The sequence below is a fragment of the Clostridium tertium genome (assembly GCF_017873245.1).
Classification (GTDB): domain Bacteria; phylum Bacillota; class Clostridia; order Clostridiales; family Clostridiaceae; genus Clostridium; species Clostridium tertium.
In genome coordinates, this window is the sequence record NZ_JAGGJY010000008.1 from 1 (window position 1) to 115,343 (window position 115,343).

Consider the following 115,343-nt stretch of genomic DNA (forward strand, 5'->3'; position numbering starts at 1 on the left):
GATTTTTATAATAAATTTTTCTCTCTATAATATAATTTCCTAAAAATAATTAAATATAATGCATATAATAAGAAATTTATAATTATTTTATGCATTTTATTATTCTTATTTATATAATAGTTTTATCTATGCCATTATCTAATTCACGATATGAATTATATTTTGGAACCATATAATCTTTAGCTTTTTACTTTAAATAGATATTTAAAGTATGATTAATTATAAAAATTTTAATACTATTCATCTTTAAATAAACAAAAAATAAGTAGTATTAAACAATATTCTAATACTACTTATTTTTTTATTTTATTTTTTATAATTATTGAATCTTTTCTATATTAACAACACCATTACTTTCACATACTTTACTAACCATTTCCGATGTGATTAACATCACAACCACTAATATTAATAGAAAGTATGGTAATAAACTAAAAGTAGTAGCCTTTGCAAACATTCCAAATATTGGTGGCATAAAAGTACTTCCCACATATGCTGTTGCCATTTGAATTCCCATTATACTTTGAGAGATTTCTTTTCCAAATCTATTTGGAGTTTCATGAAGCATTGCAGGATAAATTGGAGCACATCCTAAGCCTATTAATATAAATCCAAATAATTGAAGATAAATTGAAAATGGAACAATTAATAAAATAATTCCAGATATACAAATAACTTGCCCTATTCTAATCATTATCTTATTATTAAACTTCATTGATAAAAATCCTGATAAGAATCTCCCTATTGTAATTCCTAAATAAAAAAGTGATACCCACTGTGCTGCCTTTTCTGCTACAATCCCTTTGCTTATAACTAGGTAAGAGCTTGCCCATAAACCTGTTGTTAATTCCGCAGCGCAGTAACAAAAGAATGATATGAGAGCTGGCTTTGCTCCAGGAATTTTAATTAGCTCTCCAACCTTAATATCATGTTTGGTTTCTTCATCATTACCTGAATTCAACTCAAACTTTTTCCATAAAGGTAATGAAAATATAAGACATATTACTAAAATAACTTGAATGCTTCCAATTGTAGCATATCCCATTCTCCATCCATTTTCTTTTAAAAGAAATACTGACATTATAAATGGACCTGTTGTTGCACCTATTCCCCAGAAACAATGAAGCCAATTCATATGTTTCGCCTCATAATGAAGCGCAACAAAGTTATTTAATGCAGAATCTACTGCTCCTGCACCTAATCCCATTGGAATGCCAAGCAAACATATCAATAAAAAATTTGGAGATAGATATATACCAAGTAGTGCTGCTGCAGTTAAAAACACACTAAAAGTAGTTACTTTACCTGTTCCAAACTTTCTAATTGCTTTTGCACTAAAAAAGCTTGAAATGATTGTTCCACCTGAAACAATCATTGTAGCTATACCTGCTGATGATATAGACACATTTAAATCCTTATATATCATTGGCCATGCTGATCCTAAAATAGCATCAGGTAAACCAAGACTAATAAATGCAATATAAATAATAATTAATAATATAGTGATCATAACTTCCCCTTTCCCTTATATAATACCAAATGATTTAATACCAAAACACAGCTCATTATAGCTATAATTTTTCTTATTGCATCTGATACTTCTTCTGAATCTTTATAATTTAAATTAATCCAGTCAATTCCCAATGTAATATTTCCAAGCTCACCTGAGAGATTTGCTTCTCCTCTATATCACCATTTATAATTCTTCTAACACCTGGCATATATAACTTGGAAAAACAATCCGACTAGTGTGCCTTTAAATTTCCCCTTTAAATTATTTTTATAATATCCATATTAAGTATTTTTAATATATACTCTTCCTTTTTTTACTTGTCAATAATTGCATTACTAATACACTAAATTTGTATTTTATTACAAATGAATCATCATATATTTGTAAACTTTTCTATAATAATTATTAAATTTTAGATTTCACTAACTATATAAAATAGAAAATGTCATATATAAAAAAGGGACGGTTTAAAAATACCGTCTCTTTCTCATATATTTTATATTATTATAAAGTGATTCTATTTCATTTTTCTATTTAACATTTCAGCACTTTATAAAAACCTTAACCTACCAATGCCCTATAAAAATCACCGTCTTTATTTATCATTTCTTGAATTTCAGAAAAAGGAATTTTAAATGTTATGAACCCCGCTGAGTACGGCCCGATTTCATACGGTTGAAAATAAATATATAAATTGTTATTATCAACATAAAAATCTTGATCTTCTTTTATTCCCTTAAATTGATCTTTAAATACATATTCATATTGCTTATCATTTTCTATCATATCACTAATAATTTTATTTAATTCTCCTACCCAGTAAACTCCTCCCTTAAATAAATCTCCTAGTGAGTAAAACTTACCTGTCACTAAATCAATAGTTGGAGTTTTTCTATATGGCATTCCATGAGCTGCCCCAAGTGGATAATGATATCCCTCAATTTCCAAAACTAACAAATTATTACTAAAGTATTTTATATTGAAATCACCATAATAATTATAATTAAGAACATCATTTTCTGTAATATTTAAATTACATTGAACACCATTATTTTCACTAGGTCTAAAATAAGACATTTCCCTTAGCTTATTATTAATTTCAATTTCTACGTTCTTATCTTTTATTCCTTGTACTATAGGTATATATATTAAATAGTTGATATTAGGCTTATATTTTTCTTTTAATATACTATAACGATTATCTAGATATATAATGTCATTTGGTTTATAAATTATGTTATCAGACTTATCTAAATAATATGGTGAGTAATCTATATCAGCATAAACCAATCCATTCTTTATTAATAATTCACCACTTCCGCTAACCTTAGGTAGATTTTCATCCCGATTTCCAGATAAATCGATAAAGAAGGTATCCATTTTATCTGATGCATATGCTAATCCATTATTATAATCACCAACTGCTAAATAACTAAAATCTGTTAATCTATTTCCACTTGTATCTCCTATTGCATATATACTTCTAAGTTTTAAGTCTGCATCTCCTATTGGAATGCCTAAAGCTACCCTTCCTTCTCCTAGAATCTTAATATCACTAAAATTAGGTTCATATATATATCTTCCAGTTTTATCAATAAGTCCATATGGACCTTGGAAGCTGTCTGACTCACTAACTATTGCTACATTATCTCTAAATCCTTGTGCTGATTTAAATCTTGGTTTAATTACTACTTCTCCATTAATATTTATATAACCTAAAGGACCTTCAAATGAATTTCCAAACACCATAAGTCCATCTCCATATTGAGATACATAGCTATAGTTATACGTATTTACAATTTGACCATAAGGATTTATTAACCTATATTCCCTTTCATTAAATTTAACTAAAGCTACTCCTTCATTAAAGCTATTAGCTTCTAAATATATTGGTGCAATTATATCATATCCTTCTAAATCAATGTATCCATACCTAAAGCTACCATTATTATTACTGAATCCAACAAAGGCTCTTCCGTCGCTGTAATCACTTATAAAATTGTATCTTTTATTTGTTATAACATTCCCCTTTTCATTAATAACTCCCATATAATTATCAAATACCCAAATTGCTCTATTTTCCTTGAAATTGCTGATACTATCATAAATTGGCTTAATAACGTATTCCCCATTCTTATTAATTGCTCCGAATTTTTCTCCTACCCTTACTATAGCTAATCCGCCACTATTAAAATCATATGCACTTGAGTAAGCTGGTTCAATAGCAAACATTCCTCTACTATTTATATATCCATAAATTTCGCCTTCCTTTGTATTTCTTAAAGCTGGATATAGTCTCTCGCCATTTATTCTATTTTTTATTGTAAAACTTTCTATTTTATTATTTTTATTTGAATTCACTTTAATTCTCCCAATAAATTACTCTTAATACAATATATGAATAGTTCGGATATAAAGTGGCTAATTTATGAAAAAAGTGTATAAAATACGTTTATTTTATACACTTTCTTATTATTAATCTATTTTTATTTAATTTTCTTATATTAAAGCTTCAACTTATAAAGCAGCTTTATATATATTTAATACATCCTCAGCATTAAGTGGTTTAAAGTTGCCTATTGTTTTTCTTCTTCTTACTGATTGATTTGCCATTTTTTCAAGTTTTTCCTCATTTATTCCAACTTCTCTTAATGTAGTAGGTATATCTAATGAAATGAAAAACTCTCTTGTTTTATTTATAGCTTCTTTAGCTAAATCATATTTTTCTTTACTTCTATCTAAATCCCACACATTAATAGCATATTCAACAAACTTATCTACTGTATTATCATCTAGAACATATTCCATCCAAGCTGGTGTCAATATTGCAAGGCCTACACCATGAGTAATATCATAATAAGCACTTAATTCGTGCTCCATTGGATGAACACTCCAATTAGTTTCTTTTCCATAAGTTAAAAGTCCATTTATAGCTAAACTTGAAGCCCACATAAGATTTGATCTTGCTTCATAATTTTCAGGTTCATCCATAGCTATTCTTCCATAATTAATGCAAGTTTTTAAAAGTGATTCTGCCATCCTATTTTGAATATAAGCTCCTTCTGTATTATTAAAATATACTTCAAAAATATGACTCATTATATCTGCTGTTCCAGCTGCTGTTTGATTTTTTGGTACAGAAAAAGTATATGTTGGATCTAATATAGAGAACTTAGGAGCCATTTCTGGATTCCCTGTTCCTAATTTCTCGTTAGTTTCTATATTGGTAATTACTGCTCCTGAATCCATTTCTGAACCTGTTGCTGCAAGAGTTAATATACTTGCTATTGGAATTACATTTTTTATTTTACTCGGATCTAAAACTATATCCCAAGCATCACCTTCATAGCTAACTCCAGCTGCAATGACCTTTGCACAATCAATAGTACTACCACCACCTACTGCAAGAACTAAATCTATATCATTTTCTCTACAAATATCAATACCTTTTCTTACACTAGTTATTCTTGGGTTCGGCTCTATACCTGAAAGTTCAAAGAAACTTATATTGTTATCCTTTAAAAGCCTAATAACATTATCATAAAGTCCTATTTTCTTTATACTTCCTCCACCATATGCTAAAAGCACTTTTGTTCCATATTTTTTTATTTCATCTGGAAGTACATTTATTTGATCTTTTCCAAAGAAAATTTTAGTTGGAATTGAATAATTAAAATTTTTCATATTATAGTTCTCCTTTTTGCCTTTTATTTTATAATACACCTAATATTTTCATTATTAAATATAATTATATATTCTCAATAAATTACTTTTTATAAAAAATAGATTCAGTTTTAAATAATTTATAGAAAACATAGACTTTATAAAATACAAAAATTATATTTAAATAATAAAAAATCTACGAGCTTATATCGTAGATTTTTTATTATTTATCATATGTTGCTTTTCATAAAATATACTATTCTAAGAATAAAATTGAGCGTTCAGGTATTCTTAAATATAAATTTAATTTATTTTTTCTTCTATCCCACTCTTCTTTTTTTACTTTATATATCATTACACTATTTTCATTCTTTTCAATTGAATTTTTATTTACAAACATTATATTATATTCAAATACATTTTCTACTACCTTATTTATTTCACACTCTATAATGTTTTTTTCATTATTTATATCATAATTATCAACAAACTCAAAATTATGAGCTCTAATACCAATATAATTAGTATTTTCAGGAATTACTTTTTCTGTTTTTAAAATGATACCCCACTCTGTAGCATGAATCTTGTTTGAAGATAAAACTTTGCATTTTGAAATATTTTTGCATCCAGTAAGTATTGCAGCTTCCTTAAGCTTTGGATTTTCAAAAATCTCCTTAGTATTTCCTAATAATATTGAATTTCCTTTGTTAATAATAACAATATTTTTACAAAACTTATAAACTTCGTCTCTACTATGAGTAACCATAAGAACTTCACCATTATATAATTTCAAAAATTCTAGGACCTCTGTTTGTAGCTGTTCTTTTAAATATGAATCTAATGCAGAAAAAGGTTCATCAAGCATTAATATATCTGGTTTATATATTATACATCTTGCTATAGCAACTCTTTGTTGCTGACCACCAGAAAGTTGACTTGGATATTTCTTTTCAAGCCCTTCTAGATGAAAAGACTTTATGATTTCTTTTACTTTTATTTCTTTTTCTTTTTTAGATTCTTTTATACCTATTCCAATATTTTCTTCCACAGTCATATTAGGAAATAAAGCATAATTTTGAAATAAGTATCCAATATTTCTTTCTTGAGGTTTTAGGTTAATCTTTTTTTCAGAATCAAATAGCACTTTCCCATTGAGTATAATACTGCCTTCATCTGGAGTTTCAATTCCAGCAATACATTTTAGAGTCATGCTTTTCCCACTGCCTGAAGCTCCTAAAATACCAAGATAATCACCATTTGTTTCAAAAGAAACATCAAGAGAAAATCCTTTTAGTTTTTTCTTTATATTAACAAATAAACCCATTATCTTCTTCCTTACTTAATATATTTTCTTTCCTTAAGAGTAAAATAATTTGTTAAAACAACAACTGCAAAAGAAATTATAGTAACAATTAAAACATAATTAGTGGCTGATGCCATATCTCCCGCTGCTACATCTGCATAAATTGCTAGTGGTAAAGTCCTTGTCTTATTTGCTATATTTCCAGCTATCATTGCTGTAGCTCCAAATTCTCCAAGACCTCTTGCAAAAGCTAATATCCCACCAGAAGCAACTCCTGGCAATGCCAGTGGCATAATAATACGCCAAAAAATTTTCCTTTCTGACATTCCTAATGTTCTTGCAGCCATTATTAAATTTTGATCAACTTGTTCAAATGCTCCTCTTGCAGATCTATACATAAGAGGAAATGCTATAACTACTGAAGCTATTACAGTTGCTGACCATGAAAAAACTATTTTTACTCCTAAAAATTCTAATAAAAGTTTACCTATTGGTCTATTTACTCCAAATATAAGTAAAAGAAAAAATCCCATTACTGTAGGTGGTAAAACTAATGGTAATGTTAAAATTCCATCTAAAATCATTTTTATTTTTTCAGATTTTATTTTTACAATAGACCTTGCTATGAATAGTCCTAATAAAAATGTAAAAACCATAGATACAGTTGCGGTCTTTAATGAAATTATTATTGGTGATATATCCATTATATTCTCCTATTTATTACCTGAAAATCCGTAAGATTCAAATACTTTTATTGCTTCTTCAGATTGTAAAAACTCAGTAAAGCTTTTTGCTGCTTCTTGATTTTTAGTAGCCTTCACTATTCCTAATGGATAAATCACCTTAGAAACGCTTCCTTCTGGTGCTTCTAAAACTACTTTCACTTTATCATTTGATGCTGCATCTGTTGAATAAACAATTCCCGAATCAGCACTTGCCTCAGCAACCCAAGTTAAAACCTCTGTGACATTTGTTCCAAGGCTTGCTTTTGAGGACACTTGGTCCCAAATTTTAAGATTTTCAAATAACTGTTTTGCATATTGTCCAGCTGGTACACTTTCTGGATCTCCTATAGCTATTTTATCAGATTTTAATATATCTTCAAAAGTTTTTATATCTTTACTATTCTCTTTTGGAACTATAAGTACAATTTTGTTTTCAAGAAGTTCGACAATAGAACTTTCTTGAATTAAACCCTTTTTATTTAATTCATCCATTTGTTTTGTTGCTGCAGACATAAATACATCTATTTCTGCTCCCTCTTCAATTTGAGTTTGCAACTTTCCTGAGCTATCATAAGTTGCTTGAACCTTAATATTAGGATACTTTTCATTAAACATAGGAATTAACTTATCATCCATGCAATTTTTTAAACTTGCTGCTGCTGCAATAGTAATAGTTGATTCTTTTTCTTGTGAGTTATTTGTATTATCTGTAACATTATCCTTACTACACCCAACTACAGAAAAAGCTAATAATAACATACTTAAAATTAATGATATTTTCTTTTTCATTTTACACACTCCTAATTTATAAAATACTATAGTTATAATAAAATAAAACCAATTTAATTTTAATAAAACAATTCAAAACAGAACAAAACAGTACAAAACTGAACAATAATAATTATATTGTAAACATTTCCCATTGTCAATGAATTTTAATTTTATATTTCTTTTCATCTAACTTTATATTTAGAGTTAACAGATATATAAAAAATATAATTATAACTATAAAAATAGTTATTAAATTCTTCAATCCATTTACTAATTGTTATATTTTAAATAATATGTTAAATTATTTTTATACTAATAAAATGAAAAGGTGAATGAAATGAATGAAGATATCTTATATACGCCAGATGAGATTGCTCAAAAATTAAAGATAACTAAAAGTACAGTATATGAAATGATAAAGCGTGGAGATTTAGATGCTCATCGTATGGGGAAGCACCTTCGTATATCTAAATCCCAATTTGAAATTTATCTTTTAAAATCCAAAGGTTATGAAAATAGCTATGAAGCAACTTTAATTTCTGAAGATGAAGAAACTTTTGCATTAATTGATTCTGTAAAAATACAAGTAAGTACTGAATTAGAAGGTAATGTTAGAATTTCTATTCGTCCTGAAGATATTATCTTAAGTAAAGGTACATTTATAAGTAGTGCAAGAAATGTTCATAAAGGAATTGTGACTGATATTATATTAGATGGTAATAGCGCAAAGGTAGTTTTAGATATTGGTATTCCACTAGTGGCATTAATAACTAAAAAATCTTTAAATGAAATGGCTATAGAAAATGGACTTGAACTCTACTCTATTTTTAAAACCATGTCTGTAAAAGTTTATAAATAATACTAATCACTCAAACTTTAACCTCATATTATTTATGACAAATTAAATATTAATTATTTTTAATCAAAATAATAAGCCTAAGAATGATTTTAGTTTTCACTCTTAGGCTTGTTTTTAAATTTATAAAGACTTCAATATTTCTGTATTTTTCAAAATATTCATTAATGCAATATCTTTTATTAGTAGCTTATCTACTCTAAAATAATTATTAGCTGCATTATCTAATAATTAAATATCATATTGACTAAGGAATACTTAATCAGCAACTTTATTTATTTTCTTCTTTTTTTAAATATGATACTAATTCATCATAATTATTTTCAGCTACTGATTCTTTTGATTTAAAATCATCTATTTTTTTATTTGAATTTATAATACTTTCATAGTTTGATAAAGTATCTAATATTGCAGCTTTAAAAAGCGGAATGACATCTATTATTCTTTTTATTCCATATACATATTCGTCATCACTAATATTAAAGCACTTAAATAATCCTGATGTTAATCTGCCATCGGAAAACATATAGATATATCTATCTTTCATTTCATCTGATAAATCTACTTCAACTTTGTGCTTGTACAATCTAAATATTATTCCTTTGTCTTTTATAAATATAGGAAATATCGTTGAAAAAAGAATAACTACATCTTCCTCTTTATCTGCTACTCCACTAAAATCATGTTCATTAAGCTTTGTTAAAACTTCATCCGTAAATATAGAATCCTTTATTTTTTTACCTAATTTTGCTTTTAACTTTTGTTCTTTTTCTTCAATTAGAAAATTATCAATTGAACTAAATAATTTACTGATTTTACTTATATTTTTTTGTGAATTATTCATACTATACATCTCCTTAAATAGTTCAATAAAAAGTCATTACAATACTTTCATTTATTTTACTTAGCAATAAATTTATTAATTATAACTTTATTATAATATACTTTATAAAACCACACAATTTTACCAACTAATTTTATAATTAAAACGATAAAAATATTCATTCTCTAAAAATATTTCCCTTTAAATTTACTTTTTACAGCATCAGTAACTACTTTAAAATCTTCTTCATTTTCTGAGAATAATTTTATAAGTTTTTCTTTTGCATCAATATGCTCTTCATTATTTTCATCAAGGTGTACTATTGGTCTAAATAGCTTATGAAATTTCATAAATAATATCGGATGCTTCTTTGCAAAAGCCTCCATCTCATCTATATGCCTTTCCTCCTTAGTTGCATTTTTTAACCACTTAAAAATATAATCATATTTTTCTTCCATACAAACACTTCCTTCATTAGTTTTACTTTTATACTTTTCTCAAATTTGTATACTTTTATGTTAATATAACAAAATCTAAATATAAAAACTATATTTTTCCCATATCCAGCCTAAAAGCTTTATTCTACTGGAATATTACTTCTTTTACTTCAATTAAGTTGTTAAAACTTTTATAAGAAAGTTTTTTTATTTGTTCATCAGCTTCTTTTAAATCAACTATATGTACTACCTTCATATTTCCATTATATGCAGCCTTAATTCCTGCTAGTGAATCCTCTATTACAATACAATTTTCAGGATTCACATTAAGCTTGCTTGCTGCCTTTATAAATATATCCGGATTAGGTTTAGTTTTCTCAACATCATCTTTACACACTAAATCATCAAATAAATGCTTAATTTTTGCTTTGTTTAATTGCTTTTCCATTCTCTCTCTTGTTGCTGAAGTAGCTAAAGCTATTTTGTAATTATTTTTTCTTAAATATGTAAGTAACTCATAAGCTCCTTCTTTTAACGGTATCTTCTTTTCTATTTCTTTAGCTAAAGCCTCATCTTTTTCTCTATACATTTCTTCTATTGGAATATCACTACCAAATTCCTTCTTAAATACCTTCTTAACATTTTCACGACCAGTTGCTATAACTTTACAATATATTTCCTTAGTCATTTTATAACCGTACTTTTTACAAACCCTTGTCCAAACATTTAAATATATTCTTTCTGTATCAAATAGAACTCCATCCATATCAAAAATTACTGAGTCTATCTCATCCATATTAAGCTGCATATTATCCTCCGAATTTTACTACAAATAATTAATTAATTTTCTAAATCTCACTATATCTAAGCTATACAATAGTAAAGTTAATATATTTGGTTACAACCAAGAATAAACTCTTAGATAATCAACAATTAATTATCTTTGAGTTTATTTTCTGTAAACATATTATTAATATTTTATTTTTCCTTAAGCATTTTATCCATTTCATTATTAATCACATTATAGATGGCTTTAGCAACGCCTAAATTATCATTACTATCTGTTATATATTTAGCTATAGCCTTTACCTCTGGTATAGCATTTTTCATTGCAACAGTTTCCTCAAATATTTCAAACATTGAATAATCATTAAAGCTATCACCTAATATCATAACATCTTCTCTTGCTATGTCCATCTTAGTAGCAACCTTTTCTAAGATTATTCCCTTTTGAGCATTTATATCAGTTATTTCTATATTATCTCTAAATGATGATGAAATAGCTAATCCCTCAATTTCTCCGAGAACCTTTTTCATCTTATCTATAAGCTCTATATCACTATGGAAAGCAACAAACTTTCTTACTTCTACTCCCTCTTCAAAGAACTTATCTAAATCATCAATAAATTGTAAGCAAGTAAAGAAACCTAAATTTTCAGCAACTTCTCTTGCTTCCTCTTCTGTTAAAGACGGATTAAAACTCATTGTTCTAAAAATAATTTCTTGAAGTGCCATTTCTCTTGTAGATGTCGTAAACACACCCTTTTCTGTAAATATACGAGCTGACATTTTATTTTTATCTAATATTTCAATTATCTTCTTTGCACTTTCTTCTTTTATATTTATTACATCTAAAATATTTCCATCTTCATCTCTATATTCTGCTCCATTTGAAAGAACACATTGAGCCTTTATGTTATGTTTGTCTAATAAAACCTTAACACTGTCATATTCCCTGCCTGTAGATATTGCAAATATTATACCTGCTTCTTCTGCTTTTCTAATTGCCTCTACAGTTTCAATATCTATGTCATGGTCATTATTTAATAAAGTTCCATCCATATCTGATGCTATTAATCTTATCATAAATATTCCTCCGTTTTAAATATATTTGATTCTATATTATATAATATCATACATTTGTAATTTTATATAAATTTATACTAATTACTTTTTAACTTTTAATATATATCTTGATTTATAATCTACCTAATTAAAATAAATGGTTTATTAAATAATTAATATATTTATTTATGTAAAATAGCAAACTTGAAATTATTGATTATTTAAACTTTTATTTCATTATTCTAAATTTCCCAGTGAATATCCTATTTACCAAATAATAAATATTACATTTTATTAAAGAAGTAAATTTTAAGGTCTATAAGCGCTTTAAAGTTTATATAAAAAATATGCATAAAAATACTCCCATACCTAGTTGATTTTATAGATATGGGAGTATTTTTACTATTTATTATATTGTGGTTCTTGTTGTTTTACAAAATCAAGTCTTGATTGAAGTGATTGCTCAACACCATCCATTGTACTTGCAAGTTGATTAAACATTTGTTTTGCTTGTTCGTTATCTGTGTCTAAAGAAAATGTCTTCATATCGGCAGCTAATCCTTTTGCGCTAGCTAGAGCTGTTTCAAGTTTAGTTCCTGTTGGCATAGTATTTCCTCCTTTATATTTTGTATCGCAACTTTATTTTGTTCATTATCTAACTTAATATTCAATATAAATATTCTTTTTATTTTGAAATATATTCCTTTCAACCTAATTTTCATTTGATTATCTTTTTTTATAATTCATCCAAATATTTATATTAAGAAATGAATTAAAACCAATCTTACTGGTTAAAGTAAATGAGAAAGATTTTATAAATGTAAAGGAGGCTTTTATATGACTGCTATTTCCAAGGTAAAACAAACACTAGCTACATTAAAAGGCGCTGAATCTACTTTAGAAATGTATTCATTACAAGAACGTGATAAAGAATCTAGAAATATATATATTGAGGCATGTAAGGAAATAAATAAGATAAAAACTGATTTAGAAAAAAGAATAGGTGTTATGGAGTTTGAAGAACCCCAATATAAAGGTAACTAAGTGAGGTGGCATATGAGTTCTTGGTTAATAATATCATTTAAATCAATAGTTTTATTTTTTTTAGCATTAGTCATAACAAGATATATAAAAAAGAAAACCCTTGCCAGGTCTACCCCATTTGATTTTATTTCTTATTCAGTAATTGCTATTATAATTTCTTTACTTTCTTTAAATGTAATTAACAATATTTACTTGGGATTAGTCCCATTAGCTGTTTGGGCTTTAATGCCTCTTATCTTAGACTATGCTTCAATGAAGAGTAAATATGTTTATAATATAATCCATGGTAAAGAAAGAGTATTAATTAAAAACGGAAAAATAATGGAAGATAACTTATCTAAAGAAAGAATTACAGGTCAAGAATTTTTACAACAATTGCGTTCTAAAAAAGCATTTAATTTAGCTGATGTAGAATTTGCTCTTATGGAAACAAATGGAGATATAAACATAAGTTTAAAAGCCGATAAAAAGCCCGTCACTTCATATGACTTAGGGAAAAAAGTAGCTCCTAAAGTTGAGCCACAAACAGTTATTCTAGACGGAAACATATTAAATGAAGGACTTACTAATGCTGGGCTAAATCATGGATGGCTTACAACCCAACTAGAAATCAAGGGCGTTTCACTTGAAAATGTTTTTTTAGGTCAAGTTGATTCTTCTGGAGACTTATATATAGATCTATTTGATGATATGATACAAGTCCCTAAAAATGAAATTAAAGAAATGCTATATGCAAGTCTACTAAAAAGTCAATCGGATCTTATGTCGTTTTCTCTAGATACTGACAATAAAGATGCAAAAAACATGTACTTAAATGATGCAAAAAAATTAGAACAAATTCTATTAAAATTAGAACCCTATTTATTACGTTAGAAGGTGAAATAGATGTCAAATATGAAAAAGAAAAAAATGACTACCTCTCAGCAACAATATGATGCATTGGTAAAAAGCATAGAACCTAAAAGACCTATTTTTAAAAATTGTATTAGAGCCTTCCTTGTAGGTGGAGCAATCTGCACTATTGGTCAAGGCTTTCAATGGATATTTATGAACTATTTCAATTTTGATGAAAAAACATCAATGGCTCCTACATATATAGCTTTAATATTTTTTGCTGCTTTATTTACTGGTCTTGGAATTTATGATCATCTTAGTCAATGGGCTGGATGCGGATCTGCTGTTCCAATTACAGGCTTTGCTAACTCTATAGCTTCTGCTTCAATTGAGCATAAAAGTGAAGGCTTTGTACTTGGAGTAGCTGGAAACATGTTCAGTCTTGCAGGTGCAATAGTTGTTTATGGAGTTTTTTCTGCTTTTATAGTTGCAACTATAAAAATGATAATAATATGGTTGGGGGCGATGTAAATGCTTAAAGGACATCAATCTTGGGTTTTTGATTCTAAACCCACAATACTATCTTCTGCAGCTGTTGGTGGGCCATTTGAAGGCAACGGTGCTTTAGCTGATGATTTTGATATACTTACTGAAGATTTATGGCTTGGTCAAGATAGCTATGAAAAAGCGGAAAAAGCGCTTCTTGAACATGCTTGCCAAAGGGCAATACAAAAAGCAAATTTACAAAAAGAAGATATTAACTTTTTCTTTAGTGGAGATTTAATGAATCAAATTATTTCTAGTAGCTTTGCTGCAAGAACTTTAGGTATTCCTTATTTGGGTATTTTTGGTGCTTGTTCTAGCTCAATGGAAGGTTTAGCATTAGCAGCTCAACTTATAGATAGTAAGTCTGCAAAATATGTTGTGACAGCTGCAAGTAGTCATAATGCTGCTGCTGAAAAGCAATTTAGATATCCTACAGAATATGGAGTGCAGAGGCCCCCTACTGCTCAATGGACAGTAACTGGTGCTGGAGCAGCAGTACTTGCTCCAAAAGGAAATGGTCCAAAAGTAACTTCTGCTACTATAGGAAAAGTTGTAGATATGGGAATTTCGGATCCCTATAACGTTGGCGCTGCCATGGCTCCAGCAGCTGTAGATACTATTGAAGCTCACTTTAGAGATTTAAATATTGATGCTTCACATTATGACCTTATTGCTACTGGTGACTTAGGAAAAGTTGGGCATGAAATTGCTAATGCTCTATTTGAAAAACACAATATAAATATGCCAGTAGATATATTTACAGACTGTGGACTTTTGATATATACAAAAGAGCAACCTAGTTTTGCTGGTGGAAGTGGTTGTGGTTGTTCTGCTACTGTAACTTATGGACATTTACTTAACCGCATGCGTAAAGGAGAATTAAAAAAGATATTAGTTGTAGCAACAGGTGCTTTAATGTCTCCTATTTCCTTTCAACAAAAGGAAAGTATTCCTTGTGTTGCTCATGCTGTTTCCATAGAAATGTAACAAAGAAGGTGTGATTTAACTTATGGAAAAATTTATTTTTGCATTTATAATAGGTGGTATAATTTGTGTCATTGGGCAACTTATAATGGATACATTAAAAATAACTCCTGCCCATACAACTTGTACTCTAGTGGTAGTTGGTGCAGTTTTAGGAGGATTTGGCTTATATGACCCTTTAGTTAAATTTGCTGGTGCTGGGGCATTTGTTCCTATAAGTAGTTTTGGAAATACCCTTGTAACAGCAGCTATAAATGAGGCTCAACAAACAGGATTTGTTGGAATATTTAGTGGGCTTTTAAAAACAGTAAGTGCAGGAGTTTCATCTGCAATAATATTTGGTTTCTTTGCTGCTATAATATTCAAACCTAAAGGATAGATAAAAGTGAAAGAGTTGAGGTAATAATTCATCTTCGCTGAATTATAATGAAAGAATTAAAAAATTAAAGAATTAAGGTGATAGTTCAGCTTTGGTGAACTATTTTAAAATCAATTCCTCCAAAGATCCTATAAGGATTTTTCACCTTAATTCTTTCTTTTTATTATTAATTTAGATATTTAATATAAGGTTGCGAAGATAAATAAAACATGTAGAATAAACATATTTTATTTATCGTAGCCTTTATATTAATTGCTAAACAACCCTGCTCCCTTTATGATTTCTTGTTCATTGAATAAACTTGCAACTGCTTCGTTATAATCATCTACTTTTTGTGATTTTTTTATTTTTTTAGCGTATTTTTTATTATCGGAAAATATGTAAATCATGTATCCCCATAACTCTTTCATTCTATAAATTGCAATTTTATCATCTTTAAATACATTTCTATAATCATTAAAGATTTCGTCATGGAACTTTTTTAATACTTCTTTATTTAAATTTGCATTATTTCTAATTTCATTAATTAGTCCTGGATTTGCTAGTACTCCTCTTCCTAACATTATTGTATTTAATTCCGGAAATTCTTTTGATAATTTATTATAGTCATCCAATGTAAAAATATCCCCATTATAACATACAGGGCTATTACTTAATGTTAAAGCATCTTTAAACACTTCTAAGTTAGGTTTATTTCCATAGAAGTCTTCCCTAGTTCTAGGATGAATAATTAACTCTTCTAAAGGATATTTATTATAAATTTTTATTAATTCATAAAACTCTTCTGAACTATCTTTTCCTATTCTAGTTTTTATTGAAATTTTCATATCATCTATTTTATAAATTTCATCTAAAAATTTATCAAGCTCTTCTCTTTTGGCTAAAAACCCAGATCCTCTATTCTTTGAAACAACTGTTCCTGAAGGGCATCCTAAATTCAAATTAATTTCACTATAACCTAATTGTTGTAGCTTTCTAGCAGTAGTAATAAAGCCATCAGAATCATTAGTAAGTATTTGAGGAACTATATTCATCCCCTTATTATTTTCAGGTAAAATATCTCTTAGTTCCTTAGTCTTAAAGCTTTTACTACTAGTTGGAACAATAAATGGTGTAAAATACTTATCAATATTATCAAAAAACTTTTTATATGTATTTCTATATATGAATCCAGAGATTCCTTCCATTGGTGCTAAATAATATTTCATAGAATAACTCCTTACTATACTCTTTTATAAAGATTTCAAGAAACATTATATCAGCCTTGTAGTTTCTTATCTACTCAATATTTATAAATTGCGAAGCAATTTATTTTTAATGAAATAATTAAGAAATGAAAGAATGAAAACATTAATGTAAAAAATCCTTAAGGATTTTTGAATAAATAGTGCTTTGTACAATTAAATTTAAGTTTTGCAAAGCAAAACCTCCTTAATTCTTTCACTCTTTCATTCTTTCATTTTTTCACTATTTTGCTTCACAAAATATAACTAATGATTACGTATCTTAAAGATTCTTAATCCATTCAACAGCTAATTTAAACCAAGTTCCTGCATGTTGGTTTATATGTTCACTTTGTCCATTCATTGCAGTAAGCTCTTCACAAAGACTTAATCCATGTACACCATTTGGGTATATATGAAGTTCAAATGGCACATTATTACTTGCTAATGAATTTGCAAAAAACAATGAGTTTTGTACTGGAACTGCTCCATCATCAAAAGTATGCCATAAAAATGTTGTTGGAGTATTTTTTGATACTAATTTTTCTAAAGAAAGCTTTTCTCTTTCAACTTCACTTACATTTTCACCTAATAAATTATCAAAGGAACCTTTATGAGCAAACTCACCACTAGTTATAACTGGATAACAAAGCATCATTGCATTTGGTTTTATGTTATTTTTATTTATCTCTAAAGCTTCTTCTAAAATTTTATTATCCCATAAAACACCTAAGCTTCCTGCTAGATGTCCACCCGCTGAAAAACCACACACTATAATTTTATCTTTATCACCATTCCACTCTTTACTCTTACTACGAACATAATCAACAGTAGCTGCAAGTTCTATTAATGCTTTAGGAAATTTATTAGGAGCAACACTATATCTTAAAACTACTACATTGAATCCTTCTGCAACAAATTTTAATGCAACTGGCTCTGCTTCTCTATCCGAAGTCATTCCATATCCTCCACCTGGGCACATAATTATTGTTTTTCTTTTTTTATTTATATTAATTTCTTCACTATTTTCTGGAATATATATGCTAATTACAGCATTGCTCTCTTTTAATTTACTTGAAATATATTTTAATTTTATTTTCTCATATATCATTTCTACTTCCCCTTTTATAACTTTTATTTTTCCTTTCATAATAATTATATATCTTTTATTTTACTTTTTAAATTTATATATATTAACTCTAAAATTTTATTAATATTAACATTTAAATGAAGAAGCTATATACTTATATATCGAAAAAATTCTCCTACTTAAAAATATGTTAATATTGCTGATAATTATTTAATAATAACCAAGAAAATCTCCTGCCTATAAGCAACCTTTAAATGGATTTAACGAAAAACAAGCTAAGTGCAACACTTAGCTTGAAAATTCCTCTTATGCTCCTTCATTTAAGAATTTATACTGTGTCATGTATAAGTCATAGTAGCTACCTTTATTATTTAGTAATTCATTATGGTTACCTACTTCTTCTATTCTTCCGTCATTTATAACCATTATTTTGTCGCAATCTCTTATGGTGGATAATCTATGTGCTACTACAAAAGAAGTTCTTCCATGAAGTAATTTTTCTATACCTTCTTGTACTAGTTTTTCTGTTTCTGTATCTATATTAGATGTTGCTTCATCTAATATTAATATTCTAGGATTTGCAAGTAATGCTCTTGCAAAAGATACTAACTGTCTTTGTCCTAATGATAATCTAGTACCTCTTTCATTTACTTCTGTGTTATATCCATCTTCTAATTTTATAATAAATTCATGAGCATTAACTGCTTTTGCTGCATTAATAACTTCTTCATCAGTTGCATCTAATCTTCCGTATCTTATATTTTCCATTATAGTTGATGAAAATAAAAATGTATCTTGAAGCATTATTCCCATTTGACTTCTTAAAGATTCTAAATCTACATTTTTTATATTTTTTCCATCTACTAAAACTTCTCCAGATGTTGGATCATAAAATCTACTTAATAAAGAAACTATAGTTGTTTTTCCTGCACCTGTTGCTCCAACTAATGCTATTTTTTCACCTTTATTAACTTTAAAGTTTATATCTTTTAATACTTTTGCATTTTCATCATAAGAAAAATTAACATCTTTAAATTCTACAACCCCTTGGATTTTTCCAATTTTCTTTGCATTTTCTTCATTTTTTATTACTGGCTTCATATCTAAAATATCAAATATTCTATCTGCTGCTGAAAAGTTTGTGATTAAGGTATTATAAAAACTTGAAAGATTCATTATAGGTCTCCAAAACATTCCTACATACATTGAAAATGCTATTAATGTTCCTATTTGTATTTCGTTATTTATAACTAATTTATATCCAACTGCAAATACTATTAAAGTACCAGCTCCCCATGATAATTCTACAAGTGGCCAAAAGAAATCATTTAACATAACAGCTCTTACAAAAGAATTACTTAATTCCTTTACCATTGATTTAAAATTATTTTCTGTTCCTTTTTCCTTAGCAAACCCTTGAACTATTTTTATTCCTGAAAAATCCTCATGAGTAAAACCATTCAAGTTTGACCTCTTATTTCTATAAATTTCCCATCTTCTTCTTGAATATATTTCAATACAAAACATAGCTATACCAAGTACTGGTAATAATGCTACTGAGGCTAAAGCTAATTTATAGTTAAGAAAAAACATAATAATAGCTACACATAAAAGATTTAATAATTGTGGTATAAGCGATTGAATACTTTGAGAAAATAAATTTTTTAATGAATTAACATCTGAAACTACTCTTGAAAGTATTTTCCCAACGGGTCTTCCATCAAAAAAATCAAATGATAAATATTGTATATGACTATATAATTCATGTCTTATATTTACTAAAATATTATTAGTTATTGAAGTTATCATATTCCATCTAATTTTTGATAAACCCCATGCAAGTAGGTTTAATACTATTAGTATTATTCCTATTAAAATCAATCCTGTTACATCCTTATTTACTACATACTTATCTATTGCTATTTTTAAAAGCAATGGATTAACTATTGAAGATATCATAACAAATATCATAAGTAGTATAACTATAAAGGATTTAAATTTATAAGGTTTAAGATATTCTAAAAGCTTTACTGTTATTTCGCTTTTACTTCTTCTTATTACTTCTTCATCTTTTTTTATTAAATTTGTGTTTTCCATCTTAAACCACCTCCTCTTCTATTTCATTAAAGTCTTTAAATTGGTTGCAATAAATATCAAAGTACTTTCCCTTAAGCTTTAATAGTTCTTCATGGGTTCCTTTTTCTTTTATTTCACCATTTTCTAAATAAATTATTATATCTGCATTTTTTACAGCAGAAATTCTGTGAGCTATAATAAAGGTTGTACTCTTTACATCCCTTTTTGATAGATTTTTTAATAATTCATGCTCTGTTTCCATATCTAAGGCAGATGTAGAATCATCTAATATTAATACTTTAGAGTTTCTTACTAATGCTCTAGCTATTGATATTCTTTGTTTTTGTCCTCCTGATAAACCAAGTCCTCTTTCTCCTATTTCTGTATATAGCCCTTCTTCTAGTTCTTCTATAAAATCTAAGGCACATGCTAAGGAAGCTGCTTTTTCAACTTCTTTTGTTTGTGCATTTTCATTACTAAATTTTATATTGTTAATTATTGAATCTGAAAATAAAAATGTATCTTGTGGAACAATAGACATATTTTTTCTTAAAAAGTCTAAATTATAGTCTTTTATATCCACATTATCTATTTTTATACTTCCTTCACTTAAATCATAATATCTTCCTATCAAATTAATTAAAGTTGATTTACCTGAACCTGTAGTTCCCATTATAGCTACTGTATCTCCAGATTTAATATCTAAATTTATATTCTTTAAAACATATTCATCATTATATTTAAAGCTAACGTTATTAAAAGTTATATCTCCTTTTAAGTCATCATTTTTATAGCTTTTTTCCTTACTTTTAATTTCAGGTTCTCTATCCATTATTTCAAATATCTTTTTAGCTGAAGCACTATTTCTAGAAAGTAAATCTATTAGCTCTCCTAACATTCTCATAGGCCATATAAGATTCCAAATATACCCACTAAATGCTACTAGAACTCCTATAGTAATATTTTCTTTCATAACAAGATATCCACCAAAAACTATCATTATAACCAATGATATATTTGTTAAAAATTCTATTGGCGGAAAAAAATCACCGATTATTTTAGCTTGTTTCATGTTTAAATCATAGTAACTTCTATTCATCTTTAAAAATTTAGTTATTTCATATTTTTCCCTTGAAAATGCTTTTACTAATCTTACCCCTGCTATATTTTCTTGAGCTGTTGTATTAATCTTAGCCGTTTGATCACTTATCTCTTCATAAGATTTCCCAAATTTATTTTCTAACTTTATTGCTATAAAACCTATTGGTATCATTATGATAAAGCAAGCTAAAGCTAAGGTAAAATTTAATTTGAATAAGATAACTGTAGAAACTACAAAGTATATTATATTTTCTATAAACAATCTAAGTCCAAACCCTATAGTTTGCCATATATTTTCTACATCTTCTCCTATTCTTGACATTAGCTCCCCAGTATTAATATTATCAAAATACTTAAATTCTAATTTTTGAATATGATTAAATAAATCATTTTTTATATCTTCATGAACTCTTACACTTAAAAGATCATAAAGAAATTCTTTTAAATATCCAAAAATAGCTTTTACTATTGTAATTAATAGCATTCCAAACAAAACTTTAATTATTATATTGTTGTTTCCTGCTATAACTCCATCATCTATAAATATTTGTTGCAAGTATGGTATAAATAAATCTACCCCAATTACTACAAGCATAGATAATGTTCCAATTATTAACATCGACTTGTATTTTGAAACATATTTTAGTACTCTAGTCATAAAATTTTCCCCCTTTAATTCATTACTAATATTATTTTGATTATTTGTTATACATACAACCCTCTCCCCTTTTTTAAAAGACAAAAAAGGCCACAGTTATCCGTGACCTTTTACTTATCTGTTTTTATAATTTAAAACAAAATAAAAAGCCAGGAGTAATAACCCGTGGCCCTAATTACCTTAATATAAATTTAAGTAATATTCTCATATTTTTAATGAATATATACTTTTATAAAGTAATATTGTATAAATATCATCTACCATATAAATTTACACAATGAGATAGGATTATTAATATAGTTTTTAATATATTTACTTTTATTATCTTCAACTAACATTTCTAAATTAAATATAAAGTTTGACATTTTCCTACCTCCTTTTCTTATTCTTACTTTATTCTTTTACCATCATATTCCTATTTGTAATTTTTGTCAATATATTTTATTACTTTAAAATACTTTTTTCTTTAATTTGACTTTTTCATACTAATTTTAACTGTAAACTCAATTTTTTCTTAATTAAATTTAAATAACTAAGAGAAAATATAAATCATTTTTTATTAACTAACTGCCATCTATATTAAGTAACTCCTTTTATAATATCTTTAATTCTATTTCATGCTAAATAAAAAAGGCTACCACTAACGGATTTTTATCCGCTAACTGATAGCCTTTTTACTAATTGATATTCATTACCTAAACTATTAGAAATTTATATACAATTTTTAATAGTTATTATTCTGTTTTATTTACTTTAGATAACATAATTGGTACTATAGTAGCTATAACTAAAATCACTAATAATATTATAGCCATCATATTACCCGAAGCAAATCCAACTGGAGTTTTAGGAGTTATTAAACCTGTTACTTGTAAGATTATTCCTACTAGTCCTATTATTGAACCTCCTGCAACCAGGCCAGAAGATAAGCTTATTCCATTTGCAACTTTAGTTTCTTTTTCTTTTTCATTCTTACTCATTTTTTCAATAAATACACGAATTAATGCTCCAACTAATATTATTGAAGTTGTTGATATAGGTAAATAGAATCCAATTGCTATTGTCATTATTGGTAAATTTAATAAGAATAAGAATAATGCCATAACAATACCTACAATTATCATAGGCCAAGGTAAATCACCTGACATAATACCTGATGTTAATGTAGCCATTAAATTAGCTTGTGGTAATGCAAATTGTGCATCTACACCTGTAACTGCTAATTGCTCTGAAAGTATTTTTATTGTTCCTGTAACAACAACAACACCTACTATACTTGAAATTAAAAAGCTATTTTGCATTTCTTTTTTACTTCCACCTATTATGTAAGATACTTTTTGAGATTGGCTGTATCCTCCAGCTACTGATATAGCAACAACCATAAATGCTGCAAATAAAAGCAATGATTTATTATCTGCTTGACTGCTCCATCCCATTATAACAAAAACTAATGTTAATATAACTAATGATGCTATTGTCATACCTGATACAGGAAGATTTGATGTTCCTATTGTACCTGTTAGACGTCCAGAAACTATTACAAATAGTAAAGATAATAATAAAGATACAATAACAGCTATTATAGCCATTTTAATACTTTGAGATATCATAAATCCTGCTATAAATGCAACTACACTACCTGCTAAAAGTATTATTATTTCACTTGAATTGCTTTCTGAGTTACTATCCTTGCTTGATTTTGCTTTTAAAGTTTCTTTAATTGAAACAACTATAGTTGGTATAAGCTTAATAGCTCCTATTAAACCTCCACAAAGCATCATTCCAGCACCTATGTACTTAACATAACTTCCTGATATTGCATTTACATCCATTTGATTAAGTAATAGAGAAGCATCATTCCAAGAATGCATATTATTTGCTGCCATATCAGTAAAATATCCTATTAATGGTGCTACACCAAAGTTAGCTAATATTGAACCTGCAAACATAGTTAATGATACTTCTAATCCAACTATAAAACCTATACCTAGTAAAAGTGGATTTACTTCAGTAGAAAACTTCCACTTATAAAATTTACTTCCTACATAAGTAATGCTGTTATTAATAATATTTAAAAATGATCCTGTTAATACATTTATAATACCGCTTATTACAAATCCAATTCCCATGAACTTTATAGCATCGCCATCACCTTCTGAGGCAATAAGTGTTTCAGATATAGCCATAGATTCTGGATACATAAGTTTTCCATGCTCTTCTACTATTAGATATTTATAAACTAATGATAAACAACCCATTCCAAATAGAACTCCACCTACACCTACAATTAATCCTTCTAAAAATGTAATACTACTTCCTATTAAGATAATTGAAGGTAATACATAAATCATACCACTTGCTACAGATTCTCCACCACTTGCCATACCTTGTGTTATATTTTTTCCAAGAATACCTTTATTACGAGCAAAAGCTCCTATAAGCATTGAACCTATTATAGCTCCTGGTATCCCTGCCGCAACAGTTAATCCTGATTTCATTCCAGAATAAGCAGTTGATGCCGCAAATACAGCAGATAATAATATTCCTATTATTATTACTGATAAATTTGTTCCACGCTTTGATTTATCAGTTATGTATGGAACATAATCTTTACCATGAACGCCTCCATATGCTTCTTTAGATAATTTTTTCTTCATATGTACTCTCCTTCTTTTGTTTTATTAAAGCTATATATCTTTAGTATGTCCATTTTATAATTTAACATAATTCATATTATATTATTTATAAAATACTTATTTATTATGCCAAAGATATAAAAAAAAGAAAAGTCTTTTTATGTAATATAAAAGTATGAAAAAAATATTAATATTAAAATTTTATAGTATATATTCAAAACAGTATAATATTATTTTAAACTTTATATTTATAATTAATAGTTCTATTTTGAACAATAAAAAAATGAAAGAGCTTAGCAAAAAATTTAACTACATTGAAATTCTTACTTTACTCTTTTACTTTTTGATTTTTTCACTATTTTAAATTATCATTACCTATTAATGTAACTTTTCAGCTATCGGTGTTCTTGGATGTGCTTTAGAAATAATATCTGGATATCCAACATGAAGAATAGCTACAACCTTTTCGTCTTTCTTAACTCCAATTTCTTCTCTAAAATCCTGTGATTATAGATAAGTATCCCTCTTCCAAAACACTCCTAGACCTCTTTCCCAAGCTGCAAGTTGAAAGTTTTGTATTAATGCCCAATTAGCTGCATAATCTTCTTCTTTTAATACTTCATTACTATCTTCAGGCATTATTACAATAATGTGTGCTTGAACAGATGAAAAATAAGCCTTTACATCTTCAATACTTTTTCTAATAATAATGTCAATACTATTATCGTAAATAGTAGTATTCTCAGCACTTCCATTAACAGATGTAAACTTAGAAAAATTTTTCAAATTAGTTTCAGCTATAGCATTAGGTTCAATACCATATACCTTATTGCCTTTTTCAAGTAGTTGCTTAGTTAAAATGCCAGTATCAGAGCCTATATCAGCAATAATTTAAGCACAATTTATTATTTGTCAATATAAAACTATACATATAATCCAAAAGTTATAAATTCTTCTTCATTTATATTATTTAAAATCATTTCATAATAAAAGTGGATCATAAATGATCCACTCCCATTCTATTGCTAGACATTAAAATTTATCTTATTAATATTTTAAAATTTAGGATCTATTTCTGTCATTTGTATTCTTTTCAAATCCTTTTGTCTTAATCTTGTTTCTTCCATTATTTTATCCCAAGATTCTCCTGCTATTATCATTTCCTTTGCTTTTGCATAAACTTGATTTTTAGTTTCTCTATTCATGGTATTCCTCCAAGTCTAAATTAAGCTTTTAAGGCTTAATTTAATTTTATTTACATCTATATTATTTGAATAACTTAAATAATTATTACATTTAAAATCAAATTTATAATATTTGTAATATATTCATCTTATATTTGTTATTTTCATCTTAATAAATTTAAAAGGGTACTATTTCAGCACCCTTTTCCTTACACTCTAAATATATTACTAACTTTTTATACTAGTCCTATATCATTCCTAAAATACTTATCTTTAAATTCTACTTTTTCTATAGTCTTATACGCATCTTTTCTTGCTTTTTCTATTGTTTCTCCAACTCCAACTACTGAAAGAACTCTTCCCCCATTAGTTTTCAAAATTTCATTTTCAAGTTTTGCACCTGCTAAGAAAACTTTATCTTTTATATCATCATCTATAGTGATTTCATATCCCTTAGTGAAGCTTCCTGGATATCCCTTTGATGATAAAACTACATTTACACATGCTCCATTTTTCCATTTTACTTCTGTATTTTTCAAATCTTCTATTAATGAAGCTTCTATAAGTTCTAGTAAATCACTTTCCATTAAGTTAAGTACCGATTGTGTTTCTGGATCTCCCATTCTTACATTATATTCTAAAAGATATGATCCTTTTTTAGTTATCATAATACCAAAGAATATTATACCCTTATAATCAAATCCTTCTTCTCTTATTCCAACTAAAGTCCTATTCATTATATTTTCTTCAAAATCCTTTAAAACCTCTTCTGTTACATATGGATTAGGTGCTACAACTCCCATACCTCCAGTATTTGGACCCTTACCACCATCAAAAATTTGCTTATGATCCTTTGCAGATATAAATGGTATAATAGTTTTTCCATCTGTAATTGAAAGAATAGATGCCTCTACTCCTTCTAAAAACTCTTCTATAATTATTTTTTGCCCTGCTCCATTAAATATATCATCAACCATAAAAGATTTTACTGCAGCTATAGCTTCTTCTTTATCATTACAGATAGCAACTCCTTTTCCTGCAGCTAATCCATCAGCTTTAACTACAGTAGGATATGGACATTTTTCTAAATAATTTAAAGCTTTATTAACATCATAAAAAACTTCATACTCTGCGGTTTTAACTCCATACTTTTTCATAAAATCCTTAGAAAAACTCTTACTACCTTCAAGCATTGCAGCTTTTTTACTAGGTCCAAAAATCCTAAGTCCATTCATTTTAAACTTATCAACAATTCCCCTAGTTAAAGGATCTTCGGGCCCAACTACAGTTAAATCAATAAAATTCTCCAAAGCAAATTCTAAAAGCTGATCTATTTCAATTATATTTACATTCTCACACTTACTTTCCCTAGCAGTTCCCCCATTACCAGGAGCAACAAATATCTTTTCTACCTTCTCATTCTTAGAAAGCTTCCAAGCAATAGCATGCTCCCTACCACCAGAACCAATTAATAAAATTTTCATAATAAATTCCCCCTGCCAGTACTTTTTTACTTCTTTCCTAATGAAATTTACTTCTAATAACTATAAATCATTTATTTACTATATAGAAAAAAGAGAAACTATTGCGGAGGGCTATATCACAATGAGCTGTTTGTATTTCATTGTTGTTTGAGCGAATGCGAGTTAAGTGAGAATCTAAATCTCTGATTTATCCTTTCGAACTTACTACTACTACTTTTGAGTAGTAGTTTCATTAAAAATATCACAATTCTGCTGAAAACAACAATAGAAATACTCAGCGAAATTATGTAATAGCCTGAAGTAATAGTTTCTCTTTTTCTTAGTTAGCATTAATGTTTAAAGTGTCTAACTCCTGTAAATATCATAGATATTCCATGCTCATTACATGCATCAATAGATTCTTGATCTCTTATTGAGCCTCCAGGTTGTATTATTGCTTTAATACCATTTTTAGCACATTCATCTACTACATCTCTAAATGGGAAAAATGCATCTGACGCTAAAACAGTTGCCCCTTTGCCTCTTTGAAGTGCTTCTTCTGTAGCCCAGATTCTATTAACTTGTCCTCCACCTATTCCAATTGCTACACCATCTTTTATAGCAACAATTGCATTTGATTTAACATACTTAACTACCTTCATACCAAATAATAAATCTTTCATTTCTTCTTCAGTTGGTTCTTTTTCTGTTACTACTTTTAAGTCATCAATTAACTTTTTATCTTCTTCTTGAACTAATATTCCACCATCAACTGTAACCATATATTTTTTATCCTTTGGATTATTGTTACATTTAATTACTCTTAAGTTCTTTTTAGTTTTTAATATTTCTAAAGCATCTTCATCAAAATCTGGTGCTGCTACTACTTCTAAGAATATTTTAACCATTTCTTCGGCTGTAGCCTTATCTATTTTTCTATTTATTGCAACTATTCCACCAAATATTGACGTTGGATCTGCATCATGTGCTTTTTTATAAACTTCAAGAAGAGTTTCTCCAATAGCTACTCCACAAGGAGTATTATGTTTAAGTCCACAACAAGCTACTTCATCAAATTCAGAAACAACTTTCCAAGCTATGTCTAGGTCTTTTATATTATTATAAGATAGCTCTTTGCCGTTTAATATTTCAAAACTATTCATAGCTCCATCAAATTCTGTTGAACTATAGTATGCTGCACTTTGATGTGGATTTTCTCCATACCTTAAGCTTTGCTTCTTCTTATATGATATTGAAAGGTATTCTGGATATTCTTCATCTTCTAATAAGAAGTTAGATATTGCTGCATCATAAGCACTCATTAAATTAAATACTTTACCTGCAAGTTTTTTTCTTAACTTTACTGAAACATCTCCATTTTCAGATATTTCCTCCATAACTGCCTTATAGTCTTCTTTATCCGAAATCACTACTACATCTTTAAAATTCTTAGCTGCTGCTCTAAGCATTGTAGGTCCACCAATATCTATAAACTCTACCTTTTCATCAAAGCTTAAATTTTCTCTAACCTTTTGAAAAAATGGATATAAATTAACTATAACCATATCTATAGAATTAATATTTCTTTCTTTAATAGTTTTCATATGTTCTTCATTATCCCTTATAGCAAGTATTCCTGCATGAATAATTGGGTGAAGAGTTTTAACCCTCCCATCTAGCATCTCAGGAAAATTAGTAACTTCATTAACCTCAATAACACTAACTCCATTATCCTTAAGATGTTTATAAGTACCACCTGTAGATATTATTTCAACACCTTTACTTTCTAAAAAATTAGAGAATTCTAAAATACCTTCTTTATCAAAAACACTAACTAAAGCTCTTTTTATCAACTAAAAAACCCCTTTCTTTTAATGGAAAGAATTAAAAAGTTAATAATGAAAAAATTATGGTTCAAATTCCTACGGAATTTCTTATTTAATTTCATAACTCAACTTTGTTAAGTTGTCTCCTTAACCTTTTCATTTTTTTCATTCCTTCATTATTTCATTTTATTCTCGTTTTTCCATTTATAATTTCAACTTTATTTTTACTAATCAAGTCAATTACTTTTGGTAATATCTCATGCTCTTTTTCTAATACTCTTTTTTGCAATGCTTCTTTTGTATCTTCAAAATAAACTGGTACCACTTCTTGAAGTATTATTGCTCCGCCATCTACCTCTTCATTTACAAAGTGAACTGTACATCCTGAATATCTTACTCCAGAATTTATGACTGCTTCATGAACCTTTAATCCATACATTCTTGGTCCACAAAAGCTTGGTATTAATGATGGATGTATATTTACTATCTTATCTTTAAACTCTTTAAGAATATTTCCTTGTAATATTGAAAGATATCCCGCAAGAACTATTAAATCAACTTTTCCTTTAGTTAACTCTAATATCCTATCACATGTAGTATCTTTATATTCTTTTTTAGATACTACATAAGTCTTTATTCCTTTTTCCTCCGCTCGTTTTAAAGCAAGTATCCCCTCTTTACTTCCTATAACCATTTCTATTTTACAATTTAAACTTCCAGCTTCTATTGAATCTATTATTGATTGAAGGTTTGTTCCTCCTCCTGATGCAAGTACTGCTATCTTAAACAAACACCTTCACCTCCAGATGTTACATAACCTATATCATAAGCTTTTTCTCCCATTTCAATTAAAGCTTTTGTAATAGGTTCAGCATCCGCTTCATTTACACATATTACAAACCCAATCCCCATATTGAAAGTATTGTACATATGATCCTTATCTACACCTTTTTCTATTATCTTTTCAAATATTAATGGTAATGGATAGCTATCTTTTTTTATTACTGCTGTAAAATTTTCTCCATTAAACATTCTTGGAATATTTTCTATAAATCCACCGCCTGTGATATGTGCCATTCCTTTTATTTCAAAGCTCTCAAGTAATTTCAAAATTGGCTTAACATAAATTTTTGTTGGAGTTATTAAAGTTTTCCAAGCTTCTTTTCCACCTAAATCTTCATTTAAATCTTCAAATAATTTTCTAACTAGTGAATAACCATTGGAATGTAAACCAGAAGATGCAATACCTATAAGCTTGTCTCCTTCTTTTATGTTCTTACCATTTATTATTTTATCTTTATCTACAATCCCTACAGCAAAACCCGCCATGTCATATTCACCCTCTCTATAAAAGCCTGGCATTTCAGCAGTTTCTCCTCCAACTAAAGCACAATCTCCTTGAATACATCCTTCTGATACACCTTTTACTAAATCTGCTGCAACCTCGGCTTCTAGCTTTCCACAAGCTATATAGTCTAAGAAGAATAATGGTTTTGCTCCATGACATAAAATATCATTAACACACATTGCAACACAATCTATTCCTACAGTATCATATTTTTTAGTTTTAAAGGCTATATCAAGTTTAGTTCCAACTCCATCTGTCCCAGAAACTAAAACTGGCTTTTTATATCCTTCTGGAAGCTCAACCATTCCTGCAAAGCTTCCAAGGCCATTTAGTACATAATCACTCATTGTTCTACTTGCATATTCTTTTATAAGCTTTACTGATCTATATCCTTCTTCTATATTAACTCCAGCTTCTTTATAAGTTATCATTTAACACACTACCTTTCAGCTTTTATTTTGCTCCTTCTATAGGTGTTGCTACTGGATATATTCCATTAAAGCAACCAACACAATATCCACAGTTTTCTTTAAAGCAACTATACATACCTTCCATACTTAAATATCCTAAACTATCGCATCCTATTGCTTCTCTTATTTCTTCAATTGATTTTTTGGCTCCTATAAGCTCACTTCTATATGGAGTATCTATTCCAAAGTAGCAAGGAAATTTAACTATTGGTGAAGCTACTAAAAAATGAACTTCCTTTGCTCCTGCCCTTCTTAGAGAATCAACTAAATGTTTTGATGTTGTCCCCCTAACTATTGAATCATCAATTAACACAACTTTTTTTCCACTTATATTTGATTTAAGTGGATTTAACTTTACTGCTACGGCTCTTTCTCTAATTTCTTGAGAAGGCGTTATAAAGGTTCTACCTACATATCTATTTTTCACGAAACCAGTATCATAAGGTATTCCTGAAGCTTTTGAATATCCTATAGCTGATGGAATCCCTGAATCTGGAACTGCAACTACAACATCTGCATCTATTTTATATTCTCTAAATAATTGCTCTCCCGCTCTAACTCTTGACTCATGAACATCTAATCCATCTATTGTTGAATCTGGTCTAGCAAAATAAATATATTCAAAAGCACATGTTTGACATTGTGTGTTTTCTGAATACTTATATGATTTAATTCCATTATCATCTATAATAATTATTTCACCTGGTTCTACATCTCTAATCAATTCTGCTCCTATTGCATCTAAAGCACAACTTTCTGATGATAATACATAGCCTTCCTCAGTCTTTCCAAGACATAAAGGTCTAATTCCATGTGGATCTCTAACTCCTATAAGTTTATCCTTTGTCAAAATTACCATTGCAAAAGACCCTCTTATTGCTTGGATGGAATCATAGATTGCCTTTTCTATCCCCTTTTTAGCTCCTCTTGCTATTAAATTTGCTATAACTTCTGAATCTATTGATGTATGAAAGACATGTCCGCCATCTTCTAAAAGTTCTCTAATTACATCAGCATTTACTAAAGTACCATTATGAGCCATTGCTATTGAACCAAGCTTAGTTTGACTAAGTAATGGTTGTGCATTTTCAATTCTAGTATCTCCACATGTAGAATATCTAACATGTCCTATTGCTGCAAAACCTTTAAGTCTGTTCAAATCCTCTTTAGAAAAAGCCTCTGTTATAAGCCCCATCCCCTTATGAATATCAACACCCTCGCCATTTGCTACAGCTATTCCAGCACTTTCTTGTCCTCTATGCTGAAGTGCATATAACCCATAATAAGTCATTGATGCAACATCCATAGGCTTATTTACATAAACACCAAAAACACCACATTCATCCTTAAATTTATCATTATCCGGATCCAAAATTAAATTTGAGTTCAAAAAAACACCCCCACTAAAAGTTAGAAAGTAAAAAAGTGAAAAGTGGAAAAGTTATAGATATAATTCAGACAAGCTGAATTGTTTAATTTTAACTTCTAAAAAACTCTGTAAGAGTTTTACCCTAAACTCTTTCACTCTTAATTTTTAACTCCTTCACTATTTCTGTATTCTGTTTAATATTTCTACATAAGCGTCTTTTACATTTCCAAGGTCTCTTCTAAATCTATCCTTGTCTAATTTTTCTCCTGTTGTTGCATCCCAAAATCTGCATGTATCTGGTGAAATTTCATCTGCTAATAGAATTTCCCCATTGTATCTTCCAAATTCTAATTTAAAATCTATTAATCTTATATTTTGCTTTATGAAGAATTCTTTTAGTAAGTCATTAATTTTAGCAGTCATTTCATAAATCTTGTTTAGTTCTTCAAATGTAGTAGCTCCTATCCCAACCGCGTGATAGTCGTTTATTAATGGATCTCCTAGTGAATCATCTTTATATGACAATTCAAATACTGTAGTTTTAAGTTCAAATCCCTCTTCTAAGCCCAATCTTTTGGCCATTGATCCAGCTGCTACATTTCTAACTATTACTTCTAAAGGTACTATTTCTACCTTCTTACAAAGTTGTTCTCTTTCACTTAACTTTTCTATAAAGTGTGTCTTTATTCCATTTTCATTTAGCATTTCAAAAATCATTGAAGTAATTGCATTATTTAAAACACCTTTTTCTTCAATTTGACCTTTCTTTTCACCATTAAATGCTGTTGCATCATCTTTATAATAAACGATAACTTCGTCTGCCTTTTCTGTAGCATATATTTTTTTTGCTTTTCCTTCATACATCATTTCTAATTTTTTCATTATAACTCTACCCCTTCTCCATTTTCTTCTATAAACTTACTTTTCATATCTAATCTAAATTTATTTAATTTTTCTCTTAATGAACTATCCTTTATAGCAAGCATTTGTACTGCAAGCATTCCTGCATTATAACTGTTATTAATTCCAACTGTTGCAACTGGAATTGATTTTGGCATTTGTACTATTGAAAATAAAGCATCTAACCCCTCCACTGCCCCTTTTATTGGAACTCCTATTACAGGCATAGTAGTTTGAGAAGCTATAACACCAGGCAAGTGAGCTGCAAGTCCAGCCCCTGCAATAACAACTTCACATCCATTTTCCTCAGCTTTCTTTAAAGTCTCCGTCAACTTTTCTGGAACCCTATGAGCTGATAATACATAAGCCTTAAACTCTACTCCAAACTCTCTTAAACAATTAGCAGCTCCCTTCATAACATCAGTATCAGATTTACTTCCAAAAAATATAGCTACCTTCATATAAAAACCCCCCCGTTTTATTAATTGATAATTGACAATTATTGAAAAAATTCAGTAGACTGAATTTTTTAATTTATATATTTAAAGTACCGATATATCAATAATCCAATATTTTAAAATTCATTTCTGATCAAATAGTTTTCATATTATATACTTAAAATCAATAACTCAGTTTGTCTGAGTTATCTCCTAAATTATCCATTGTGCATTATTCATTTTCCATTACTTAAAGTACTTTACTCCTGCTTTGAATATCTTTTGATCAAAGTTTCCTGGTACATTTTTATATAGGTTTTCTCCTATTCTTTCTGAATGCCCCATTTTACCAAGTATTCTTCCATCTGGACTCGTTATTCCTTCTATACCTAACATTGAACCATTTGGATTAAAAGGCATATCAATAGATATTTCACCATTTAAATCAACATATTGTGTTGCAATTTGTCCATTTTCTCTTAATTTTTCTATTAAATCTCTTGGAGCAACAAACCTTCCTTCTCCGTGAGAAATTGCAATTGAATGTATATCTCCTAGGTTTACTTCGTTAAACCATGGTGATTTGTTTGATGTTATTTTAGTTCTAACTATTGAACTCATATGTCTATTGATTTCATTGTAAGTTAATGTTGCCATATCTTCTTCTATATTTACAATTTCACCATAAGGTACTAATCCTAGTTTTATCAGTGCTTGGAAGCCATTACATATACCAAGTATTAATCCATCTCTATTTTTTAATAGATCCATTACAGCATCTTTGATTCTTTCATTTCTAAATACTGTTGCTATAAATTTACCTGATCCATCTGGTTCATCTCCAGCTGAAAACCCACCTGGTAACATAATTATTTGGCTTTCTCTTATGCTTTTTTCCATTTTTAAAATTGATTCATTCAAAAGTTCTTTATTCATATTATTTAAAACTAACTCTGAAACTTCTGCACCTTCATCCTTAAAGGCTCTTGCACAATCATATTCACAGTTTGTTCCTGGGAAAACCGGAATAAATACTTTTGGTTTTACAACTTTTATTAAAGGTGTCTTTACTTCTTTAGATTCATATAATACTGTTTCAATTTTTTCTTTTTTATCTTCTGTTTTTACCTTAAATACATTTGATAACTTTTCTTCTAGTATCTTTTCTAAAACTTCTATATCAAAATTAATGTCATACTCCTTTGAAACTATAGCCCTATTTTCTGTTGTATTGCCTATTACTTTATAAGCGCAACCATTAAATTCTTTTTCTATTTCAACATCATTATTAACTTCTAAAACTAAGCTTCCATAATTAAGTTCAAATAACGCTTCTTTACTTAATCCTTCAAACTCTACCCCAATTCTATTTCCTAAACTCATTTTAGTTAAAGCTTCTGCTACTCCACCAAATTTTAATGATGAAGCAGAAATAACTTTTTTATCTAAAATAAGTTCATGTAACTTTTCTAAGTTCTTCTTATATCCATCTACTTTTAATGTCATATCTTCATTTTTTTCAGCTATTAAAAGTACTATCTTAGAATTATTATTTTTAAATTCTGGAGATATAATATCTTTAGCTTTAGCAACATCCACTGCAAATGCCACTAATGATGGAGGTACATCTAAATCCCCAAAAGTACCTGACATTGAATCCTTTCCACCAATAGCTGGTATTCCTAAATCCATTTGTGCTTGATATGCTCCAAGTAATGCTGAAAAAGGTTTTCCCCATTTATTTTTATCTTTTCCTAATCTCTCAAAATACTCTTGCAATGTAAGTCTTGCTTTCTTATAATCTCCACCCATAGCTGAAAGTTTTGTTACTGCTTCTATCACTGAATAATATGCCATATGGTATGGACTCCACATCCCCATGTCTGGATTAAATCCATATGTCATTAATGTTGCATCTTTACTTTCTCCATTTAGAACTGGTATCTTAGCTGCCATACCTTCTGCTGGTGTTGTTTGATATTTTCCACCAAAAGGCATAAGCACAGTTCCTGCACCTATAGTTGCATCGAATCTTTCAACTAAGCCCTTTTGCATTGATACATTTAATTTTCTTAATATATTAATCCACGCTTCTTTTACATCCACATCTTTTATGTTAAATGGATATTTCTTTGGCGATTTCACTTCTACTTCAGTTGTTTGTCTTGCCCCATTTGTATCTAAGAATTCCCTTTTTAAATCTACAATGTTTTTTCCTCTCCATATCATTCTAAGTCTTTCATTATCAGTTACTTCAGCTACCTTAACAGCCTCTAAATTTTCTTCAGCGCATAAATTTATAAATTTTTTCTCATCTTCTTTATTAACTACAACGGCCATTCTTTCCTGTGATTCTGAAATAGCAATTTCCGTTCCATCTAAACCCTCATACTTTTTAGGAACTTTATCTAAATCTATATCTAAACCTCTTGTTAATTCTCCAATTGCAACTGAAACTCCACCTGCTCCAAAATCATTACATCTTTTTATCATCTTTGAAACTTCTGAGCTTCTAAATAATCTTTGAATCTTTCTTTCTGTAGGAGGATTTCCTTTTTGAACTTCTGCTCCACACTCATTAATTGAATCTTCTGTATGTTCTTTAGAGGATCCTGTTGCTCCACCTAGTCCATCTCTTCCAGTTCTTCCACCTAAAAGAATTACAACATCTCCCGCCTTTGGTTCTTCTCTAACTACATTTTCTTTTGGTGCAGCTGCTATAACAGCTCCAACTTCCATTCTTTTAGCAACATAATTAGGATGATATATTTCTGAAACTTGTCCCGTAGCAAGACCTATTTGGTTTCCATATGAGCTATATCCATGTGCTGCTCCTAAAGTTATAGTTCTTTGAGGAAGTTTTCCTTTTAATGTTTCTTCTATATTAACAGTTGGATCTGCAGCTCCTGTAACCCTCATTGCTTGATATACATAAGTTCTTCCTGATAATGGATCCCTAATTGCTCCACCAAGACATGTAGCTGCTCCTCCAAAAGGTTCTATTTCAGTTGGATGGTTATGTGTTTCATTTTTAAACATTACTAGATATTCTTCTATTCCATTATTAGTTTCTATATTCACATTTATTGAACAAGCATTTATTTCATCAGATACATCTAAATCTTCTAATAGACCTTTCTTTCTCATTTCCTTCATTGTTATAACTGCAATATCCATTAATGTTTCATCTCTAGCAGTCTCACCATAAACAAAATTTCTTGACTTTAAATATGCTTCATAAGATTTAATTATTGGTTTTGTATAAAGTCCTTCTTCAATAACAACATTTTCAATAGCTGTTGAAAATGTTGTATGTCTGCAATGATCTGACCAATATGTATCTATAACTTTTATCTCTGTAATGCTTGGATCTCTATTTTCTTCTTTAAAATAATCTCTTATAAGTTTTATATCATCTAGGCTCATAGCAAGTCCCATATTACTATGTAAAGCCTCTATTTCTTTATCATTTTTATCAGTAAATCCACTTAATACTTTCACATCTTTTGGCTCTGGAAGTTTTGATGATAATTCTAAGTTATCTATATTTACTTCCCTGGAATCAACTGGATTTATATAATAATTTTTAATTTTTTCTACCTCAATATTTGATAATGCACCTTTTAATACCACTATTTTTGTCCATTTAACTTCTATTTTTTCCCCTGAAGTCAATAATTGATAGCACTCTGAAGCCGAATCCGCTCTTTGATCATATTGACCTGGTAGATATTCAACGCCAAAGGCTAATTCATTATTTTTCACTTCAAAATTATTTTCGTAAACATTATCTACAGTTCTTTCCGAAAATATTGTATAAAGAGCTTTTTTATAATCCTCTTCTTTCATTTCTCCTAGAGTATATTTATTTACAACTCTAACTTCTTCTAGAGAAGTAATTCCTAAATTATTTTTAAAATCTTCAAGCAAACTTTTTCCTTCAATATTAAAGTCATTTTTTTTCTCTACAAATATACACCTAACACTCAACCTTCATACCTCCCAAGCTAACTAATCCCAAATTATATATACGAATATTAATTTAATATCATAAAAAATATTTCGCTTTTATATTAGAAGACTACCACTTCGTCACAATAATGTCAACTTTAATCGTTATATTTAAATTATAATTCGTAATATAACGAATTATAACACATACTTTTCTTTTTATATTTCGCATATATTTGTAGATTAACTTATATCCATTTTTCTCTAATTTATCTATTATTTATTTCTAATTATTTTTTAATATTTGTTATTTAAATATCATTTTTACACAAACTAATATGGATATAATTTAAGGTGGTGTTAATATGAAGCACAATGCAAAAGAAAATTTAATGATAGCTTTAGATGAGCTTTCCTCATGTCAAAATCATCTAAACACTGCTTATTTACATGCAGAAGAAAATCATAATAGAAATGAAATTCATACTGCCCTTGAAGCTATAGGTAGTGCTGTAGATTCTGCACAAACTGCTTTAAAAAATTATAAAGATTAGGAGGAGGTATTTATAACATGGGACATAAGGCAAATGCAAAAGATGAATTAAAATGTGCTCTTTCTGATGTTACGCATGCTCAGCAATTATTGCATGATGCTATTAAATCTGTGGAACAAGATGATAATAAGCAACTTATCCAAGATACTTTAGCAAATGTTAATGAAGCATTACATGCAACAAGAACTTCAACTTATGGATTTAAAGATTAGCAAAATAAAAAGACTGTAGGAAAATCCTACAGTCTTCAGTTAACTATCTTCTGTTGTTTTGAGCTTTTCTTGCTCTTCTGCAATCGATGCATCTTACTGGTTCGTTATCGAATCCTTTTTCTTTGTAGAATTCTTGTTCTCCTACTGTGAATACGAATTCTTTACCGCAATCTTTACAAATTATTTTCTTATCTTCCATTTTAAATCCTCCATTCTAAAGACCAATATAATCAACAAATCTCTACAATGGAGAAAGCTAATTTCTATTCAATCTTTAAACAAATATTTCTAAGTCTTATGACCTACTATTGTATTTTATCATATTTTTATTTTCTTTGCTAGTAGTTTTTAATATATTAATTAATAATTTAATATTTATATGTTAATATATATTAACATTTGTCAACATAATATGTCTATTTTATATAGTTTAAAAATCAAAACAAAAATAAAAGCTATAGGAAACCTATAGCTTAAATTAGTCATAACTATCTTCTGTTGTTTTGAGCTTTTCTTGCTCTTCTACAATCAGCACATCTTACTGGTTCGTTGTCAAATCCTTTTTCTTTGTAGAATTCTTGTTCTCCTACTGTGAATACGAATTCTGAACCACAATCTTTACATACTAATTTCTTATCTTCCATTTTAAATCCTCCATTCTAAAGACTATTCAAGTAACTACTAATCTCTATAACGGAGAATATCATTATCTTTCAAAATCTTTAAACAAAATATTATTAGTCTTATCGACTACTCATTAATAATAACATACTTAAATATAAAAAGCTACTACTTTTTTATTTATTTTACAAAAAAATACCGGTAGCTTTAACTACCGGCAAAGAAACCTACGTAACCCTATCGGGTCATTTTTTATTCTTATCATATTTATATATTTATATTCTTTGTTTTATAAGAATTTTATTTTACATATAAATATCTTTTATTTTCGATATATACTATTTTTTACTATAACCCTTGTCTGTCACATAATCTTTCTAATAGTTCTTTTGGAGTTTTGTCTCTAGAATTTATATAAAACTCTACTTCTTCTATTCTACTTTCCATTTTTTTAATAAATTCATCTGTTTCTTTGCTATTATTTTCTTCATTATCAAATCTAGTATCTTCTAAGCTTAACTTAATTATATCTATGGCTTCAATTAATTCTTCTCTATAATCTTCATCTGTTTGATTATCTTTTATGGCGTCTGTACTATCATAATTTAATTCAATTGATGTTCTTCCACTATCATCTTTTATCTTATATACATAAAAGTTATAATCATTTGGCTTTCCCATCAAATAGTATCTAAGGTTTCCATTACTTCTAAAGTTCTCCATAGAATTAGAATGTTGACAAAAATATATAGTTTGATTTTTATCTATTAAATCAGTAATTGCTTGTGAATGAAACGTAATATTATTAGGTCTAGAATACTGAACTATGTCTCCTGGTAATAAACTTAGATAAATTTCATTCCAATTTACTAATGCATCTATTATTTTATATTCTTTATATGAATGAGCTCTTTTATATTCTTTTCCAAAATGTAAATGAAATGGCTGTGCTGCTGTCCATGTTGAACTTCTATTAGGTAAATTAGGCGAATAGTAAAACCACGATTTTATACTTGTTGCAGTTGATTTAGATCCAATAAATTCTATTCCTCCAGCTCTTAAAACTTGAGATACAAAATTAGTGCAATCTCCCCCTTCATTAACATAATTATAATACTTACTATTTGATGATGTTGCCCATTTTATTGCATATTCTCGTGCTAGCTCTCTATTATAATGATTATTTTTAATTTCATTTGATAATGACTTTACATGTATGCTAAAACTAAAAACACTTAAAAATGAAATAACACCTAAAAATAAACCTAGTTTTCTTTTGATTATTTTCTTCATATTTATTTCTCCATACTAATTTAAACTTCATTATATAGTCTTAGAAATAAATTAAATTTTATTACAAAATTATTATTTAATAAAAGTGAAAAGAGTTGAGGATTTTTTCCTCAACTCTTTTCACTTTTTCATTTTTTATTTTTCATTACTTTACTTAACAAGATACTAATTATTCTTTGCTTCCTTTAAGCATTTCACCTATAGCTGCAATGCTTCCAAGTGAAGATAAAGTTTCATTTGGTAATATAAGCTTATTAGCTGGATTATTAGCCATTTCTTTAAGAGCTTCAACTTGTTTTAAAGCTATAACTGTTTCGTTAGTACCTGATTCTATAATTGCTTGGTTTACCTTTCTTATAGCTTCTGCTTCTGCTATAGCTATTTCTTCTATAGCCTTAGCTTTACCTTCTGCTTCAAGTAATTGAGATTCTTTTAGACCTTCAGCTCTTCTGATATTTGCTTCTTTTTCAGCTTCTGCTGCAAGTATCTTACCTCTCTTTTCCCCTTCTGCTTTTTCTATTTGAGATTGTCTTTGACCTTCTGCTTCAAGAATCATAGCTCTCTTATTTCTTTCCGCTTTCATTTGCTTTTCCATAGCTTCTTGAATTTCTGTTGGAGGGATTATATTTTTAATTTCAACAGAAAGTATTTTTATACCATATGCATCTGTAACTTCATCTATAATACTTAAAAGATCTTGGTTAATCTTATCTCTTCCTGATAATATTTCATCTAAACTCATATTACCTAAAATATTTCTCATATTAGTTGTTGCTGAATATACTATACCTGATCTATAATCTTCAATGTTATAAACAGCATCTTTAGCATTTAATAGTTTATAGAATATAACGTTATCTACAGATATTTTAACATTATCTTTCGTAATAACTGATTGTGGTGGTACATCTAAAATTTGTTGTTTTGTTGAAACTTTTTTTCTAACAAAATCTGCAAAAGGAATTAAGAAGTGCCATCCTGGTTCTAAAGTTTTGTGGTATTGACCAAACCTTTCTACAACATATAAGTATCCTGTGTTTACGATTTTAATTGATGATAAGATTACTATTAATACAAAAAGTACTACTACCCCTGTAATTATTAATCCTATTAAATTATCCATCTAAACTTCCTCCTCTTTTTTAATTATTAATTTAATACCTTCTATACCTGTGATTTTAAAACTTTCGTCTTTCTTTATCACTTGTCCTAAATTTTGTACAGTCCAGTATATCCCGTCCACTTTTATTTTCGCCCTATCTACAATGTCTTCTTCTGCTTTCATAACTCTTCCTATATAATTTTCTTCCATTAAAGGTGTTCGTTTAACACCTTCTTTAAACTTACGTTTAGCCCATGGATAACCTACTGAAACAGTTATTAGATTTACTACTAAGAAAAGTACTACTTGAACTCCAAATGTTACACCTAGTAAATCAGCTATCATTGCAACAAATGCTCCTACAGCAAACCATGCAAATAAGAAATTACTTGTTACCATATCTATAGCAATTACCACTGCTGCAACTATAATCCAAAAAATTACCGCACTCATTATTTCCCCCTCCTTTATTCTTTAAGAATATTATATCATTTTTTAGTAAAAATTTGAATTCGATTAACTTATGAAATTATTATAATATACTTTTTACTATATTACAATATCTTTTTTATCTTTTTATATAGTATTTTATAACCTTTAATTACTTTTTAGTACATCTTTCTTCTATTATCATTGATTTTCTAGAGTTTTCCTTTTATTATTTAAATATATATTTTAATTAGCAAGTTATATAATTAACCTTAATAATATATTAAATGGTTAATATACTTATTTAAATAAACATTAATTTTATATCTTATGCAACTTTTGCTATAAGTTCTAAAATATTAACTTAATTCATGATAAATTCTTATAGCTTGGTTGTAATTTGGTTGAATATTAAACTTTTATTATAAATTACAGTTATTTATAATATTATCATTTTAAAAGTTACTAATTACTTTTATTATTAACTTTTATTTATTAAAAAATTATTTAGTTTAAATCTAATTATCACTGTGAATTTTAAATAAAAAAAGAGTTACACTATTTATATATTAGTAGTATTTAATTTAATATGGATTGGAGAGATTTTATGGATTTTATAAAAGTTGCAGCTGCATGTCCTATGACTCGTGTAGCCGACATAGACTATAATTTAGAAAATATACTTATTTGTTTAGATGAAGCATATAAAAACGGAGCTAAATCAATAGTTTTTCCTGAATTAGCAATTACCTCATATACTTGTAGTGATTTATTTATGCAATATAGCTTATTAGAAAAAGCTAACTTGGCGATAGAAAAATTAATTAAAAAGAGTGCTGGTCTAGATATGCTAATTGCTATAGGTGCTCCTTTAAGCTTTAAAAATGTATTATTTAATTGTGCTTACATAATTTTTGATGGAAAACTTCTTGGAATAGTTCCAAAATCATATATTCCAAACTATAGTGAATTCTACGAAAAACGCTGGTTTAGTGAAGGTCTTGGAATAATAGATGAAAAAGTAGATTTTGCTTTTCAAAAGGATGTTCCATTTGGAACTAATTTAATTTTCACCTCTGGAAGATATAGTTTTGGATTTGAAATTTGTGAAGACCTTTGGGTTACAATTCCTCCAAGTTCGTATCTTTCACTTCTTGGTGCAAATATAATAGGAAATCTTTCAGCTTCTAATGAACTTGTAAGTAAAAAAGATTATAGGGAAGCTCTTATATCTAATCAAAGTGCTAGATGTATGTCTGCTTATATTTATTCTTCTGCTGGAGTTCACGAATCCACAACAGATCTTTTATTTAGTGGACATATGTTAATTGCCGAAAATGGTACTATGCTTAAAGAAAATGAAAGATTCCAAAGAAATAATGAAGTTATCTATTCTTGTATAGATGTATTTAGATTAAATAGTGAAAGGCTTAAAAATATAAGCTTTAGAGATGCTTCAAGAATAGTTCCATTCGAAGCTGAAGTAATAAACTTTAATTATATGAATACTACAATAAATAACTTCGATAGATTTATAGATAAGCATCCTTTCGTTCCTTCTAATGCTAAATTGCGTGAAGAAAGATGTAAGGAAATATTTAATATTCAAGCTGCTGCTTTAGCTAAAAGAATGGAGCATACTAACTTAAAGAAAGCTGTTATAGGTATTTCAGGAGGACTTGATTCTACTTTAGCTTTACTTGTGGTAGTAAAGACCTTTGAATTACTAGGCTTAGATAATAAAAATATTGTTACTATAACAATGCCTGGTTTTGGAACTACTGATAGAACTTATAATAATGCTTTAACATTATGTAAGGAATTAGGTTGTGATTTAAGAGAAATTAATATAGTAAAAGCTGCTCTTCAACACTTTGAAGATATTGGTCATGATAAAGACATTCATGATGTTACATATGAAAATGTTCAAGCTAGAGAAAGAACTCAAATTCTTATGGATTTAGCTAATAAAGAAGGTGGATTACTAATTGGAACAGGAGATCTTTCTGAATTAGCTCTTGGATGGTGTACTTATAATGGAGATCATATGAGTATGTATTCTGTTAATCCATCAATACCCAAAACTCTAGTTAGATACTTAGTTAGATATGTAGCAGAAAAAGAATCTTCTACTGAAGTTTCAGATACACTTTTAGATATATTAGATACTCCAGTTAGTCCTGAACTTTTACCTAAGAGTGATAAAGGTGAAATTACACAAAAAACTGAGGATATAGTTGGTCCTTATGAACTGCATGACTTCTTCTTATATCACTTTATTAAAAATGGTTCTTCAAAAGAAAGAATAAAGCTTCTTGCAGAACAAGCATTTAAAGATGATTATAGCAAAGAAGAAATTGCTAAATGGCTTGATAAATTTATTTATAGATTCTTTACGCAACAATTTAAGAGAAGTGCTTTACCAGATGGACCTAAAGTTGGAAGTATATCATTGAGTCCACGTGGTGATTGGAGAATGCCTTCGGATGCATCTTTTAACTCATTTAAATAAAAGAAAGATATTGTATTTCAAGTAGTTAGTATCATTCACTGGGAGTTTTCATAATTCTACTTATTCAAAATACCTAAATTACCATAACTCGCATGCGCTCAAACAATGGTAATTCTTAACGGTATTTTGAAACATAGAATTATAAAACTCCAGCAGTTCATGATAATACTACTTTCCATACAATATCTTTCTTCTTTATATAAAACTAGCTGCACTTCATATAGTTTTTAAAATATGTGCTTATTTAAATTTTCTAAATTTCCATAACTCGCATGCGCTCAAACAATGGAAATTCTTAACGAAAATTTAAAACGATCAATTATAAAACTCTAATACCTCGTAATAATGCAGATCTCCTCATAATGTGATTTTTTATAAACGTAAATTCAGTTAATTAGCAAGCAGATTACAATTAATCGGGTTCGCTCAAACAATAGTAATTCTTAATGGTATTAATAAACTTAAATTATCTTTAGAGAAAAAAGTACCGTGTCTATATAGAATCTTAAAATTCTAAACTCTTATACTTTTCGATTCATAAAAAATATATGTTTTTTTTACAATTCTATATCTCTACTAATATATTTATAAATTTAATCAACTTACTATCTTTGATTTTTTGTTTATAACTCTAAGTAATGTTAAAACAGCTCCAACTAAACAAATACAACCTATTCCAACAAATACAAATCTCATACCATATATAAAAGCATCTGCTCTTCCTTCTAAATATCCTGTAACCTTATATCCAATTTTGCTACTCATTCTACTATATAAAAGACTTGTAGAAAGAGCTATTCCAGTTGTTGTACCTAAATTTCTTACTAATCCATTTATACTTCCTGCAATTCCAAGCTTAGTTTTGTCTACTGTTGACATTATCAATGAATTATTTGGTGATTGGAATATTCCACTTCCGAAAGATAATAATCCTACAAATATTGCAACAACTATAAGTGATGTATATTCTGTAAATATAGTTAAGCAAAATACACCTATGGTTAAAATACTTAATCCCATCGAAGATATTTTTTCACTTCCCATTTTATCTGAAAGATACCCACTTATAGGTGCAACAATAGCTAATATTATTGGCGAAACTGTCATCATAAATCCTGCTGCACTTGGACTAAGCTTTAATACATCTTGATAATAGAATGGTAATATTATGTTTATTGCACCTATAGCTACAAATGATGTAAATCCACAAAATATGCTTAGCGAAAATAGTTTATTTCTAAATATACTTATATCTAGCATAGGACTTAATATTTTTTGCTCTATCTTTATAAATATAAATAATAATACTAAAGAAAGTATAAATGCTCCTATAATTATAGGATTTGTATAACTCAAACTTTGACCAAAATTTATAGATGTAAATAATATTATTATTGAAAGCATAAATAAAATAGTTCCTTTTATATCAAATGGAACTTTTTCTTTAACCTTTTTAAAGTTTAATACTTTCACTACTTCTATATAAACTAAAATCCCTATAGGTATATTTATTAAAAATATGTATTCCCAAGGTGCTACTGACACTATAAGGCCACCTAAAGTTGGCCCTACCATAGTTCCTAAGGCTACTGCTGTTCCCGTCATCCCAAGAGCTCTTCCTCTTTCTGTAGTAGGAAATGTTTCTGTAATTATCCCTTGATTAGTTGCCATTGCTGCCGCTGCCCCTATTGCTTGAATTATTCTAGATATAATAAGCATTAGAAGGCTATTGGATAATCCACAAAGAAGTGAACCTAAAGTAAAAACTCCTATTCCAATCTTAAATACCTTACTTTTCCCAATTATATCTCCAAATCTACCAAACAAAAGAATAGTCGCGCATATAGTTATTAAATAACTTGTAACCACCCATTCAATTCCAGCCATTGTTGTCCCAAGATCTTTGGCCATTGTTGGTAGAGCTACATTTACTATACTACTATCAAGGGTAGTCATAAAAGTCATAGGCAATACAGTAAGTAGTATAGACCACTCTTTTTTCATCTTCATATCGTTCATCTCCAAATCTATCTATTTAATTTAATCCTTACATAATACTCCTCTTTTTTGAAAATGAAAATCTATAAAAAAAACGTAGGATTCAACCTACGTCAATATTTTGAAATTGTCTTTAAAATATTAATCTTTTCATAAAATTTCTAATTTAATATTATTTTATTATAATATACTCTGAAATCCTCTTCTTTTTTTAGAATTTCTTGTGCTTCTATGTAAGGTTTCATTATTACATCTTTACTTTCTTCTAAATAGAATTTAGCATATCCTCCTTCACCATACTTTTCTACTAAATGTGAATAAACTCTTCTATATGTCTCTTCTTCATTTAAATCACTATAATTCTTTCTTGAAAAGTTATAACATCTTTCTATCATATCGTATATATCTGTTGTTCTATCAGCATCAGAAATTATATATCCATATACACTTCGTGGTTCATGAGCATTTGATGCTCTATGGTCCTCACATGCTTCTCCCATTAATGTAAGCTCTTCTTTAGTAAACCAATTCTTTAGATTAATATCATTTATAAGCATATCTCTCGAATGTATTTGATGAGTTTTTCTATCTATACTCATTCCTAAATCGTGATATATTGCAATAGTTAATAGCATATTTTTATTTACCGGGAAATATTTTGACAATTTAATTGATGAATCTATTACTGTTGCTATATGTTTTATACCATGTCCCTTATCGAAAGTTTTATAATTCTCCAAAATACTCTCTATTAAGTATTTTAGTAAAGATTTATCTATTTTATTGTCTAATACATCATTGCTTTCTTTACTTATTCTCTCTTTTATTTCATTTAGATTTCTCATAAACACTTTAGTAATAAATTATATATAATTTATTACTACTTCCTCCTCACTAAATATATTTTTACTTCTATTAAAAACTAATCTCTTCAAATAATCACAAATCGCTATAATTATAACATAAAAAAGAGAAATCACAGAAAAACATTTACTAAAAAAGTTAATAGCTTATTTTTATAAAGGGCGTCGCGTAACGCGACGCCCTTTACACTTTCCTATTATTTTTTCAATGGTATCACGAAACATGATACCATTCTAATTTATTGATTTTAGTTACTTAAAAGTACTTTTTTGTAAAACTTTTGTCTATTATTTATATATGCATAAAACTAAATATTTTAATATTTTCATGAAATTTTCTCCATTTTAAATCGCTATTAAAAAGAAAAAGATAGAGCAATTCATTTCCTCTATCTTTCTAAAACTAAATATTATGCAATTTCTTCAATAGCTCTAATTTCTCTAAGTTTTTCTTCTACTAGCTCTATAAGCTTTTCTTTATCAGCTTCGTTATTTACTACATCCATATTGTCCATATCTATTATTAAAACTTCTGATGCTTTGTAACAATTTTCTACCCAAGCATCATAATCTTTCCATAGGAAATGGTAATACTCTTTTAAGCTATCATCAATTTCGAATTCTCTTCCTCTTAGTGATATTCTATTTAAAACTGTCTCGAAAGAACCTTTTAAATATACCATTACATCTGGAGCCTTCTTAGGAAGTTCTTTTAACTCTTCTAGCATGTTATGTAGAAGATCTTCGTATATTTTCATTTCTAAGTCGTTAATTCTGCCAAGTTCCATATTTTTCTTAGCAAAGTACCAATCTTCATAAATCGATCTATCTAAAACGTTATTATTATGTACTAATGCTTCTTTTATACTTTTAAATCTAGTGTTTAAGAAATAAAGTTGTAATAAAAATGGATATCTCTTCTTTTGGATTTCTTCTTCACTTTCACTATAAAACAAAGGTAAAATAGGGTTATCATCTACACTTTCATAAAATACATCCGATTTAAAGTGCTCCCCTAAAATTTCCGCTACAGAACTTTTTCCAAGACCTATCATCCCACCAACAACTATCAACATGCTTCACCTATCCTTTACTTTTTGTCTTTCTCTATATTACATAATTTAAAATTTACTTTCAAGTCTTGACTTTTATTTTTATACCATATATAGTATTTATTCTTTCTATAAACTACCTTATATAGTAGTTATACCATTCTTAAAATCTATATATTCATATTTATTTGAATTATCAGTGATTTCATCAATATATTGATAATCTAAAATAAAAAAAACTTGTAAACTAGGTCATTTATAACCTAATTCACAAGTTCTTTTGTATATATTTTATTTACATAAGCTCTAATACTTCTTTTTTTATAGCCACAAATTTATCACTAGTAACTATATCTTCATTTCTTTCTTTAGGTAAATTAACTTTTATTTCACCTTTTATTATTGCAGGTTTTTCTGATATTATATATATCCTGTTAGAAAGTAGTATTGCTTCCTCTATATCATGGGTTATTAATAATATAGTTGAATTAATTTCTTTAGTTAAATCTAAAAGCCATTTTTGCATCTTTCTTCTTGTTATTGAATCTAATGCTCCAAAGGGTTCATCTAAAAGCATTATATCATTAGATGTTAAATAAGTTTTCAAAAAGTTTGCTCTTTGCTTCATTCCACCAGATAATTGTGATGGGTATTTATATTCAAATCCATTAAGACCAAATTCATCTATATGCTTTTTTACTTCTTCCCTTGCATTCTTTTTACTATTCCCCTTAAATATAATTGGAATTCCTATATTATCTATAACTTTTTTCCAGGGAACCATCATATCCTTTTGATACATGTAGCTTAAGTCTCCATTTACTTCTACTTCTCCCCTATCGCTATTTATGAGATTAGTTAAAATATTAAATATTGTACTTTTACCACTACCTGATGGCCCTAGAATAGATACAAGTTCCCCTTCTTTAACTTCTATATTAATATCTCTTAATATTTCCATATCATCGAAGAATTTAGATATATTTTTTAACACAATTTTATTTTGATAAGAACTCATTTGTATAAGCCTCGCTTGCTTTCATTTCCTTATTTATTAATTTATTATCATATAAGAATTTTGTATAGTTATCCCAAACGCTATCTTTCATTTCTCCCCATACATTAGTATCTTCCTTATATTTATCTGCAAGATACTTTTGACTTTCTATTGCAAGCTCTTCACTAATCTCAGGTACTTTACTTACCAATAATTTAGCACTTTCTTCTGGATTTGCTATAGCTTCTTCATATCCCTTAGTAGTTGCTTCCATAAACTTCTTAGCTAAATCTTTTTTATTATTAACAGTATCTTCAGTTGCTGCAATAATTGGTGTGTAATAATCTAAAGCTGGATCTAAATCTCTAACTGGTATATAGTTTATATCAAAGCCTCTTAACTTAGCTTCAATATTAGTCCACGCTTCAAATGTCCACTCAAAATCCAAATTATTCTTAGTTGCTATAAAGAAATCTTCTGTCCCTGCATCTACAATTTTTAACTTACTAAAGTCAGCTCCATTTTTCTCCATAACAGCTTTTAATATAGCTTGTTCCGATGGACTTCCCCATCCACCATAAACTTTATTTTCAAAATCCTTAACTGTTTCAATGCCCTTTTCTTTTGGAGAAGCAAAGCCTGACGTATTATGTTGAATTATTGCTGCTATTGCTTTAACTGGAAGTGGACTATCTGATGTTCTTGCATATGTTAAATCTTCTTGATAGCTTACTGCAAAATCTCCCTTACCAGCAGCTAAAAGTTGAAGTGATGAACCTTCTGATGGTTGTATAATTTCAACATCTAATCCAAGATCTTTATAATATCCTTTTTCCTTTGCAACATATAATCCTGTATGATTAGTATTAGGTGTCCAATCTAAAATTACAGTTACCTTTTGTAATTCTTCTGAATTTTTTACTTCATCATTTTTACTACATCCAGTAAATAATGTAAGTGCTGTTACTGATGCTAATACTACTGATATAATTTTCTTTTTTAACATTATTCTTTCACCTCTAAATTCATTGTTCTTAATTTTATTTCTTCATACTTAGTTTTTTATTATTCCAAGGGGTAAATAACTTTTCCATTAAAGAAACTAAAAGGAATATCCCCATACTTATAACTACTATAATTACTATTGATGCAAACATCTTATCTAATGCATATGCACTTCTTGCTCTTGTCATATATACTCCAAGACCTTTATCTCCTCCAAGCCACTCTCCAATTACAGCTCCCATAATGCTATATGTTGCTGCAATTCTCATACCTGAAAAGAAATTTATCATTCCATAAGGTAACTTTAAATGTAAAAATACATTAAGTTTAGATGCTCCCATTAGCTTAAAATGATTTATTAAATCCTTATCTACACCTTCAAGCCCATCAACTATACTAATTACTATAGGGAAAAAGCATACTATAACTACAACTATTATTTTAGGTAATGCTCCAAAACCAAACCAGATTATAAATAATGGTGCAAGAGCAACTGTTGGTATAGTTTGAGAAATAACAAGCACTGGATATAAAGCTCTTTTTATTAATGGAACCATATCCATAATCACTGCTAATATAATTGATAATGCTATTGCAATTAAAAATCCTACCATTCCTTCATATAATGTTGCTAAAATATGTGGTATCATAGTTTTAAAATCTTTAATTAATACTTCTATAACATCCGTTGGAGCAGGTAAGATATACTTTTCTATTCCTCCAACATTCACTATAATTTCCCATATAATTAATAAAATTAAAATAAAGACTATAGGTGCTATTTTATTTCCTATACTTCTTAATCTTTTCATCCATCGTCACGCCTTCTTTTTTATAGTCTATTTTAACCATAGATACTACTCTTGATGCACCTTCTTCAGTACAAATTTCTTGAGCTCTCTTTACTATTTCTAATAATTCTTCAAGTTCACCCTCCATTGTTGTTTCCATAGCTCCTACTTCATACTTAACACCAGTAGATTCTATATACTCAATAACCTTGTCCACAACAGGATAAATTCTATCCTCCATTACTGTTGGTATAACTTGAAGACTTACATTACAAAGTGACATAACCTTTTCCTCCTTTTAATATATTTAAAAGTAAATAAATCCTATTTTGTCCATAGCGTAAAAAAATACAGTATCTCTGATTAGAAATACTGTTTTATAGTTCAATTTGTATATTTATATTCAATAACAAATAATCTCCCTACGTTGGCATTATCCAAATCAGGTTCATGGGTCAAAATAGTATCAATTTTATCTCAGGCAGTTCACCGCCCCCCCAGATTTCTATTTACTTTTTATAATTCCATTTTATGCATATTCACTCTAAATGTCAAGTCAATCAATAATCCTTATCAATTAAAGAAACTTATTATCAAATAAATTTAAGAAGTCTATTACTTATTGCATACTTATTCTAAGTATCTCTTTTATTTGCTCCATATAACACAATTATAAGTCCTAAAATTCCTACTATTATTTTTATAGTTGCCATTGAAATTAAAATAGAAAATAATATCACTGAAATTCCAATCATCATAATTTTTAAAGGTGATGTTTGATTTTGAACAACTTTATACACATATATACCTAATAAAATTAAAACTGCTATCATAATTAACATTGGTATACCAACAAACATAAGGTTCATCATTCAACTTCTCCCCTTTCCAAATTTAATGTATATCTCAACACAAGACTTTATTTTACTTTATTTATACATAGAAGCTATCACACAATTTAAAATTAATAAGCTTCGCGACATCTCCTATAATTAAATTATTCTAATTAATGATTTTTGAATAATTTTTCTCTATACTCTTCAGTAATTCATTAAGCTCTATCTTCTTATAATCTGAAACCTTTTTAGCTACATCTATTATAGCACTTGGATAGCCATACTCTCCATTTACCCATTCTAATGCTGTTGGCCCATCAGTTTCTATAAGTAATTTATCTAATGGTATTTTATCTAAAATTTCATTAGTTTTATCTGAATAACCTATATCTACACTTATTGTAAAATAACAACCAAGTTCAATATATTTTTCTAAAGTACTTATTTCTCCACTATACCAATGTATAATTGCCTTATTATAATTATACTTTTTAAGAATACTATAAATTTCCTCTTCTGCCCCTTTTGTATGAATACTTACAAACTTATTTCTTTTAATACTTTCGTTTAATATAAAATTAAAAATCCTTCTTTGTGCTTCATAAGTACTTGTATCTTCTACCCAGACATAATCTAAGCCTATTTCACCTATTATTTCACTTTCATTTATGTATGATATAAGATTTTCTAAGTTTCCTTTATATTCTGCTGCTTTCCACGGATGAATACCAAAGCATGGTTTAATAAATTCACTTTGTTTACTGTATTCTTTATTTTTCATATAGCTTTCTATATCCATACTATTAGCTAAGGTTAATATTTCATTTTTATTTATATCTTCAATTGCTTTTTCTATATTTTTTTCAAAAAAATCTAAATGTGTGTGTGCATCTATATACATATTTCCTCCATGAATTCTAATTGATTTGTTCAATTTCTAATAAATTTTTTGTCTTTAAAATCAACCCCTGTTTCATCAGTAATATATCGTTCTACTTTCATATGCAAATCATATTTTTCTCTAAGTCGAGTAATTTTTGCCATCATCGATGAAGCATGATGTACATCAAGAGATTGCTGATCTTTCCACCTATCAATTAAAAGTACAGTTTCCTCGTCATCCATAGAAAAAAAATATTCGTATTGTATATTTCCATTTTCGGCACGAATATCATTTACAACTCCACTTGAGATCATCTCTTCTGCAAATTTTTTAGCATTCCCATTTTTACCTGTATAATAAATGTTTACAGTAATCGCCATTTTGATTTACCTCCTCAAATTCTAATTTAAGTAGCACACTTAACTCTTTAAAATTTACATTCTATAGTAATAATTTCTTAATTATGTCCTTTTAATGTTACTGATATAATTTCTGGCCTATTAAATACTCTTACTGGAAATAAACTATTCCCTAACCCCCTACTAACAAACATTGTAATTTTATCACTACTATAACTTCCACTAGTATATTTAGGGAAAAATCCTTGATTTGGAGCTATAATTCCTCCTATAAATGGAATTCTAATTTGCCCTCCGTGAGCATGTCCTGAAAAAACTAAATTCATATTATTTTTAGTATATATATCAAATAACTCTGGTCTATGTGAAAGTAAAATCTTAAATCCTTCAATACTTGACCAATTACTTAAATATTCCTCAATATTACTTATATCAGTTCCTTCTATATAATTTGATGTAATAAAAGATGGGTCAGATACCCCCAAAAGATATATGGTACTATTTTCTCTTTTAAGCTCTAATTTAGTATCATCTATAATATTAACTCCTGCTTCAATTAAGCCACCCTTTATTTCTGGATATTTTCCTGACCATGCTTCATGATTTCCTGAAACATAATAAATTGGAGCAATTTCTATTGCACCATTAATAAATTCCATTGCTTTATCTAAGTTATATCTATGCCTATCTATTAAATCACCTGTAACTACAATGATATCTGGTGATAATTTTTCTATTTTTTCTAATATATTTGATTGCTCTTTCCCAAACATTTTATTGTGCAAATCAGAAATATGTACAATTGTAAAGTTATTAAAATTAGATGGCACATCATAGCTTGAGTAATTAAAACTAGAAATTTCAATACTATTATTTTGCCAAACGCCAAACACATATAATGCTATAATTAATAAACCTACTAATATCAACATCTTCATCCTTTTACATAAACCTCTCATTTCCCCACCATAATTATATACCGTTCCTTCATAATTAATAAGATTATTGTTTTTAAATAATCTTATATTTACTATCTCTTTTATAATCTCATTTTTACATCCTTTAATTTTTTATTTAAATTTAGTTGCAAAATCATAACTCCTATTCCACTGATTAAAACCATTAAATAAAAACTTATCCCTCTACTAAGCAGCATAGCAGAACTTATCAGATTAATTGGGAATAAAGTCTTAAAAAATATTAAAAAACCTTTTTCTCCTATTCCTACAGCCCCTGGCAATGGTAATGCTGCTCCTGTAATATATAAGGTAGACTGAATCAAAATAAATTGAATTAAAGGTACAGATGACATTCCAATAGATTTATATATCCAAAACGGGATGCTATGCAATGCTAAAATTTGAACCGTGGTAGTAAGAATAGTTTTTGTTATAAAAACTTTATCATTTTTAATATAGTCTGCACCCTTTTTATACTTTTCTATCTCTATTAAGGCTTTTTCATTAAATATTATAGATTTCTGATAGTTGATATGTTTTAAAACTTTAACACATAAATTCACGACTTTAAAAATAAGCTTTTTTGAAAAAATAGATATCAATATTAATACTAATAAAAACATATTTAACAAAAGCCCTAAAAATAGTAATATACTAAACTTTCCAAGAGTTCCTTTTAAAAATTCAAAATTTATTATTACTCCCATAACAGCCATTGCTACAGTAACAATTTGATATGTTGCAAGACATATCAGTAACGCAAGCATACCATTAGAAATATCTATCTTTTTTTTATGCATATAATAAAGCTGCATTGGCTGACCTCCAGTTGCTGAAGGTGTTATAGAACTGAAAAAAATTCCTGTCAATGAATACTGTACACATTGAAGTATCGTTGTCCTTTCTTTAAAGATATTTAAACTACGCTTTATATTTATAGCTTCACAAAGAACCATAAGAAACATAGCTGCTATTCCAGCAACTATATATAACAAATTTACACCTGACACTATTTCTATAATCTCTTTAAAGTCAGCATTGAAAAAAATAATTTTAAATGTTATTACAACAATTATTATAAATAATCCACCATTTTTCAGTAAATTTATTAGTTTTTTATATTTATTCATAAAGTTCCTCCAAAGTTCCAAAAGTAATTCCTTGTGATTTCCAAATTGGAAGAACTATCTTTAATGCTTCAACAGTTCTTTTAGGAGCATCATTTTTCCCCCGTCCATCATGAAGACAGATAATATCTCCTTTTTCTGTTTCACGAAGCAATCTATCTGCTATCGTTGTTGATTCTATATTTGCCTTCCAATCTCCTACAATTACATTCCAAAGAACAATCTTTAGATCTAATTTTTTTATTTCCTTTATAGCCGCCAAGCTAAAATGCCCCCACGGCGGCCTAAAAAACTTTGGTTTAATACCAAGTTCTTTTAATATATCCATACTTTTTGTGAAATCTTTTCTTATATTCCATGGTGACTGAAAAATTTCATTTTTATGTTGTAATGAATGTAGGCCTATTGCATGTCCTTCTTCTTTGATTGCCTTAATGATTTTAGGATTATTTTTAGCAAATTCTGCTACAACAAAGAATGTTGCTTGAACCTGGTAAGACTTTAAGACTTTAAGAACTTCTATAGTATATTTATTATCAACGCCGTCATCAAATGTCAAATATATATTTTCTATTTCTTTTTCTATTCTATTCTTTTTCTGTTTTCTATTCCATATTCTATAAAATAATGTAGGAATTATTCCATATACTATTAAATATAATATTATTACAATTATCCACATCTTTTTTCATATTCCTTTCGTAAACTTTCTTTAGTTTAGATTCAGAAACTTCATTCTTCAAAAGTTGCATATTATATTTCATTTCCCCTAAAAGCCTCTCATTACTTATTAAAGATATAATATCTTCAGATATGTTGGAGTTATCTTCCCAAGCAATTTTTCCTATAAGCATTCTTTCAATAAATTCAGCATTTCCAACCTCTTGAGATAAAAATGGTTTAATAATATATAAAGGTGTGGTAGTATAAATAGCTTCAAAAGTTGAAATTCCTCCAGGCTTAGTGATTAGTAAATCTGACCTTTCCATATATTTATATACTTGATCTGTATAACCAACTACATCTATTTTAGGGTAATCTTTTTTAATCTTTTTTAATAGTTTTTTATTTTTACCAGTTATAATTGTAATATGAACCCCTCTTGATTCATATAATTGATCTAATATATTATCAAGGTTTCTTATTAACCCAAGCCCTCCTCCCATTATTAGGATTTTCTTTTTATTATCAATAGATTGTACTTTCATTTCCTTTTTAAAATACTTCCTTACAGGTATTCCATTTATAATAATTTTCTCAGCATCAACTCCTTTTGATAAAAGGAGTTCCATTGTGCTTCTCGCTGCTACAAAATACATATTAGTTCCATTAGCAATCCATCCATCATGAACTGTAATATCAGTAATATATGTATATAGTTGAATATCATCTTCATACTCCTGCTTATAAGTTGAAATAAATCGAGAACATGCAGACCACGTAGATATTATTAAATCTGGATTATATTTTTCGATTAAAGAATTTATCTTATTTAAATTTCGTCTCTTTAAGCAAGTTTTTTCATGTTTCATAGCAAAACTATTTATAAAATTGTATACACATGAAAATCTACAGATAAAAAGCGTAAAAAATCTATAAACTAATTTATGCATAATAGGAAACAATACCTTTACAATATCTACAATCTCAATAATATCATCAGTATTAGATTCTAGTAATTCTTCCTTAATAGCCTCTGCAGCACAATAATGCCCCATTCCAAAATGGCTAGTTAAAATTAATATTTTCATGTAATTCTTTCCTTTCTTTTGTTTATGATGAATGTATAATAACGATAATTAAAACTTTACTTAAATAATAACACTCAATTATTAATTTCAACTTTATAAAGTCTTAAGATTTCCTAAAAATTCTCTTCTCTTAAAATTTGTGCATATCCTGATATATTAGTTAATGATGTCTTTAATTCATGATTAATCTTTCTAAATACATTTTTTTCTTGCTAATCTTTTAATTTCAGTTTTTCACTCATATTGTCTAATGTATTTATAGTTACCCTATTTCATCTTTTGATGTTTTATTTATCTTTTGTGAATAATTTCCTATAGATACTTGAGAAATCTTATCTTTTAAAATTATGATTGATTTTATAATACCAGCTGATTAAAGGTATATTGAAATAAATATTAATAAAAAACAATGTTAATGTACTAGTTTTAACATTGTTTTTTATATCCCTATTTCTTCCCTTGACAATTTACTCTTTCAACAATAAATTTCATAACTTTATTATTAAAATCCTCTTTTAACATCTTCTCTTTTTCTAAATTATTTATTATTATATAATCTTCTAAATTTTCATCTAATGCTTTATAAATATTATACATATCTTTTGATATATAATCTTTAAAATTTTTATCAAAAAACTTGTCCATTATTAAATTAAATAATAATATTGATAAAATGAAAATAACCCCTAAAACTATCCTAACTTTACACCTTATTGTTAATATCTTTCTCCTTTAGCATGTAACCTACTCCAAAAATAGTTTCTATATTAAAGTTGTCTTTTAATTTTTTACGCAATCTTGTTATATGTACATCAACAGTTCTTGTATCACCTAAAAAATCATATCCCCAAACTAAATCTAATAATTGATTTCTTGAATGAACCTTGTTTGTATTTTTACAAAGAAATGTTAATAATTCAAATTCCTTAGGCTTTAATTGAATCTCTTCATTATTTACATGAACACTTCTGCAAGCTTCATTAATTACTATATTATCTACAAGTATTTCCTCTTGTTCTTTAGAAGTAATCAACTTTTTCATTTCTTCTCTTCTTCTTATAGCAACTCTAACTCTTGTTATAACTTCTCTTATATCAAATGGTTTCGTTATATAATCATCTGCTCCAAGCTCTAATCCCAATATCTTATCCATTATGTCAACTCTTGCTATAAGCATAATTATCGGAATATTATAGTCTGAAATATTTCTACAAACACTAAATCCATCTATATCATTTAACATTATGTCTAGTAATATTAGGTCTGGATTAAAATTCTTTATTTCATCTTTTACCTCTAATCCATTTGGATTTACTTTTACCTTATATCCTTCCTTCATTAAAGCAAATCTCAGTATTTCACTTATATCTCTGTCATCTTCTATAATTAATATACTCTCTCTCATATTTATCTCCCAAGCCTATTATTTAATTTTTATTATAAACTATAGTTGTTAATAATATTTGCTAAATTATTTCCAAATTGTAACCATTAAAAAAATTGTTTGAAACTTCATCTTTAGTAAGTTCATATATTAGTAAAATCTATTTAATACACCACTTATATACTATTAAGCCTATAACTATTAACCAACCAATAATTATAGGTATTCCATATCTCCAATTTTTTGGTTTTCCACTTTTCCATAGATATTCTGATTTTTCTTCGCATTCCTTCATAATATCCTCTGGTATAAGCTTTATTGATAAGTATATAAGTAGAGGTAAAATTATTAAATCATCTAAATATCCTAAAATAGGAATAAAATCTGGTATTAAATCAATTGGTGATAAAGCATATCCTACAGTAATTCCAGCAGATATTTTTGCAACTATTGGAGTATCCTTATGCTTATAAGCTAAATAAACAGCCTTTATTTTTAATTTTATCTTTCTAGAAAACTCTCTTAATCTCATTTTTTCCTCACTCTTTATTAATACATATATTATACAATTAATTCCAAGTAGAATAAAGAAAAAAGACGATTTCTTCATAATGTAGAAATCATCTTTTAATATATTTTTATACGCTTATATTATTAAATCAAATTTAGCTTTAATATATTTTTATAATACTATATTAATAAAATTCGCTAGCTAAATATCATTTATATCTAAAGAAATATTTATATTCTTATTTTTAGGCTCTAATATTCTCATCTTAACTCCTGATGCACTCAATAGTCTTTTAGAAGCTTTAACGTTATCTGAATCAAAGTATTTATCTGAAAGGTATACAACTTCTTTTATTCCAGCTTGTATTATTGCTTTTGCACATTCATTACATGGAAATAAAGCAACATAAATTTTAGCTCCATAAAGATTAGTTCCTCTACTATTTAAAATAGCATTTAATTCAGCATGTACTACATATGGATATTTTGTTTCTAATACATGACCTTCCCTGTTCCATGGAAATTCATCATCTGAGCATCCCCTTGGAAGTCCATTATACCCTTGGCTTAAAATTTTATTATCATTATCAACTATACAAGCTCCAACTTGAGTGCTAGGATCCTTACTTCTCTTTCCAGCTAATATTGCAACACCCATAAAATATTCATCCCAAGATATGTAATCATTTCTTTTCATTTGAATCCCCCCTAAGATAACTAGAATTAAAAACAAAAGTTTACGTTGTTTTATTCTATTAAATTTAGAATTTAAATAATAAAAAACATATTTTATTTAAAAATCCTCTAATACTTTTCATTCATTTAAATTCTACATTTTTAATTACTTTATGATATATATTTTAATTATAACATTAATTTTGAAATATTCTATATTATTTAATAAATACAAATCATATAAGATTTAATATATTAAAGCAATTTATATCCTAAATCAACTTGCAAATATATGGATAATATTAATATTAATGTTATAATGAAATTATGCCATTTATTAGAACTATTATATAAATTGAAACCATATCCTAATACTAAATAAATTTTCAAAATGAAAAACTAATTTTTATAGATTATTATTAAAATTAGAAAATATAATTAAAAATAAAGTAAAAGGAGATTATTAATGAAAGCTAAAAATATTTTATTTTTTACTATCATAACATTATTATTAATTACCTTGGTATCATGTTCAAAAAACAGTAAAAAAAGTGAAAGCTCTATAAATAAAATAAAAGAAAAAAATCAACAAATAAAGTCTGATGTAAATTATGTTAATAATGAGGATAATATAACTGCTACAGATTCATCTTCTTCATCAAATAAGGAAAACATAAATGACAATACTCAAGAAGCTAATCCAAGAAATCCAGCAACTAAAATAGAAGGAAGAAGAAAAGAATTTATAGAAAAATTAGATAATATCCAAAAAGAACTTGATTCCTTACCTGAAAAGAAGGATTCAGATGCTGGAATAACAAATGCTATGAGAAGTTTTTATGGAATTTCTTATGATATGTATGACAAAGCATTAAATGAGATTTATGCTTTACTAAAAGAGCAGTTATCACCAGAAACAATGCAAAACTTGCAAAGTGAACAAATTAAATGGATAGAGAAAAAGGAAGCTACAGCAACTAATGAAGCTGAAAAATATAAAGGTGGATCATTTGAATTTGTTGCATATAATTCATCTTTATACGAAACAACTAAAAATAGATCTTATGAGTTAGTTAATAGCTATATGACAGATTAAATTCATAAATCAAGGAGATGTGGTAGCCAAATTCATTAATTAAAACTTTCTGAATTTGGCTACTACATCTCCTTATATATTAAAAATACATTATAGTCATTTTATTAATATTAAATTGTTTTATTTAAACTTTCTAAATCTTAAATATCGTTCCTCTAAAAGCGTCTCTTTAGATTTATTATTTAATATTTTAAATTCATTTATTAGTTCTTCTTTTATAGAATTTGCAACTAACTCTATATTCTTATGAGCTCCCCCTCTTGGTTCATTTATTATCTTTTCAATTATACCTCTTTCTAAAAGCTCATATGATGTTATCCCCATAATTTCTGCAACATCCTTTGATTTTGATGGATCTTTTAAAAGTATAGAAGCAAATCCTTCTGGAGATAGTATAGAATAAACAGAGTTTTCAAGCATCCAAACTCTATCTCCACAAGCTAATGCTAAAGCTCCACCACTTCCACCTTCACCTATTATTATTGAAATTATAGGCACTTTTATTTGTGCTATTTCTATTAAGTTTCTTGCTATTGCTTCTCCTTGCCCTCTTTCTTCTGCTCCAACACCACAATATGCCCCTGATGTATTTATAAAACAAACAATAGGTCTATTAAACTTTTCAGCTTGCTTCATCAATCTTAGAGCTTTTCTATACCCTTCTGGATGAGGAGAGCCGAAATTTCTTTCCATATTTTCTTTTAAATCTTTACCTTTTTGAATCCCTATTATAGTAATTGGATTACCATTTAAAAGTCCAATTCCTCCTACTATGGATTTATCATCTTTAAAACATCTATCTCCATGTAATTCAAAAAAATTAGTAAATATTTTATCTATATAATCAAGTGTAGTTGGTCTTTCCACCATTCTTGCTATCACTAATCTGTCATATGCTTTGATTTTTTTATTCACAACTACACCTCCTTTTTCCTATGAAATTTTAGAAGAGTTGAAAGAGCTTTTTTTAAATCTTCTCTTTTTATAATATTATCTATAAATCCATTATCCAATAAAAATTCTGCACTTTGGAAATTTTCAGGCAATTTTTCTTTTATAGTTCCTTCTATTACTCTTCTTCCTGCAAAGCCTATTAATACCTTAGGCTCCGATAGTATAATATCTCCAAGCATAGCAAAACTTGCTGTAACTCCACCTGTTGTTGGATCTGTTAAAACCGTTATATAAAGAAGTCCTTCTTCACTATGTTTTGCAAGTGCACTACTTATCTTAGCCATTTGCATTAAAGAAAATATTCCTTCTTGCATTCTCGCTCCTCCAGAAGCTGTAAAAATTATAATAGGTAATTTTCTTTTCGTAGCTTCCTCTATTGCTAAAGTTATTTTTTCTCCTACTACAGTTCCCATACTTCCCATTAGAAAGTTTGAATCCATAACTGCAATGATTGTTCTATTTCCACCAATTTCGCATTCCCCAGTTACTACTGCTTCAGAGTTACCACTCTTTTCTTCATTAACCTTCAATTTTTCTTCGTAGTTTGGAAAATCCATTGGATTTTTTGATTTCATATATTTATTAAATTCTCTAAAAGTATCTTTATCACAAATATATGATAATCTTTCATAACTACCTAATCTAAAATAATGATTACAGTTTGAACATATATTAAGATTTTCTTCTAAGGACTTTTTATATAAAATTTTTCCACATTTACTGCATTTTATCCAAGTTCCATCAGGAACTATAGGTATATCTTTTTCATCTTCTTGTGGAGTTATGTTAATAACTCCGTATTGTCTCTTTTTAAAAATCCCCATAATTTTCACCAACTATAAATTATATTCTTTGCTTATAAAACTAGTATCAAAGTCCCCTAAGCGAAATTTCTCATTATTTAAAATATCTATTTGAAAATCTATATTATTATCAATACCTTCTATCACAAACTCATCTAGTGCTCTAAGCATTTTATTAATTGCTTCTTCTCTACTCTTACCATAAGCTATAAGCTTAGCTATCATTGAATCATATGTTGGAGGAATAGTATATCCTGAATAAACTGCTGTATCTACTCTGATTCCATTACCTCCAGGTAAATTTAAAAATTCAATTTTTCCTGGTGAAGGTATAAACCCTTTTCTAGGATTTTCAGCATTTATTCTGCATTCAATAGCATGCCCTTTTATTTCAACTTCATCTTGAGAAAAGCTTAAACATTCTCCACTTGCAATTTTTATTTGTTCTTTTACAATATCAATTGATGTTATCATTTCTGTTATTGGATGCTCTACTTGAATTCTTGTATTCATCTCCATAAAATAAAAATTACTATATTTATCTACTAAAAATTCTATTGTTCCTGCATTAAAATAATTTACTGCTTTAGCTGCATTAATTGCTGCTCTTCCCATTTCTATTCTTAAATCATCACTTAAAATTGATGATGGTGCTTCTTCTAATACCTTTTGATTTCTTCTTTGTATAGTACAATCTCTTTCCCCTAGATGAATAATATTTCCATGTTCGTCACCTAAGATTTGAAATTCTATATGCCTAGGATTTTCAATAAACTTTTCAATATATATTGTATCATCGCCAAAATTAACTTTAGCTTCTGATTTTGCAGTAAAGTAAGCATTTTCAAGTTCATCTTCTTTATGAACTATTCTAATTCCTTTACCGCCTCCCCCTAAAGCTGCTTTTATCATTACTGGATACCCTATTTCTTTAGCCTCTATATATGCCTCTTCAATACTTTTAACTATTCCATTGCTTCCAGGTATTACAGGAACATCGGCATTTTTCATAATTTCTCTAGCTCTAGCCTTATCTCCCATAATGCTTATAGTTTTACTACTTGGTCCTATAAATTTTATGTTACATTCTTCACAAATAGATGCAAATTCTGCATTTTCTGATAAGAATCCAAACCCTGGATGAATTGCATTGCATTTGGTTATTACTGCTGCACTAATAATATTGCTTTCATTTAAATATGAGTCCTTTGATTTAGGCTTTCCAACACAAATAGCTTCATCTGCAAGCTGAGTATGCATAGCATCTTTATCAGCTTCTGAGTAAATAGCTACTGTTTGTATTCCAAGCTCCTTGCAAGCTCTTATTATCCTTACCGCTATTTCTCCTCTGTTAGCTATTAATACCTTTCTAATCATAAAAACACCTCTTTACTATCCTACCATAAAGGTTAATTCTACTTCACAAACCTTTTTATCATTTACATATGCAATTCCTTTACCTATTCCTGCTGCTCCTCTTATTTTAGTAAGCTCTACCTCTAACCTTAATGTATCTCCAGGAACAACCTTTTTTCTAAACTTTGCATTATTTATTCCACCAAAGTACGCTATTTTACCTTTAAACTCATCTCTTTTTAAAAGTGCAACTGCTCCTGCTTGTGCAAGTGCTTCAACTATTAGCACTCCTGGCATAACTGGTTCTACTGGAAAGTGGCCTTGAAAAAAGTATTCATTCATTGTTACATTTTTTATTGCAACTATTTTATTATCCTCTAAACTCTCAACTCTATCTAATAATAGAAATGGGTATCTATGAGGGATTATTTCCATAATTTCTTTTATATCCAAATATTTCACCTACTTTATCTTAAATAATTCCATTCCAAACTCTACAATATCTTCATCGTTTCTTAAAACTTCTACTATTTCACAATCTTCTTCTGCTGTTATTTCATTCATTATTTTCATTGCTTCAACTATACAAAGAACTTCACCTTTTTTTACTTTAGAACCTATTTCTACATAAGGTTTTCCACCAGGTGTTCCAGATGAATAAAATGTTCCAACTAAAGGTGATTTAACTGATTTGAAACTATTATTTTTTATATCTTCTATATCAATAGATTCTTCTTTTATTTCAGCTTTATTATTTATTACTATTGCATTATTTTCAGCCTGACCTATTACCCCACCATTACTATTACTATCTTTTGATATTTCTTTGAAGCTTTCTTCATTTTTACTAAGCTTTAATTTAATACCATCACTTTCTAATTCAAATATTCTAAGAGAAGATGAATCTATTGACTTTATCAATTCTTTTATTTGTTCATAAGTTAACATTTCTATCTTCCCCTCCACTTTTTAAATATAACTGTTCCATTATGGCCACCAAACCCCAATGAATTTGATAATGCATAATCTATTTCTTCATTTTTTCCAACATTAGCAACTAAATTCAAATCACATTCTTCATCTGGATTTAAATAATTAATATTTGCTGGTATAAATCCATCTTCTAAAGCTTTTATTGAAATTATTGCTTCAACTGCTCCAGCAGCTCCAAGTAAATGTCCTGTCATAGACTTTGTTGAACTTACATAAACATCTTTTGCTAAATCTTTAAAGGCTTTCTTTATTGCTAAAGTTTCTACCTTATCATTTATCTCTGTGGATGTACCATGAGCATTTATATATCCAATTTCATTTGCTAATATATTTGCATCATTCATTGCATCTCTCATTGATCTATAAGCTCCATCTCCATCAAGAGTTGGTGAAGTTATGTGATAAGCATCACAAGTTGTTCCATATCCTACAACTTCTCCATAAATCTTTGCGCCTCTTTTAAGAGCACTTTCTAATTCCTCTAAAATTAATGCTCCTGCTCCTTCTCCCATTACAAAACCATTTCTATCTTTATCGAATGGTATAGAAGCTCTGTTTGGATCCTCACTTTTACTAAGCGCAGTCAAAGCTTGAAATCCTGCAATACCAAACTCATTAATTGATGCCTCTGCACCACCAACTATTGCTCTATCTAAATATCCATCTTTTATACTTCTATAAGCTTCACCAATGCAATGAGTTGAAGTTGCACATGCTGTAGTAACACTTAAACATGATCCTAAAAGTCCAAACTCTATTGCTATACTTCCAGCTGCAATATTAGATATTGATGTTGGAATTGTTAATGGTGAAACTCTATTTGGTCCCTTTTCTACTAAAGTTCTTATTTGATTTTCTATAGTAATAAGTCCACCAATACCTGAACCAAATATTACTCCAAATCTTTCTCTATCTACTTTATCTAAATCTATGTTACTATCTTTCATACACTCTTTTGCTGCAACTAATGCTAATTGTGTATATCTATCTAGTCTTTTAGCATCTTTTTTTCCTAAATAATCCTCTGCTTTAAAGTCTTTTACTTCTGCTGCTACCTTAACTTTAAAATCTGTTGTATCAAAAAATGTTATTTTATCTATCCCATTTTTTCCTTCTTTAACAGCATTCCAAAAACTATCTATTGAATTTCCAATTGGTGTTATAGCTCCTAAGCCTGTAACTACTACTCTTCTCTTCATAAACTACTCTCCTTTTAAAGCATAACCATTCCACCATCTACATTTATTACTTGACCAGTAATATAGTTTGATAAATTAGATGATAAGAATAAAACTAAATTAGCTATTTCTTTAGGCTCTCCTATTTTTTTCATAGGAATTGTCTTTATTACTTCTTCTTTTACTCTATCTGGTAAAACACTTGTCATATCTGTATTTATATATCCAGGAGCAATAACATTAACATTTATATTTCTAGCTGCAAGCTCTCTTGCTACTGATTTTGAAAATCCTATTACACCAGCTTTAGATGCAGCATAATTGCATTGACCTGCATTTCCAGCTACTCCAACAACAGAAGATATATTTATTATCTTTCCGTATCTTTGCTTAACCATAATAGATGAAACTGCTTTAGTTGTATTGAAAGTCCCTTTCAAATTTACATCTATAACATCATCAAAATCTTTTCCACTCATTCTTATAATTAATCCATCTTTAGTAATTCCCGCATTGTTAACTAAGATATCTATACTTTCAAATTTATCCTTTACTTCTTTTATAAAGTTAATTACTTCTTCTTCATTACTTACATCACATTTGCATGCTACTACTTTAACGCCAAAGCTCTTTAATTCTTCTATTAAACTTTCTACTTCTTCATTATATTTTCTATAGTTTATAGCAATATTAGCTCCATTTTGTGCTAATGTCCTTGCTATTTCTCTACCTATACCTCTAGTTCCACCTGTAACTATTGCATTTTTATCCTTAACCATTTAAAATTTCTATCCCTTCTAATGTTTTATTTAAAGATTTCATATCTTCAACATTATAAATATTTACTTTTAAGCCTTTCTCTCTACTTATTTCCTTGATAAAGCTACTTAACACTCTACCTGGTCCAAATTCAATAAATGTATCAACACCCATATTAAGCATTTTTTCTATACTTTTACTCCATTTAACAGATGATTTTATTTGACTAAAAAGTAATTCTTCTATATCAGATTTATTATCTATAAACTCCGCTGTAACATTAGATATTATTTTTGTACTAGGGTTATTAAATTCTATGTTTTTAAGTTCTTCTTTGAGCTTTATTGATGCTTTTTCTAACAAGGATGTATGAAAAGGTCCAGATACTTTTAATTCAATAGCTCTTTTGGCTCCATATTCCAAACATAGTTCTTTAGCTTTTTCTACTGCTTCTTTTTCTCCACCAATTACAATTTGATTATTAGTGTTATAATTAGCAATTTCTACTATTCCCTTATCTCTAGAATTTTCTATAGCTACCTTTATTTTTTCTATAGGTAATCCTATTATGGCAGCCATAGATCCAACTCCAATAGGAACTGCTTCTTGCATATATCTTCCTCTTTTTTTCACTAAAGCAACTGCTTCTTCAAAACTTAAAGCATTTGCACATACTAAAGCTGAATACTCCCCAAGACTTAGTCCTGCAACAACATCCGCTTTAATACCTCTTTCTTCAAGTGCTTCTTTTGCTGCAATTGAAGTTATCAAAATAGCTGGTTGCGTATTTTCTGTAATATCTAAGTCTTCTTTATTTCCATTAAATATTAGTTCTTTTATATCAAAACTCAATATATCATTTGCTTTATCAAAAATCTCTTTACATCTTGGAATATGTTCATATAAATCTTTTCCCATTCCTATATATTGAGATCCTTGACCTGCAAAAACAAAAGCTGTTTTCATACTTCCTCCTCTTTAAAGGCTCTTTCTTATATTTTCATATTCATTAAACATTTCTTCTATAATTTCCTTAGCACTTTGCTTTTTTGTAATCATCCCTGAAATTTGACCTGCCATAAGAGATCCATTTTCTATATCTCCATCTTTTACAGCTTTTCTCAGTGCTCCTCTACCTAATTCCTCTAACTCTTCTATAGAAGCATTTTTACCTTCTAGATTTAAATACTCCCTTGCAAGCTTATTCTTTATAACTTGAACTGGATGACCTGTAACTCTACCAGTTACAACAGTATCTATATCTTTTGACTTAACTACAGCATCCTTATAATTCTCGTGAATACTACATTCGTTAGCAACTAGAAACCTTGTTCCAACTTGAACTCCACTTGCTCCTAATATAAAGGCTGCTCCTATGCCTCTTCCATCTCCTATTCCACCTGCTGCTATAACTGGAATATTTACTGCATCTACAACTTGAGGAAGTAAAACCATAGTAGTTAACTTACCAATATGTCCCCCTGCTTCACAGCCTTCTGCTATAACAGCATCTGCTCCAGCTCTTTCCATTCTCTTTGCTAATGCAACTGATGCAACAACAGGAATAACCCGAACTCCAGCTTCCTTCCATCTTGCAATATACTTTCCTGGATTTCCAGCTCCAGTTGTAACAACTTTTACCCCTTCTTCAATTACAATTTTTGCTATCTCATCTGCATTTTCAGAAAGTAACATTATATTAATACCAAAAGGTTTATCAGTTAGTTCTTTTGTCTTTCTAATTTCTTCTCTTATAAAACTTGCAGGAGCATTTGCTCCTGCTATTATTCCAAGTCCACCTGCATTAGAAACTGCAGCTGCTAAAGAACTATCTGAAACCCATGCCATCCCCCCTTGAAAAATAGGGTATTTAATATTTAACAATTTGCAAATATTATTGTTCATGAGATTTCCTCCACTCTATTTTTCTATAACATTTTCTATATATCTTACTGCATCTCCCACAGTTTTAATATTTTCAACATTATCAACTTTTACGTTAAATGCATCTTCAATATCCATTACAACTTGAAATAAATCAAGTGAATCTGCACCTAAATCTTCAATGAAGTTAGTTTCTAATTTTACCTCATCTTCATTAACACCTAATTGTTCTACTACTATGTCCTTAATCTTTTCAAATACCATTTTAAAATCCTCCTAAAATTTAATTAATGTTCCTGCCCAGGTTAATCCTCCACCAAAGGCAGCTAAAATTATTTTATCTCCTCTTTTTATAAGACCTTTTTCAAACATTTCACTTAAAGCCACTGGAATACTTGCTGACGAAGTATTTCCATACTTATCTAGATTAATATAAAACTTATCCTTATCTACTTTTAATCTTCTTGCAGCATCATCAATTATTCTTGAATTAGCTTGATGAGGAACTATATATTTTATATTTTTTATATCCTCATTTGATTTTTCTAACAATTCATTAACTATTTGAGGTATTATTGATACTGCAAATTTATAAACCTCAGCACCTTTCATTTCTATATATCTTTTTTCTAACTTTTTATCTTTTGCAAAAGGTGTATTTAACTCTAATTCACCTGCAACTAAACTCTTTTCCCCAAGGCTTCCATCAGATGAAAAACATGTACTTATAATTCCTTCTTCATCATTTGATATTTCAATCACTGCTGCTCCAGCTCCATCTCCAAATAATACACAAGTACTTCTATCGCTCCAATCTATTATTCTAGATAAAACTTCCGATCCAATTACTAATGCTCGTTTTTTATCAGTGCCTCTAATTAAACTAGATGCAACTATCAAAGAATAAACAAACCCAGAGCATGCTGCTGATATATCAAATGCAGCTGCATTATTACATCCTAATAGTCCTTGAACACTGCAAGCTGTAGATGGCATAATTTTATCTGGTGAAGTAGTAGCTACAACAATTAAATCTATATCATCTTTATCACAATTACTATTTTTCAAAGCGGATAACGCTGCTTTATATGCTAGTTCAACTGTGCCTTCTCCACTAGATATTCTTCTTTCTTTTATTCCGGTTCTTTTTACTATCCATTCGTCTGTAGTTTCAACTATGCTTTCTAAATCCTTATTACTTACTATATTATCTGGACAATAATGACCAAATCCAACTACTTTTACCCCTTTCATTTAACGCCTCTTTCTAAAAATTCAACTTTCAAGTTATATTTAACTCAAATATCAAATATTTTTATTATCAAAATATTATTTTATATTAAGTTATTATTGAATATGTAGATGTAACTTTAACTTCTACATATTCAATCAATTACTTCAATGTCATATCTATTCTATAAATAAATAAAAATACAGAAATATCGACAAAATTCCTACTCTCAAATATTTTGACTATCAAAGTAATATCATCATGATAATACCATTTTTTTAATTTGTCAACATTCGTAATATTTTTTTAATTATAAATTTAAAATATAATAAGATTTTCTTATATTTAATTTTATATTTTCCATATCAAAGCATAATAAATTTCTTCATTTCGTGATTTTCACATTTTCTTATTTTATTTTCCAAAATATAATCAGTATCTATTAACATAAATTATTATTTAAACTATCTATTGTTTTTTCCAAAATTCTGAACTATACTATTAATAATATTTTGATTATCAAAGTATTATTCTTAAAATTTAAAGGAGTAAAATTATGAATATTAAACCATTAAAAATTGGTGATTTAATAGCTAAAGTCCCTATAATTCAAGGGGGAATGGGTGTTGGAGTATCTCTATCAAATCTTGCAGGTAATGTTGCAAAGAATGGTGCTATTGGTGTTATTTCTGCTGCTCATGCAGGTTATATGGAAGAAGATTTTGAAGCTAATACATTAAAAGCTAATCTAAGAGGGTTAGCTAATCATATAAAAAAAGCTAAAGAAATAAGTTCAAATGGACTAATAGGTGTTAATGTAATGGTCGCAATGAATAATTATGTTGAACATGTAAAGGCAGCAATTGAAGCTGGTGCTGATTTAATTATATCTGGTGCTGGACTTCCATTGAACTTACCTGAAATTACAAAAGGAAGCTCAATAAAGATAGCTCCTATAGTTTCATCTTCAAAAGCTGTAAAAGTAATACTAGGATATTGGAAAAAACATTTCAATAGAACTGCTGATGCAGTAATTGTTGAAGGTCCAATGGCAGGTGGCCATCTTGGCTTTAAAGCAAATAACCTAAATGATGAAATTAAAAATTTCGATAATAACGTTATAAACATAATTAAAGAAGTTAGAAACTTCGAAAATGAATTTAATACCGAAATCCCTGTGGTAGTAGCTGGTGGCGTATTTACTAATGATGATATGATTAAATACCTAAATCTTGGAGCTAATGGCGTACAAGTTGCAACAAGATTTGTAGCAACTCATGAATGTGATGCTCATATTAATTTTAAAAATGCTTATGTTAATTGCAATAAAGAAGATATTGAATTAACTATAAGTCCTGTAGGGATGCCAGGAAGAGCTATAAAAAACAAATTAACAGAAACATTAAAAAATCAAAAAGTAAAAATAACTAAATGTTATAATTGCTTGATTCCTTGTACCCCAGCAACAACACCATATTGTATAAGCTCAGCTTTAATCAACGCTGTAAAAGGCGATATCGAAAATGGATTAGTTTTCTGTGGTGCAAATGCTCATCGAATAAATAAAATAATTTCTGTAAAAGAACTTATAGATGAATTAATGGGAAAGAACTAGTAATTTATATAAAAATAATAAATGAAAAATTCAAATGAATTTTTCATTTATTATTTTTACTTTTGTTTCATTAAATTATTTCTGACTATTTAAAGTTTTTTCCATTCTATTTAAGGCCTCTAATAAAATTTCTCTTTGAGTACCTATATTTAATCTAACCCAGCCTTCTCCATCTTTAACAAAATAACTTCCCACAACCATTGATATATTTGATTTTTTAAAAAATTCCTTTAATTCATCTTCGTTTTTAAATATATCTTTAATATTAATCCAAGCTAAAAAACTTGAGTCTGCTTTCATTACCTTTGCCATAGGCATATTTCTTTCAATCCACTTGTAAAGTATCATAAAGTTTTCTTCTATATATTTAGTTACTTCATCAAGCCATTCTTCACTTTCATTATAAGCTGCAACAACTGCTGGAATTGCAAAAACATGTGGACTTGTAACATAGACTTTCTTTAGGTAATTTAGCATCTTATTCCTAATATTGGGGTTTTTAATAATTATATATGATGATTTTAATCCGCCTAAATTAAATCCCTTATTAGGTGATATACACATAATACTATTATTATCTATATTTTCATTTGCATTCCATAGGGTAGTAAATGACTCTCTATTAAAAACTATATCCCTATGTATTTCATCACATACTAAAAGCACATCATGCTTAATACATATTTCACTTAATCTATTTAGTTCTTCCTTTGACCACACGCGTCCACTAGGATTTTGTGGGCTACAGAAAATATATAGTTTAACATTGTTCTCTATAATCTGTTCTTCCATTTTTTCAAAGTCTAAATAATATCTCATACTAACTAACTTTAATGTATTGCAAACTAATTTACATCCACCACGCTCTACAGCTTCAGCAAATGGATCATAAGCAGGAGTATTAATCATTACTGAATCTCCTTCATTACAAAAACACTGAACTATATAATGTAATGTGGAGCAAGTACCAAACACTAACTTTATCCAATCTCTCTCTATATTCACATTAAACCTACGTTTATTCCAGTTTATAATAGCGTCATAATATTCATCATAATAATATGTATACCCATAATCACCTAAGCTAGCTCTCTTTATCAATGCTTCTTTAATTGAAGGAGAACATTCGAAATCTAGCTCAGCTATATCCATTGGTATAGCATCTTCGTTAACACCAAACTTTTCTTTCAAAATTTTATTATCCCATTTACGACAGTGGCTAAGCTTTCTATTAATCTTTTTATCTAAATTATATTTCATTTATTTTCCCTCCAGGATTATTAAATCTTTACTTGTATTATTTAGTACAACTCCTACCCCATTTTCAATTAATACATCATCCTCTATTCTTACTCCACATGTATTAGGTATATAAATTCCTGGTTCGCAAGACATTACCATACCTTCCTCCAAAATAGTATTACTTTTACTATTTAATATAGGTAACTCTCCATCCCCTATTCCAATTCCATGTCCTAATCCATGTGTAAAATATTCCCCAAAACCGTAACCACTTATTATATCCCTTACATGCTTATCTACATCTTTGCATGCAACTCCTGATTTTATATAATTCACTCCTGCCATTTGTGCTTCTAAAACTATGTCATATATTTTCTTTAACTTAGGATCTGGCTCATCTATGCATATGGTTCTCGTCATATCTGACTGATAACCTTCATATATAATTCCAAAATCTATTGTAATAAATTCATGTGCAGCGAATTCTTTATCTGTTGGTCTTCCATGCGGCATAGATCCTCTTTTACCACTTGCAACAATTGTATCAAAAGCCATCCCACTCGCTCCGTTGCTTATTGATAAATATTGAATAAGTGCTGATAATTCATATTCTTTCATGCCTATACGTATATTATCTAAAATCTCTTTAAATACTTTATCTGTAATCTCACAGGCTTTTTTTATTGATTTAATTTCATAAATATCTTTACATCTTCTTATCCATTCTAATTCATCATCTAATAAATTAATGTCTAGATCAAAATCCTTTAAATTTAAATACTCTTTCAATAAAATTTGATTAGGCTCTACTCCAACTCTATTTCTACTTCCTAAAATTTCTTTTACTACTTTAATATAATTTTTACCCTGTTCATGTACTATATTTGTAAATCCTGAAGTTACTTCACTTGCTTCATTTATATACCTTCCATCCATAATTTGATAATCATCATCTTTAGTTATTAATACTTTTACCCCACTTCCAGGTAAAGCACCAATATATCTTTTATTTGACTTACTTTTAATTAATATAGCATCTATATCATTATCAATTAGAACCTTTCTAAACTTATCTCTTCTTTCTTTCATATTTCTCCCTTTCTATAATAAATGAGCAATATACACCTATAGTTCATATTGCTCATTTTTATCGATTATATTTTTGTTAGAAGTCTAAATCTAAATCAGATAGAATATCTTTATCTTCATTAGAGAATATATTACTTTCCTTATTAAGCTTTTCTTTCTCATTCTTAAGCTCTTGTTTTTCCATTATCTTGAAGAAAGGTAAATATATCAAGACAGCTAAAATTAATTGTAACCCGTTTGCAATTAATATTCTCCAATCTCCATTTGTTAAAAATGCTTCTAAAAATACTCCTACATATGGTGGATCAAAAAATGGTTTATTTAACAATCCCCAATGCATCATAAACATAGGTAAAGTTCCTATTATTGCTCCTCCAAATACAAATGGAATAAACATTATTGGATTTAATATAATTGGTGCTCCAAATAATATTGGCTCATTAACTCCAAACAATGATGGGAAAAGTGAAATTTGCCCAATCTTTCGATAACGCTTAGATTTAGATAATAAGCAAGCAATTACGCATCCAATAGTTATTCCAGCTCCTGTAAATCCAAAAAACGCACTTGATGTTCCTGCTGTATAGAAATGTGGTAATGGTTGTCCAGCTTGCATTGCTTGAATGTTTTCTGCAATAAATGTAGCCATTATAGGTCTTGTTACTGGTCCAAATACTGATGAGTGTATTCCAAAGAAGAATATTGTACATATTGCAAAGTGTAATCCAAGAACTGCCCAAGGATTATCCATTGATCCAACTAATGGTGAAATAAACTTAGTTAAAATTTGTGGTGGCAATGTTCCAAATATCTTTAATGATAAGAATCTAATTAATATAAATGTTCCAGCAACTATTATTGTTATTGGAATAAGCTCAAAGGACTTTGATACAAAATCTGGAACTCCTTCTGGCATACGAATTGTAATATTTTTCTCTTTACAAAAACGGTACAATTCAACTGCTATTATACCAACTAGCATTGCACAAAATAATCCTTTTGACCCTAAATAACTAATAGATACACCACCATCTACAGTTTCAATTGCTGTAAACAAAAATGCAAAAGTAGCTAAAGTTATACACCCTGGAATATATAATTTATAATGATTCCCTAAGTTATATGCAATACACATAACTACATATAAACTCATTAATCCTATTGATAAAGTAACAGGTAAATCTAATAGTTCACTATTATTTAAAATAAATTGGCTAACAGCATTTTCAGTTCCAATCATATTAGGAAGTGCTGGAATTATAGCAAAAAAGCTTCCCAATATAGTAAACGGTGTCATAGCAACCATAGCAGCTTTTATTGCACTTAGATGCCTCTGCTTATCAACTTTATGCGCAATTGGCATAAGATACTTATTCATTAGTTCTTCAAACTTTTTAAACATCTTATCTCATTCCCCCTTTACTATTTGTTATTATCTTTTATTTGCTAATTGATGCTTTTTATAAGTTACTAAAGCTAGTTTTAATACTGTTGCTCCATCCATTTGACCATATACATCTTTATCTATTACAACAAACGGTATATTTCTAGGCTTACATATAGCTTCTATGAAATCAGTTTTATGTGATACTTGAGGCCCAACTAATACTATATCCCAATTATCAATTTCCCCTTCTAATGAATCTGCTGGAATAGCTATAAATTTAAAATCTTCTTCATTTAATTTAGCACTCTCTTTTACAACCTTTTTCATATTTTGCATTAACATATTTGTTGAAAATCCGCCTGCACAACATAATAAAATTTTCATATTATTTACCTCCTTGATATTTAAAAACTTCTACTAGTGTTTCAACTAAATCTCTAGCTAATTGACTTGTCATATAATGATCTTGAGCATGTACCATTAACAATGATATAGGGGTATTTTCTTTTTCAGGATCCATTTCATTTGTTATTAATTTTGTTTGAATCTTATGTGCCTCTAAATCTAATTTTCTTGATTCTTCAAGCAAAGATTTAGCTCCTTCAAAATCCATATCCTTTACTTTCTTTAATGCTTCAAATGCCTTTCCTTTGCTATCTCCTGCTATGGAAATAATGTTCATAATATCTTTTTCTAACTCCGTCATACTATTTTCCTCCTAAAATTTTATAGTTTCTTCATATGCTTTTTCATCAAAATTTTTGATTATTTCTACAAAAATATCTATAGCATCTTGAATGTCATTTTTATTTGCAATGGAATATCCACAATGTCCATATCTAACAGGTATACATGATACAGCTACTGGCTTTCCTGAATATACCTTATGTGCTTCTCCCCCATCAGTTCCTCCAGTCGTAAACATATCTAACTGAAGTTCCTTATTTAAATTTCTTGCTGATTTTTTTATAAAATTTATTAATTTTCTATTTGGAACTAAAGTCCTATCAAAATTTGTAAGCATCATTCCCTTTGATATTTGTCTGTTATTTGTATGATCTCTTATAAATTCATCTGAAAAACAAGCCACATCTATTGGAAGTATTATATCTGGATTTATTTTATATGTTGCTGTTTTTGCACCTCTTATTCCTACCTCTTCACTACTTGTCCCAACAAAATATACTGTATTAGGATGAACCTCATTCTTTAGCTTTTTTAATACTTCTCCAATAATAAAACACCCTAACCTATCGTCAAACGCTTTTCCGCAAATAGTATTATCTATATCTAATTCCTCAAATTCAGTAGTAAATGTCACCATATCACCAACTTCTATTCCAAGCTTCAATACCTCATCATAACTAGTTGCACCAATATCAACATATACTTTAGTTGCTACTCCATTATCATAAGTAGCATTTAATATTCCATTGACTTTACGCCCTTCATTAGTTGTTATTCTTACTTTCTGCATAAATTTCGATAATTGCTTAACACCTCCTACTTCCATCAACATAATTTGTCCTTGGCTAGAAATGCTCCTTACCATGAAACCAACTTCATCAATATGTGAACATATCATCATCTTTGGCCCATTAATATTTCCTTCTTTTTTTAAAATAATACTTCCTAAATTATCATAAGATATTTCATCTGCATAATCTTTTAGTTCTTCTAACATTACATTTCTTACTTCAGCTTCATTTGATGCAATACTATCTGAATTACTTAATTTTTTTAAATATTCGATATTCATAAACTCCTCCTAAATATTTATTTCATTTAGATTTATTAAAAAATCTTCAAAGGTTTCTGAACCTCTTAACTTTTCAACTAAATATTCATCTTTCATTATTTCAAATAATATTTGGGTTACCATTCCAAGGTAATCCATATTCCCTTTTTCTAAAGCAACCATAAAAATTATTTTTACTGGCTTTTTATTGTGAGTAAAATTATTATTCTTTATTATTGCAACACTTAGTAAATTATCTTTGCCACAGATATTTATAGGATGAGGAATAGCTACTCCATTATCATATATTGTTGACATATACTCTTCTCTTTCTATAATATATGAAGCATAATTTTCATCTACATATCCTAATGCTTCAACTTCCTTTGCCATCTCCTCTAATAGTTCCATATAATTATTATTTTTAGTTACTACCCGAAAGGTTTCTTTTTTAAACAAATTCATAAACTCTTTATTTGTTTTAATAAAGCTATTACTAGTTCTTTTCATTTTAATTATATTTCTAATTCTCAATATATCTAAATCGTCAATTAGTTCATCAACGTACACAACTGGCATTTTAAACTCTCGACTCAATTGCCAATTAGTAAATATTATATCTGGATTAAAGTTATCCACTTCATCTTCTTCTAATAAAGAATATGTTCTGATATCACTTGAAGAAAATAACATCTCTAATTTTAATTTCATTAATAGTGCACTGCCTTTTCCACTAGAACATATTATTGCTATCTTATTGTAATTACGAATTTTATTATAAATTTCTTTTTCTAGATGTGCTGCAAAATGAGTTGCTATAAATCCTATTTCATCTTGGGAAATACTTATTTTATATTTTCCTTCTATTTCGTTTGAAAATTTAATTGCAATATCAAATATTGTAGGATATTTTATACTTATTTCCTTAACTAAAGGATTACTAAATGATGTTTCCTTTTGCAACCTATTTATTAATAAGGAAATATGATATAATAAATTTTTCTTAAATTCTTCATCTTCATAGAAATTAGTATCATATTCACAATCAATTTCCTGTACAAATCTTTCTATGTCTTTACGTAACTCTTCAATATATATTTCATTATTAGTAAATTTTTTGGTTTTTTTTATTAAATACTTTTTTAAATCTAGTATCTCATTTTTATTTAATTTTATATCATATATTTCTTCTATAGTATTACTTAACTCATCAGCAACTCTAAAATAAGTTGACTTTTCTTTTTCATAATTAAAATAATTATTATATACCTCATTATGAATGCAAATTGTAATTTTAATAAAAGAATTTATTTGTTCTAATTCTATATAGTTAGTATTTAAACTATTTTCTTTTAATAGTTCTATAAGTTTATTTTCTATAACTTTAAAGTTTCTTTCCTTTAGTCCATTTTCTATATAATTATTTATAAACTCATTTCCATCTTCATAATACATTAAGATAAACTTTTTTCTTGTATAATCATCACATTGTATTTTTATACCATAATGAGCCTTCCTTTCTAATGTTATATTTCTACTCTCTAACTCTAATTCTACTTTTCTCATATCTGATTTTATTATTGATTTACTTACACTAATTTTTTCTGCTAAATAATCCATAGTAATAAATTCTCTATTCAATAAAAGTAAAACAATAATATAACTTGTCCTATATTCTGGTGAGAAAGTTTCATTAAATGATATTTTTTCAATATAAGAATTGAATGCATCTTTATTATTTATTTCTATATAATAACCTCTAGCTCTTTTCAGCCTTATATCAAAACCATTACTTTTTCCATCCTTTATTAAATATTTCATATTATTACTAATGGTTTTTGTGGATACTTTAAAGAAGTCTGCAAAGTAATCTAAATTTAGATACGTATCACTATTAAACAATTGCTCTAATATTTTCCTGTTCCTCATATTATTCTCCTTTAATGAAATCAATTTCAACCTTATATTTATAATTTTATATAATCTATAACTTTTTTAAAAGGTCATAATTTTCTACTATAATTAGAAATTAAAATCATTTTCTCTCTCATTATTCCATATTCTTTTCAAATTAGCTGTTAAGTTGTATGCCTTTTACATACTTTTATTATTCTAATACCCTTTGTAAATATACTTTATTTATAATTAAAAATAAAGTTTAACTACTTGCACATACTTTTCCATTATATTACAATTATATTGTATTACATCTTAGGAGCTGAATTTATGCCTTATTTTGAGAAAAAGCCTATTAAGCGCAGTCAATTAAGATTATTTTTAGGACAAACCTACTACAAAATGAAAAAATATTTTTATTGGAGGTTTTCTAAAAATATATATAGTAAAAATATTCATAAAGAAGATTTAGATCATGTAATTTTCACTCACAGTACACCTCTTTATAGAAAGTTAAGAAATGTTGACATGTATTTGCAACGCAATAAAGTTGATAATTTAAGATTAGCAATAAAAAAGCTGGATGGTGTTACTATTATGCCTGGTGAATACTTTTCTTACTGGAAACTAATAGGCAAGCCTACTTATAGAAAAGGTTATAAAGATGGGGTAGTTCTTTGCCCTAATGGTGATTTTAAACCTGGTGTTGGTGGGGGATTATGCCAATTATCTAATTTAATTTATTGGATTACGTTACATACTCCTCTAACTGTTACTGAACGATATAGGCATAGTCATGATGTTTTTCCTGATGTAAATAGGACACAACCTTTTGGCTCTGGTGCTACATGCTTTTTTAATTATTTGGACTTAGAGATTAAAAATACTACAAATAAGCCTTATCAGCTTAAATTATATCTTACAAATGAGAAGCTTGTAGGTGAGTGGCGTTCAATTGAAAAATGTAATTATAGATATGAAATTTATGAAAAAGAACATTCAATAGCTCCTGGATTTTATGGCCATTATATTAGAAATAATGTAATACATAGAAAAGTTTTTAATATTTTTGGTGAAGAAATTAATGATGAGTATGTTGCTGAAAATCATGCATTTATGATGTACCAACCATACTTAGACAATGGGAAAGTACCAATTGATAATTGATAATTTGTGTGAAAACTCAGGGAGCTTTATATTTAATGAAAGAATGAAAAAATGAAAGAATTTTGGAATAAACTTCTACGGAGTTCAGAAAAATTTTATTTTCTTATAATTTAGCTATGCTAAATTATTTCCTTAATTCTTTCACTTTATATTTAATACTGTAGTATTAAATTAAATTTTCATTCTTTCATTTTTTTCATTTTAGCTATATGATTTTTTTAATGCTTTTAATAAAATTTTTGGATCCTTCTTATAAGGTGTTACTGGAATTACTTTTTTATTTTTCACATTTAATAATGTATAAACCGCTATTCTTGCCGCACGTACTGAGTATTCTTCAGTAAATACCATGTCTTCTGGAATTTCAACAAATTGACTTATCATCGCAAAGTTAGTTGAACCTTCTGGTACTACATTAGGTCTATCAGTCATTTTACGTGGTTGGAATTGTGCATCAATGTATGGCATCATACATGGAATTACATTTACTACAGTTTCCATTATTTCATCTATTTTATCTTCAAAATGTAAGTGATGTAAAAGTTCAATTAATAATTCTTCACCAGTACATTCTCTCATAGGTTTCTTTACATAATCTCCAATTTTATCTGTGTAAAGTCCATATCCCCAGAATATTGTTGTATCCATTGGTTGATTTTTAAAATGTGGTTGCGCTGCTACAACTATGCTCATTAACCAATTAGAATCTTTAAATGTCATTAATGCTCCACTACCTGGTACATTACCTGAAAATTGTTCTATAAGTTTTAATAATTTATTCCCTTTACATGTTACGGTAAAACTTTCCCAATTAGTTTCATCTGGATGCCCAAAGAATGGTTCTGGATTTCCAAGTCCCGGCTTTTTCTTAGCAATCTTTGACCAGAGTTCTCCTGAAATTGGTTTATCTGGGTTATATTCAGGAGCTGTTTTAAAATCTCCTAATGTTGCACTATCAGTCATGCAAGCATTAGTCATTATACAAATATCCCCATCATTTAATTCAATTATTTTTTCTCCATCTTCATCTTCTATATGCATTGCTGTTACTGTTATACCTTCACCTGGTTTAAAATCTAAATCTGTAACAGTTGCATTTATACTGAAATCAACACCAAACCCATCTAAATAAGCTTTTAATGGAAGTATAACTGATTCATATTGATTATATTGAGTACGTGTTACACCTTCTAATGTTTCAATACGTGAAAATTCAAATATCATACGTTCCATATAGCGCTTAAACTCAAACAAGCTAGACCATTTTTGGAATGCAAATGTTGTTTGCCACATATACCAGAAGTTTGTTGTAAAGAAATGCGGTGTATCCTTAAACCAATCTTCAATTGTTAAATCATCTAATTTTTCTTCCGGAGTAATCATTAATTTTCCAAGTGCCATACGATCTGTATTATTAAATCCCATGCTTTCTACATCTTGTATAACGCCATATTTATCAATCAAACGTGCTTGTGCATGTGTTGGATGTAAATGGTCAAAGTTCAATATTTCTTCTGTAACACTCATACCTGGCATTTCTAATGATGGTACACTTCTTAATAGTTCCCAAAAGTTTTCATATGTTTCTTCATTTAACATTCTTCCACCACGGCATACAAATCCGTTTATAAGATCTCCAGCTCCATCATTGCTTCCACCTAATATATGCATTCCTTCTATTATATGAATGTTTTCACCTTTAAAATTACAATCCCTTACTAGATATGCAGCTCCTGCTAAAGATGCTAAACCACCACCAACAAAATATACTTGTCTTTCATTATTTTCATTAAAATTTTGAGTGAATGTTACAAATGATGCTTCTTTTTCTTCACCTTTCTTCATCTTCTTTGCTGCCAAAGTAGCAACTGCTGCTGCTCCTGCAATAGCTCCAACTGCTAATAATGGATTTATATTACCTTTTGACTTCTTACCCATAAATATCCCTCAACTTTCTTTATATATTATTTGTCTATCTAATTAGTATTATAGTTTACCCAAATAATAAAGTATTTAGACAATATTTATCATGTGTCTAATTTTATTTATTTTTTATAATTTATACATCTATTCTTAACATTTTGTTCACACATTTAAACATTATAATCTTTTTCCTAAAAGGCTAGTCTTTTATTTTTCTAAAGAGGCTCGCGTTTCGTTATCCCCTTTTAAATCATTGATTTTACTTGCTTAAAGATGTTTTAAAACTTAAACAGAAATTTTTATCTATTATATATATGCGCAAAAAAGGAAGCTCAAATTAGAACTTCCCTTTTTTATTAGCTAATGTCAAAACCTATTTTGATATAGCTTCACTTTAATTTACTTTTTAAATTTTATCTAAATATTGAACAGCACTAAGGGCAGCTATATTACCTTCCCCTGCAGATTTTATATATTGGTATGGCTTACCTACACAATCACCAGCTGCAAAGCATCCTGGTATATTTGTCTTCATAAGTCTATCAACAAAGATATGATTTTCTTCTATTTTTAAACCTGGAACTAGCTGTCCTGGTGATATTGAATCTTTTAATAGAAAAACTGCATCTGTTTCTATTTCAGTATTCTTTAGGATCAATTTATTTACCTTTAATTCACCAACTATTTCTTGCGGCTTATCTTCTACTACTTTTATATTATTTCTTAAATTATAATTACCTTTATACATAGGAACATAATACACTTCTCCAGCTAACTCTGAAACATAATTTGCTTCTTCCTCGGCTTCCTTGTTATGGCCTATTATGGTTACTACTTTACCTTTGTATAATGGTGCATCACAAGTTGCACAATATCCTACACCCTTACCTAAGTATTCCTCTTCACCCTTTATAGGTCTTGTATATTCTATTCCTGTTGCTAAAATAACAGATTTTGCTTCAAAAGTTTTATCATTTGCCATTAAAGCAAAATACTTCCCCATTGCATAAATACTATTAATTCTTTCTTCTGTTATTTCTATATCCATAGCCTGTAGATGCTCTTGAAACCTTTCCTTAACACCTTCTCCTGTTATTCCATAAAAGCCCAAATAGTTATTAATCTTAGGTGCTTTAACAAGCTTATTAGTTAGATTCTTATTTCCAAAGATAATGAATTTCTTATTCCTTATCTTTGCATTTAAGGCTGCTGATAAACCAGCTGGACCACTACCTACTATTGCAATATCATATCTTTCGCTCACTTTTCTACCTCTTTATTTTATAGATGTTTAACTACAGCTTCTTTTAAAGAATCCTTCGGCATAAAACCAACTAAAGTTTCTACTGGAGCACCATTCTTAAATATCATTAAAGTTGGAATACTTGCTATTTGATATTTATTAGCTATATTTGGATTTTCATCTACATCAATTTTTACAAATCTTGCATTATTTACTTCATTAGACACTTCCTCTAATACAGGAGCAATCATTTTACAAGGACCACACCAAGTTGCCCAAAAGTCTACTAATACAACTCCTTCATGTTTTAGTACTACTTCATTAAAGTCTGTTTCTGATACATGTTGAACCATATAAATTTACCTCCTAACATACCCCTTAGGGGTATCCTTTGTATTTATTTTACACAATTATTTATTTATAGTCAATAGATTATAGGGTTAATTTTACCTTTTTATTCTTCCCAATAAAAACTCTTTTATTTACTATTTTTTTAAATGTAAAAATTGAGATTCATATAATTCTTTATATAATCCTTCTTTCTTTAATAAAACTTCATGACTTCCCTTTTCTTCAATTCCTTTATCAGTTAACACTAAAATTTCATCTGCATTTTTTATTGTTGACAATCTATGAGCTACAACTATAGTAGTCCTTCCTGCACACAATTCTTCTAAAGATTTTTGTATCATATATTCTGTTGTATTATCTAATGCTGATGTTGCTTCGTCTAAAATTAATATAGGTGGATTTTTTAAGAATACCCTTGCAATTGAAATTCTTTGTTTTTGACCACCTGAAAGTTTTACCCCTCTTTCTCCTATATAAGTATCATATCCTTCTGGTAATGACATAATAAATTCATGTATATTCGCGCTTTTAGCTGCTACTACCACTTCTTCATCAGTAGCATCATGCTTTCCATATAATATATTATCTTTTATTGTTCCAGTAAATAAGAATACATCTTGTTGCACTATTCCTATATTTCTTCTTAAAGACTCTAATGTAGCATCATATATACTTATATTATCAATAGTTATATCTCCTTCTGTTACATCATAAAATCTAGGAATTAAATTACAAAAAGTTGTTTTACCACCACCTGATGGTCCTACTAATGCAAGCATTTTTCCTTGTTCTATATCTAGATCTATTCCTTCTAAAATACTCTTTTCATCATAACTAAAATGAACATTTTCAAATTTTATATGACCTTTAATATTCTTTAATTCTAAACTTCCATCATCTTCAATCTTTTCATCTATTATAGATATAAATCTCTTAAATCCAGTCATTCCATTTTGATATTGCTCCATAAAGTTAACTAGCTTCTTAATTGGTTGTGTGAATAGCTTTATATATAGTAGATAAGCAAAGAAATCTCCTAAATTTATTATATCGAAATATGTGAATATACCACCTGCTATTAATACTACATAATCTAATATATCTATTCCAAAGCCAACTCCTGCAAAATATTCAGCCATAACCTTATAAGCTCTTGATCTAGCATTCTTAAATTTGTTATTACCTTTTTCAAACTTATCTATTTCATGATCATGCGATACAAAAGCCTTTGTTATTCTTATACCAGAAAGAGAGTTTTCTAAATTTGAATTTACTGCCGATGTCTCTATTCTAGTTTCCATAAAAGCATTCATCATTTTATTTTTTTGCTTCCAAGTAAATAACACAATAAAAGGTATAAAGGCAAATATAATAAGAGTTAATGGTATATTAATTGTACATAATACAGTAAATGAACCAATTAACATAACAAGAGAAATAAACAAGTCCTCAGGTCCATGGTGAGCAAGCTCTGATACTTCCATAAGGTCATTTATCATTCTGCTCATTAAGTCCCCAGTTCTATTATTATCAAAATATGAGTTAGGTAGTTTTTGTAGATGTAAAAACATGTCCTTTCTCATATCCCCTTGCATATGCACCCCCATAACATGTCCATAATATTGCATGAAATAACCACAAGCTGCTTTTATTAAATATATGATTAATAAAGTAACTCCGAATACTACTAGCATTCTTATATTTTTATTTGGAATGCTATCATTGACTAAAGTTCTTGTCATCATAGGATAAACAAGATCACATGCTGCTGCAATAAATGCTGCAAACATATCTAAAAAGAATAGTTTTTTGTATGACTTATAGTAACTAATAAATCTCTTTACCATAAATAACCTCCTTCTATTACTACATTATATTTTTGTTATTATTTAATAATAGCCTTATTGATAATAATTTTCAAGGAATCTTTATTATTTTGAAATAATTTACCTATTATTAAAGATGCTGATATATTCTATTTATAAATATAACCATTTTTAATAATCTATTTTATGTTATTCCTATCTATATATATCAACTATTAGTCCTTGAATTTCATCTATAGAAGCAGCTATATTTAAATTATCTCCTTCACCCTTTAAAAGAGATTTAGTAATCTCTTCAAGTTTTTGATCTATAGTATCTATTGTTATGAAGTATTGTGTTTGCCAAAAGCTTATATCTTTTTTAGTATCATACATAAACTTTAAAATAGACTCTAAATATTCTTTTATTAACTTCTTATAAGCTATGACATCACCATATGTTTTAGTAATTACTAATCTATTTCCCTTTTTATGTATTTCTTCAATCATTTGATTTAATTGTTCTTCAGATTTTCTTTCTTTAGCTTGATTAAAACTTTGTGAAAAATCTTTTTTCTCTGATACTACTCTTCTATCTTGCTTAACTGGACTTTTTCTATTTATTCTACCTATCTCCATAATCGTCACCCTTTCTCTATAAGATATTATATCATCAAAAAATATTTTTCTCTCACTTTTTTTTCCATGTATTAATATTAATAAAAGTAAATATGCTATACTTATATAAGAAATTTATTTTTACAAATTTTAGAAAGTTTGGAGGTATTTAAATGTGGTTTAATAAAAGCTCCGAGGAAATAATTAAAGAGTTGTCCTCAAATGTAATTAATGGACTTTCCTCAGCAGACGCGAAATTAATATTGGAAAAAAATGGCCCAAATAAACTTCAAGGAAAAAAGAAAAAATCTACTTTTCAACTTTTTTTATCCCAAATTAATGATGCAATGATTTATATTCTACTAGTTGCAGCAGTAATATCTGCAATTGTAGGAGAAATAAGTGATGCAATTATTATTTTGATCGTAATCTTTGTTAATGCAATAATTGGAGTTATTCAAGAATCCAAGGCTGAAAAAGCTTTAGAAGCATTAAAAAGTATGTCAACACCCAAAGCTCTTGTTAAGAGAGATAGCTCAATTATTGAAATACCATCAGAAGAAGTGGTGGTTGGTGATATTGTAATAATAGATGCAGGTAGATATATTCCAGCAGACTTAAGATTAATTGAATCTGCTAATTTAAAAATTGAGGAATCAGCTTTTACAGGTGAATCTGTTCCAGCTGAAAAAAATTCAGATATTATAAATGAAGAAAATGATGTTCCAATTGGAGATCAGCATAATATGGCATTTATGTCGACCCTAGCAACTTATGGTAGAGGAACTGGTATAGTAATAGCTACCGGTATGGATACTCAAATAGGCAAAATTGCTAAGATGTTAGATGCAGAAGATGAGAATACTACTCCTCTTCAAAAGAAATTGGCTCAGTTAGGTAAAACTCTAGGATTTGCTGCAGTCGGAATTTCAATTGTTATGTTTATAGTATCTATGTTCCAAGGTAGAGATTTTCTTGAAATGTTTATGACTTCTATAAGCTTAGCTGTAGCTGCTATCCCTGAAGGACTGCCTGCAATAGTTGCTATTGTTTTAGCTCTTGGAGTTCAAAGAATGATAAAGGAAAATGCTATTATTAGAAAACTTCCTTCTGTTGAAACATTAGGCTCTGTTAATATAATTTGCTCAGATAAAACTGGTACATTAACTATTAATAAAATGACAGTAAAAAAATTCTATATTAATGGAGAAACTAAGAACTTAGAAGAAATAGATATTAAAAATGATGAAAGTAAGTTATTAGTTGATGGTATGATTCTATGTAATGATGCTACTTCAAAAGATGGTGTTCAAACTGGTGATCCTACAGAAGTTGCATTAATTGATGTAGGTAATAAAATTAACATATTTAAAGAAGATTTAAATAAAGCACACAAGAGGGTAAATGAAATCCCATTTGATTCTGACAGAAAGCTTATGACCACTGTAAATACTTATGATAAAGGATTTAATGTATTTACTAAAGGAGCCATAGACAGTATTTTAAAAATCTCTAATAAAATATTAATTAATGGAGAAATTAAAGATTTTACAAAAGAAGAAAAAGAAAAGGTTCTAATGGCTTCAAATTTAATGTCTGACGATGCATTAAGAGTTTTAGCATTAGGATATAAAGTTATAGATACTGAACATGTTGCTATAGATGACCTTGAAAAAGATTTAATTTTTGTTGGTCTTATGGGAATGATAGATCCTCCGAGAGAAGAAGTAAAAGGTTCAATTCAAGTTAGTAAAAATGCTGGAATTAGAACAATAATGATAACTGGTGACCACAAAAATACAGCCGTAGCTATTGCTAAAGAACTCGGAATTGCTAATGATATTTCAGAAGCTATGTCTGGTAGTGAAATAGATACCTATTCAGATGAAGAGTTCACTAAGATAGTTAATAATTATAGAGTCTTTGCTCGTGTATCACCTGAGCATAAAGTTAAAATTGTTAAAGCATTTAAAGCTCATGGGAATATTGTTTCTATGACTGGTGACGGTGTAAATGATGCCCCATCCTTAAAGGCAGCTGATATAGGAGTTGCAATGGGTATAACAGGAACAGACGTTGCAAAAGGCGCTGCTGATATGGTATTAACTGATGATAACTTCACAACTATAGTTAGTGCTGTAGAAGAAGGAAGAAATATTTTTAATAATATAAAAAAATCCATTTTATTCTTATTAAGTTGTAACTTAGGAGAAGTAGTTGCATTATTCGTTGCTATATTATTAAATTGGGCTGCTCCACTATTACCAATACACATTCTTTGGGTAAATTTAATTACAGATAGTTTTCCTGCTCTTTCACTTGGTGTTGATCCTGGGGATAAAGGCGTTATGGAACTTCCACCTAGAAATCCAAAAGAAAGCTTATTTGCTGGAAGAATGGGTAAACTACTAATTTTAAATGGTATTTTGATAGGTGCAAATACATTATTTGCTTTTGTACTTGGAGAATATTTATATCCAGATTCATTAAGACATGCACAAACCATGGCATTTGTTGTACTTAGCGTTTCACAATTATTCTACTCACTAGCTATGAGAAATGAAACTAAGTCATTATTCCAAGTTGGAGTGTTTAAAAATAAATGGCTCATTGGTTCAGTTTTATTAGGCATTTTACTACAACTTGCTATAATAACAATACCATTTACAGCATCAGTCTTTAAAGTTTATCCATTAACACTTACAGATTGGGGAATAGTGATATTAATATCTTTAATTCCATTTGTTATAAATGAAATAATAAAGATATTCTTCAGAATGAAAGACAAAAAATAATGAATTAATTAAAGAATGAAGATTCAATTTAATACTTTAGTATTAAATACAAAATGAAAGAATTAAGGAAATAATTTAGCTTGCTAAATTAAGAAAAATAAATTTTCTAAACTTCTACGAAGTTTATTCCGTAATTCTTTCATTCTTTAATTTTTTAATATTTTCATTAATTATCTATTGTTAATTATCCATTATCCATTAAAAAATGTTTCCCTCTTTAAGCTTTCCATTATCCATAGAATAAATTTTATCTGCTACTTTTTCTGCAAATGTCATATCATGAGTAATTATAAGCATACTCATACCATCTTTTGCAAGGCTTTTTATTAAACTTGCTACTTCACCTGTTAGACCTGGATCTAATGCAGAAGTAGGTTCATCAAAACACATTAACTTTGGATTTAATGCTAATGCTCTCCCTATTGCAACTCTTTGTTTTTGGCCACCTGATAGTTCGTATGGATAGCTGTTTAATTTATCTTTTAGTTCTAAAAACCCTAAAATTTCTGTAGCATTTTTCTTTGCTAATTCATCAGATTCTCCTAAAACTCTTTTAGGTGCTTCAATTAAATTTTCTAGTACACTCATATGTGGAAATAGATTAAAGTTTTGAAATACTAATCCAATTTCTCTTCGCGCTTCATTAAATTCTTGTTTTTCTTTATATACTCCTTCTTTGCATAAAAATTTATTATCTATTTCTATAGTTCCTTCATCACAAAACTCTAATCCATTTACACATCTTAATAAAGTTGTTTTACCACCACCTGATGGTCCAACTATGACTGCTATCTCTCCATTTTTCACTTCTAAGTCTATCCCCTTTAAAACTTCAGACTTACCAAAGTTCTTCCTTAACCCCTGAATTTTTAGCATAAGCCATCCCTCCTACTGATAGTAACCAAATCTTTTTTCAATACTTTCTAGCACTTTTGTTATCAAACTATTAAATAATAAATAAACAACTCCTATTACTACAAATGGCATTATAGATGAAAGTCTATTTGAAGCTATCTTTGCCACTTTTAATAATTCATCTAACCCTACAACATAAACTAAAGCTGTGTCTTTAACTAAGGTAACAATTTCATTTGCAACTGGTGGAAATATTCTTTTTAATGCTTGTGGCATTATAACTCTAAAAAAGGTATCTTTTTTACTTAATCCTAATACCTCTGCCCCTTCAAATTGTCCTTTATCTATAGATAAAATCCCAGCCCTAAATATCTCTCCAAAATATGCCCCATAATTTAATACCATTGCTAATATAGCTGCTGGAAATCTTGGAATACTTATATTTATTAATGGTAGTCCAAAAAATATAAATAAAATTTGTAATAAAAGAGGTGTTCCTCTTAAAATTAATACATATACTCCTGTTATTGAATTTAATATCTTTACTTTAGATATTCTTCCAAGTGCAATTATGCACCCTAATGGTATAGATAAAATCAAAGTAATTATAAATATTTCTATTGTAACTTTTAACCCTTCTAAGACTTGTGGAATAAAAGCTATTATTTCGTTTATTAATTCCAAATAAAACACCTCGTCTTAAATTAATTTAGTAATTTATAAGTTTATTTAGCTATTATATCTTCTCCAAACCATTTTTTTGATATCTCTCCTGCTTTGCCCTCATTTACTAGTTCACCAAAGGCATTATTAAAAGCTTCAACTAAATCTTTATCATCTTTTCTCATTCCTACCGAGTATGATTCTTTACCAAAATCCTCATCTAACACTTTATATTTTTCTGCTCCTCTTTGATTTATATAATATTTAGCTAATATTTCATCTGCAACAACTGCATCTACTCTTCCTGCTTCTAAATCCATCAAAGCTTCATTATTTGTTTCAAATGTAACTATTTTTCCATCTTTAAAGCTATTAACTATATCCCCATCAGCTTCTATTGCATCTACGGCACTCGACTGATTTTGGGCAGCAACTACAGCATCTTTTAATTCTTTTTTTGAATTAATTTTTGAATTAGCTAATGTTATGATGACTTGTCTATTATTTAAATATTCCTTTGAAAATGCAACTTTTTCTTTTCTCTCTTCAGTTACACTATATCCATTCCAAATAAAATCTATATTGCCATTGTTAAGTTCTGTTTCTTTCATACTCCAGTCTATAGGTTGAAATATAATCTTTTTATTTAATTTTTCACCAATTCCTTTTGCAAGTTCTATATCAAACCCTGTATATTCACCATTTTTGTCCTTAAAACCCATTGGGACAAAAGTATCATCAAACCCCAATACTAATTCTTCTTTTTCCATAGAATTTTCAATTTTCTTTTCTCCACAAGATACTAATGCTAATGACATTAATCCTAATAATGAAGTAATTAATATTTTTTTTACTATTTTCATAATTAAATCCCCCTTGTTCTTCATATTCTTTACTTATTTATTACTTTATCACAGTAAAGTAATAAAGTCAACAAAAAAAATACAATACTTTATTTTTATTATTGTATTTTTAACCTTTAATTACTTTTCTTAAGTTATATATAATAGCTGTTGTAATAGGAATTAATAATATCCAATAAAAAGCACTTAATTGCAATTCTTCTAATTTAACTAAATGCCTGTATAAAATTATGCTTGAATAAATAAAATCTATAAATATAATAAATACAATTGAACTTTCTATAGTTAAAAAATAAGTTATTAAAGAAGTTAAATATATCACTCCAAGCATAATAAAATTTTCATATTTAAAATTAGTACTAATAATATTTGAAAAAATAGCTAAAAAGCAATTATATATTATAAATATTGAAATTATTATATCTGCATTTTTATTTTTTTTAGTCATTAAAATCTAGCTCCTTTTTATATACATTACTATTATTAACACTTTAAAAACTCCCTATTCTTATTATTTTTAACTTTATTATATATTTATATGATTTATCTAGTTTTCTCACTTTTATAAATATTGATTTTATTCTAGGACTTAAATAATTTATTCTATTAATATCTTTTTCATTTTATATATATTTTTCTACTGATAATTTAATATGTAAAAAGAGGCAGTACAAACTGCCTCTTTTTAAAATTACTTTAATCTCGTTCCTTCTTCTTCTTGAACTATTTTTCCACTCTTCATCAACCCACCTAAAGCCATCTTAAAATAGTTTTTACTAGTATTAAATGTAGCTTTAATATCTTCTGGATTTGATTTATCATTAAATGGCATGAAACCACCATTTTTATTTAAGTATTTTAGTATATCTTCTTGAATTTGTTCTCTTTCATTCAACCTTGTTTTTCTTGGAGTTAAACCTATAACTCCATCTTCGTATATTTTTTTTATTCTTAACTTCATTTCAGTTCCTGGATAAACTTCCATGTAATATTCATTTGGTAATACTATCCCTTTATACTTTGAATCTATAGCTACATGAATTGTTCCACCCTGGCTTTTTGAATAAACTTGAGCTATAACCTCTTCTCCAACTTTAAATTCCTTTTCTTCTTCTTGCGCATTTAACAAATAATTTTCTACATCTGTAGTTGCTGCTAATCTTCCAGTTTTATCTACATATATGTAAAATAAATATTTACTTCCTGTATGTAATTTAAATCTTTGCTCTTTTATTGGAACAAAAATATCTCTATCTAGCCCAAAATCAACAAATGCTCCAAACTCTGTTTGGAATACCACTTTTAAATATGCAACTTCTCCAACAGTAACTAAAGGTTTTTTAAAGGTAGCTATTGGTCTATCTTTTGAATCTCTATATACAAATACCTCTATTTTATCTCCTACTTGTATTTCTTTATCCTCTGTCATAGATTTAGGAAGTAATACATCTATTCTTCCTTCATCACCTAAATAAAACCCAAATTCTTTTTCTCTTTTAACTTCTAAAACATTGTATTTTCCTATATTAATCATTTTTCCTCCTGATTTTATAAGTATTTTTTACTTAACTCAACATAATTATTAGCAGATTTTTTTATACTTTCAATTTCATCATCTGTAAGCTTTCTTATAACCTTTGCTGGACTTCCAAGAATAAGAACTCCTTCTTCATATTCTTTACCTTGAGGTACTAAAGAACCAGCTCCTATTATAGTATTCTTTCCTATTTTCGCTCCATTTAATATTATTGACCCCATTCCTACTAAAACATTCTCTGAAATTGTACATCCATGAATTATAGCTCCATGACCTACAGTCACACTTTTACCTATAATAGTTTCAAAATCAACATCAACATGAACAACTGAATTTTCTTGAATATTGGTATTTTCACCTATATATATTTTGCTCATATCACCTCTTAATCGTGATCCAAACCAAATATTCACATTCTTCTCAATAACAACTTCCCCTATTATATCAACACTCTCAGATATATAGCAAGTTTTATGTATTACTGGTTTTATTCCATTAAAATCTTTTATCAATTTTACTTCCTCCAATCTAGTAAGTAATCCTTAAAGTTATTTTATCATTACTGAATATTATTGTCATTATTTATAGTTATTCAATACTATATATAGATAAGTAATAATTTATTGAGGAGCTTATTTTGGGAAGAAAAAAACATAAACAATTAAAAGAATTTGATCAAAGTAACATAAAATTTTATTATGGTATTCCACACTCTCATACTGAATTTTCAACTGGTAAAGGTTCTCCCATCGAAGCTTATGAGTATGGGTATAGATCTGGATTAGATTTTATGTTTATAACAGATCATAACTCTTATTTATCTAGTGAAATATCTATTAAAGATGATAAATACTCTAAGTTCCAAGGAACTAAGGTTTATGCCTCAAAAATAAAAAAGAAATATGATAGTTTTCTACCACTAGTTGGTTTTGAATGTAAGACTTATCTCTATGGAGATTTAAATATAATGAATTCTTCAAACTTTTTTACTGGTAGCGTAAGAGATTTAAAAGTCCTAGCATTATGGATGTTAAATAATCCTGATGCCTTTATTTCTATAAATCATCCACACAAAAATATAAAAGCATTACCTTATAACCCAGTATTAAATAAATTAATCACATCTATAGAAGTTGGAAATGGAAATCCTGCTAGTAAATATACCAGGCATGATCGCTACTATTTTAGCTTATTAGATGATGGCTGGAAACTTGGTGCTATTAATGGTCAAGATAACCATAGAATTAATTTTGGTGATTCTGAAAACTTGACAGTTTGCATTTGTAATAGTTTTTCTACTAGTGATATTATATCTTCCTTTAGAGAAAAGCGAACATATTCAACTGAATCAAGATATTTAAAGTTATATTTTACTATCAATGATAACTTTATGGGGGAAGAAATTACTATTTCTGATGATAAGCTTAGATTTATGATATTTACAGAAGATATTAAATATAAAATAAAAGAAATTCAAATAATAACTAATAAAGGAACAGTAATACGAACAATTGAAAATATTAATTTGAGTAGTATTAAGTATCTATATGAGCATAAAAGGGAACCTCACGAAACTTGGTATATAATAAAAGTTATTGAAGAAAATAATAAAGTTGCTTTTAGCTCTCCTATTTTTATAAATAACACTGAAAATATAGTGTTATAAATCTAAAAATTAAATATAAAAATAAATATGGCATGCATTATGTTTACTTCATAATTGCATACCATATTTATATTCAAAACTCAAATTATTTTTTTTGATCTTGCATATGTTTTACTCTGTTAGGTTTAGCCTTAGGTCTTATTTCAATTTTCTTTTCCTTCTTTTTTGGTCCACCAGTACTTTGAATATCAAAGAACCATAAGAAGAACCAAACTATTACTATGGAAAGACCCATATTTATCCACACATTACTTGTTTTAACAAAAAATTGAACTCCAAATAAAACTAAGGATATAGCTAATGGAATCCATTTGTTAATTCTTACTTTTGAAAAAACATATTTTTTCCCTAAAGTAAATAGCAGTATCATCACTGCAATAGTCGCTACAATATATGCTATAGAAAATAATATTTGCACGGTATTACTCCTCCTTTAAAAAGCTTCTATATACTATATTAAAAGAAATAATATATATTTTCAAGATATATGCCTTTAAATATTTATAACATCACTATTTTTATTTCATATTATAACTAATAAAATTTTTAATACATTTCAAATACCCATCTTTCAATAATTATTAATAATATATTAATAATTTCATCAAAATTTATTAAATTTATTATAATTCCCTTCTATTTTAATAAATTTTTTGATAGAATAAAGAAAGAAATTATAAAATGTTAATAAGAGGTGATTTTATGAGTTTAAATTTGACCTATCAATTAGATGAGTTAGATCTACAAATACTAGATTTATTAATAAAAGATTGTAGAACTCCTTACTTGGAAATAGCAAGAATTTGCCATGTAAGTGGAGGTACAATACATGTTAGAATGAAAAAAATGGAAGAACTGGGAATAATAAAAGGAACTAGAATTCTTTTAAATTTACCTAAGTTAGGTTATGATGTGTGTTGCTTTGTTGGAATATACGTTGATAAAACTTCTTCTTTTGATTCAGTCTTTAATGAATTATCTAGAATTAAAGAAGTTGTTGAATTACACTTAACAACTGGAAATTATTCTATTTTTGCTAAGGTTGTTTGTAGAAATATTACTGATCTTCAAGATATATTATTAAATAAAATTAATACTATTAATGGAATACAAAGAACAGATACAATAATTTCTTTAGATCAACCTATTGATAGAAATATATCTATATAATAATACATAAAATAATTCCTTTTGGTTACACTATTTATTGTAAACCTATTTTAAAAGGAGTGTTTTTTTATGAAAGTTTTAGATTCTATAGCACTTATTTTAGTTATAATTGGAGCTGTTAACTGGGGTTTAATTGGATTCTTTCAATTTAATTTAGTTGACACACTATTTGGAACAATGACTGCATTTAGCAGAATAATTTATGCTTTAGTTGGAATAGCAGGAATATATTCTCTATCATTCTTTGCTAAAGATAGATTTATGGGCTCTAACTAATCAATATAATACAGTGTATTTAATTTAAATTAAGAGAGTGTGATTTTTCATACTCTCTTAATTTATATAAATTCTTATCTTTTATTATGTGATACATTACTATATATTTTTAATATCCTCAAAACCATAACCTAACTTATCTATACACGTTACTATTTTTTTTAAAATTGAATTTTCATTATAATAGTATTTTATATTTCCACTATCATCTACTGAAACATCTACACTTTTCACTTCTATACTTAGATGATAAAATAAGCTAAGTTCTTCATCTTTTTTTTTATTCTTTATCCTATCAATCATACCTTTTCCATCATCATCTACATAACTCATTGGTGTTGGAATATATTTTGTAACCCTATTATTTGTGCTAGTAATTATCCCTTTATTATATACTCCTATTTGTGGTTCATAAATTATTTTAAAGTATTCTTCAAATATCTTTTGTTGATCATTTGTTACCTTATAATGAGGTGTCTCCCAAAAGTCAATTGGTATATTGAGTTTATCTGATATCCTTATTGCCTCTTCTACTCTTTTTCTAACTTCTTCTTTATCATTATATCCATCATCTCCAAACTCATATCCTGAAACGCTATTACTCTCTTTATATTGATGAGTATATCCATGAAGACCTATTCTCCCACTTCTATTTACAATATAATCTAATGTAAATAAAAAATTTGAATTTTGCATTGATTCATTTTTTGATATATCATTATCGATATTATTAGTATTATTTATATATCTTGGTATCCATCCTATACTAAAATCTTCTTCATTTTCATACATATAATCCACTACTGCTCTCACTTTTTCAAGTGCTGATTTTGTAACATAAACATCTCCTGCAGTAAAATCTTCAAATCTTAGAAATCCCTTTTTCTTTTTGTTATCATTTTTAATATTTTCATCCTTAAATCCATTTATTAATCTTTTTGATATGTATATATCATTTTTATCGTAATCCCAATAAGTATTAACCTTTAAAATTTCACATAAGTCAAAAAATGATATATAATATTCATTATTTTTCTTGAATATATCTCCTCTCAAGGTTTTAATTTCATTATCTTCTATGTATGTTCTATTATTTATATCTATATCAGTAATACTTTCTATTTTCAAAGTATCATCATTTGCTTTTAAGCTATCTCCAAAATACTTCAAAAATTCTGAAACCGGTATATACAATCTATTGTTTTCATATAATACATCATTATTAAATTTCATTTTTTTATTTAAGAAAATAAAGCATATACTATACGGGACTTTTTTAATATTCGTCGCATCATTTAAGTTTTTTCTATATAATGCTTCTTTTTTCAAGAACTCTGCTCCTCTAGTATTCGAATATTTTGAAATCACTTGATATCTATTTAATTCAAAAAAACTAAACAAATATGAAACATAAATAACTAATAGTATTATAAAAAAAATTTTAACTCTTCTTTTCATAACCCTCTATCTCCCTTATAGATAAATTAATCAGTTTAATATAATTGATATAATATATACTACTAATTTTATATTCTACATATAAAAAGCCTACTTTTAAAGTAGGCTTTCTTAATAATTTATTTCAATTTCTTTATAATATCAAATAATTCTATTGCAGCTTTTCTTGGCCCTTCTTTTTCTTGACCTTCTAAAGCTAAACAAGTTTTTATTTGTCCAACTTTTACATTTCCATTAAACATATCATCAAAGTATTTTTCTATTAGTAAATCTGTTTCCTTTTGTTTTTGAGCTGGTCCAAATGGATTTGCAAAATAGCTTTCAACTAACCCTTTCTCTGAAGTTGTTCCCTTAGCCATCCTTGCTCCTGACTTAAATACCTTTATAGCCTCTTCTGTAGTTTTAAAGTATTCAATTGATTTTTCTCCTTCTTTAACTTCTGTATAGTTATTTGCATAAAGGAATAAATCAACTTCATATCCTTTTACTATTTCCTTATATGGTGCAACAGGCATTACCAGTCTAGCATTTATCTTATCTGGATTCATAAATATACTTCTATCAATTTCTTTAAAAGCATATCCTTGATCCAAGTCATCTAATCTAACAAATGCTCCTATTTCTGTTCCATATCCAATTATCTTTCCATTTACTTCTTTAAATGTTCCCATATCATCAAAGATAATTGTCATATTACTAATATAATCTTCACTTAACGCTCTAAATGCCTCTAAACTTTCTGATTTTCCTGCTCCACTATCTCCCATTATAACAACATTTGCTGTATTTCCATCTTTAAGTTCGATATTAACCATTGCCCCGTGTATAGGTAAATATCCTCTCTTTATCATTACTAGATTGTGTAATGTAAGTGTCATTTTCTTCATATATCCAAAGTAATCAATATCTACAGAATGATTAACGTAACCAACCATAATATCATTTTCTTTATCATCATAGAATACAGTTTTCTTTTCATTTTCATCATCTGTTGCTCCAAATACATAGACTAAATCTGGTTTTTTACCTCTATACTCTTCACATCTAGCCATTTCAAATAAGTTACATAAAGTTATTCCATGTTGCATAAAGTCTCTATGGAAATATATAAATGCTATAAGCTCACCTACTTTAGCTGGATAACAGAACCAATGATCTTTATTTAAAGATGCATATGTCAATGGGTTAGTATCTATTTCTGTAAACATTCCACTTCTAGTATTTTTCTTAGGGTATGTTATGAATGGAGTTTCTAATAAGATGCTATCAATAAATTCTATATCCTCTAAAGCTTCATATCCCTTTGGAATCGGCCATAGAATTTTATTAATTACAATTGATGCATTTCCTCCAACAGGTATTTGCCTAAACACATTTGGTTTATATCCCAATACATTTTTTTCAACTTTTCTATACAACTTTAATATTAAGTTAGATAATGATGAGTTAGCTTGAGTAAAACTTACTGCTGATAATCCATCTTGACGTTTATTACTATGAATTATTGTATATCTTTCTAATCTTCTCCAAAATAAATATAAATCTTCTACAAAAGCTATAAAATTATCCTTATCTAAAAATAAATCGTGATAATTAGGATTAGCCTCAACAATTTCATCCACATTCATAACTGTGCAATATTTAAATATTTTAGATAAATTTTTTGATATTTGTGAAACATCTTCTGTTTTTAAACCTGACCTTAAATATCTCCAACTTAATGTAACTTTCTTTTTAGATTTTTTTAAGTAAGTTTCAATTACCTTTCTAAAACCTTCACTTTCTACTAATTCTTCAAATGTACTACAATATTTAGCTGTAAAATTAATTAATACTTTATCATTACTTATTGAAAACTCTTTACGCATACACTTGCCCCCTTTTTTGAAATATATATAATTTAAAAATTTCATTTTCGCACTAATTTTTTATATTATAACATACATTTTGCAAGTTTAGGAAGAAGTCTTTTTCATTTTTCTAAAATTATTATGACTTTTTTATATTTTCAACAAAGAAAACGTAATCACATTCGTTTTTTTAATTTATTTTTATAAATTTATCAAATCTACGAATCTTTTCCTTATAATACTTTAAAACATATATACATTTCCGAATCTTAAGCAAAATATACTTTTTATAATATGGATTTTTTTATTTATAAAAAAAACTATACCTTGAATTTCTTTTAACGGTATAGTTTATATATTATTCTTATTATACTTTTATTGTCCTAAATTTTTTGATATTACTTCTCTAACCTTTTCCATTAACCCTTTTTCTTCTTCTCTAGTTAGATTTTCAGTATATATAGGCTTCCCAAATGTAACTGTTATATCTATTGGTTTAAACTTTCCATCTATTTCATAAGCCCTATATGCACCATCAATAGAAACTGGAACTACAGGTGCCTTAGCCATTGTAGCTAATTTTAAACTTCCTTTTTTAAATTCTCTTAGCTTTCCATCCTTACTTCTTGTTCCTTCTGGAAATATAGCCATACTATAGCCATTTTTTATATTATCTGCACCTTGTCTTATAACTTTAATTGCTTCCCTTGCATTTTCTCTGTCTAAAGGAACACAATTATACTTTTTCATCCAATATCCTAATATAGGAGCTTTCACCATTTCCTTCTTAGCAACAAACCCCATACACTTTCCTACTGAATCTATTAATAAAGGAATATCTAGGATACTAGTATGATTTCCTATATAACAGCATGGAACATCTGGAATATTTTCTTTTCCTCTTATAGTAACATTCATATTAAGAGTATTATGTATTGTATATCTTGCCCAATCTTCCCCAACTTTACCACTATAATCTACTGCTGCTTTTTCACCTTTTGTTTTTTCTAAAATTAAACGCTTTATTGCTTTGAATTGCATAAATATCATATATATACCATAATTTATAATCTTAAAAATACTCATCATTTTTCACCACCATATTTTATTTCTTACTTTATTATAAATGCTTATATTTTTTTCTTCAATTATATTTTTATTATCATATGTCTATAATATATGTATATATTCATATATTATTTTTTTATCTAAAATACTTTGCTTAAATACCCAATAAGTTAAATTTTATTTTATTCGAGGAGATAAAAATTGATAAAAAAATCATTTCGTATAATCCTAAATTTTATTCTTATAATTTTACTTTTTCAATGTAGCATAAATACCAAAGAAAATAATATACAAAGTAATAAAAATACCCTTCAAGTACATTTCATTGATGTTGGCCAAGGTGATTCTATATTAGTTCAAGTTAATAACAAGAACCTACTTATTGATTCTGGACCTAATAAATCTGAAGATAAGTTAAAAAAATACCTAAAAGAATTAAATATATCTAAGTTTGATTATATCATTGCAACTCATCCCCATGAAGATCATATAGGAAATATGAGCTACATAATTAATAATTTTGATGTATTAAATTTTTATGCACCTAAAGTTGAGAATTCTACAAAGGCTTTTGAGACAATGGTAGAATCTCTTATTCGAAAAGATTTAAAAATCAAAGTACTAAAAGCAAATATAAAATCAATAAATCTTGGTAAAAATATAGTAGTAAATGTTTTCTCTCCGCTCTCTAACAGTTATGAATATTTAAATAATTATTCTCCTATTGTAAAAATATCTTATGAAAATACTTCATTCTTATTTACTGGTGATGCTGAAGAACTTTCTGAAAACGAAGTTTTAAATGCTGGTTTTGATTTGAAATGTGATGTATTAAAAATAGGCCATCATGGATCTTCTAGTTCAACTTCCGAAAAATTTTTAAAGGCAATTAATCCTTCCATCGCAGTAATTTCAGTAGGAGAAGATAATACTTACGGTCATCCAACTGATACTGTTTTATCAAGACTAAAAGAAACTAAAATTTATAGAACAGATATAAATGGAAACATAGTAATAACATCAGATGGTTTATCTTTAAAATGATAGATGCTCCTAAAATATTAGGAGCATCTATCATTTAAGATTTTATTCTTAAATCAATATTTTAACTTTCTTTTAATGCATCCTTTTCTTCATTTATGCAAGTTTTTTCTTCCGTTTTTTTTATATCTTTAAAGTTTTTATTTTGTATATTAAAAAAATCATCATCTTCTTTTTTATTATCATCTATTTCTTCTATATATTGATCTTCTTGAATTTCATCTTCCTTCTTTATATATGCCCTCCATCTCATATAAATATTATACAAATTGGTAACATCTTGCTCATTATATAGAAGTATAGTTTCTATCTTCTCTTTTGGCATTCTTAGTATATACTCTCTATCTTTTAATACTTTATTAAAAGTTTTAGCCAAATTAGATCCACTAATTAAATCTCCCTCTCTATGAATATCAAACTCTTTTTCTAGATTTTTTAAACCTATAGAGTGTCCATATTCTTTTTCATACTCTCTTTGAATATCTATATCTTCAAATTCCTTAGAAAAATTAAATTCTATTCCATATTTTTTAAACAAATAATTTATAACTGTATAGTCATTATTTCCTGAGAAAGTAACAATTGCTTTCTTCCCTTTTCTCTTCATATTAACAAAATATCTTTTAGCTAAATCAAGAATTTGAATTACTTCCCCTTTATTTTCAATCATATATTGAGTTACATACAATTTATTATTTTCAAAAACACAGGCTCCAAAGACTCCTATACATTTTGGCTTCTTATACACATAATGCTCTAAATCAAAAAATATTAACTCTTCAGGAGGCCTATTAATTGTATCTGTTTTTAGCATAAAATCTCTTGCTAAATAATCCACCTCTATTATATTCTCTCTTATAATCACATTACCACTCTTTCTTCCTTATCATTTATCACCTTTTAAGTCCTTAGTTTATCTTATAATATTATATCATCTTTTATAACAATATAAAAATAAATATAATTAAATCTTTCTACCTTAATATAATATTATGTAATTTATTATATGTTCAACAAAAATATAACTAAGTTTAAATATAAAAACATTTTATAATTGATAATACTTATCAGTTATGCACTTAAAAATATTGACTACATTTTAACATTTTGGTATTATAATAATATGATAATGATTTTCAATACGAGGTGGATGGTATGAGTCTATATGATTTAAATTTAGGAGAAAAAGCTATAATAAAATATATCAATGGTGATGATAAACTTACAAAAAGATTATTAGCTCTTGGTTGTATTGAAGGAACTGAAATTGAACTTAAAAGAATTGCTCCTTTAGGGGATCCAATAATAGTTAATCTTAGAGGATTTGATTTAGCAATTAGAAAAAAGGATGCTAAAAATATATTTTTAGCTGTATAGGGGGAATAACAAATGAAAACAGTAGCATTGCTTGGAAATCCAAATGTTGGTAAGACTACTCTTTTTAATTACTTAACTGGTTCAAATCAAAGAATTGGTAACTGGGCTGGAGTTACAGTAGATAAAAAGGAAGGATTTTTTGGAAATACTAGAATAGTTGATTTACCTGGTATATATGCAATGGATACTTATTCTAATGAAGAAAAAATATCTAAAGCATTTTTAGAAAATGACGACGTTGATGTTATATTAAATATAATAGACGCCTCAAATATTGATAGAAATCTTTATTTGACAACTCAACTAAAGCAATTTAAAAAACCTATTATTTTGGCTATAAACATGATTGATGTTGCTGAAAAAAAAGGAATAAACTTAGATTATAATAAATTATCAGAACTTATGAATGTTACAGTAATTCCAATTGTAGCTTCTAAAGGACAAGGTATTGATAATATAAAATCAGTTCTAGAAAGTGGTAATTATTTATCTAAGATAGATAATAGCAATTATGAATTTAATAATGAAAAAGAAACCTATGAATTTATAGAAGATATTCTTAATAAATGCAATAAAACTATAGATAAATCTAAAACTACATTAAAAGATAAATTAGATAACTTTCTATTAAATCCATGGCTTGCATATCCAATATTTATAATAATAATGGCATTAATGTTCCAAATTACATTTGCATGGATTGGACAACCATTATCTGATATGTTTGATGGATTATTAAATGATTCTATTTTACCTTATTTATCTGATTTACTTGCTAATACTGCTCCATGGTTTCAATCTCTAATAGTTGATGGTATTGTAGCTGGTGTTGGTGGAATTATTGTTCTATTACCTATAATACTTGCACTATTTGCATGTATATCGATACTTGAAGATAGCGGATACATGGCTAGAGTTGCATTTATCATGGACAAACTAATGAGAAAAATGGGCCTTTCAGGTAAAGCATTTATACCTATGATAGTAGGATTTGGCTGTACAGTTCCTGCTATAATGTCCGCTAGAACATTAGAAAGTGAAAAAGATAGAAAGCTTACAGCTTTATTAGTTCCATTAATGAGTTGTAATGCTAGATTACCTGTTTACGCTGTATTTGCAGCAGTATTTTTCCCAAACTATACAGGATTAGTAGTTGCTCTTTTATATTTATTAGGCGTAATATTAGCATTTATTTTAGGAATAATATTTAAGAATACTTTATTTAAAAAGGATGAAGAACCATTTATTATAGAACTACCTGAATATAAAGCTCCTTCTATAAAAAATGTTGGTAAACAAGTTTATGAAAAAGCTAAGAGCTTCTTAGTAAAAGCCGGAACTATAATATTTGCTATGAGTGTTGTTATTTGGTTCTTATCAAACTTTAACTTCTCAGGTACTGTAGATGTTAATGAAAGTATATTAGCATCAATTGGAAACTTTATAGCTCCAGTATTTAGTCCTTTAGGATTTGGTAACTGGCAAAGTTCAGTTTCTTTATTAACTGGATTATTAGCTAAAGAAACCGTTGTTGCATCAATGGGCATTATATTTGCAGGTGACTTATCAGTAATGTTGCCAGTTTATTTTACTACAGCATCAGCAATATCATTCTTAGTTTTTGTACTTTTATATACTCCTTGTATATCAGTTCTAGGTGCAATGAAAAAGGAGTATGGTACTAAATTCACATTATTTGCAAGTGCATATCAACTTGTTTTAGCTTGGGTCGTTTCATTTATAATTTTTAACATAACTAAATTATTTATATAAAAGAAGGTGTTTCCATGGAAGTATTAATTACTTTAATTATTGTGGCTTTTGCAGGATATACAATATATAAAAACGTAAGAAAATCTTCTAAAGGCGAATGTAATTGTGGTAGTTGCTCAAATCATTGCCCAGCCTATGAAGAAAAAGAAAATGGAATTAAACTTAAGAAGAATAACTAAAAGTAAAATGGCTTAATAAGATTCAATTGAATTTTATTAAGCCATTTTAAATTTCTACTAACTTTTTTCTGCAATCTTTACTAAATCTTCATTCTTTTTCATTATTCTCTCATAATATACTTTTATAGTTGCCGCTGTTGGAGACGCTAAAAGCATTCCTAAAGCTCCATAAAACCCTCCACCTATTAATACTGCTATTATTATAAATAAAGGTCTTACTCCTACTTTATCTCCTATTAACTTAGGATCTAAATACCAACCATCAAATAGTTGAAGTGCTAATAATACTAAAAATACAATTACTCCCTTAGTTGGAGATACAAATACATTAAATAAAAATCCCACTATTTCTCCTATAAATGGCCCAAAGTATGGAATCATATTAGTTATTCCAACTATAACAGCTAATAAAAAAGCATATTCTGATTTAACTATAGTTAACAAAACTAATGCCATAGCTGCAATAATTGCAGAATCTATTGCTTTTATTCCTATATAAGCACCTATCATATTATGATATATTCTAACACCCTCTATTAATTTCTTACCTTTTTTTTCTTTAAGTATTAAGAATGTTAACTTTTTACTTTCTTTTATTAATCTATCTTTATCTACTAACACATATATAGATATTAATAAACCTAGAAATAATTTAACTATTTGGCTAGAAATAGTTAATATATATGATATTGAACCCTCCAATAAAGTTACTGCCATTGTTCCAAATTGAGTTATTATATGATTGACATTATCCATTGTTCCTGTAGTATTTATAATTTCTTTTACAGATTCATTATTTAAAATTATATCTAACCAATCTTGAGTCTCTTGAATATATATAGGCATTTTTGTTGTTATATCTACAGCACTATCTATCATAATAGGTATTAAGTATATTGATGCTAGTATCAGTAAGGCTAATACTAATAAATAAGTGCTTAATATAGCAATACCTTCTTTTACCTTAAACTTTCTTTTTATAAATTTAACTAAAGGATTTAAAATATATCCAAATACTAAACCATAAACAACCGGCAACATTAAAGACCAAAATTTCTTTAATATACTAAAAAAATATGAGTAATTTTCTATAACCTTAAATCCAACTATACCTAATAATATTGCTATAACACTAGTAATTAACAAATCCTTATTTTTTATATTATTAAAAATATTTATCTACTCCCCTCTTCAATTTCTATAGATTATATCATAATAGTATTATATAGTCTTTCATATTATTATTAACTTTTTATAAATATTAAATACAAATAAGGATGCAAATTTTCGCATCCTCACTTACTATATATTACATCTTATCTACAACTTCAATTCCTAATAAAGCTAAAGAATTCTTGATTACTTGGCATGTAGCTTTTACTAAGCTTAGTCTAGCTTCTTTTAATTCTTCGTCTTCTAAATTTAATACAGAATGTGCATTATAGAATTTATTAAATGATTTTGCAACTTCTATTGCATATCTTGTAACAATTGATGGCTCTAATTTTTCTATTGCTAAATGTATTTGCTTTGCAAATCCTTCTAATGCTTTTACTAATTCAAATTCTTCTTTTGAAGAAAGCTTAGAATAATCTGCATTTCCCTTAAACCCTCCTGCTCTTGTTAATATACTATTTGCTCTTGCATATGAATATTGAACATAAGGACCTGTTTCACCATCAAATGAAAGCATTTCTTTCCAATCAAATACTATATCCTTTTCTCTAGAGTTTTTTAGATAAGTAAATACTACTGCTCCAACACCTATCTTTTTAGATACTTCTTCTTTGTTATCTAAATTTGGATTTTTTTCATTTATTACTTCTAATGTTTTATCTATAGATTCTTTTATTAAGTCATCTAATAAAATAACTTCGCCTTTTCTAGTTGAAAGTTTTCTATCTGCAAATTTTACAAGTCCGAAGCCTACATGAACACAATCTTTTGCCCATTCATGACCTGCAAGCTCTAATACCTTGAATACTTGCTTAAAGTGTAGTGCTTGTGGTGTTCCAACAACATATATACTCTTATAGAAATCATATTTTTTCTTTCTATACATTGCAGCAGCTAAATCTCTAGTTGCATATATTGATGCTCCGTCACCTTTTAGAACTATACATGGAGGCATATTATATTCATCAAGCATAACTACTTGTGCCCCATTACTTTCTACTAATAAGTTCTTTTCCTTTAATTCATTTACTACAACATCCATTTTATCATTATAGAATGCTTCGCCTGCATATGAATCAAATTTAACATCAAAAATTTCATATATTCTTTCAAATTCTTTTAAGCTTAAGTCTCTAAATCTCTTCCATAAAGCTTCTACTTCTTTATCTCCATCTTCCAATGCTTTAAAGTAAGCTCTTCCTTCATCTTCTAGTAAAGGATCTTTTTCAGCTTCTTCATGGAATTTAACATATATTCTTAATAGCTCATCTATAGCATTCTTTTCTAATGCCTCTTCATTTCCCCATCTTTTATATGCAGATATAAGTTTTCCAAATTGAGTTCCCCAGTCACCTAAGTGATTTATTCCCTCAACAGTATATCCTTCTTTTTTAAATATCTTATATAAAGAATTTCCTATAGCAGTTGTAAATAAATGTCCAACATGGAATGGCTTTGCTATATTAGGTGATGAATATTCAACACAAATAGTTTTTCCTTCTCCTACATTCGATGAACCATATTCATCTCCTTCTGCTAATACTTTTTCTATTGTATTTCTAGTAAATACACTTTTGTCTGCAAAGAAATTAACATATGGTCCAACATTGATTATCTTTTCAAATCCATCGCTGTTTATTTTACCTGCTAACTCCTCTGATATCATATTAGGAGCTTTTCTAAATGCCTTTGCTAATTGAAAACATGGAAATGCGTAATCTCCCATCTCACTCTTTGGTGGAATTTCTATTAACTTTTCTATGCTTTCAATATCCATATCAACATGTTTACTTATTGCTTCTACAACTTTTTTCTTGTAATCCATTATGTATCCTCCTTAAATTTTCCTAATAATTAAAAAAATAAAAAATCCGTCTCTTAAATAAATAAGAGACGGAAAAAAATCCCGCGGTACCACTCTGATTGCATAAAATGCCACTCAATGCCTTAACGCAGCAATACGAACTATCCTACTAATAAAATTTCAGTAGCTATCTCCAAGGCTCTCTTCCTAACATTTTATCTTATAAGGCTTACACCAACCCCTTACTCGCTTAAAGAATCAAATATAGTACTCTCCTCTTCATAGATATTAATACTTATTCTAATTTAATATAAACATTATACATAAACAAAACTTTTATTGTCAACACCAAAGGTAATCATATATAAATAAATTCAACTATTATCTATACTTTATTAATTAAAGTGATATAATATCTATAATAAAAATAATTTTCATAATATTTACTTAAGGAGTCAATATGAATAGGGTTGGTATTATAGATATAGGTCCAAGTTCTCTTAGACTTATGTTAACTGAAGTTAATGAACATGGATATTTTAAAATAATAGATGAATTAAAAACATCTATCAGGTTATGTCATGATTTAGTTACTGATTACGGTATATGTAATGAAAACTTTAAAACTATACTTTCTACACTTAGAGCGTATAAATCACTTTGTACTGTTTCGGGTGCAAATAAAATATTTGCTGTTGCTACTGAATCTTTAAGAGAAGCTAAGAATAAAGATGTTCTTCTTCCTCTTATAAAGAAAGAATTAGATATTGATATTAGAGTTCTAAGTTGTGATGAAGAAATTTACTATAACTTCCTTGGTATAAAGAGAAGTATTTATATAGGCAATTCCTTAATGATTGAAGTTGCTGGCACTGATACTCATTTAGCTTGGGTCCAAGGTGATAAAATACTAAAAAGTATTACATTGCCTATAGGAAGTGTAAATCTAACATATAAATTTAATTTGAGAGATAGAATATTACCTCAAGATTTAACTGATACATTTGAATTTATAACCTCCAAATTAAATGATATTGATTGGCTTATGGAGACTAAGTTCGATTCTATTATAGGCATAGCATCTACAGTCAGAAATCTTGGTAAAATAGATAGAGTCAGAAAGCGATATCCCTTTGATATTCCTCATAACTATGAACTTTCTGATATTGATGTTCAAGAAATATTTAATTTATTAAAATGTAAGGACTATAAACAAAGACAAAAGCTAGATGGAATGGAACCAGAACTTGCAGATATAATCGTTGGTGGAACTGCTATCTTTAAGAGAATAGTTAATATGGTTCAATGTAACAAAATAATTATTTCAGGAAGAGGCCTTAGAGAAGGCTTAATGTATGAATATCTTGATAATAAATACTCAATACCAGAAGATATACTAAATTATAGCATAAACGAAATATTAGAAACTTTAAATTGTGATAAAAATCATGCACTAAATGTGTTTAAAATAGCTTATAATTTATTTAATTCTTTAAAGCCATTACACCATTTAGGTGATGAATATTTAAATATTATAAAAACATCTTCAATGCTTCATGATTGTGGAATTAGCATTAACTATTATGGGCACCATAAGCATTCATTTTATATAATATTAAATTCCTATATAAATGGATTAACCCATAAGGAACTTCTTATGAGTGCTGCTATCGCCGCTTCTCATAGATTTAATAGCTATCAAACACCTTTATCACCATTTTCTTCAGTTATTAGCCAATTAGACTTACGATCAGTAAAACTTATTGGAGTTCTTATTAAAATAGCAGAAGGTTTAGACAGAAGCCTCGTTGGCGCAGTTAAAAAGCTTCAAGTGTCATTTGATAATCATACAGTAACAATTAAAGTTTCTTCAGATATAGATGTTGACTTTGAAATTCGTCAAGCTTTAAGAGCAAGCGAAAAATTTAGAGAAATATATGGAAAAGAACTTATTATTGAAGCTATTTAAATTATTATTTTAATAAAAACTTTTTATTAATTAACCGTGTTCGGGAGAATTTATAAAATTATAAAAAATAAAAAAGTATATTCATCTAAGTGTAATTAAAAGTTCATAAAATCTGGCTTTTAATTACACTTCTTTTTATAGAATCTACTTTTATACTAAAATATTATCCCTACAACTCCAAATGCTATTTTACTAAATATAGTAAAGATTAAATTTGATGGTATTGTTAGTATAAATTGACCTACTAAAACAATACCTAAAAGAATAAACATTTGATATTGATAAAGCTTATCTGCAACTTTATAAAAATTTTTAGGACTTATTTCTCTAAATAACTCAAACCCTGCAAGTCCTGGAAGAGGTATTAAATTAAATACAAATAAATTTATATTAATAATCGAAATAAATTTTAATGCTAATCCAATTATATTGAATGCTGATGACGGCAATTTATAAGCAACATTAATCCATATCGCAAATATAAACATTCCAATAAATCCTACTAATAAATTTGCAAGAGGAGCTGCCATAGTTACCTTTATTGCATCCTTCTGACCTCTTTTATATGCACTTGGATTTGTATCTACAGGCTTAGTCCAACCAAACCCTACTAATAAAATCATAACAAACCCAATAATATCGATATGAGCTACTGGATTTAATGTTAATCTTCCTTGAAATCTTGGTGTTTTATCTCCTAATTTATCTGCTACTTTAGCTTTTGCATATCCTTGCGCAACAAAAGCTATCAAAATTGCAGGTACTGTTAATATCTTCATTAATAAATAATTTGATCCTAACATTCTAGTCCTCCTTATTCTTTTTTATGATTATACCATATTTATCAAATTTAATACTTCTTGTTTATATTTTTTTAATAAAAAAGTAAGCAAACTTCATATTTATTTTTCATTTATAAGTCTAATATATGTTTAAATGGAATTTAATACCTTATTTGATAAAAGTAACAACTCATTACCTATATATGTCATGAGCTTCAAATTTTGAATAATTTTCAAGTATCACAAGTAAATTTAACATTTCTATAATATTAAAAGGGACTTTACTAATAGTAAAGTCCTTTAAGTTTTTATTGATTTGGTTTTTCACCTTGAGGTTTTTCAAGATTATTTACATTACCGTTATTATTTTCTCCATTTGTTGGTGGTGTTGTTTCATTTCCTCCATTTACTGGAGGTTTTGTTGTTTCATTTTCCCCACTTGCTGGTGGATTAGTTGTTCCATTTCCTCCACTTGCTGGTGGATTAGTTGTTCCATTTCCTCCATTTGCTGGCGGTTTTGTTGTTTCATTTCCTCCACTTGCCGGTGGGTTATTTGTTCCATTTCCTCCATTTGCTGGTGGTTTTATAACATCTTTATCTGGAGTTGGATCTGGAATAACATCTTTATTTTTATCATCATACTCCTCTGGTCTTATGTTATACATGGAGTTATATCTAGCTTCTTCAGAATTATAAGCTGCAGCAACATTTTCAACTGCTAATAAATCAAACTCTTCTGGATTAGGTAGCTTATTATTAAAAATAAAATCATGTAATACTTTTGAGTTCTGTTCAAAATCTATTAATAAGCACCAACCTCTATCTTTATATAAATTATCTCTTGCAATAAGCTCTGTTTGTGGTATTTGTAGTTGTTCAAAATCTAAACTTGGTAACTTATAAATTGTATAAGCTAAATTTAAAGCTTCTGGTATATCTATGTTAGTCTTCACTTGCTCTGATAAAGTATTGGCTATACCTACATATTTTAAAGGATTTACCTCTTTTAACTTTTTAGCAACCTCATGTAATACCTTACTTTGTCTCTCTCCTCTTTCAAAATTTCCATTTCCAACATATCTTATTCTTGCATAAGATAAGGCTTGTTGTCCATTTACCTTTTGAAGTCCTGTTTTAGTAATTGGAGGAGAGTTTACACCTGTAGCTTCACCTATATATTTATTTACTTCATCTATCTCATAATCTTTTATATCTACTTCAATTCCACCAATTTGATCTATTATAGCTTCAAATCCCCAAAAGTTTACTATAATATATTTATCTAAATGTAAATCAAAGTTTTGTTCGATAGTATCCATTAGTAAAGCTGCTCCACCTTCAGCCCCTTTAAGTTTTCCTTTATCATCTTCTTCAGAACTTCCAAAGGCAAAGGCAGCATTTATTTTATTTTCTCCATATTCAGGTATATCAACTAATGTATCTCTCATTATTGAAGTCAACTTAACTTTTTTATTGTTATTATCTAATGTTGCAATAATAATAGAATCTGATCTTGCTGGCTCATCTAAAGTTCTTCCATCAGTTCCTATTAATAAAACATTTGTAATTCCATCTACCTCATTGTAGCTAACTTCTTTTTTATTTTCTGGCTTATATTCTACATAAATTTTATTTCTAATATGATTATAATACCCCCAAGCTGTTGCTATAATTATTGCTAATACACTTAGGATAGATATTAATATAATTTTCTTTTTATTTCTCTTTTTTTTCTTAGAACTTTTTCTTTTCACTGAATCATTTTCACTCATCCTAATTCCTCCCTTTAATTTATTATATAACCAAGACCTTCATTTTTACAACAATATCCATTATATTATACTAAATTTATTTGTCATCTTTGTTACAAATATATAACAAAATATAATATTCTTCATATTTATATTATTTAAATTATTTATCTACATTATTTATACTAAAATATTTTTATATTCACGTATTTTATAAGCTAAATTAAACTTAATAATATTTAACTTTTATATAAATTTGATTTTAATTTATAAATACACCTTTTTTATTTGAATTATTCAATTAACACTTCAAATGGTTGAGTATGATAATATTTAAGCATCAATGATAATTATTTCAGTAAAATATCATACTTGAAAAGACTATATTATTTAATCCTTAATAAGTTAATAAATATTTACTTTATTAAAATTAAATTATTTACTCATAAATTAATTAAATATATATTCTCCCCCATATATAAATTATTTGCTATATTATAAAATTTAATCTTAATTATAAATATCTAAAAAATAATACATTCTTATTTTATAATGTTTAAATTTATTCTTATTTGTTAATAATAGGAATAAGGGGTGATAAATATGGATAATTTAAATAATAATTCAAACTTAAAATCTACCAAAAAGAATATTAATAAAAAACAAAAAGCTGCTATGCTTGTTTCATTTATTTCATTATTAGCAATTTGCTTTTGCTTAAGTTACTTTATAACTGATTATATAACTGATCCCAATAGAGATATAACTAATGCGGAAGCTCAAAATGAAACTGTATATAGTGAAAATAATAAATATTTAGATAATAATATCTATGTAATGCTAAAAACAAATGATAATATAGATATGGCTGAAAACCTAATTAATTTGAAAAGCAAATTAGATTTAAGTGAAAATATTACTAAAGAAGATTTAAGTGAAGAACTATCAACCCAAGGATACGTTCTTTCTGAGTGGGACAATAATAAATTAGTTTACACAAGAGATGCAGCTGTAAATACAAGTAAATTTAAATCTGATAAATACTATTTAGGTGAAGAAAATGGTTTTATAAGCTTATTCAAAACAGATTCTAATGGTAATATAATTAAATCTGAAAAGAAAGTTTATTCTGATTCTAAACCACTATCAAACTTGCCAGAAATAGATCAAAACTATATTAAAGAACATAAATTTTCTTTTGATACAAAAGAAGAAGCACTACAAAAGTTAAGTGAAATGATATCATAATAACTACCTTTATTACCAAAAGGGAGCACATGCTCCTTTTTTTGATTTGTAAATAAGGCATAACAAATCTTAATGAGGGAATAAATAAATTATAAACTAATTTATTTAGGAACATTATTAATTTATTACTATACACTATACATTTCATTCATAATACTTAGTAGTAGTGGAAATACTAGGGCTTTAAAAATTGCGCATTAGCTAAATAATATGTAAACACATAAGGTGAATAGCAAATTTAAGAATATACTTAGAAAATAATTATACAATTTTCACTAACATTGTTAGATATAGCAGAAAATACTATATCATTACATACATATAATTTTATATAGGTCAAAGTAGAATTTATAATTTTTTTCTTTCTATTTTGATTTTTTTTCACATTTTAAGACAAAAAAGTATAATTATAATATGTATTTAGTTAATATTTTCATAATATATTTTAAAATTGTGTAATTGTAATAATTTTTTCACATTTTTTATTTACATATCGATATAAAGCTATTAATATATATTTATTGCCCTAAAAAAATTATTCCAAATCGGAGGTTTGTTTTATGAATATTAGTATTATTGATATGCCTATATTCTATGGATGTGATAATCCTGGAGTTGAAAATGGGCCAAAAATTTTAAGAGAGAACAACCTTCTAGATATCTTTAATAAAAGCCACCAAGTCTGTGATATGGGCGAAGTTCATGTAAAAAATGTTTCTTCAAATGATAAATACGCAGCTAACGCAAAAATGAAGTATTTAGATGAAGTTGTGAGATCAAATGTTGGACTAGCTGATAAAGTTTATGAGTCATTAAGTAAATCATATCTTCCTTTAGTTATAGGTGGAGATCATTCACTTGCTATAGGTAGTGTTGCTGGCTCAAGTAAATTTTTTGATGAAGATCTTGCAGTAGTTTGGGTGGATGCTCATGGTGATATAAATACACACGAGACTTCCCCATCTGGAAACATTCACGGAATGCCTTTAGCTAGTTCCATGGGAATAGGCCATGAAATTTTGACTAACCTTTATTCTTCTAGCCAAAAGGTTAAACCTGAAAATGTATTTTTATTAGGTTGCAGAGACTTAGATTTAGGTGAACTTGAATTAATCAAGGAATATAATCTTAACGTATGGACCATGAAAGATATTAAAACTAAGGGCATAAAAATTGTATTAAAAGAACTTTTAGAAGCTTTAAAAATGAAAAATGTAAAAAATATTCATTTTAGCTTTGATATTGATAGTCTAGATCCTTCTTATGTTCCAGGAACAGGTACTCCAGTAAAAGATGGACTAACCTTCTCAGAAGGAAAACAAGTAATTGAAACTATAATTAACACTTCATTAGTTAGAGCTATGGATTTTGTAGAATTTAATCCAGCCTTAGATGATAATAAAAAGACATTGGAAACTTGTCTTGAGTTATTAAAGGTTATATCTAAAGCTTTTGAAGGAAAATAAATAAGAAAAATAACTAATAGATTTCTATTAGTTATTTTTTTATTATTAAGTATATCTTATAGTTCCATAATTATGTTTTAGGACTTTTTTTAAATTTATGTTATTATATAATAAGAAACTTAATCTTAGGAGGATAAAATGAAACTACTATTTTTTGATACAGAGACAACTAGCATAAAGCCAGGTAATATATGTCAATTAAGTTATATAGTTATAGATGCTTCAGTAAAACCGCAAAAGACTATTGGAAAAAACTTTTTCTTTACAGTAGATAGCATGGATGAAGGTGCAGAAGCTATTCATGGATTTTCACTTGAAAAATTATATGACCTTTCAGAAGGTAAAGAATTTTTAGATTGTGTCCATGAATTTATGCCAGATTTCTTCGATGCAGATTTTATAATAGGACATAATGTTCAATTCGATATAAAATTTTTAAAACATGAGTTACAACAGCTTTGGGAAGCAGGTCTTATAGATACAACTTGGGAGCCTAAAAATACATTTTGTACTATGGCATATTATAAGTCTCCTTGTAACTTACCAAGTCCATCTGGAAATATAAAAAATCCTAAGCTTGCAGAAGTTATAGATTTTCTTCAAATTTCTGAAGATCAAATAACAAATAAGGCAAATGAATTATTTGAAGGTAGTGGAAACTACCATGATGCTAGATTTGATACAGCTGCTACTTATTTAACAGTTATTCAAGGTATGAAAAAAGGATTAATTCCTGCAGGATATTTTTCAAATCTATTAAAAAAATAATTTTTTAATAATAAATCCCTAGAATAGCCTCTAGGGATTTATTATTGCTTAAAATAGATTTTAAAACTCACTAAAAAACTTTTCTTTAAGTAATTTACACTTTTCTTTATCC

113 protein-coding genes, 1 pseudogene, 1 riboswitch and 1 other annotated feature (1 of these 116 running past the window's edge) are annotated in these 115,343 nt (G+C 27.8%); of the genes and pseudogenes, 24 read left to right on the forward strand and 90 right to left on the reverse strand.

Annotated features, from left to right (window positions below; all coding sequences use genetic code 11):
• Window positions 1-319: 319 nt before the first annotated feature.
• The 7 genes from J2Z25_RS09920 to modA all read right to left on the reverse strand — a co-directional run bounded on the left by J2Z25_RS09920 (window position 320) and on the right by modA (window position 7,993).
• On the reverse strand, window positions 320-1,510 hold the full coding sequence (locus J2Z25_RS09920) for an MFS transporter (protein ID WP_209740197.1): 1,191 nt from the start codon (window positions 1,508-1,510) through the stop codon (window positions 320-322).
• A complete protein-coding gene (locus J2Z25_RS09925; RefSeq protein ID WP_209740199.1) occupies window positions 1,507-1,644 on the reverse strand; it encodes a hypothetical protein in 138 nt (45 codons plus the stop codon). The genes J2Z25_RS09920 and J2Z25_RS09925 overlap by 4 nt, the downstream gene beginning before the upstream one ends.
• A gap of 430 nt (window positions 1,645-2,074) precedes the next feature.
• Entirely contained in the window at window positions 2,075-3,874 is a 1,800-nt protein-coding gene (locus tag J2Z25_RS09930) for a WG repeat-containing protein (protein ID WP_209740200.1), read from the reverse strand.
• A gap of 156 nt (window positions 3,875-4,030) precedes the next feature.
• Window positions 4,031-5,197 (reverse strand): iron-containing alcohol dehydrogenase, encoded by a 1,167-nt coding sequence (locus J2Z25_RS09935; protein WP_209740202.1) that lies wholly within the window; start codon window positions 5,195-5,197, stop codon window positions 4,031-4,033.
• Between the two features lie 235 nt (window positions 5,198-5,432).
• Entirely contained in the window at window positions 5,433-6,500 is a 1,068-nt protein-coding gene (locus tag J2Z25_RS09940) for a sulfate/molybdate ABC transporter ATP-binding protein (RefSeq protein WP_209740204.1), read from the reverse strand.
• 11 nt (window positions 6,501-6,511) lie between these two features.
• Window positions 6,512-7,183, reverse strand: a complete 672-nt coding sequence (gene modB / locus J2Z25_RS09945) for a molybdate ABC transporter permease subunit (protein WP_209740206.1) — start codon at window positions 7,181-7,183, stop codon at window positions 6,512-6,514.
• A gap of 9 nt (window positions 7,184-7,192) precedes the next feature.
• A complete protein-coding gene (modA, locus tag J2Z25_RS09950; protein ID WP_097033269.1) occupies window positions 7,193-7,993 on the reverse strand; it encodes a molybdate ABC transporter substrate-binding protein in 801 nt (266 codons plus the stop codon).
• Window positions 7,994-8,312: 319 nt separating this feature from the next.
• Here modA and J2Z25_RS09955 point away from each other — a divergent pair, with 319 nt between their 5' ends.
• The gene (locus J2Z25_RS09955) at window positions 8,313-8,834 is read left to right on the forward strand and encodes an excisionase family DNA-binding protein (RefSeq protein WP_008677574.1); all 522 of its coding nucleotides are present in this window, start codon (window positions 8,313-8,315) and stop codon (window positions 8,832-8,834) included.
• 268 nt (window positions 8,835-9,102) lie between these two features.
• Here the strand turns inward: J2Z25_RS09955 and J2Z25_RS09960 are convergent, their stop codons facing one another.
• From J2Z25_RS09960 to J2Z25_RS09980, 5 genes are all read right to left on the reverse strand, one after another.
• On the reverse strand, window positions 9,103-9,675 hold the full coding sequence (locus tag J2Z25_RS09960; RefSeq protein ID WP_097033270.1) for a hypothetical protein: 573 nt from the start codon (window positions 9,673-9,675) through the stop codon (window positions 9,103-9,105).
• Between the two features lie 164 nt (window positions 9,676-9,839).
• Window positions 9,840-10,112, reverse strand: a complete 273-nt coding sequence (locus tag J2Z25_RS09965) for a hypothetical protein (RefSeq protein ID WP_008677572.1) — start codon at window positions 10,110-10,112, stop codon at window positions 9,840-9,842.
• A 124-nt stretch (window positions 10,113-10,236) separates the two neighbouring features.
• On the reverse strand, window positions 10,237-10,899 hold the full coding sequence (locus J2Z25_RS09970) for an HAD family hydrolase (RefSeq protein ID WP_245173224.1): 663 nt from the start codon (window positions 10,897-10,899) through the stop codon (window positions 10,237-10,239).
• 170 nt (window positions 10,900-11,069) lie between these two features.
• Window positions 11,070-11,957 carry a Cof-type HAD-IIB family hydrolase gene (locus J2Z25_RS09975; RefSeq protein WP_008677570.1) on the reverse strand — a complete coding sequence of 296 codons (888 nt, stop codon included), beginning with the start codon at window positions 11,955-11,957 and terminating at the stop codon, window positions 11,070-11,072.
• Window positions 11,958-12,338: 381 nt separating this feature from the next.
• Window positions 12,339-12,542: a DUF1657 domain-containing protein gene (locus J2Z25_RS09980; protein WP_008677568.1), complete on the reverse strand. Its 204-nt coding sequence runs from the start codon at window positions 12,540-12,542 to the stop codon at window positions 12,339-12,341.
• Window positions 12,543-12,773: 231 nt separating this feature from the next.
• On the opposite strand from J2Z25_RS09980, the gene J2Z25_RS09985 reads away from it, so the two are divergent.
• Genes J2Z25_RS09985 through spoVAE form a run of 5 tightly spaced genes read left to right on the forward strand, consistent with a single transcriptional unit; the run spans window position 12,774 to window position 15,723 of the window.
• A complete protein-coding gene (locus tag J2Z25_RS09985; RefSeq protein WP_209740209.1) occupies window positions 12,774-12,980 on the forward strand; it encodes a DUF1657 domain-containing protein in 207 nt (68 codons plus the stop codon).
• Between the two features lie 12 nt (window positions 12,981-12,992).
• Window positions 12,993-13,853, forward strand: coding sequence for a DUF421 domain-containing protein (locus J2Z25_RS09990; RefSeq protein WP_209740211.1), 861 nt, complete (start codon window positions 12,993-12,995; stop codon window positions 13,851-13,853).
• A gap of 12 nt (window positions 13,854-13,865) precedes the next feature.
• Window positions 13,866-14,345, forward strand: a complete 480-nt coding sequence (gene spoVAC, locus J2Z25_RS09995) for a stage V sporulation protein AC (RefSeq protein ID WP_097033277.1) — start codon at window positions 13,866-13,868, stop codon at window positions 14,343-14,345.
• Window positions 14,346-15,347: a stage V sporulation protein AD gene (spoVAD, locus tag J2Z25_RS10000; protein ID WP_008677560.1), complete on the forward strand. Its 1,002-nt coding sequence runs from the start codon at window positions 14,346-14,348 to the stop codon at window positions 15,345-15,347. It abuts the gene before it with no gap.
• 22 nt (window positions 15,348-15,369) lie between these two features.
• Entirely contained in the window at window positions 15,370-15,723 is a 354-nt protein-coding gene (spoVAE, locus tag J2Z25_RS10005) for a stage V sporulation protein AE (protein WP_209740213.1), read from the forward strand.
• Window positions 15,724-15,971: 248 nt separating this feature from the next.
• On the opposite strand, the gene J2Z25_RS10010 is transcribed toward spoVAE, so the two are convergent.
• The 15 genes from J2Z25_RS10010 to J2Z25_RS10080 form a co-directional block, all read right to left on the reverse strand.
• Window positions 15,972-16,931: a tRNA dihydrouridine synthase gene (locus tag J2Z25_RS10010; protein ID WP_209740216.1), complete on the reverse strand. Its 960-nt coding sequence runs from the start codon at window positions 16,929-16,931 to the stop codon at window positions 15,972-15,974.
• A 298-nt stretch (window positions 16,932-17,229) separates the two neighbouring features.
• Window positions 17,230-18,057, reverse strand: coding sequence for an alpha/beta hydrolase (locus J2Z25_RS10015; protein WP_245173225.1), 828 nt, complete (start codon window positions 18,055-18,057; stop codon window positions 17,230-17,232).
• 285 nt (window positions 18,058-18,342) lie between these two features.
• The gene (locus tag J2Z25_RS10020) at window positions 18,343-20,133 is read right to left on the reverse strand and encodes an ABC transporter ATP-binding protein (RefSeq protein WP_209740220.1); all 1,791 of its coding nucleotides are present in this window, start codon (window positions 20,131-20,133) and stop codon (window positions 18,343-18,345) included.
• 1 nt (window position 20,134) lies between these two features.
• Window positions 20,135-21,871 (reverse strand): ABC transporter ATP-binding protein, encoded by a 1,737-nt coding sequence (locus tag J2Z25_RS10025; protein ID WP_209740225.1) that lies wholly within the window; start codon window positions 21,869-21,871, stop codon window positions 20,135-20,137.
• Between the two features lie 734 nt (window positions 21,872-22,605).
• The gene (locus tag J2Z25_RS10030; protein WP_209740227.1) at window positions 22,606-24,528 is read right to left on the reverse strand and encodes an OPT family oligopeptide transporter; all 1,923 of its coding nucleotides are present in this window, start codon (window positions 24,526-24,528) and stop codon (window positions 22,606-22,608) included.
• Window positions 24,529-25,014: 486 nt separating this feature from the next.
• Entirely contained in the window at window positions 25,015-25,398 is a 384-nt protein-coding gene (locus J2Z25_RS10035) for a methyltransferase domain-containing protein (RefSeq protein WP_209740446.1), read from the reverse strand.
• 164 nt (window positions 25,399-25,562) lie between these two features.
• Window positions 25,563-25,712 (reverse strand): hypothetical protein, encoded by a 150-nt coding sequence (locus J2Z25_RS10040; protein ID WP_008677544.1) that lies wholly within the window; start codon window positions 25,710-25,712, stop codon window positions 25,563-25,565.
• 215 nt (window positions 25,713-25,927) lie between these two features.
• Window positions 25,928-27,175, reverse strand: a complete 1,248-nt coding sequence (purD, locus tag J2Z25_RS10045) for a phosphoribosylamine--glycine ligase (protein WP_209740229.1) — start codon at window positions 27,173-27,175, stop codon at window positions 25,928-25,930.
• Between the two features lie 329 nt (window positions 27,176-27,504).
• The gene (gene purH / locus J2Z25_RS10050; RefSeq protein ID WP_209740231.1) at window positions 27,505-29,007 is read right to left on the reverse strand and encodes a bifunctional phosphoribosylaminoimidazolecarboxamide formyltransferase/IMP cyclohydrolase; all 1,503 of its coding nucleotides are present in this window, start codon (window positions 29,005-29,007) and stop codon (window positions 27,505-27,507) included.
• A gap of 154 nt (window positions 29,008-29,161) precedes the next feature.
• Window positions 29,162-29,770, reverse strand: coding sequence for a phosphoribosylglycinamide formyltransferase (gene purN / locus J2Z25_RS10055; protein ID WP_008677541.1), 609 nt, complete (start codon window positions 29,768-29,770; stop codon window positions 29,162-29,164).
• Window positions 29,758-30,759 carry a phosphoribosylformylglycinamidine cyclo-ligase gene (gene purM / locus J2Z25_RS10060; RefSeq protein ID WP_008677539.1) on the reverse strand — a complete coding sequence of 334 codons (1,002 nt, stop codon included), beginning with the start codon at window positions 30,757-30,759 and terminating at the stop codon, window positions 29,758-29,760. The genes purN and purM overlap by 13 nt, the downstream gene beginning before the upstream one ends.
• A 22-nt stretch (window positions 30,760-30,781) precedes the next feature.
• Entirely contained in the window at window positions 30,782-32,188 is a 1,407-nt protein-coding gene (purF, locus tag J2Z25_RS10065; RefSeq protein WP_008677537.1) for an amidophosphoribosyltransferase, read from the reverse strand.
• 156 nt (window positions 32,189-32,344) lie between these two features.
• Complete coding sequence (gene purC, locus J2Z25_RS10070; protein ID WP_209740233.1) at window positions 32,345-33,049, reverse strand: phosphoribosylaminoimidazolesuccinocarboxamide synthase; 705 nt, start codon at window positions 33,047-33,049, stop codon at window positions 32,345-32,347.
• Window positions 33,049-33,528, reverse strand: a complete 480-nt coding sequence (purE, locus tag J2Z25_RS10075) for a 5-(carboxyamino)imidazole ribonucleotide mutase (RefSeq protein ID WP_209740235.1) — start codon at window positions 33,526-33,528, stop codon at window positions 33,049-33,051. Before purE ends, purC begins: the two co-directional genes overlap by 1 nt.
• A gap of 222 nt (window positions 33,529-33,750) precedes the next feature.
• A complete protein-coding gene (locus J2Z25_RS10080) occupies window positions 33,751-37,494 on the reverse strand; it encodes a phosphoribosylformylglycinamidine synthase (protein ID WP_209740237.1) in 3,744 nt (1,247 codons plus the stop codon).
• A gap of 326 nt (window positions 37,495-37,820) precedes the next feature.
• Between J2Z25_RS10080 and J2Z25_RS10085 the strand changes: the two genes are divergently transcribed.
• Both J2Z25_RS10085 and J2Z25_RS10090 read left to right on the forward strand, forming a co-directional pair.
• Window positions 37,821-38,009, forward strand: a complete 189-nt coding sequence (locus J2Z25_RS10085) for a hypothetical protein (RefSeq protein WP_209740239.1) — start codon at window positions 37,821-37,823, stop codon at window positions 38,007-38,009.
• Between the two features lie 17 nt (window positions 38,010-38,026).
• Complete coding sequence (locus tag J2Z25_RS10090; RefSeq protein WP_008677525.1) at window positions 38,027-38,221, forward strand: hypothetical protein; 195 nt, start codon at window positions 38,027-38,029, stop codon at window positions 38,219-38,221.
• Window positions 38,222-38,264: 43 nt separating this feature from the next.
• Here the strand turns inward: J2Z25_RS10090 and J2Z25_RS10095 are convergent, their stop codons facing one another.
• The 5 genes from J2Z25_RS10095 to J2Z25_RS10115 form a co-directional block, all read right to left on the reverse strand.
• Window positions 38,265-38,420 carry a zinc-ribbon domain-containing protein gene (locus tag J2Z25_RS10095; RefSeq protein WP_008677523.1) on the reverse strand — a complete coding sequence of 52 codons (156 nt, stop codon included), beginning with the start codon at window positions 38,418-38,420 and terminating at the stop codon, window positions 38,265-38,267.
• 289 nt (window positions 38,421-38,709) lie between these two features.
• Window positions 38,710-38,865, reverse strand: coding sequence for a zinc-ribbon domain-containing protein (locus J2Z25_RS10100; RefSeq protein ID WP_008677522.1), 156 nt, complete (start codon window positions 38,863-38,865; stop codon window positions 38,710-38,712).
• Window positions 38,866-39,190: 325 nt separating this feature from the next.
• Window positions 39,191-40,135 (reverse strand): amidase domain-containing protein, encoded by a 945-nt coding sequence (locus tag J2Z25_RS10105; protein ID WP_209740241.1) that lies wholly within the window; start codon window positions 40,133-40,135, stop codon window positions 39,191-39,193.
• 169 nt (window positions 40,136-40,304) lie between these two features.
• Window positions 40,305-41,258, reverse strand: coding sequence for an SPFH domain-containing protein (locus J2Z25_RS10110; protein ID WP_008677519.1), 954 nt, complete (start codon window positions 41,256-41,258; stop codon window positions 40,305-40,307).
• Window positions 41,259-41,690 carry an NfeD family protein gene (locus J2Z25_RS10115; protein WP_209740243.1) on the reverse strand — a complete coding sequence of 144 codons (432 nt, stop codon included), beginning with the start codon at window positions 41,688-41,690 and terminating at the stop codon, window positions 41,259-41,261. It lies immediately after the preceding gene.
• 583 nt (window positions 41,691-42,273) lie between these two features.
• Between J2Z25_RS10115 and J2Z25_RS10120 the strand changes: the two genes are divergently transcribed.
• A complete protein-coding gene (locus J2Z25_RS10120; protein WP_142418452.1) occupies window positions 42,274-44,178 on the forward strand; it encodes an NAD(+) synthase in 1,905 nt (634 codons plus the stop codon).
• Between the two features lie 597 nt (window positions 44,179-44,775).
• Here the strand turns inward: J2Z25_RS10120 and J2Z25_RS10125 are convergent.
• The 19 genes and pseudogenes from J2Z25_RS10125 to J2Z25_RS10210 all read right to left on the reverse strand — a co-directional run bounded on the left by J2Z25_RS10125 (window position 44,776) and on the right by J2Z25_RS10210 (window position 59,390).
• On the reverse strand, window positions 44,776-46,188 hold the full coding sequence (locus J2Z25_RS10125) for an MFS transporter (RefSeq protein ID WP_209740251.1): 1,413 nt from the start codon (window positions 46,186-46,188) through the stop codon (window positions 44,776-44,778).
• Between the two features lie 149 nt (window positions 46,189-46,337).
• Entirely contained in the window at window positions 46,338-47,021 is a 684-nt protein-coding gene (locus tag J2Z25_RS10130) for an HD domain-containing protein (RefSeq protein ID WP_111928108.1), read from the reverse strand.
• Between the two features lie 428 nt (window positions 47,022-47,449).
• The gene (locus tag J2Z25_RS10135; protein WP_209740253.1) at window positions 47,450-48,115 is read right to left on the reverse strand and encodes a deoxynucleoside kinase; all 666 of its coding nucleotides are present in this window, start codon (window positions 48,113-48,115) and stop codon (window positions 47,450-47,452) included.
• Between the two features lie 271 nt (window positions 48,116-48,386).
• Window positions 48,387-49,109: an ABC transporter ATP-binding protein gene (locus tag J2Z25_RS10140; protein ID WP_097034380.1), complete on the reverse strand. Its 723-nt coding sequence runs from the start codon at window positions 49,107-49,109 to the stop codon at window positions 48,387-48,389.
• Window positions 49,090-50,094 (reverse strand): ABC transporter substrate-binding protein, encoded by a 1,005-nt coding sequence (locus J2Z25_RS10145; RefSeq protein ID WP_209740255.1) that lies wholly within the window; start codon window positions 50,092-50,094, stop codon window positions 49,090-49,092. The genes J2Z25_RS10140 and J2Z25_RS10145 overlap by 20 nt, the downstream gene beginning before the upstream one ends.
• A 34-nt stretch (window positions 50,095-50,128) precedes the next feature.
• The gene (locus tag J2Z25_RS10150) at window positions 50,129-50,905 is read right to left on the reverse strand and encodes an ABC transporter permease (protein ID WP_008677511.1); all 777 of its coding nucleotides are present in this window, start codon (window positions 50,903-50,905) and stop codon (window positions 50,129-50,131) included.
• Complete coding sequence (locus J2Z25_RS10155) at window positions 50,877-51,167, reverse strand: thiamine-binding protein (RefSeq protein WP_008677510.1); 291 nt, start codon at window positions 51,165-51,167, stop codon at window positions 50,877-50,879. The genes J2Z25_RS10150 and J2Z25_RS10155 overlap by 29 nt, the downstream gene beginning before the upstream one ends.
• Before the next feature lie 119 nt (window positions 51,168-51,286).
• Window positions 51,287-51,394, reverse strand: a riboswitch (TPP riboswitch).
• Between the two features lie 125 nt (window positions 51,395-51,519).
• On the reverse strand, window positions 51,520-51,756 hold the full coding sequence (locus tag J2Z25_RS10160; RefSeq protein ID WP_209740258.1) for a hypothetical protein: 237 nt from the start codon (window positions 51,754-51,756) through the stop codon (window positions 51,520-51,522).
• A 130-nt stretch (window positions 51,757-51,886) separates the two neighbouring features.
• Window positions 51,887-52,621: a TatD family hydrolase gene (locus tag J2Z25_RS10165; protein WP_209740262.1), complete on the reverse strand. Its 735-nt coding sequence runs from the start codon at window positions 52,619-52,621 to the stop codon at window positions 51,887-51,889.
• A 29-nt stretch (window positions 52,622-52,650) separates the two neighbouring features.
• Window positions 52,651-52,983 (reverse strand): putative quinol monooxygenase, encoded by a 333-nt coding sequence (locus J2Z25_RS10170; protein WP_209740264.1) that lies wholly within the window; start codon window positions 52,981-52,983, stop codon window positions 52,651-52,653.
• Between the two features lie 77 nt (window positions 52,984-53,060).
• A complete protein-coding gene (locus J2Z25_RS10175; protein WP_245173235.1) occupies window positions 53,061-53,900 on the reverse strand; it encodes a metallophosphoesterase in 840 nt (279 codons plus the stop codon).
• Between the two features lie 101 nt (window positions 53,901-54,001).
• Window positions 54,002-55,051, reverse strand: a complete 1,050-nt coding sequence (locus J2Z25_RS10180) for a lysylphosphatidylglycerol synthase transmembrane domain-containing protein (protein ID WP_209740269.1) — start codon at window positions 55,049-55,051, stop codon at window positions 54,002-54,004.
• Window positions 55,044-55,730 carry a polysaccharide deacetylase family protein gene (locus tag J2Z25_RS10185; RefSeq protein WP_209740271.1) on the reverse strand — a complete coding sequence of 229 codons (687 nt, stop codon included), beginning with the start codon at window positions 55,728-55,730 and terminating at the stop codon, window positions 55,044-55,046. Before J2Z25_RS10185 ends, J2Z25_RS10180 begins: the two co-directional genes overlap by 8 nt.
• Complete coding sequence (locus tag J2Z25_RS10190) at window positions 55,666-56,799, reverse strand: MGDG synthase family glycosyltransferase (RefSeq protein WP_209740273.1); 1,134 nt, start codon at window positions 56,797-56,799, stop codon at window positions 55,666-55,668. The genes J2Z25_RS10185 and J2Z25_RS10190 overlap by 65 nt, the downstream gene beginning before the upstream one ends.
• Before the next feature lie 113 nt (window positions 56,800-56,912).
• Window positions 56,913-56,990, reverse strand: a pseudogene (locus tag J2Z25_RS18985) (hypothetical protein); the annotation flags it as partial.
• A 256-nt stretch (window positions 56,991-57,246) separates the two neighbouring features.
• Window positions 57,247-57,444, reverse strand: a complete 198-nt coding sequence (locus J2Z25_RS10195; protein ID WP_209740276.1) for a hypothetical protein — start codon at window positions 57,442-57,444, stop codon at window positions 57,247-57,249.
• A gap of 58 nt (window positions 57,445-57,502) precedes the next feature.
• Window positions 57,503-58,204, reverse strand: coding sequence for a response regulator transcription factor (locus tag J2Z25_RS10200; RefSeq protein ID WP_209740278.1), 702 nt, complete (start codon window positions 58,202-58,204; stop codon window positions 57,503-57,505).
• Between the two features lie 139 nt (window positions 58,205-58,343).
• A complete protein-coding gene (locus J2Z25_RS10205; RefSeq protein ID WP_209740280.1) occupies window positions 58,344-58,715 on the reverse strand; it encodes a YkvA family protein in 372 nt (123 codons plus the stop codon).
• A 180-nt stretch (window positions 58,716-58,895) separates the two neighbouring features.
• Window positions 58,896-59,390 carry a deoxycytidylate deaminase gene (locus tag J2Z25_RS10210; RefSeq protein WP_209740282.1) on the reverse strand — a complete coding sequence of 165 codons (495 nt, stop codon included), beginning with the start codon at window positions 59,388-59,390 and terminating at the stop codon, window positions 58,896-58,898.
• 444 nt (window positions 59,391-59,834) lie between these two features.
• On the opposite strand from J2Z25_RS10210, the gene J2Z25_RS10215 reads away from it, so the two are divergent.
• Complete coding sequence (locus J2Z25_RS10215; RefSeq protein ID WP_209740284.1) at window positions 59,835-60,464, forward strand: lysozyme inhibitor LprI family protein; 630 nt, start codon at window positions 59,835-59,837, stop codon at window positions 60,462-60,464.
• Window positions 60,465-60,584: 120 nt separating this feature from the next.
• Here the strand turns inward: J2Z25_RS10215 and J2Z25_RS10220 are convergent, their stop codons facing one another.
• Genes J2Z25_RS10220 through J2Z25_RS10270 form a run of 11 tightly spaced genes read right to left on the reverse strand, consistent with a single transcriptional unit; the run spans window position 60,585 to window position 69,645 of the window.
• Window positions 60,585-61,379 carry an acetyl-CoA carboxylase carboxyltransferase subunit alpha gene (locus J2Z25_RS10220; protein ID WP_209740285.1) on the reverse strand — a complete coding sequence of 265 codons (795 nt, stop codon included), beginning with the start codon at window positions 61,377-61,379 and terminating at the stop codon, window positions 60,585-60,587.
• Window positions 61,380-61,381: 2 nt separating this feature from the next.
• Window positions 61,382-62,242, reverse strand: a complete 861-nt coding sequence (gene accD, locus J2Z25_RS10225; protein WP_209740287.1) for an acetyl-CoA carboxylase, carboxyltransferase subunit beta — start codon at window positions 62,240-62,242, stop codon at window positions 61,382-61,384.
• 12 nt (window positions 62,243-62,254) lie between these two features.
• The gene (locus J2Z25_RS10230; protein WP_008677486.1) at window positions 62,255-63,598 is read right to left on the reverse strand and encodes an acetyl-CoA carboxylase biotin carboxylase subunit; all 1,344 of its coding nucleotides are present in this window, start codon (window positions 63,596-63,598) and stop codon (window positions 62,255-62,257) included.
• Window positions 63,599-63,613: 15 nt separating this feature from the next.
• On the reverse strand, window positions 63,614-64,030 hold the full coding sequence (gene fabZ, locus J2Z25_RS10235) for a 3-hydroxyacyl-ACP dehydratase FabZ (protein ID WP_209740289.1): 417 nt from the start codon (window positions 64,028-64,030) through the stop codon (window positions 63,614-63,616).
• 9 nt (window positions 64,031-64,039) lie between these two features.
• Window positions 64,040-64,525 carry an acetyl-CoA carboxylase biotin carboxyl carrier protein gene (gene accB / locus J2Z25_RS10240; RefSeq protein WP_209740291.1) on the reverse strand — a complete coding sequence of 162 codons (486 nt, stop codon included), beginning with the start codon at window positions 64,523-64,525 and terminating at the stop codon, window positions 64,040-64,042.
• A gap of 2 nt (window positions 64,526-64,527) precedes the next feature.
• Window positions 64,528-65,769, reverse strand: coding sequence for a beta-ketoacyl-ACP synthase II (gene fabF / locus J2Z25_RS10245; RefSeq protein WP_209740293.1), 1,242 nt, complete (start codon window positions 65,767-65,769; stop codon window positions 64,528-64,530).
• 14 nt (window positions 65,770-65,783) lie between these two features.
• Window positions 65,784-66,527, reverse strand: a complete 744-nt coding sequence (gene fabG, locus J2Z25_RS10250) for a 3-oxoacyl-[acyl-carrier-protein] reductase (RefSeq protein WP_209740295.1) — start codon at window positions 66,525-66,527, stop codon at window positions 65,784-65,786.
• Complete coding sequence (fabD, locus tag J2Z25_RS10255; protein WP_209740296.1) at window positions 66,520-67,473, reverse strand: ACP S-malonyltransferase; 954 nt, start codon at window positions 67,471-67,473, stop codon at window positions 66,520-66,522. Before fabD ends, fabG begins: the two co-directional genes overlap by 8 nt.
• 12 nt (window positions 67,474-67,485) lie before the next feature.
• Window positions 67,486-68,412 carry an enoyl-[acyl-carrier-protein] reductase FabK gene (fabK, locus tag J2Z25_RS10260; RefSeq protein WP_008677480.1) on the reverse strand — a complete coding sequence of 309 codons (927 nt, stop codon included), beginning with the start codon at window positions 68,410-68,412 and terminating at the stop codon, window positions 67,486-67,488.
• 15 nt (window positions 68,413-68,427) lie between these two features.
• Window positions 68,428-68,655, reverse strand: coding sequence for an acyl carrier protein (gene acpP / locus J2Z25_RS10265; RefSeq protein ID WP_209740298.1), 228 nt, complete (start codon window positions 68,653-68,655; stop codon window positions 68,428-68,430).
• A gap of 12 nt (window positions 68,656-68,667) precedes the next feature.
• Window positions 68,668-69,645 (reverse strand): beta-ketoacyl-ACP synthase III, encoded by a 978-nt coding sequence (locus tag J2Z25_RS10270; RefSeq protein ID WP_008677478.1) that lies wholly within the window; start codon window positions 69,643-69,645, stop codon window positions 68,668-68,670.
• A gap of 533 nt (window positions 69,646-70,178) precedes the next feature.
• Here J2Z25_RS10270 and J2Z25_RS10275 point away from each other — a divergent pair.
• On the forward strand, window positions 70,179-71,237 hold the full coding sequence (locus tag J2Z25_RS10275; protein ID WP_209740300.1) for an NAD(P)H-dependent flavin oxidoreductase: 1,059 nt from the start codon (window positions 70,179-70,181) through the stop codon (window positions 71,235-71,237).
• Between the two features lie 75 nt (window positions 71,238-71,312).
• Here J2Z25_RS10275 and J2Z25_RS10280 read toward each other — a convergent pair whose 3' ends face one another.
• The 7 genes from J2Z25_RS10280 to J2Z25_RS10310 all read right to left on the reverse strand — a co-directional run bounded on the left by J2Z25_RS10280 (window position 71,313) and on the right by J2Z25_RS10310 (window position 78,622).
• Window positions 71,313-72,497: a MalY/PatB family protein gene (locus J2Z25_RS10280; protein ID WP_209740302.1), complete on the reverse strand. Its 1,185-nt coding sequence runs from the start codon at window positions 72,495-72,497 to the stop codon at window positions 71,313-71,315.
• Window positions 72,498-73,568, reverse strand: coding sequence for an aminopeptidase P family protein (locus J2Z25_RS10285; RefSeq protein ID WP_209740304.1), 1,071 nt, complete (start codon window positions 73,566-73,568; stop codon window positions 72,498-72,500).
• Window positions 73,569-73,644: 76 nt separating this feature from the next.
• Window positions 73,645-74,970, reverse strand: coding sequence for a PTS sugar transporter subunit IIC (locus tag J2Z25_RS10290; RefSeq protein ID WP_008677473.1), 1,326 nt, complete (start codon window positions 74,968-74,970; stop codon window positions 73,645-73,647).
• A 30-nt stretch (window positions 74,971-75,000) separates the two neighbouring features.
• The gene (locus tag J2Z25_RS10295) at window positions 75,001-75,339 is read right to left on the reverse strand and encodes a PTS sugar transporter subunit IIB (protein WP_008677472.1); all 339 of its coding nucleotides are present in this window, start codon (window positions 75,337-75,339) and stop codon (window positions 75,001-75,003) included.
• Between the two features lies 1 nt (window position 75,340).
• The gene (locus J2Z25_RS10300) at window positions 75,341-75,661 is read right to left on the reverse strand and encodes a PTS sugar transporter subunit IIA (RefSeq protein WP_008677470.1); all 321 of its coding nucleotides are present in this window, start codon (window positions 75,659-75,661) and stop codon (window positions 75,341-75,343) included.
• Window positions 75,662-75,673: 12 nt separating this feature from the next.
• Window positions 75,674-76,714, reverse strand: coding sequence for an aminopeptidase (gene ypdE, locus J2Z25_RS10305; protein ID WP_209740307.1), 1,041 nt, complete (start codon window positions 76,712-76,714; stop codon window positions 75,674-75,676).
• 9 nt (window positions 76,715-76,723) lie between these two features.
• Window positions 76,724-78,622 (reverse strand): BglG family transcription antiterminator, encoded by a 1,899-nt coding sequence (locus J2Z25_RS10310; RefSeq protein ID WP_209740309.1) that lies wholly within the window; start codon window positions 78,620-78,622, stop codon window positions 76,724-76,726.
• 297 nt (window positions 78,623-78,919) lie between these two features.
• Here J2Z25_RS10310 and J2Z25_RS10315 point away from each other — a divergent pair, with 297 nt between their 5' ends.
• The gene (locus tag J2Z25_RS10315; protein WP_209740312.1) at window positions 78,920-79,756 is read left to right on the forward strand and encodes a VanW family protein; all 837 of its coding nucleotides are present in this window, start codon (window positions 78,920-78,922) and stop codon (window positions 79,754-79,756) included.
• A gap of 201 nt (window positions 79,757-79,957) precedes the next feature.
• Here the strand turns inward: J2Z25_RS10315 and J2Z25_RS10320 are convergent, their stop codons facing one another.
• The 5 genes from J2Z25_RS10320 to J2Z25_RS10340 form a co-directional block, all read right to left on the reverse strand.
• A complete protein-coding gene (locus J2Z25_RS10320; protein WP_209740314.1) occupies window positions 79,958-81,694 on the reverse strand; it encodes an oleate hydratase in 1,737 nt (578 codons plus the stop codon).
• A gap of 391 nt (window positions 81,695-82,085) precedes the next feature.
• Window positions 82,086-82,943, reverse strand: coding sequence for an NAD(P)/FAD-dependent oxidoreductase (locus J2Z25_RS10325; protein WP_008677458.1), 858 nt, complete (start codon window positions 82,941-82,943; stop codon window positions 82,086-82,088).
• A gap of 17 nt (window positions 82,944-82,960) precedes the next feature.
• Complete coding sequence (gene trxA / locus J2Z25_RS10330; protein WP_008677456.1) at window positions 82,961-83,275, reverse strand: thioredoxin; 315 nt, start codon at window positions 83,273-83,275, stop codon at window positions 82,961-82,963.
• A gap of 132 nt (window positions 83,276-83,407) precedes the next feature.
• Window positions 83,408-85,120: an ABC transporter ATP-binding protein gene (locus J2Z25_RS10335; protein WP_097033952.1), complete on the reverse strand. Its 1,713-nt coding sequence runs from the start codon at window positions 85,118-85,120 to the stop codon at window positions 83,408-83,410.
• A gap of 174 nt (window positions 85,121-85,294) precedes the next feature.
• Complete coding sequence (locus J2Z25_RS10340) at window positions 85,295-85,717, reverse strand: YaaR family protein (RefSeq protein ID WP_008677453.1); 423 nt, start codon at window positions 85,715-85,717, stop codon at window positions 85,295-85,297.
• A 152-nt stretch (window positions 85,718-85,869) separates the two neighbouring features.
• Here J2Z25_RS10340 and J2Z25_RS10345 point away from each other — a divergent pair, with 152 nt between their 5' ends.
• A complete protein-coding gene (locus J2Z25_RS10345) occupies window positions 85,870-88,491 on the forward strand; it encodes a cation-translocating P-type ATPase (RefSeq protein WP_209740317.1) in 2,622 nt (873 codons plus the stop codon).
• Window positions 88,492-88,689: 198 nt separating this feature from the next.
• Here the strand turns inward: J2Z25_RS10345 and J2Z25_RS10350 are convergent, their stop codons facing one another.
• The 6 genes from J2Z25_RS10350 to J2Z25_RS10375 form a co-directional block, all read right to left on the reverse strand.
• Window positions 88,690-89,367: an amino acid ABC transporter ATP-binding protein gene (locus tag J2Z25_RS10350; RefSeq protein ID WP_209740319.1), complete on the reverse strand. Its 678-nt coding sequence runs from the start codon at window positions 89,365-89,367 to the stop codon at window positions 88,690-88,692.
• A gap of 12 nt (window positions 89,368-89,379) precedes the next feature.
• Window positions 89,380-90,021 (reverse strand): amino acid ABC transporter permease, encoded by a 642-nt coding sequence (locus tag J2Z25_RS10355; RefSeq protein ID WP_209740448.1) that lies wholly within the window; start codon window positions 90,019-90,021, stop codon window positions 89,380-89,382.
• A 50-nt stretch (window positions 90,022-90,071) separates the two neighbouring features.
• Complete coding sequence (locus J2Z25_RS10360; protein WP_209740320.1) at window positions 90,072-90,872, reverse strand: amino acid ABC transporter substrate-binding protein; 801 nt, start codon at window positions 90,870-90,872, stop codon at window positions 90,072-90,074.
• 109 nt (window positions 90,873-90,981) lie between these two features.
• Entirely contained in the window at window positions 90,982-91,320 is a 339-nt protein-coding gene (locus J2Z25_RS10365; RefSeq protein ID WP_209740322.1) for a hypothetical protein, read from the reverse strand.
• A 243-nt stretch (window positions 91,321-91,563) separates the two neighbouring features.
• A complete protein-coding gene (locus J2Z25_RS10370; RefSeq protein ID WP_097033954.1) occupies window positions 91,564-92,406 on the reverse strand; it encodes a CvfB family protein in 843 nt (280 codons plus the stop codon).
• Window positions 92,407-92,420: 14 nt separating this feature from the next.
• A complete protein-coding gene (locus J2Z25_RS10375) occupies window positions 92,421-92,921 on the reverse strand; it encodes a gamma carbonic anhydrase family protein (protein WP_209740326.1) in 501 nt (166 codons plus the stop codon).
• Window positions 92,922-93,046: 125 nt separating this feature from the next.
• Between J2Z25_RS10375 and J2Z25_RS10380 the strand changes: the two genes are divergently transcribed.
• A complete protein-coding gene (locus J2Z25_RS10380; protein ID WP_209740329.1) occupies window positions 93,047-94,075 on the forward strand; it encodes a CehA/McbA family metallohydrolase domain-containing protein in 1,029 nt (342 codons plus the stop codon).
• A gap of 85 nt (window positions 94,076-94,160) precedes the next feature.
• Here J2Z25_RS10380 and J2Z25_RS10385 read toward each other — a convergent pair whose 3' ends face one another.
• Entirely contained in the window at window positions 94,161-94,493 is a 333-nt protein-coding gene (locus J2Z25_RS10385) for a hypothetical protein (RefSeq protein WP_235840779.1), read from the reverse strand.
• Window positions 94,494-94,777: 284 nt separating this feature from the next.
• Between J2Z25_RS10385 and J2Z25_RS10390 the strand changes: the two genes are divergently transcribed.
• Both J2Z25_RS10390 and J2Z25_RS10395 read left to right on the forward strand, forming a co-directional pair.
• A complete protein-coding gene (locus J2Z25_RS10390) occupies window positions 94,778-95,245 on the forward strand; it encodes an Lrp/AsnC ligand binding domain-containing protein (RefSeq protein ID WP_008677437.1) in 468 nt (155 codons plus the stop codon).
• 69 nt (window positions 95,246-95,314) lie between these two features.
• Complete coding sequence (locus J2Z25_RS10395; protein WP_008677436.1) at window positions 95,315-95,521, forward strand: DUF378 domain-containing protein; 207 nt, start codon at window positions 95,315-95,317, stop codon at window positions 95,519-95,521.
• Between the two features lie 99 nt (window positions 95,522-95,620).
• Here J2Z25_RS10395 and J2Z25_RS10400 read toward each other — a convergent pair whose 3' ends face one another.
• The 3 genes from J2Z25_RS10400 to J2Z25_RS10410 form a co-directional block, all read right to left on the reverse strand.
• A complete protein-coding gene (locus J2Z25_RS10400) occupies window positions 95,621-96,979 on the reverse strand; it encodes a DUF2334 domain-containing protein (protein ID WP_209740331.1) in 1,359 nt (452 codons plus the stop codon).
• Between the two features lie 119 nt (window positions 96,980-97,098).
• Window positions 97,099-98,847: a phosphoenolpyruvate carboxykinase (ATP) gene (locus J2Z25_RS10405; protein WP_142691263.1), complete on the reverse strand. Its 1,749-nt coding sequence runs from the start codon at window positions 98,845-98,847 to the stop codon at window positions 97,099-97,101.
• A 357-nt stretch (window positions 98,848-99,204) separates the two neighbouring features.
• Window positions 99,205-99,918, reverse strand: coding sequence for a lysophospholipid acyltransferase family protein (locus tag J2Z25_RS10410; RefSeq protein WP_209740333.1), 714 nt, complete (start codon window positions 99,916-99,918; stop codon window positions 99,205-99,207).
• 180 nt (window positions 99,919-100,098) lie between these two features.
• Between J2Z25_RS10410 and J2Z25_RS10415 the strand changes: the two genes are divergently transcribed.
• Entirely contained in the window at window positions 100,099-100,941 is an 843-nt protein-coding gene (locus tag J2Z25_RS10415) for a ComEC/Rec2 family competence protein (protein ID WP_209740335.1), read from the forward strand.
• Between the two features lie 61 nt (window positions 100,942-101,002).
• Here the strand turns inward: J2Z25_RS10415 and J2Z25_RS10420 are convergent, their stop codons facing one another.
• Window positions 101,003-101,803, reverse strand: coding sequence for a ribonuclease H-like domain-containing protein (locus J2Z25_RS10420; protein WP_209740337.1), 801 nt, complete (start codon window positions 101,801-101,803; stop codon window positions 101,003-101,005).
• A 290-nt stretch (window positions 101,804-102,093) separates the two neighbouring features.
• Between J2Z25_RS10420 and J2Z25_RS10425 the strand changes: the two genes are divergently transcribed.
• The 3 genes from J2Z25_RS10425 to J2Z25_RS10435 are packed head-to-tail and all read left to right on the forward strand — an operon-like array spanning window position 102,094 to window position 104,267.
• Window positions 102,094-102,315: a FeoA family protein gene (locus J2Z25_RS10425; RefSeq protein WP_008677424.1), complete on the forward strand. Its 222-nt coding sequence runs from the start codon at window positions 102,094-102,096 to the stop codon at window positions 102,313-102,315.
• Between the two features lie 12 nt (window positions 102,316-102,327).
• Window positions 102,328-104,088 (forward strand): ferrous iron transport protein B, encoded by a 1,761-nt coding sequence (feoB, locus tag J2Z25_RS10430; RefSeq protein WP_209740339.1) that lies wholly within the window; start codon window positions 102,328-102,330, stop codon window positions 104,086-104,088.
• A 14-nt stretch (window positions 104,089-104,102) separates the two neighbouring features.
• Window positions 104,103-104,267: a FeoB-associated Cys-rich membrane protein gene (locus J2Z25_RS10435; protein WP_008677420.1), complete on the forward strand. Its 165-nt coding sequence runs from the start codon at window positions 104,103-104,105 to the stop codon at window positions 104,265-104,267.
• A gap of 57 nt (window positions 104,268-104,324) precedes the next feature.
• On the opposite strand, the gene J2Z25_RS10440 is transcribed toward J2Z25_RS10435, so the two are convergent.
• Window positions 104,325-105,413, reverse strand: coding sequence for an AI-2E family transporter (locus tag J2Z25_RS10440; protein WP_209740340.1), 1,089 nt, complete (start codon window positions 105,411-105,413; stop codon window positions 104,325-104,327).
• Between the two features lie 163 nt (window positions 105,414-105,576).
• Complete coding sequence (gene argS / locus J2Z25_RS10445) at window positions 105,577-107,268, reverse strand: arginine--tRNA ligase (RefSeq protein ID WP_209740342.1); 1,692 nt, start codon at window positions 107,266-107,268, stop codon at window positions 105,577-105,579.
• 61 nt (window positions 107,269-107,329) lie between these two features.
• Window positions 107,330-107,539, reverse strand: a binding site (T-box leader).
• Window positions 107,540-107,707: 168 nt separating this feature from the next.
• On the opposite strand from argS, the gene J2Z25_RS10450 reads away from it, so the two are divergent.
• Window positions 107,708-109,216, forward strand: coding sequence for a Ppx/GppA phosphatase family protein (locus J2Z25_RS10450; protein ID WP_209740344.1), 1,509 nt, complete (start codon window positions 107,708-107,710; stop codon window positions 109,214-109,216).
• 155 nt (window positions 109,217-109,371) lie between these two features.
• On the opposite strand, the gene J2Z25_RS10455 is transcribed toward J2Z25_RS10450, so the two are convergent.
• Window positions 109,372-110,019 (reverse strand): site-2 protease family protein, encoded by a 648-nt coding sequence (locus J2Z25_RS10455; RefSeq protein ID WP_209740346.1) that lies wholly within the window; start codon window positions 110,017-110,019, stop codon window positions 109,372-109,374.
• A 287-nt stretch (window positions 110,020-110,306) separates the two neighbouring features.
• A complete protein-coding gene (locus J2Z25_RS10460; RefSeq protein WP_209740347.1) occupies window positions 110,307-111,770 on the reverse strand; it encodes an LCP family glycopolymer transferase in 1,464 nt (487 codons plus the stop codon).
• A 582-nt stretch (window positions 111,771-112,352) separates the two neighbouring features.
• Here J2Z25_RS10460 and J2Z25_RS10465 point away from each other — a divergent pair.
• From J2Z25_RS10465 to J2Z25_RS10475, 3 genes are all read left to right on the forward strand, one after another.
• Window positions 112,353-112,997 (forward strand): hypothetical protein, encoded by a 645-nt coding sequence (locus tag J2Z25_RS10465; RefSeq protein WP_209740349.1) that lies wholly within the window; start codon window positions 112,353-112,355, stop codon window positions 112,995-112,997.
• Between the two features lie 560 nt (window positions 112,998-113,557).
• Window positions 113,558-114,463, forward strand: coding sequence for an arginase (gene rocF / locus J2Z25_RS10470; RefSeq protein ID WP_209740351.1), 906 nt, complete (start codon window positions 113,558-113,560; stop codon window positions 114,461-114,463).
• 138 nt (window positions 114,464-114,601) lie between these two features.
• On the forward strand, window positions 114,602-115,231 hold the full coding sequence (locus J2Z25_RS10475; RefSeq protein ID WP_008677403.1) for a 3'-5' exonuclease: 630 nt from the start codon (window positions 114,602-114,604) through the stop codon (window positions 115,229-115,231).
• 60 nt (window positions 115,232-115,291) lie between these two features.
• Here J2Z25_RS10475 and pflA read toward each other — a convergent pair whose 3' ends face one another.
• On the reverse strand, window positions 115,292-115,343 hold the final stretch of the coding sequence (pflA, locus tag J2Z25_RS10480) for a pyruvate formate-lyase-activating protein (protein ID WP_008677401.1). Its footprint extends 662 nt past the window's final position; only the last 52 of its 714 coding nucleotides appear in the window; the start codon falls outside the window, past its right edge; the stop codon is at window positions 115,292-115,294.

Excerpts from the sequence above, each read along its gene's own strand:
- J2Z25_RS09920 (WP_209740197.1), bottom strand. The coding sequence starts at position 1,510 with ATGATCACTATATTATTAATTATTATTTATATTGCATTTATTAGTCTT.
- J2Z25_RS09935 (WP_209740202.1), bottom strand. The coding sequence starts at position 5,197 with ATGAAAAATTTTAATTATTCAATTCCAACTAAAATTTTCTTTGGAAAA.
- J2Z25_RS09940 (WP_209740204.1), bottom strand. The coding sequence starts at position 6,500 with ATGGGTTTATTTGTTAATATAAAGAAAAAACTAAAAGGATTTTCTCTT.
- modB (WP_209740206.1), bottom strand. The coding sequence starts at position 7,183 with ATGGATATATCACCAATAATAATTTCATTAAAGACCGCAACTGTATCT.
- modA (WP_097033269.1), bottom strand. The coding sequence starts at position 7,993 with ATGAAAAAGAAAATATCATTAATTTTAAGTATGTTATTATTAGCTTTT.
- J2Z25_RS09955 (WP_008677574.1), top strand. The coding sequence starts at position 8,313 with ATGAATGAAGATATCTTATATACGCCAGATGAGATTGCTCAAAAATTA.
- J2Z25_RS09960 (WP_097033270.1), bottom strand. The coding sequence starts at position 9,675 with ATGAATAATTCACAAAAAAATATAAGTAAAATCAGTAAATTATTTAGT.
- J2Z25_RS09965 (WP_008677572.1), bottom strand. The coding sequence starts at position 10,112 with ATGGAAGAAAAATATGATTATATTTTTAAGTGGTTAAAAAATGCAACT.
- J2Z25_RS09970 (WP_245173224.1), bottom strand. The coding sequence starts at position 10,899 with ATGCAGCTTAATATGGATGAGATAGACTCAGTAATTTTTGATATGGAT.
- J2Z25_RS09975 (WP_008677570.1), bottom strand. The coding sequence starts at position 11,957 with ATGATAAGATTAATAGCATCAGATATGGATGGAACTTTATTAAATAAT.
- J2Z25_RS09980 (WP_008677568.1), bottom strand. The coding sequence starts at position 12,542 with ATGCCAACAGGAACTAAACTTGAAACAGCTCTAGCTAGCGCAAAAGGA.
- J2Z25_RS09985 (WP_209740209.1), top strand. The coding sequence starts at position 12,774 with ATGACTGCTATTTCCAAGGTAAAACAAACACTAGCTACATTAAAAGGC.
- J2Z25_RS09990 (WP_209740211.1), top strand. The coding sequence starts at position 12,993 with ATGAGTTCTTGGTTAATAATATCATTTAAATCAATAGTTTTATTTTTT.
- spoVAC (WP_097033277.1), top strand. The coding sequence starts at position 13,866 with ATGTCAAATATGAAAAAGAAAAAAATGACTACCTCTCAGCAACAATAT.
- spoVAD (WP_008677560.1), top strand. The coding sequence starts at position 14,346 with ATGCTTAAAGGACATCAATCTTGGGTTTTTGATTCTAAACCCACAATA.
- spoVAE (WP_209740213.1), top strand. The coding sequence starts at position 15,370 with ATGGAAAAATTTATTTTTGCATTTATAATAGGTGGTATAATTTGTGTC.
- J2Z25_RS10010 (WP_209740216.1), bottom strand. The coding sequence starts at position 16,931 with ATGAAATATTATTTAGCACCAATGGAAGGAATCTCTGGATTCATATAT.
- J2Z25_RS10015 (WP_245173225.1), bottom strand. The coding sequence starts at position 18,057 with ATGATATATGAGAAAATAAAATTAAAATATATTTCAAGTAAATTAAAA.
- J2Z25_RS10020 (WP_209740220.1), bottom strand. The coding sequence starts at position 20,133 with ATGGAAAACACAAATTTAATAAAAAAAGATGAAGAAGTAATAAGAAGA.
- J2Z25_RS10025 (WP_209740225.1), bottom strand. The coding sequence starts at position 21,871 with ATGACTAGAGTACTAAAATATGTTTCAAAATACAAGTCGATGTTAATA.
- J2Z25_RS10030 (WP_209740227.1), bottom strand. The coding sequence starts at position 24,528 with ATGAAGAAAAAATTATCTAAAGAAGCATATGGAGGCGTTCATGGTAAA.
- J2Z25_RS10040 (WP_008677544.1), bottom strand. The coding sequence starts at position 25,712 with ATGAATAGAGAAACTAAAAATCAAGTTTATGCAAAAGCAAAGGAAATG.
- purD (WP_209740229.1), bottom strand. The coding sequence starts at position 27,175 with ATGAAAATTTTATTAATTGGTTCTGGTGGTAGGGAGCATGCTATTGCT.
- purM (WP_008677539.1), bottom strand. The coding sequence starts at position 30,759 with ATGATAACTTATAAAGAAGCTGGAGTTAATATAGAAGAAGGATATAGA.
- purC (WP_209740233.1), bottom strand. The coding sequence starts at position 33,049 with ATGAAAAAATTAGAAATGATGTATGAAGGAAAAGCAAAAAAAATATAT.
- purE (WP_209740235.1), bottom strand. The coding sequence starts at position 33,528 with ATGAAGGTAGCTATATTTTTTGGAAGTAAATCTGATACTGATGTTATG.
- J2Z25_RS10085 (WP_209740239.1), top strand. The coding sequence starts at position 37,821 with ATGAAGCACAATGCAAAAGAAAATTTAATGATAGCTTTAGATGAGCTT.
- J2Z25_RS10090 (WP_008677525.1), top strand. The coding sequence starts at position 38,027 with ATGGGACATAAGGCAAATGCAAAAGATGAATTAAAATGTGCTCTTTCT.
- J2Z25_RS10095 (WP_008677523.1), bottom strand. The coding sequence starts at position 38,420 with ATGGAAGATAAGAAAATAATTTGTAAAGATTGCGGTAAAGAATTCGTA.
- J2Z25_RS10100 (WP_008677522.1), bottom strand. The coding sequence starts at position 38,865 with ATGGAAGATAAGAAATTAGTATGTAAAGATTGTGGTTCAGAATTCGTA.
- J2Z25_RS10105 (WP_209740241.1), bottom strand. The coding sequence starts at position 40,135 with ATGAAGAAAATAATCAAAAGAAAACTAGGTTTATTTTTAGGTGTTATT.
- J2Z25_RS10110 (WP_008677519.1), bottom strand. The coding sequence starts at position 41,258 with ATGGATAATTTAATAGGATTAATAATTACAGGGGTAGTAGTACTTTTT.
- J2Z25_RS10115 (WP_209740243.1), bottom strand. The coding sequence starts at position 41,690 with ATGAGTGCGGTAATTTTTTGGATTATAGTTGCAGCAGTGGTAATTGCT.
- J2Z25_RS10120 (WP_142418452.1), top strand. The coding sequence starts at position 42,274 with ATGGATTTTATAAAAGTTGCAGCTGCATGTCCTATGACTCGTGTAGCC.
- J2Z25_RS10125 (WP_209740251.1), bottom strand. The coding sequence starts at position 46,188 with ATGAAGATGAAAAAAGAGTGGTCTATACTACTTACTGTATTGCCTATG.
- J2Z25_RS10130 (WP_111928108.1), bottom strand. The coding sequence starts at position 47,021 with ATGAGAAATCTAAATGAAATAAAAGAGAGAATAAGTAAAGAAAGCAAT.
- J2Z25_RS10135 (WP_209740253.1), bottom strand. The coding sequence starts at position 48,115 with ATGTTGATAGTTGTTGGTGGGATGATAGGTCTTGGAAAAAGTTCTGTA.
- J2Z25_RS10140 (WP_097034380.1), bottom strand. The coding sequence starts at position 49,109 with ATGAGTTCTTATCAAAATAAAATTGTGTTAAAAAATATATCTAAATTC.
- J2Z25_RS10145 (WP_209740255.1), bottom strand. The coding sequence starts at position 50,094 with ATGTTAAAAAAGAAAATTATATCAGTAGTATTAGCATCAGTAACAGCA.
- J2Z25_RS10150 (WP_008677511.1), bottom strand. The coding sequence starts at position 50,905 with ATGAAAAGATTAAGAAGTATAGGAAATAAAATAGCACCTATAGTCTTT.
- J2Z25_RS10155 (WP_008677510.1), bottom strand. The coding sequence starts at position 51,167 with ATGTCACTTTGTAATGTAAGTCTTCAAGTTATACCAACAGTAATGGAG.
- J2Z25_RS10160 (WP_209740258.1), bottom strand. The coding sequence starts at position 51,756 with ATGATGAACCTTATGTTTGTTGGTATACCAATGTTAATTATGATAGCA.
- J2Z25_RS10165 (WP_209740262.1), bottom strand. The coding sequence starts at position 52,621 with ATGTATATAGATGCACACACACATTTAGATTTTTTTGAAAAAAATATA.
- J2Z25_RS10170 (WP_209740264.1), bottom strand. The coding sequence starts at position 52,983 with ATGGCGATTACTGTAAACATTTATTATACAGGTAAAAATGGGAATGCT.
- J2Z25_RS10175 (WP_245173235.1), bottom strand. The coding sequence starts at position 53,900 with ATGAAGATGTTGATATTAGTAGGTTTATTAATTATAGCATTATATGTG.
- J2Z25_RS10180 (WP_209740269.1), bottom strand. The coding sequence starts at position 55,051 with ATGAATAAATATAAAAAACTAATAAATTTACTGAAAAATGGTGGATTA.
- J2Z25_RS10185 (WP_209740271.1), bottom strand. The coding sequence starts at position 55,730 with ATGTGGATAATTGTAATAATATTATATTTAATAGTATATGGAATAATT.
- J2Z25_RS10190 (WP_209740273.1), bottom strand. The coding sequence starts at position 56,799 with ATGAAAATATTAATTTTAACTAGCCATTTTGGAATGGGGCATTATTGT.
- J2Z25_RS10195 (WP_209740276.1), bottom strand. The coding sequence starts at position 57,444 with ATGGACAAGTTTTTTGATAAAAATTTTAAAGATTATATATCAAAAGAT.
- J2Z25_RS10200 (WP_209740278.1), bottom strand. The coding sequence starts at position 58,204 with ATGAGAGAGAGTATATTAATTATAGAAGATGACAGAGATATAAGTGAA.
- J2Z25_RS10205 (WP_209740280.1), bottom strand. The coding sequence starts at position 58,715 with ATGAGATTAAGAGAGTTTTCTAGAAAGATAAAATTAAAAATAAAGGCT.
- J2Z25_RS10210 (WP_209740282.1), bottom strand. The coding sequence starts at position 59,390 with ATGAAAAGAAATGATTACATATCTTGGGATGAATATTTTATGGGTGTT.
- J2Z25_RS10215 (WP_209740284.1), top strand. The coding sequence starts at position 59,835 with ATGAAAGCTAAAAATATTTTATTTTTTACTATCATAACATTATTATTA.
- accD (WP_209740287.1), bottom strand. The coding sequence starts at position 62,242 with ATGGGGATTTTTAAAAAGAGACAATACGGAGTTATTAACATAACTCCA.
- J2Z25_RS10230 (WP_008677486.1), bottom strand. The coding sequence starts at position 63,598 with ATGATTAGAAAGGTATTAATAGCTAACAGAGGAGAAATAGCGGTAAGG.
- accB (WP_209740291.1), bottom strand. The coding sequence starts at position 64,525 with ATGTTAACTTATGAACAAATAAAAGAATTGATAAAGTCAATAGATTCA.
- fabF (WP_209740293.1), bottom strand. The coding sequence starts at position 65,769 with ATGAAGAGAAGAGTAGTAGTTACAGGCTTAGGAGCTATAACACCAATT.
- fabG (WP_209740295.1), bottom strand. The coding sequence starts at position 66,527 with ATGGTTAAGGATAAAAATGCAATAGTTACAGGTGGAACTAGAGGTATA.
- fabD (WP_209740296.1), bottom strand. The coding sequence starts at position 67,473 with ATGAAAACAGCTTTTGTTTTTGCAGGTCAAGGATCTCAATATATAGGA.
- fabK (WP_008677480.1), bottom strand. The coding sequence starts at position 68,412 with ATGAACAATAATATTTGCAAATTGTTAAATATTAAATACCCTATTTTT.
- acpP (WP_209740298.1), bottom strand. The coding sequence starts at position 68,655 with ATGGTATTTGAAAAGATTAAGGACATAGTAGTAGAACAATTAGGTGTT.
- J2Z25_RS10270 (WP_008677478.1), bottom strand. The coding sequence starts at position 69,645 with ATGAAAGGGGTAAAAGTAGTTGGATTTGGTCATTATTGTCCAGATAAT.
- J2Z25_RS10275 (WP_209740300.1), top strand. The coding sequence starts at position 70,179 with ATGAATATTAAACCATTAAAAATTGGTGATTTAATAGCTAAAGTCCCT.
- J2Z25_RS10280 (WP_209740302.1), bottom strand. The coding sequence starts at position 72,497 with ATGAAATATAATTTAGATAAAAAGATTAATAGAAAGCTTAGCCACTGT.
- J2Z25_RS10285 (WP_209740304.1), bottom strand. The coding sequence starts at position 73,568 with ATGAAAGAAAGAAGAGATAAGTTTAGAAAGGTTCTAATTGATAATGAT.
- J2Z25_RS10290 (WP_008677473.1), bottom strand. The coding sequence starts at position 74,970 with ATGTTTAAAAAGTTTGAAGAACTAATGAATAAGTATCTTATGCCAATT.
- J2Z25_RS10295 (WP_008677472.1), bottom strand. The coding sequence starts at position 75,339 with ATGAAAATTTTATTATGTTGTGCAGGCGGATTTTCAACAAATATGTTA.
- J2Z25_RS10300 (WP_008677470.1), bottom strand. The coding sequence starts at position 75,661 with ATGACGGAGTTAGAAAAAGATATTATGAACATTATTTCCATAGCAGGA.
- ypdE (WP_209740307.1), bottom strand. The coding sequence starts at position 76,714 with ATGAATATCGAATATTTAAAAAAATTAAGTAATTCAGATAGTATTGCA.
- J2Z25_RS10310 (WP_209740309.1), bottom strand. The coding sequence starts at position 78,622 with ATGAGGAACAGGAAAATATTAGAGCAATTGTTTAATAGTGATACGTAT.
- J2Z25_RS10315 (WP_209740312.1), top strand. The coding sequence starts at position 78,920 with ATGCCTTATTTTGAGAAAAAGCCTATTAAGCGCAGTCAATTAAGATTA.
- J2Z25_RS10320 (WP_209740314.1), bottom strand. The coding sequence starts at position 81,694 with ATGGGTAAGAAGTCAAAAGGTAATATAAATCCATTATTAGCAGTTGGA.
- trxA (WP_008677456.1), bottom strand. The coding sequence starts at position 83,275 with ATGGTTCAACATGTATCAGAAACAGACTTTAATGAAGTAGTACTAAAA.
- J2Z25_RS10335 (WP_097033952.1), bottom strand. The coding sequence starts at position 85,120 with ATGGTAAAGAGATTTATTAGTTACTATAAGTCATACAAAAAACTATTC.
- J2Z25_RS10340 (WP_008677453.1), bottom strand. The coding sequence starts at position 85,717 with ATGGAGATAGGTAGAATAAATAGAAAAAGTCCAGTTAAGCAAGATAGA.
- J2Z25_RS10345 (WP_209740317.1), top strand. The coding sequence starts at position 85,870 with ATGTGGTTTAATAAAAGCTCCGAGGAAATAATTAAAGAGTTGTCCTCA.
- J2Z25_RS10350 (WP_209740319.1), bottom strand. The coding sequence starts at position 89,367 with ATGCTAAAAATTCAGGGGTTAAGGAAGAACTTTGGTAAGTCTGAAGTT.
- J2Z25_RS10360 (WP_209740320.1), bottom strand. The coding sequence starts at position 90,872 with ATGAAAATAGTAAAAAAAATATTAATTACTTCATTATTAGGATTAATG.
- J2Z25_RS10365 (WP_209740322.1), bottom strand. The coding sequence starts at position 91,320 with ATGACTAAAAAAAATAAAAATGCAGATATAATAATTTCAATATTTATA.
- J2Z25_RS10370 (WP_097033954.1), bottom strand. The coding sequence starts at position 92,406 with ATGATTAATATAGGAAAATACAATGTTTTAGAAGTTAAAAGAGAAAAA.
- J2Z25_RS10390 (WP_008677437.1), top strand. The coding sequence starts at position 94,778 with ATGAGTTTAAATTTGACCTATCAATTAGATGAGTTAGATCTACAAATA.
- J2Z25_RS10395 (WP_008677436.1), top strand. The coding sequence starts at position 95,315 with ATGAAAGTTTTAGATTCTATAGCACTTATTTTAGTTATAATTGGAGCT.
- J2Z25_RS10400 (WP_209740331.1), bottom strand. The coding sequence starts at position 96,979 with ATGAAAAGAAGAGTTAAAATTTTTTTTATAATACTATTAGTTATTTAT.
- J2Z25_RS10405 (WP_142691263.1), bottom strand. The coding sequence starts at position 98,847 with ATGCGTAAAGAGTTTTCAATAAGTAATGATAAAGTATTAATTAATTTT.
- J2Z25_RS10410 (WP_209740333.1), bottom strand. The coding sequence starts at position 99,918 with ATGATGAGTATTTTTAAGATTATAAATTATGGTATATATATGATATTT.
- J2Z25_RS10425 (WP_008677424.1), top strand. The coding sequence starts at position 102,094 with ATGAGTCTATATGATTTAAATTTAGGAGAAAAAGCTATAATAAAATAT.
- feoB (WP_209740339.1), top strand. The coding sequence starts at position 102,328 with ATGAAAACAGTAGCATTGCTTGGAAATCCAAATGTTGGTAAGACTACT.
- J2Z25_RS10435 (WP_008677420.1), top strand. The coding sequence starts at position 104,103 with ATGGAAGTATTAATTACTTTAATTATTGTGGCTTTTGCAGGATATACA.
- argS (WP_209740342.1), bottom strand. The coding sequence starts at position 107,268 with ATGGATTACAAGAAAAAAGTTGTAGAAGCAATAAGTAAACATGTTGAT.
- J2Z25_RS10450 (WP_209740344.1), top strand. The coding sequence starts at position 107,708 with ATGAATAGGGTTGGTATTATAGATATAGGTCCAAGTTCTCTTAGACTT.
- J2Z25_RS10455 (WP_209740346.1), bottom strand. The coding sequence starts at position 110,019 with ATGTTAGGATCAAATTATTTATTAATGAAGATATTAACAGTACCTGCA.
- J2Z25_RS10460 (WP_209740347.1), bottom strand. The coding sequence starts at position 111,770 with ATGAGTGAAAATGATTCAGTGAAAAGAAAAAGTTCTAAGAAAAAAAAG.
- J2Z25_RS10465 (WP_209740349.1), top strand. The coding sequence starts at position 112,353 with ATGGATAATTTAAATAATAATTCAAACTTAAAATCTACCAAAAAGAAT.
- rocF (WP_209740351.1), top strand. The coding sequence starts at position 113,558 with ATGAATATTAGTATTATTGATATGCCTATATTCTATGGATGTGATAAT.
- J2Z25_RS10475 (WP_008677403.1), top strand. The coding sequence starts at position 114,602 with ATGAAACTACTATTTTTTGATACAGAGACAACTAGCATAAAGCCAGGT.